This window comes from Pseudomonas zeae, from assembly GCF_014268485.2.
Lineage (GTDB): Bacteria > Pseudomonadota > Gammaproteobacteria > Pseudomonadales > Pseudomonadaceae > Aquipseudomonas > Aquipseudomonas neuropathica.
In genome coordinates, this window is the sequence record NZ_CP077090.1 from 2,099,365 (window position 1) to 2,212,428 (window position 113,064).

General features: G+C 59.3%; 112 protein-coding genes, 1 pseudogene and 1 riboswitch (2 of these 114 cut by a window edge). Of the genes and pseudogenes, 82 read left to right on the forward strand and 31 right to left on the reverse strand.

Features of this window, described 5'->3' with window-relative positions; genetic code table 11:
- The 8 genes from fliM to HU754_RS09315 all read left to right on the forward strand — a co-directional run.
- A protein-coding gene (gene fliM, locus HU754_RS09280; RefSeq protein ID WP_003222890.1) for a flagellar motor switch protein FliM crosses the window boundary here: on the forward strand, positions 1-432 show its 3' portion. Its footprint begins 537 nt before the window's first position; only the last 432 of its 969 coding nucleotides appear in the window; its start codon lies off the left edge, out of view; its stop codon occupies positions 430-432.
- 55 nt (positions 433-487) lie between these two features.
- The gene (gene fliN / locus HU754_RS09285; protein ID WP_008077656.1) at positions 488-937 is read left to right on the forward strand and encodes a flagellar motor switch protein FliN; all 450 of its coding nucleotides are present in this window, start codon (positions 488-490) and stop codon (positions 935-937) included.
- The gene (fliO, locus tag HU754_RS09290; protein WP_186625662.1) at positions 938-1,390 is read left to right on the forward strand and encodes a flagellar biosynthetic protein FliO; all 453 of its coding nucleotides are present in this window, start codon (positions 938-940) and stop codon (positions 1,388-1,390) included.
- On the forward strand, positions 1,390-2,148 hold the full coding sequence (fliP, locus tag HU754_RS09295; protein ID WP_095050183.1) for a flagellar type III secretion system pore protein FliP: 759 nt from the start codon (positions 1,390-1,392) through the stop codon (positions 2,146-2,148). Before fliO ends, fliP begins: the two co-directional genes overlap by 1 nt.
- The gene (gene fliQ, locus HU754_RS09300) at positions 2,145-2,414 is read left to right on the forward strand and encodes a flagellar biosynthesis protein FliQ (RefSeq protein WP_041072975.1); all 270 of its coding nucleotides are present in this window, start codon (positions 2,145-2,147) and stop codon (positions 2,412-2,414) included. The genes fliP and fliQ overlap by 4 nt, the downstream gene beginning before the upstream one ends.
- A 3-nt stretch (positions 2,415-2,417) precedes the next feature.
- Positions 2,418-3,203 (forward strand): flagellar biosynthetic protein FliR, encoded by a 786-nt coding sequence (gene fliR / locus HU754_RS09305; protein WP_093439752.1) that lies wholly within the window; start codon positions 2,418-2,420, stop codon positions 3,201-3,203.
- Between the two features lie 3 nt (positions 3,204-3,206).
- The gene (gene flhB / locus HU754_RS09310; protein ID WP_186625659.1) at positions 3,207-4,346 is read left to right on the forward strand and encodes a flagellar biosynthesis protein FlhB; all 1,140 of its coding nucleotides are present in this window, start codon (positions 3,207-3,209) and stop codon (positions 4,344-4,346) included.
- 140 nt (positions 4,347-4,486) lie between these two features.
- Positions 4,487-4,723 (forward strand): hypothetical protein, encoded by a 237-nt coding sequence (locus tag HU754_RS09315; RefSeq protein ID WP_186625650.1) that lies wholly within the window; start codon positions 4,487-4,489, stop codon positions 4,721-4,723.
- Positions 4,724-4,888: 165 nt separating this feature from the next.
- On the opposite strand, the gene HU754_RS09320 is transcribed toward HU754_RS09315, so the two are convergent.
- Positions 4,889-5,248, reverse strand: coding sequence for a DUF6124 family protein (locus HU754_RS09320; RefSeq protein ID WP_038361600.1), 360 nt, complete (start codon positions 5,246-5,248; stop codon positions 4,889-4,891).
- A 608-nt stretch (positions 5,249-5,856) separates the two neighbouring features.
- Between HU754_RS09320 and HU754_RS09325 the strand changes: the two genes are divergently transcribed.
- Complete coding sequence (locus HU754_RS09325) at positions 5,857-6,516, forward strand: hypothetical protein (protein ID WP_186625648.1); 660 nt, start codon at positions 5,857-5,859, stop codon at positions 6,514-6,516.
- 185 nt (positions 6,517-6,701) lie between these two features.
- On the opposite strand, the gene HU754_RS09330 is transcribed toward HU754_RS09325, so the two are convergent.
- Positions 6,702-7,061, reverse strand: a complete 360-nt coding sequence (locus tag HU754_RS09330) for a DUF6124 family protein (RefSeq protein ID WP_186625646.1) — start codon at positions 7,059-7,061, stop codon at positions 6,702-6,704.
- A gap of 423 nt (positions 7,062-7,484) precedes the next feature.
- Entirely contained in the window at positions 7,485-9,833 is a 2,349-nt protein-coding gene (locus tag HU754_RS09335) for a hypothetical protein (protein WP_217827614.1), read from the reverse strand.
- A 1,645-nt stretch (positions 9,834-11,478) separates the two neighbouring features.
- On the opposite strand from HU754_RS09335, the pseudogene HU754_RS09340 reads away from it, so the two are divergent.
- Positions 11,479-12,419, forward strand: a pseudogene (locus HU754_RS09340) (IS110 family transposase).
- A gap of 146 nt (positions 12,420-12,565) precedes the next feature.
- Here the strand turns inward: HU754_RS09340 and HU754_RS09345 are convergent.
- Complete coding sequence (locus HU754_RS09345; protein WP_186625173.1) at positions 12,566-12,925, reverse strand: DUF6124 family protein; 360 nt, start codon at positions 12,923-12,925, stop codon at positions 12,566-12,568.
- 619 nt (positions 12,926-13,544) lie between these two features.
- Between HU754_RS09345 and flhA the strand changes: the two genes are divergently transcribed.
- The 14 genes from flhA to HU754_RS09415 all read left to right on the forward strand — a co-directional run bounded on the left by flhA (position 13,545) and on the right by HU754_RS09415 (position 28,075).
- Positions 13,545-15,674, forward strand: a complete 2,130-nt coding sequence (gene flhA / locus HU754_RS09350; protein WP_093439768.1) for a flagellar biosynthesis protein FlhA — start codon at positions 13,545-13,547, stop codon at positions 15,672-15,674.
- Between the two features lie 11 nt (positions 15,675-15,685).
- A complete protein-coding gene (gene flhF, locus HU754_RS09355) occupies positions 15,686-17,026 on the forward strand; it encodes a flagellar biosynthesis GTPase FlhF (protein ID WP_093439773.1) in 1,341 nt (446 codons plus the stop codon).
- A 116-nt stretch (positions 17,027-17,142) separates the two neighbouring features.
- Positions 17,143-17,973, forward strand: coding sequence for a flagellar synthesis regulator FleN (gene fleN / locus HU754_RS09360; protein ID WP_003222917.1), 831 nt, complete (start codon positions 17,143-17,145; stop codon positions 17,971-17,973).
- On the forward strand, positions 17,970-18,710 hold the full coding sequence (fliA, locus tag HU754_RS09365; protein ID WP_093439777.1) for an RNA polymerase sigma factor FliA: 741 nt from the start codon (positions 17,970-17,972) through the stop codon (positions 18,708-18,710). Before fleN ends, fliA begins: the two co-directional genes overlap by 4 nt.
- A 166-nt stretch (positions 18,711-18,876) precedes the next feature.
- Positions 18,877-19,248, forward strand: coding sequence for a chemotaxis response regulator CheY (locus HU754_RS09370; RefSeq protein WP_161986607.1), 372 nt, complete (start codon positions 18,877-18,879; stop codon positions 19,246-19,248).
- A gap of 18 nt (positions 19,249-19,266) precedes the next feature.
- A complete protein-coding gene (locus HU754_RS09375) occupies positions 19,267-20,055 on the forward strand; it encodes a protein phosphatase CheZ (protein WP_007920000.1) in 789 nt (262 codons plus the stop codon).
- 54 nt (positions 20,056-20,109) lie between these two features.
- Positions 20,110-22,380: a chemotaxis protein CheA gene (locus HU754_RS09380; RefSeq protein WP_186625175.1), complete on the forward strand. Its 2,271-nt coding sequence runs from the start codon at positions 20,110-20,112 to the stop codon at positions 22,378-22,380.
- A 49-nt stretch (positions 22,381-22,429) separates the two neighbouring features.
- On the forward strand, positions 22,430-23,566 hold the full coding sequence (locus HU754_RS09385) for a protein-glutamate methylesterase/protein-glutamine glutaminase (protein WP_095050191.1): 1,137 nt from the start codon (positions 22,430-22,432) through the stop codon (positions 23,564-23,566).
- Complete coding sequence (locus HU754_RS09390) at positions 23,566-24,306, forward strand: flagellar motor protein (protein WP_003222929.1); 741 nt, start codon at positions 23,566-23,568, stop codon at positions 24,304-24,306. Before HU754_RS09385 ends, HU754_RS09390 begins: the two co-directional genes overlap by 1 nt.
- A 12-nt stretch (positions 24,307-24,318) precedes the next feature.
- Positions 24,319-25,209: a flagellar motor protein MotD gene (gene motD, locus HU754_RS09395; RefSeq protein ID WP_093439795.1), complete on the forward strand. Its 891-nt coding sequence runs from the start codon at positions 24,319-24,321 to the stop codon at positions 25,207-25,209.
- Between the two features lie 43 nt (positions 25,210-25,252).
- Entirely contained in the window at positions 25,253-26,041 is a 789-nt protein-coding gene (locus tag HU754_RS09400) for a ParA family protein (RefSeq protein WP_008077691.1), read from the forward strand.
- Positions 26,042-26,146: 105 nt separating this feature from the next.
- Positions 26,147-27,106 (forward strand): CheW domain-containing protein, encoded by a 960-nt coding sequence (locus HU754_RS09405; protein ID WP_186625177.1) that lies wholly within the window; start codon positions 26,147-26,149, stop codon positions 27,104-27,106.
- A gap of 90 nt (positions 27,107-27,196) precedes the next feature.
- Positions 27,197-27,682, forward strand: coding sequence for a chemotaxis protein CheW (locus HU754_RS09410; protein WP_003222936.1), 486 nt, complete (start codon positions 27,197-27,199; stop codon positions 27,680-27,682).
- A complete protein-coding gene (locus HU754_RS09415) occupies positions 27,683-28,075 on the forward strand; it encodes a DUF2802 domain-containing protein (RefSeq protein WP_186625179.1) in 393 nt (130 codons plus the stop codon).
- A gap of 105 nt (positions 28,076-28,180) precedes the next feature.
- Here the strand turns inward: HU754_RS09415 and HU754_RS09420 are convergent, their stop codons facing one another.
- A complete protein-coding gene (locus tag HU754_RS09420) occupies positions 28,181-28,510 on the reverse strand; it encodes an EscU/YscU/HrcU family type III secretion system export apparatus switch protein (RefSeq protein ID WP_186625181.1) in 330 nt (109 codons plus the stop codon).
- Entirely contained in the window at positions 28,507-30,081 is a 1,575-nt protein-coding gene (gene fliK, locus HU754_RS09425) for a flagellar hook-length control protein FliK (RefSeq protein ID WP_186625183.1), read from the reverse strand. The genes HU754_RS09420 and fliK overlap by 4 nt, the downstream gene beginning before the upstream one ends.
- Positions 30,082-30,278: 197 nt before the next feature.
- Here fliK and ccmA point away from each other — a divergent pair, with 197 nt between their 5' ends.
- From ccmA to HU754_RS09485, 12 genes are all read left to right on the forward strand, one after another.
- Positions 30,279-30,914: a cytochrome c biogenesis heme-transporting ATPase CcmA gene (gene ccmA, locus HU754_RS09430; protein WP_186625185.1), complete on the forward strand. Its 636-nt coding sequence runs from the start codon at positions 30,279-30,281 to the stop codon at positions 30,912-30,914.
- Positions 30,911-31,579 carry a heme exporter protein CcmB gene (ccmB, locus tag HU754_RS09435; protein ID WP_007919970.1) on the forward strand — a complete coding sequence of 223 codons (669 nt, stop codon included), beginning with the start codon at positions 30,911-30,913 and terminating at the stop codon, positions 31,577-31,579. The genes ccmA and ccmB overlap by 4 nt, the downstream gene beginning before the upstream one ends.
- A gap of 78 nt (positions 31,580-31,657) precedes the next feature.
- Positions 31,658-32,413 (forward strand): heme ABC transporter permease, encoded by a 756-nt coding sequence (locus HU754_RS09440; protein WP_016987487.1) that lies wholly within the window; start codon positions 31,658-31,660, stop codon positions 32,411-32,413.
- Positions 32,410-32,586 (forward strand): heme exporter protein CcmD, encoded by a 177-nt coding sequence (ccmD, locus tag HU754_RS09445; RefSeq protein WP_003222944.1) that lies wholly within the window; start codon positions 32,410-32,412, stop codon positions 32,584-32,586. The genes HU754_RS09440 and ccmD overlap by 4 nt, the downstream gene beginning before the upstream one ends.
- Positions 32,583-33,038 carry a cytochrome c maturation protein CcmE gene (ccmE, locus tag HU754_RS09450; RefSeq protein WP_053118425.1) on the forward strand — a complete coding sequence of 152 codons (456 nt, stop codon included), beginning with the start codon at positions 32,583-32,585 and terminating at the stop codon, positions 33,036-33,038. The genes ccmD and ccmE overlap by 4 nt, the downstream gene beginning before the upstream one ends.
- 3 nt (positions 33,039-33,041) lie before the next feature.
- Entirely contained in the window at positions 33,042-35,030 is a 1,989-nt protein-coding gene (locus tag HU754_RS09455) for a heme lyase CcmF/NrfE family subunit (RefSeq protein ID WP_186625187.1), read from the forward strand.
- Positions 35,027-35,563 carry a DsbE family thiol:disulfide interchange protein gene (locus HU754_RS09460; protein WP_093439831.1) on the forward strand — a complete coding sequence of 179 codons (537 nt, stop codon included), beginning with the start codon at positions 35,027-35,029 and terminating at the stop codon, positions 35,561-35,563. Before HU754_RS09455 ends, HU754_RS09460 begins: the two co-directional genes overlap by 4 nt.
- Positions 35,560-36,030, forward strand: coding sequence for a cytochrome c-type biogenesis protein (locus tag HU754_RS09465; RefSeq protein WP_186625189.1), 471 nt, complete (start codon positions 35,560-35,562; stop codon positions 36,028-36,030). Before HU754_RS09460 ends, HU754_RS09465 begins: the two co-directional genes overlap by 4 nt.
- Positions 36,027-37,229: a c-type cytochrome biogenesis protein CcmI gene (ccmI, locus tag HU754_RS09470; RefSeq protein ID WP_186625197.1), complete on the forward strand. Its 1,203-nt coding sequence runs from the start codon at positions 36,027-36,029 to the stop codon at positions 37,227-37,229. Before HU754_RS09465 ends, ccmI begins: the two co-directional genes overlap by 4 nt.
- A gap of 25 nt (positions 37,230-37,254) precedes the next feature.
- On the forward strand, positions 37,255-37,659 hold the full coding sequence (locus tag HU754_RS09475) for a hypothetical protein (RefSeq protein ID WP_016987493.1): 405 nt from the start codon (positions 37,255-37,257) through the stop codon (positions 37,657-37,659).
- A 207-nt stretch (positions 37,660-37,866) separates the two neighbouring features.
- Positions 37,867-38,079: a type II toxin-antitoxin system HicA family toxin gene (locus tag HU754_RS09480; protein ID WP_095050205.1), complete on the forward strand. Its 213-nt coding sequence runs from the start codon at positions 37,867-37,869 to the stop codon at positions 38,077-38,079.
- Positions 38,079-38,483, forward strand: coding sequence for a type II toxin-antitoxin system HicB family antitoxin (locus tag HU754_RS09485; protein WP_186625199.1), 405 nt, complete (start codon positions 38,079-38,081; stop codon positions 38,481-38,483). The genes HU754_RS09480 and HU754_RS09485 overlap by 1 nt, the downstream gene beginning before the upstream one ends.
- 69 nt (positions 38,484-38,552) lie before the next feature.
- On the opposite strand, the gene HU754_RS09490 is transcribed toward HU754_RS09485, so the two are convergent.
- Complete coding sequence (locus HU754_RS09490) at positions 38,553-39,740, reverse strand: MFS transporter (RefSeq protein WP_186625201.1); 1,188 nt, start codon at positions 39,738-39,740, stop codon at positions 38,553-38,555.
- A 241-nt stretch (positions 39,741-39,981) separates the two neighbouring features.
- Between HU754_RS09490 and HU754_RS09495 the strand changes: the two genes are divergently transcribed.
- Positions 39,982-40,593 (forward strand): DUF5666 domain-containing protein, encoded by a 612-nt coding sequence (locus HU754_RS09495; protein ID WP_186625203.1) that lies wholly within the window; start codon positions 39,982-39,984, stop codon positions 40,591-40,593.
- Positions 40,594-40,832: 239 nt separating this feature from the next.
- On the opposite strand, the gene HU754_RS09500 is transcribed toward HU754_RS09495, so the two are convergent.
- The 8 genes from HU754_RS09500 to gcl form a co-directional block, all read right to left on the reverse strand.
- Entirely contained in the window at positions 40,833-41,831 is a 999-nt protein-coding gene (locus tag HU754_RS09500) for a sulfate ABC transporter substrate-binding protein (protein WP_116256522.1), read from the reverse strand.
- A 104-nt stretch (positions 41,832-41,935) separates the two neighbouring features.
- Positions 41,936-42,760 carry an ion transporter gene (locus HU754_RS09505; RefSeq protein WP_016987501.1) on the reverse strand — a complete coding sequence of 275 codons (825 nt, stop codon included), beginning with the start codon at positions 42,758-42,760 and terminating at the stop codon, positions 41,936-41,938.
- A 21-nt stretch (positions 42,761-42,781) separates the two neighbouring features.
- Positions 42,782-43,696, reverse strand: a complete 915-nt coding sequence (locus HU754_RS09510) for an urea transporter (protein WP_186625205.1) — start codon at positions 43,694-43,696, stop codon at positions 42,782-42,784.
- 146 nt (positions 43,697-43,842) lie between these two features.
- Positions 43,843-45,258 carry a pyruvate kinase gene (gene pyk, locus HU754_RS09515; RefSeq protein WP_186625207.1) on the reverse strand — a complete coding sequence of 472 codons (1,416 nt, stop codon included), beginning with the start codon at positions 45,256-45,258 and terminating at the stop codon, positions 43,843-43,845.
- Positions 45,255-46,529 carry a glycerate kinase type-2 family protein gene (locus HU754_RS09520; RefSeq protein WP_186625209.1) on the reverse strand — a complete coding sequence of 425 codons (1,275 nt, stop codon included), beginning with the start codon at positions 46,527-46,529 and terminating at the stop codon, positions 45,255-45,257. Before HU754_RS09520 ends, pyk begins: the two co-directional genes overlap by 4 nt.
- Before the next feature lie 160 nt (positions 46,530-46,689).
- Positions 46,690-47,583 (reverse strand): 2-hydroxy-3-oxopropionate reductase, encoded by an 894-nt coding sequence (locus HU754_RS09525; protein ID WP_007919937.1) that lies wholly within the window; start codon positions 47,581-47,583, stop codon positions 46,690-46,692.
- 156 nt (positions 47,584-47,739) lie between these two features.
- Positions 47,740-48,522 carry a hydroxypyruvate isomerase gene (gene hyi, locus HU754_RS09530; protein ID WP_095050211.1) on the reverse strand — a complete coding sequence of 261 codons (783 nt, stop codon included), beginning with the start codon at positions 48,520-48,522 and terminating at the stop codon, positions 47,740-47,742.
- 178 nt (positions 48,523-48,700) lie between these two features.
- Positions 48,701-50,476, reverse strand: a complete 1,776-nt coding sequence (gene gcl / locus HU754_RS09535) for a glyoxylate carboligase (protein ID WP_186625211.1) — start codon at positions 50,474-50,476, stop codon at positions 48,701-48,703.
- A gap of 268 nt (positions 50,477-50,744) precedes the next feature.
- On the opposite strand from gcl, the gene HU754_RS09540 reads away from it, so the two are divergent.
- A complete protein-coding gene (locus HU754_RS09540) occupies positions 50,745-51,185 on the forward strand; it encodes a GlcG/HbpS family heme-binding protein (RefSeq protein WP_186625213.1) in 441 nt (146 codons plus the stop codon).
- A gap of 212 nt (positions 51,186-51,397) precedes the next feature.
- Positions 51,398-51,856, forward strand: a complete 459-nt coding sequence (locus HU754_RS09545; RefSeq protein ID WP_095126519.1) for an REP-associated tyrosine transposase — start codon at positions 51,398-51,400, stop codon at positions 51,854-51,856.
- A 102-nt stretch (positions 51,857-51,958) separates the two neighbouring features.
- Here the strand turns inward: HU754_RS09545 and HU754_RS09550 are convergent, their stop codons facing one another.
- Positions 51,959-52,564: a TetR/AcrR family transcriptional regulator gene (locus HU754_RS09550; RefSeq protein ID WP_007919931.1), complete on the reverse strand. Its 606-nt coding sequence runs from the start codon at positions 52,562-52,564 to the stop codon at positions 51,959-51,961.
- A 135-nt stretch (positions 52,565-52,699) separates the two neighbouring features.
- On the opposite strand from HU754_RS09550, the gene HU754_RS09555 reads away from it, so the two are divergent.
- The gene (locus HU754_RS09555) at positions 52,700-53,614 is read left to right on the forward strand and encodes a DUF808 domain-containing protein (protein ID WP_186625215.1); all 915 of its coding nucleotides are present in this window, start codon (positions 52,700-52,702) and stop codon (positions 53,612-53,614) included.
- A gap of 181 nt (positions 53,615-53,795) precedes the next feature.
- On the opposite strand, the gene HU754_RS09560 is transcribed toward HU754_RS09555, so the two are convergent.
- Positions 53,796-54,584 carry an MlaA family lipoprotein gene (locus HU754_RS09560; protein WP_034151542.1) on the reverse strand — a complete coding sequence of 263 codons (789 nt, stop codon included), beginning with the start codon at positions 54,582-54,584 and terminating at the stop codon, positions 53,796-53,798.
- A complete protein-coding gene (locus HU754_RS09565) occupies positions 54,577-55,875 on the reverse strand; it encodes a serine/threonine protein kinase (RefSeq protein ID WP_099758388.1) in 1,299 nt (432 codons plus the stop codon). Before HU754_RS09565 ends, HU754_RS09560 begins: the two co-directional genes overlap by 8 nt.
- Before the next feature lie 224 nt (positions 55,876-56,099).
- On the opposite strand from HU754_RS09565, the gene HU754_RS09570 reads away from it, so the two are divergent.
- Positions 56,100-56,468 carry a hypothetical protein gene (locus tag HU754_RS09570; RefSeq protein WP_186625217.1) on the forward strand — a complete coding sequence of 123 codons (369 nt, stop codon included), beginning with the start codon at positions 56,100-56,102 and terminating at the stop codon, positions 56,466-56,468.
- A gap of 107 nt (positions 56,469-56,575) precedes the next feature.
- Here the strand turns inward: HU754_RS09570 and HU754_RS09575 are convergent, their stop codons facing one another.
- The gene (locus tag HU754_RS09575) at positions 56,576-58,171 is read right to left on the reverse strand and encodes a glycoside hydrolase family 17 protein (protein WP_186625218.1); all 1,596 of its coding nucleotides are present in this window, start codon (positions 58,169-58,171) and stop codon (positions 56,576-56,578) included.
- A gap of 286 nt (positions 58,172-58,457) precedes the next feature.
- On the opposite strand from HU754_RS09575, the gene HU754_RS09580 reads away from it, so the two are divergent.
- From HU754_RS09580 to HU754_RS09590, 3 genes are all read left to right on the forward strand, one after another.
- Positions 58,458-59,309, forward strand: a complete 852-nt coding sequence (locus tag HU754_RS09580; protein WP_034151546.1) for a glycine betaine ABC transporter substrate-binding protein — start codon at positions 58,458-58,460, stop codon at positions 59,307-59,309.
- A gap of 240 nt (positions 59,310-59,549) precedes the next feature.
- The gene (locus HU754_RS09585; protein WP_034151547.1) at positions 59,550-59,861 is read left to right on the forward strand and encodes a DUF485 domain-containing protein; all 312 of its coding nucleotides are present in this window, start codon (positions 59,550-59,552) and stop codon (positions 59,859-59,861) included.
- A complete protein-coding gene (locus HU754_RS09590; RefSeq protein WP_093439909.1) occupies positions 59,858-61,516 on the forward strand; it encodes a cation acetate symporter in 1,659 nt (552 codons plus the stop codon). The genes HU754_RS09585 and HU754_RS09590 overlap by 4 nt, the downstream gene beginning before the upstream one ends.
- A gap of 1,253 nt (positions 61,517-62,769) precedes the next feature.
- Here HU754_RS09590 and gltA read toward each other — a convergent pair.
- Positions 62,770-64,059, reverse strand: a complete 1,290-nt coding sequence (gene gltA, locus HU754_RS09595; RefSeq protein WP_003222994.1) for a citrate synthase — start codon at positions 64,057-64,059, stop codon at positions 62,770-62,772.
- Between the two features lie 363 nt (positions 64,060-64,422).
- Between gltA and sdhC the strand changes: the two genes are divergently transcribed.
- The 12 genes from sdhC to HU754_RS09655 all read left to right on the forward strand — a co-directional run bounded on the left by sdhC (position 64,423) and on the right by HU754_RS09655 (position 78,729).
- Positions 64,423-64,797 (forward strand): succinate dehydrogenase, cytochrome b556 subunit, encoded by a 375-nt coding sequence (gene sdhC, locus HU754_RS09600; protein WP_016773673.1) that lies wholly within the window; start codon positions 64,423-64,425, stop codon positions 64,795-64,797.
- On the forward strand, positions 64,791-65,159 hold the full coding sequence (gene sdhD / locus HU754_RS09605) for a succinate dehydrogenase, hydrophobic membrane anchor protein (RefSeq protein ID WP_003222999.1): 369 nt from the start codon (positions 64,791-64,793) through the stop codon (positions 65,157-65,159). The genes sdhC and sdhD overlap by 7 nt, the downstream gene beginning before the upstream one ends.
- 3 nt (positions 65,160-65,162) lie before the next feature.
- Positions 65,163-66,935 carry a succinate dehydrogenase flavoprotein subunit gene (gene sdhA / locus HU754_RS09610; RefSeq protein ID WP_093439913.1) on the forward strand — a complete coding sequence of 591 codons (1,773 nt, stop codon included), beginning with the start codon at positions 65,163-65,165 and terminating at the stop codon, positions 66,933-66,935.
- Positions 66,936-66,946: 11 nt separating this feature from the next.
- Complete coding sequence (locus HU754_RS09615; RefSeq protein ID WP_093440161.1) at positions 66,947-67,651, forward strand: succinate dehydrogenase iron-sulfur subunit; 705 nt, start codon at positions 66,947-66,949, stop codon at positions 67,649-67,651.
- A gap of 251 nt (positions 67,652-67,902) precedes the next feature.
- Positions 67,903-70,734 carry a 2-oxoglutarate dehydrogenase E1 component gene (locus tag HU754_RS09620; RefSeq protein WP_186624874.1) on the forward strand — a complete coding sequence of 944 codons (2,832 nt, stop codon included), beginning with the start codon at positions 67,903-67,905 and terminating at the stop codon, positions 70,732-70,734.
- Positions 70,735-70,776: 42 nt separating this feature from the next.
- Positions 70,777-72,000: a 2-oxoglutarate dehydrogenase complex dihydrolipoyllysine-residue succinyltransferase gene (gene odhB, locus HU754_RS09625; RefSeq protein ID WP_077571706.1), complete on the forward strand. Its 1,224-nt coding sequence runs from the start codon at positions 70,777-70,779 to the stop codon at positions 71,998-72,000.
- 94 nt (positions 72,001-72,094) lie between these two features.
- Positions 72,095-73,531, forward strand: coding sequence for a dihydrolipoyl dehydrogenase (gene lpdA / locus HU754_RS09630; protein WP_077571707.1), 1,437 nt, complete (start codon positions 72,095-72,097; stop codon positions 73,529-73,531).
- Positions 73,532-73,713: 182 nt separating this feature from the next.
- Positions 73,714-74,880: an ADP-forming succinate--CoA ligase subunit beta gene (gene sucC / locus HU754_RS09635; protein WP_186624875.1), complete on the forward strand. Its 1,167-nt coding sequence runs from the start codon at positions 73,714-73,716 to the stop codon at positions 74,878-74,880.
- Positions 74,880-75,761, forward strand: a complete 882-nt coding sequence (gene sucD / locus HU754_RS09640) for a succinate--CoA ligase subunit alpha (protein WP_038363951.1) — start codon at positions 74,880-74,882, stop codon at positions 75,759-75,761. Before sucC ends, sucD begins: the two co-directional genes overlap by 1 nt.
- 320 nt (positions 75,762-76,081) lie before the next feature.
- Complete coding sequence (gene brnQ / locus HU754_RS09645) at positions 76,082-77,395, forward strand: branched-chain amino acid transport system II carrier protein (protein ID WP_093439927.1); 1,314 nt, start codon at positions 76,082-76,084, stop codon at positions 77,393-77,395.
- A 195-nt stretch (positions 77,396-77,590) separates the two neighbouring features.
- Entirely contained in the window at positions 77,591-78,328 is a 738-nt protein-coding gene (locus HU754_RS09650; RefSeq protein WP_095050220.1) for a DUF599 domain-containing protein, read from the forward strand.
- Positions 78,328-78,729 carry an MAPEG family protein gene (locus tag HU754_RS09655; RefSeq protein ID WP_093439935.1) on the forward strand — a complete coding sequence of 134 codons (402 nt, stop codon included), beginning with the start codon at positions 78,328-78,330 and terminating at the stop codon, positions 78,727-78,729. The genes HU754_RS09650 and HU754_RS09655 overlap by 1 nt, the downstream gene beginning before the upstream one ends.
- A 78-nt stretch (positions 78,730-78,807) precedes the next feature.
- Here the strand turns inward: HU754_RS09655 and HU754_RS09660 are convergent, their stop codons facing one another.
- On the reverse strand, positions 78,808-79,044 hold the full coding sequence (locus HU754_RS09660) for a hypothetical protein (protein ID WP_007919867.1): 237 nt from the start codon (positions 79,042-79,044) through the stop codon (positions 78,808-78,810).
- Between the two features lie 158 nt (positions 79,045-79,202).
- On the opposite strand from HU754_RS09660, the gene HU754_RS09665 reads away from it, so the two are divergent.
- From HU754_RS09665 to HU754_RS09680, 4 genes are all read left to right on the forward strand, one after another.
- Positions 79,203-79,679, forward strand: a complete 477-nt coding sequence (locus HU754_RS09665) for a PaaI family thioesterase (RefSeq protein WP_186624876.1) — start codon at positions 79,203-79,205, stop codon at positions 79,677-79,679.
- Complete coding sequence (locus HU754_RS09670; RefSeq protein WP_093439944.1) at positions 79,676-80,128, forward strand: PaaI family thioesterase; 453 nt, start codon at positions 79,676-79,678, stop codon at positions 80,126-80,128. The genes HU754_RS09665 and HU754_RS09670 overlap by 4 nt, the downstream gene beginning before the upstream one ends.
- A gap of 82 nt (positions 80,129-80,210) precedes the next feature.
- Positions 80,211-82,115, forward strand: coding sequence for a molecular chaperone HtpG (gene htpG / locus HU754_RS09675; RefSeq protein WP_034156253.1), 1,905 nt, complete (start codon positions 80,211-80,213; stop codon positions 82,113-82,115).
- Positions 82,116-82,183: 68 nt separating this feature from the next.
- Entirely contained in the window at positions 82,184-82,912 is a 729-nt protein-coding gene (locus HU754_RS09680; RefSeq protein ID WP_186624877.1) for a dienelactone hydrolase family protein, read from the forward strand.
- Between the two features lie 214 nt (positions 82,913-83,126).
- Here HU754_RS09680 and HU754_RS09685 read toward each other — a convergent pair whose 3' ends face one another.
- Positions 83,127-83,993, reverse strand: a complete 867-nt coding sequence (locus HU754_RS09685; protein WP_186624878.1) for a pirin family protein — start codon at positions 83,991-83,993, stop codon at positions 83,127-83,129.
- Between the two features lie 61 nt (positions 83,994-84,054).
- On the reverse strand, positions 84,055-84,471 hold the full coding sequence (locus HU754_RS09690; protein WP_186624879.1) for an OsmC family protein: 417 nt from the start codon (positions 84,469-84,471) through the stop codon (positions 84,055-84,057).
- Between the two features lie 128 nt (positions 84,472-84,599).
- On the opposite strand from HU754_RS09690, the gene HU754_RS09695 reads away from it, so the two are divergent.
- The gene (locus tag HU754_RS09695; RefSeq protein ID WP_189661607.1) at positions 84,600-85,655 is read left to right on the forward strand and encodes an amidohydrolase family protein; all 1,056 of its coding nucleotides are present in this window, start codon (positions 84,600-84,602) and stop codon (positions 85,653-85,655) included.
- 130 nt (positions 85,656-85,785) lie between these two features.
- A complete protein-coding gene (locus tag HU754_RS09700; protein ID WP_186624881.1) occupies positions 85,786-87,411 on the forward strand; it encodes a methyl-accepting chemotaxis protein in 1,626 nt (541 codons plus the stop codon).
- Positions 87,412-87,677: 266 nt separating this feature from the next.
- Here HU754_RS09700 and HU754_RS09705 read toward each other — a convergent pair whose 3' ends face one another.
- The 3 genes from HU754_RS09705 to purM are packed head-to-tail and all read right to left on the reverse strand — an operon-like array spanning position 87,678 to position 90,108.
- A complete protein-coding gene (locus tag HU754_RS09705) occupies positions 87,678-88,391 on the reverse strand; it encodes a DUF3108 domain-containing protein (protein WP_095050229.1) in 714 nt (237 codons plus the stop codon).
- Between the two features lie 8 nt (positions 88,392-88,399).
- Positions 88,400-89,050 carry a phosphoribosylglycinamide formyltransferase gene (purN, locus tag HU754_RS09710; RefSeq protein ID WP_093439988.1) on the reverse strand — a complete coding sequence of 217 codons (651 nt, stop codon included), beginning with the start codon at positions 89,048-89,050 and terminating at the stop codon, positions 88,400-88,402.
- Complete coding sequence (purM, locus tag HU754_RS09715; protein WP_099758397.1) at positions 89,050-90,108, reverse strand: phosphoribosylformylglycinamidine cyclo-ligase; 1,059 nt, start codon at positions 90,106-90,108, stop codon at positions 89,050-89,052. The genes purN and purM overlap by 1 nt, the downstream gene beginning before the upstream one ends.
- Before the next feature lie 374 nt (positions 90,109-90,482).
- On the opposite strand from purM, the gene HU754_RS09720 reads away from it, so the two are divergent.
- The 5 genes from HU754_RS09720 to HU754_RS09740 all read left to right on the forward strand — a co-directional run bounded on the left by HU754_RS09720 (position 90,483) and on the right by HU754_RS09740 (position 95,148).
- Positions 90,483-91,541 carry a DUF2066 domain-containing protein gene (locus tag HU754_RS09720; protein WP_186624882.1) on the forward strand — a complete coding sequence of 353 codons (1,059 nt, stop codon included), beginning with the start codon at positions 90,483-90,485 and terminating at the stop codon, positions 91,539-91,541.
- A 34-nt stretch (positions 91,542-91,575) separates the two neighbouring features.
- On the forward strand, positions 91,576-92,649 hold the full coding sequence (locus HU754_RS09725) for an AI-2E family transporter (protein WP_093440003.1): 1,074 nt from the start codon (positions 91,576-91,578) through the stop codon (positions 92,647-92,649).
- 206 nt (positions 92,650-92,855) lie between these two features.
- A complete protein-coding gene (hda, locus tag HU754_RS09730) occupies positions 92,856-93,560 on the forward strand; it encodes a DnaA regulatory inactivator Hda (protein WP_007919828.1) in 705 nt (234 codons plus the stop codon).
- 214 nt (positions 93,561-93,774) lie between these two features.
- Entirely contained in the window at positions 93,775-94,392 is a 618-nt protein-coding gene (locus tag HU754_RS09735; protein ID WP_007919826.1) for a C40 family peptidase, read from the forward strand.
- Between the two features lie 219 nt (positions 94,393-94,611).
- Positions 94,612-95,148: a C40 family peptidase gene (locus tag HU754_RS09740; protein ID WP_093440008.1), complete on the forward strand. Its 537-nt coding sequence runs from the start codon at positions 94,612-94,614 to the stop codon at positions 95,146-95,148.
- Between the two features lie 132 nt (positions 95,149-95,280).
- Here HU754_RS09740 and HU754_RS09745 read toward each other — a convergent pair whose 3' ends face one another.
- Both HU754_RS09745 and HU754_RS09750 read right to left on the reverse strand, forming a co-directional pair.
- Positions 95,281-96,594 (reverse strand): PQQ-dependent sugar dehydrogenase, encoded by a 1,314-nt coding sequence (locus tag HU754_RS09745; protein WP_186624883.1) that lies wholly within the window; start codon positions 96,592-96,594, stop codon positions 95,281-95,283.
- A gap of 66 nt (positions 96,595-96,660) precedes the next feature.
- Positions 96,661-97,245, reverse strand: a complete 585-nt coding sequence (locus tag HU754_RS09750; protein ID WP_077571724.1) for a hypothetical protein — start codon at positions 97,243-97,245, stop codon at positions 96,661-96,663.
- A 163-nt stretch (positions 97,246-97,408) separates the two neighbouring features.
- Positions 97,409-97,634, forward strand: a riboswitch (cobalamin riboswitch).
- 81 nt (positions 97,635-97,715) lie between these two features.
- Here HU754_RS09750 and cobO point away from each other — a divergent pair.
- The 14 genes from cobO to HU754_RS09815 all read left to right on the forward strand — a co-directional run bounded on the left by cobO (position 97,716) and on the right by HU754_RS09815 (position 109,315).
- Positions 97,716-98,327 carry a cob(I)yrinic acid a,c-diamide adenosyltransferase gene (cobO, locus tag HU754_RS09755; protein WP_003223053.1) on the forward strand — a complete coding sequence of 204 codons (612 nt, stop codon included), beginning with the start codon at positions 97,716-97,718 and terminating at the stop codon, positions 98,325-98,327.
- Entirely contained in the window at positions 98,324-99,724 is a 1,401-nt protein-coding gene (locus tag HU754_RS09760; RefSeq protein WP_186624884.1) for a cobyrinic acid a,c-diamide synthase CobB, read from the forward strand. Before cobO ends, HU754_RS09760 begins: the two co-directional genes overlap by 4 nt.
- Positions 99,721-100,371, forward strand: a complete 651-nt coding sequence (gene bluB, locus HU754_RS09765; RefSeq protein ID WP_186624885.1) for a 5,6-dimethylbenzimidazole synthase — start codon at positions 99,721-99,723, stop codon at positions 100,369-100,371. Before HU754_RS09760 ends, bluB begins: the two co-directional genes overlap by 4 nt.
- A complete protein-coding gene (cbiB, locus tag HU754_RS09770) occupies positions 100,368-101,276 on the forward strand; it encodes an adenosylcobinamide-phosphate synthase CbiB (RefSeq protein ID WP_093440029.1) in 909 nt (302 codons plus the stop codon). The genes bluB and cbiB overlap by 4 nt, the downstream gene beginning before the upstream one ends.
- Positions 101,269-102,261, forward strand: coding sequence for a threonine-phosphate decarboxylase CobD (gene cobD, locus HU754_RS09775; RefSeq protein ID WP_186624886.1), 993 nt, complete (start codon positions 101,269-101,271; stop codon positions 102,259-102,261). Before cbiB ends, cobD begins: the two co-directional genes overlap by 8 nt.
- Positions 102,258-103,709, forward strand: coding sequence for a cobyric acid synthase (locus HU754_RS09780; RefSeq protein WP_186624887.1), 1,452 nt, complete (start codon positions 102,258-102,260; stop codon positions 103,707-103,709). The genes cobD and HU754_RS09780 overlap by 4 nt, the downstream gene beginning before the upstream one ends.
- Positions 103,710-103,860: 151 nt before the next feature.
- Entirely contained in the window at positions 103,861-104,382 is a 522-nt protein-coding gene (cobU, locus tag HU754_RS09785) for a bifunctional adenosylcobinamide kinase/adenosylcobinamide-phosphate guanylyltransferase (protein WP_099758403.1), read from the forward strand.
- A complete protein-coding gene (gene cobT, locus HU754_RS09790; protein ID WP_186624888.1) occupies positions 104,379-105,434 on the forward strand; it encodes a nicotinate-nucleotide--dimethylbenzimidazole phosphoribosyltransferase in 1,056 nt (351 codons plus the stop codon). Before cobU ends, cobT begins: the two co-directional genes overlap by 4 nt.
- Positions 105,431-106,006 carry an alpha-ribazole phosphatase family protein gene (gene cobC / locus HU754_RS09795; RefSeq protein WP_186624889.1) on the forward strand — a complete coding sequence of 192 codons (576 nt, stop codon included), beginning with the start codon at positions 105,431-105,433 and terminating at the stop codon, positions 106,004-106,006. Before cobT ends, cobC begins: the two co-directional genes overlap by 4 nt.
- Before the next feature lies 1 nt (position 106,007).
- Positions 106,008-106,739 (forward strand): adenosylcobinamide-GDP ribazoletransferase, encoded by a 732-nt coding sequence (locus HU754_RS09800; protein ID WP_186624890.1) that lies wholly within the window; start codon positions 106,008-106,010, stop codon positions 106,737-106,739.
- 174 nt (positions 106,740-106,913) lie between these two features.
- Positions 106,914-107,318 carry a MarR family winged helix-turn-helix transcriptional regulator gene (locus HU754_RS09805; protein WP_007919794.1) on the forward strand — a complete coding sequence of 135 codons (405 nt, stop codon included), beginning with the start codon at positions 106,914-106,916 and terminating at the stop codon, positions 107,316-107,318.
- Positions 107,319-107,371: 53 nt separating this feature from the next.
- The gene (locus tag HU754_RS09810) at positions 107,372-108,580 is read left to right on the forward strand and encodes an MFS transporter (protein WP_093440060.1); all 1,209 of its coding nucleotides are present in this window, start codon (positions 107,372-107,374) and stop codon (positions 108,578-108,580) included.
- Positions 108,577-108,699, forward strand: a complete 123-nt coding sequence (locus HU754_RS29600) for a hypothetical protein (protein WP_264082802.1) — start codon at positions 108,577-108,579, stop codon at positions 108,697-108,699. Before HU754_RS09810 ends, HU754_RS29600 begins: the two co-directional genes overlap by 4 nt.
- 55 nt (positions 108,700-108,754) lie before the next feature.
- Complete coding sequence (locus HU754_RS09815) at positions 108,755-109,315, forward strand: glutathione peroxidase (protein ID WP_186624891.1); 561 nt, start codon at positions 108,755-108,757, stop codon at positions 109,313-109,315.
- A gap of 134 nt (positions 109,316-109,449) precedes the next feature.
- Here HU754_RS09815 and HU754_RS09820 read toward each other — a convergent pair whose 3' ends face one another.
- From HU754_RS09820 to HU754_RS09830, 3 genes are all read right to left on the reverse strand, one after another.
- Positions 109,450-110,721 (reverse strand): OmpP1/FadL family transporter, encoded by a 1,272-nt coding sequence (locus HU754_RS09820; RefSeq protein WP_034156220.1) that lies wholly within the window; start codon positions 110,719-110,721, stop codon positions 109,450-109,452.
- A 146-nt stretch (positions 110,722-110,867) separates the two neighbouring features.
- Positions 110,868-111,350, reverse strand: a complete 483-nt coding sequence (locus HU754_RS09825) for a hypothetical protein (RefSeq protein WP_095114106.1) — start codon at positions 111,348-111,350, stop codon at positions 110,868-110,870.
- Positions 111,351-111,624: 274 nt separating this feature from the next.
- The gene (locus HU754_RS09830) at positions 111,625-111,849 is read right to left on the reverse strand and encodes a hypothetical protein (protein WP_003214941.1); all 225 of its coding nucleotides are present in this window, start codon (positions 111,847-111,849) and stop codon (positions 111,625-111,627) included.
- 961 nt (positions 111,850-112,810) lie between these two features.
- Between HU754_RS09830 and HU754_RS09835 the strand changes: the two genes are divergently transcribed.
- A protein-coding gene (locus HU754_RS09835) for an SEL1-like repeat protein (protein WP_186624892.1) crosses the window boundary here: on the forward strand, positions 112,811-113,064 show its 5' portion. It continues 70 nt past the right edge of the window; the window shows 254 of its 324 coding nt (coding positions 1-254); the start codon lies at positions 112,811-112,813; its stop codon lies beyond the right edge, outside the window.

The following is a 113,064-nucleotide window of genomic DNA, read 5'->3' on the forward strand; positions in this document are numbered from 1 at the left end:
AACTCGGAAGTGAACCCGGCCATGGCCAACATCGTCGGCCCGAGCGAAGCGATCGTGGTCTCCACGTTCCACATCGAACTCGATGGCGGCGGCGGCGACCTGCACGTGACCATGCCGTACTCGATGATCGAGCCGGTGCGCGAAATGCTCGACGCCGGTTTCCAGTCCGACCTCGACGATCAGGACGAGCGCTGGGTCAACGCGCTGCGTCAGGACGTCCTCGATGTCGACGTACCCATCGGCGCTACCGTGGCGCGCCGCCAGTTGAAACTGCGCGACATCCTGCACATGCAGCCGGGTGACGTGATCCCGGTCGAAATGCCGGAAGACATGATCATGCGCGCCAATGGCGTGCCGGCCTTCAAGGTCAAGATGGGCTCGCACAAAGGCAACCTCGCGTTGCAAGTGATCGAGCCGATCGAGCGTCGCTGAAACGGCGCTCCTACCCCAAGCATTTAACTGAATTTTTGCCCGCCGAGGACAAATGATGAACGACGATATGAACGCCCAGGACGACCAGGCACTGGCTGACGAATGGGCTGCGGCCCTGGAAGAAACCGGTGATGGTCAAGCTGACATCGACGCGCTGCTGGCGGCTGATGCATCCAGCGGCTCGCGCCTGCCGATGGAAGAGTTCGGCAGCGTGCCGAAGAACAACGACCCGGTGACCCTCGACGGCCCGAACCTGGACGTGATCCTCGACATCCCGGTGTCGATTTCGATGGAAGTCGGCAGCACCGACATCAACATCCGCAACCTGCTGCAACTCAACCAGGGTTCGGTAATCGAGCTTGATCGTCTGGCCGGTGAGCCGCTCGACGTGCTGGTTAACGGCACGCTGATTGCGCACGGTGAAGTGGTGGTGGTCAACGAGAAGTTCGGCATCCGCCTGACTGACGTGATCAGCCCAAGCGAACGCATCAAGAAGCTGCGCTGAGTGAGACGGTTTCTCTGGGCTTTGCTGGCATTGCCATTGAGCGTGCTGGCCGCCGAGCCTTCAACGGCGACCACAGTGCCAGCCGCCACCGCGCCGATGGTCAACAGCGGCGTGGCCGGGCAACTGACGCAACTGGTGTTCGGCCTGTTGCTGGTGCTGGGGCTGATCTTCTTCCTCGCCTGGCTGTTGCGCCGGGTGCAGCAGGCAGGTCCGGCAGGCAAGGGCCAGGTGATCGAGCTGATCGGTTCGCGCGCGCTCGGCCCGCGTGACCGTTTGCTGCTGGTGCAGGTCGGCAACGAGCAGATTCTGCTCGGCCTCAGCCCCGGCACCATCACCGCGCTGCACGTGCTCAAAGAGCCGGTCGAGGTGCCGAATACCAGCGAGAAAGCGACCCCGGAATTTGCCCAGCATCTGCTGAAGATTCTCGGCAAGGATCAGAAGGATAAGAAGTAATGGGTGCGTTACGCATCGTCTTGACGCTGGCCCTGTTGCTGGCCGCGCCGCTGGCGTTCGCCGCCGATCCGTTGTCGATCCCGGCGATCACGCTGGGCACCAACGCCGATGGCGCGCAGGAGTATTCGGTCAGTCTGCAGATCCTGCTGATCATGACCGCCCTGAGCTTCATTCCGGCGGCCGTGATTCTGATGACCAGTTTCACCCGGATCATCATCGTCTTCTCGATCCTGCGTCAGGCCCTCGGCCTGCAACAGACGCCGTCGAACCAGATCCTCACCGGCATGGCGCTGTTCCTGACCATGTTCATCATGGCCCCGGTGTTCGACCGGGTGAACAAGGACGCGCTGCAACCGTATCTGGCGGAAACCCTTACCGCCCAGCAAGCGGTCGAAAAAGCTCAGGTGCCGATCAAGGACTTCATGCTCGCCCAGACCCGCACCAGCGATCTGGAGCTGTTCATGCGCCTGTCCAAACGCACCGACATCGCCACGCCGGATCAGGCGCCGCTGACCATTCTGGTGCCGGCGTTCGTCACCTCCGAGCTTAAAACCGCGTTCCAGATCGGCTTCATGATCTTCATTCCGTTCCTGATCATCGACCTGGTCGTGGCCAGTGTGCTGATGGCGATGGGTATGATGATGCTCTCGCCGCTGATCATCTCGCTGCCGTTCAAAATCATGCTGTTCGTGCTGGTCGATGGCTGGGCGCTGATCATCGGCACCCTGGCCAGCAGTTTCGGAGGTGTCTCGCCATGACGCCGGAAGTTGCGGTCGATATCTTTCGTGAAGCGTTGTGGCTGACCACCCTGATGGTCGCGATTCTGGTGGTACCGAGCCTGTTGGTCGGCCTGCTGGTGGCGATGTTCCAGGCCGCGACCCAGATCAACGAACAGACCCTGAGCTTCCTCCCGCGTCTACTGGTAATGCTGGTGACCCTGATTGTCGGCGGTCCGTGGATCGTGCAGACCTTCATGGAATACATCATCCAGTTGTACAAAAACATCCCGATGGTCATCGGCTAAGCCATGCAATCGCTGCTTCAGCTGACCGACACCCAGATCAGTACCTGGGTGGCGTCGTTCATGTTGCCGCTGTTTCGCGTCGCCTCGATGCTGATGGTCATGCCGGTGTTCGGCACCACCCTGGTGTCGCGCCGGGTGCGCCTGTATTTCGCCGTGGCCATCACCGTGTGTATTGCGCCGAGCCTGCCGCCGATGCCGGCGGTCAGCCCGCTGGATCTCAGCGGCTTGCTGCTGATAGCCGAGCAGATTCTGGTCGGTGCGGTGTTGGGGTTTTCCCTGCAGTTGTTTTTCCAGGCCTTTGCCGTGGCGGGGCAGATTGTCGCGATTCAGATGGGCATGGGCTTCGCCTCGATGGTCGACCCCGCTAACGGCGTCTCGGTGGCGGTGATCGGGCAGTTCTTTACCATGCTCGTCACGTTGCTGTTCCTGTCGATGAATGGCCATCTGGTGGTCTTCGAAGTCCTCACTGAAAGCTTCACCACGCTACCGGTCGGCAGCGGGCTGATGACCGCGCATTACTGGGAACTGGCCGGCAAACTCGGCTGGGTGCTGGGCGCCGCATTGTTGCTGGTGTTGCCGGCGGTGACGGCGTTGCTGGTGGTCAACATCGCGTTTGGCGTGATGACCCGCGCCGCGCCGCAACTGAACATTTTCTCCATCGGTTTCCCGCTGACCCTGGTCCTCGGTCTGTTTATCGTCTGGGTCGGTCTGGCGGACATTCTCAATCAGTACCAGCCGCTGGCCACCGAGGCCCTGCAGTTGTTACGCGAACTGGCACGGGCGCGCTGAGTCATGGCAGAGAGCGAAAGCGGTCAGGACAAAACAGAAGACCCCACGGAGAAACGTAAAAAGGACTCCCGTGAAAAGGGTGAAATTGCCCGTTCCAAAGAACTCAACACCCTGGCCGTGACCATGGCCGGTGCCGGTGCGCTGCTGGTGTTTGGCGGCATGCTGGCCGAGGACCTGATGGAACTGATGCGCCTGAACTTCACGCTGTCGCGCGAAGTGATCATGGATCAGGGTTCCATGGGCGCGTTCCTGTTGCAGTCAGGCCAGATGGCTTTGCTGGCGATCCAGCCGATCATGATTACCCTGTTGCTGGCGGCGCTGATCGGGCCGATTTCCCTCGGTGGCTGGCTGTTCGCAGCGGGCTCCATGGCGCCCAAGTTCAGCCGGATGAACCCGGCGGCAGGCCTGAAACGGATGTTCTCGTTCAAGGCGGTGGTCGAACTGCTCAAGGCACTGGCCAAGTTCCTCATCACTTTGGGCGTGGCATTGGCGGTGTTGTCGTCGGACGTCGATGACTTTTTGCGAATCGCCCATGAACCGCTGGAGATGGCGATCATTCACAGCGTCACGCTGGTCGGCTGGAGCACCTTGTGGCTGGCCTGCGGCCTGATCATCATCGCCGCCGTCGACGTGCCGGTGCAGCTCTGGGAAGCGCACAAGAAACTGCTGATGACCAAGCAGGAAGTGCGCGACGAGCACAAGGATCAAGAGGGGCGCCCGGAGGTCAAACAGCGCATCCGCCAGACCCAGCGCGAGATGTCCCAGCGCCGGATGATGGCGGCCATTCCCGATGCCGACGTGGTCATCACCAACCCGACTCACTACGCCGTCGCGCTCAAGTACGACTCGGAGAAGGGCGGTGCGCCGATACTGCTGGCCAAGGGCAGCGACTTCCTCGCCCTGAAAATCCGCGAAATCGCCGTCGCCAACAACGTCATGCTCCTCGAATCACCGGGGCTGGCGCGCTCGATCTACTACTCCACCGAACTCGAGCAGGAAATTCCTGGTGGTCTGTATCTCGCGGTCGCCCAGGTCCTGGCCTACGTCTACCAGATCCGCCAGTACCGTGCGGGCAAGGGCAAACGCCCGGATCCGCTCAAGGACGACTTGCCGATTCCGCCGGATCTGCGCCGCGATTCCTGACGTTGCCTTGCAGCCATTGGTCTGAGATCCCTCTTTACTGTCAACTCTGACAGGTGCGCTTCCCGTGATTTTGCAGTTTGATGCAAGGTGGCGCCGCGAACCTGGCGCGGTCAGGCGAGCGAGTGCAAGGGAGCAAGGCAATGAAAGGTATTTTCAGCAGCTACGATGAAAAAACCGGAAGGGGCACCATCACGCCGAAGCCCTCGGGACGATGTATTTCCTTTGCCGAGGCCACTGGGTTTTTTCTGACAGCAAAAGAATACCGATTCACCCTTCGATTGGCCGATGCCCAGCAGGCGAACGTCAAAGTGGGCGGCGAGGTCGAGTTCGAATTGCCCAAAAGCAAAAATGGAAAAGTGAAAATCCTCCGGTATTGAGCAATTGATCACAAAGCCGCTGAACGGGGCGGCGGTTTTTTATGATCGTTCCCACGCTCTGCGTGGGAATGCAGCCGAGACGCTCCGCGTCCCTTCCAAAGCCGAGCGCGGAGCGTCCGTTGAGACATTCCCACGCAGGAGCGTGAGAACGATCTTCGCGTGTCGCTACTGCGGCAACTCCAGATTATCCATCACCCGATTCACTGCCAGCTCACCGAGCATGATCAGTTGCGCGATCCCCAACAGCGTCCTGCGCTGCGACGCGGGGATGAGGTGGGCGAAGTCATGAGCGATGGTTCTAGCTGAGGCGAGTGTTTCGCTGGCATCGGCCAGCAGTTCCTCGTTTTTGAAGTCGGCGGTAACGGCGTACATCCGGCGGGTTTTACGGGGCGGTGGCGTGGAGCCGGGTGGGCAGAGGTAGTGATCGAGCGCGCGTTCGGCGGCGTCGTTGAGTTTTTTTGAATCGAGGGATTCGTAGGGGGAGGCGAGATCGATTTCGGGTGGGTTGGGTGTTGGTTTGATCATGGTGAAACTCCTGAGTTTATGGAGCCACTCTTTCCCTGTCGCTAAACAGGTGAAGGTGGCAGCTGTACGCAGGTTAGCGAACCGGTCTCAGGCACACCGGTAGACCCAAAGGTCTCCCGCATACAGCCGCCATAACATAATTGCGGGCGAGCAGTCCCACAACGAAGCTACGAACGCTGATGCACTGAGTTGGTCCGAGTCGCTAAACCCGATCGCTGATTCGTCAGCGACCGACCCACAATAGAACCCGACCCCAAAGCGCACAAGCCGGCGGATTCTGGCGTAGCTGTAGGCAATGGCGCAAGGATGTGTAGCCTTGAAGGCGTGTCTGGAGGTGTCTTTTAAACGCCAAAGTTTAAAAGATAATGTGGGCGAAGATCTGGTTGTAAATGTGGTCTGTCCCTGAGGGTTCCTGCGTCGCGATTCCTGGCGGTTACCGTCTGTCTGGAAAGCCTGTGAACCTGTCAAGTCTGACAGTAGACGGCTGCGCCCGCCGGCGCTCTCATTGCCATGGGAATTCTCCCGGCATTTCCCTGCATTGGTCGCTCTGTTCATCTGATACGAGTACCAGGGAGCGGCACCTGCATAAGGTTTCAGAGGAAGCAATCATGGCAGACCAGCCCTATATAAAGTTGCAAGGTATGGAGGTTGAATTCGTCTCGGGAGTGTTGGAACAACGTACAGCCGATCGCGCAATCGGTTACTCCGTGACTTTCAAGTTGATGCTGGACTTCACCCATTTCAAGCAGATGGCCAACGCCTACAGCGCCAATTATCTGGAAGTGTCGAGCAACGCGATTCGGCCGGAGCTGGAGGGGTTGGCGTACCACAATCACTACAGTGTGATTGGTGCTTCTGCAGGAAAAATCGTCAACAGTGCGATGCTTTTCGAACTCTTCACCGATCCGGATTTGTACCTGGATGTCTGGATCAACAGTGAAATGGAGAGGCGATTTGGCAAGCCGCAATTCGTCATAGAGGGAAATGCGCTTTTGATTACGGCGCGGCAGGACTTTCGTTGGCAAAATCCGGAGCGCGAAATCAAGATCGAAGACCTCCCCATCATTTGGTTTGATTGGGCTCTCACCCTCATAGAGCAGCGGACAAAAGTGTCTCGTACGACGCCGGTATCGGTGGTGACGTTTATGTACATGCAGGACGAAGTCGTCGTTATCGAGGGTATGAAGCTGCTCAAGGGCGCGCGCTATATCAACGGCAAGAGGCTCAGTTTTGGCCCGATTACAGCTGAACAGGTTTTAATCGCGTAGTGACCGCCCACCCGCCGCCCCGACTGAAACGGGGCGGCGGGTTTTTTCTGCCTCAAGGTTTGTGTTGCGCCTTAGCCAGTATTCGCGCTCCCACTTTGGAAGCCGTTCAACGGTGGGAGCGAGCCTGCTCGCGAAGGCGTCAGAATTGACGCTGGATCAATCAGCCGGTGTCCCCAATGCCTGCGTCAACCCGGCACCTCAAGATTATCCATCACCCGATTCACCGCCAGCTCGCCGAGCATGATCAGTTGCGCGATCCCCAACAGCGTCCTGCGCTGCGACGCGGGGATGAGGTGGGCGAAGTCATAAGCGATGGTTCTAGCTGAGGCGAGTGTTTCGCTGGCATCGGCCAGCAGTTCCTCGTTTTTGAAGTCGGCGGTAACGGCGTACATCCGGCGGGTTTTACGCGGCGGTGGCGTGGAGCCGGGTGGGCAGAGGTAGTGATCGAGCGCGCGTTCGGCGGCGTCGTTGAGCTTTTTGGAATCGAGGGATTCGTAGGGGGAGGCGAGGTCGGTTTCGGGTGGGTTGGGTGTTGGTTTGATCATGGGTAAAGCTCCTTGATTGCTGGAGCCGCCACATTTCGCTGCGAAACGAAGAGAGGTGGCAGCTGTACGCAGGTTCGCAGACCGGGAATCAAGGCACCCGGCATACCCGAGGGTATCCCGCGCACAGCCGCCATGAAGCACCATTGCCTTTAGTTGATGGCAATGAACTGGAGCGCTGTGCGCCTTGATTGATCCGGGCTGCGAAACCCGATCGCTGATTCGTCAGCGACCACACCACAATAAAACCCGCCCCCAAGGCGCACAAGCCGGCGGATTCTGGCGTAGCTGTAGGCAATGGCGCAAGGGTGTGTAGCCTCAGAGGCGTATCTGGAGGTATCTTTTAAACGCCATAGTTTAAAAGGCAAAGTATCGGGCGACTGTCTGGGTGAAAAATTTGGTCTGTCCCCCGATAATGCCTTAGTTCTATTTCTTGAAAACGAAATTATCGAAATAGATAACATCTGATGCGCTGCTGACAATATCAATCTTGTCGATTCTCTCCGAATTAAATGTCATTTTATGTGGGTTGTTCGGGGTGTGGGGTAATAGTGGTTCTTCTTTGATTTTTATGTCTGAGTTGTAGAAAATAACTTTTGCATTGTTTGATCTGTCGACATCTGTATACCAGAATTCAATTTCAGTGTAGCCAGTTTTCAATGTTAGCCGTATAGTTGCGGGGCCATCATTTAAGGCAAGAGTTTTTCGTTCAACTTTCCCTGGATATTGGGTCGCTATTTCAAGGATTGATACAGGTTTATTGCCTGTAAAATTAGTTATTATCATGCTCCCTATATCGCGAGAGTTGCTCGGTAAAAGTGTAAAGGAAGGTTGTGCGTCAAAGTTTTCTCCTTCGGGCGAAGGCAGTACGTTCAGATTACGTACATTCGAATGCACAAGGCCACTATGATAGAGCGATTCGACGTACAACCGGCGTGTACCTTCCGTAACGTTGATATCAATATCCCATAATCCCGTAATTTCATTCGCGGCGGCTATACCTTTAGACTCTGCGTCGGGCCAAACACCATCAAAGATTTCGATTTTTTGGCCTAAGCTAGCTTTCCCTTTAAGTTTCAATTTAGTGGTGAAGGTCGCCTCACTATCAGGCACTTCCATACCTTTGTCGTCCAGCACATGGTCTAGCGTCGGGTCTATCAACTCGACTACGACAACATCACGGGCATCTGAGATTGCACCATCCTTGCGTCTGGCGCGCAGCTTGTAGGTAGTTCCAGCAACCAGCCCCGTCAGTTGGAATGTCCATTCCCCCTCTGGATCGACCTGAATTTCAGTATTCGGCATCACTACGCCGTTATTGGCCAGATCGATTTTTTTGCCCGGGGTGGCCTTACCACTCAGTGTGACCGCTGTTTTTACTGTCGGGCTGCCGTGTGGGATTTCGTCCCCACCGGGCGACTCCTTGATTGACTCAATAGTCGGCAGCACTTCTACGACGTTTTTGACCGTATACGTGCGCACCGGAAAACTCAGCGCCAGGTTTTCATCCGTGCTGCGATCCGGGGTAGCCATGAAAAACACGTTCAGTGGGCTGAGGTCCTTTAGTGACTGCAGGTCAGCCAAGGCCAAGGAAACATCGAGGTAGCCGTTTGAGATCCAGGACCCGTTCACGGCATTACTTGGGCCTGTCCACACGTTGCGGATGTACGCTTTATCGTCTTTTTTCGTGCCTTCCACCCGCATCCAGACACGCTGGCCACTGGCGATGTGCGGCCAGAAACCACTACGAAGAGTGGCCGCAGCAGTCAGCGTCGACACATCCAGCTCAGTGCCCTCACCACCGCCGGCCGCCTGAATGATCTTCGGCGAATGCGAAAGATCCACGCGCAGTTGCAACACCGCCAACGTACGAGTCCGCGAGTCTTTTGGATCCTGGGTGCCGCGTGTCATGGCGTAGTCAAGGGTGATTGACTTGTCGAGGTTGAAGGCGATCACCGAGACGGCCAGCGGTATTTCCTGCGGGCCGACGGTGGTGACCGGCCATGGATCTGTGGTGTGCGAGCCGGCGGGCAGTGTTCCGTGTGCGCCGTGCCAACTGGCGGTAATGTTGTCGCCGACCTGCATGCCGTCATAGTTGATCACCGCCGTCAGTGCGCTCTGGGCAGCGAGCGGGTCGAGGCTGCTGTCGTTCGGGGCTTCCTTGATTTTCGGCTCTTTCAGATCCAGCGCCACGCCGACACCGAACTCCAACGGCTCGGCATGACTGGTCCCGCCCGCCGCACGTTCGATTTTGTACGAGGCCTTTACCTTGCCGCCTTCGTTGCCCTTGATCATCGCCGCCGGAATGGTGAACGGCACTTCCTCGCCGGCGGTGAATTCGTTCAGCTTGATCCTGTCGGGGTATTCGCCGGTGATCGAGCCGAGCCAGGACAGGAGCACTTCATCGCCGGGGACCGTTTCCTTGTAGATCACCGTCGCGGTGGTGCCGGCGGTGTCGGGTGGCAGGACGCCGTCCACCACGCCGGCCACTTCCAGTTGCGGCAGTTCCAGGCGTGGTTCGCCGACGCGCAGGATGTCGCTGTGGATCGACTCGCGAATGGCGCGGGTGGCCTCGAACGGGTCCAGCGTGGCGAGCACCGCGCTCGAAATCAGTAGCTGGTAGTAGAACTCCGCTGTGCCGCCGTCGACCGGGGCCATGTGTTTGCCGTCGATGTTGTACAACAGTGGTTTGGCCGCGACGATGTCGTTGTAGGTGATGGGGCGCGTTGGCAGCTCAGGCAGGTACGGCTTGAGGCCGGGCGTGGTGCCGAGCATGACCGGCTTAGGAGCATGCCTTCGACAAAGGATTTGTCGAAGGGGAACTCGAGACGGATTTGGGGCAGTGTCGGGTCCAGCGCTCCGGAGTCCTCGTCCAGCACCTTCGGCGCGGCCAGCCGCTGGACTTCGCCGATGGCGCGGATAAATTGGCTTTTGGATTTCAGATCGGCGGAGCCGTCGGCTTTTTCCAGGCGGTAAGACAAAGTGATCTGGGACTTGGCCAACTGACGCAGCACGGCGTTGGGAGCCGTGGTTTCCAAAATGCTCGGCACACTTTTCAACTCGACGCCTGCTGACGGTTCCCAATCAATCGGCGGCCCCTCGACGGGAGTGCCCTTGATCCTGATGAATACCTTGTCTCCGACTTTGAACTTGCTCGTATCCGTGGCAATAACTTGCACGGTGCCATCGGCATCGCCCAGTTTGTCGACATCCAGCACGTTGTTCTGCGTTTCCTTGAGCAGCGGCGCGATCAGCCGGGTCGCATCCACGGCCACTACCACACGCTGTTCGGGGCTCCAGTCCTCGGAACGGTTGAAGACCTTGTCGTACACTTCGAACACCACGGCGACGCCGGGAGACTCTGCATCGCCGGCGTCGCGAATGACCGCTTCCGTGATGGTGATGATGATCGGGGCCTTGCCTTCGGCCTGTTCCTGGGTCAGCGGCTCACTGAACACGTAGATCCCGCCCCAACTCAAGCGACAAGTATCGCCGGCCGCAGCGCAGGGATAGGGCTCTGTGCCATCGGCCTCACCAATGCTGATTTCCACGCCATCGGCCACGTTGTCCTTGTCGATGCCGCCGTCAAGAATGTCTTGGGGAATGATCATGATCAGCTTGGAGTGCCCGCCGTCACCGTTGTCATCATGGCCGCCCGGGCGCGTCAGCTTGACCAGCACCTGCATGACTTCGGACGGTTCATCTTTGCTGGCGCCCAGCGGCCTGACGGAATAGGACGCCGCAAACTCGCCATCGACCATGTGCCGGGAAGCCACGAACATGCGCAGTTGCTTGTTGACCTCGTCCTTGTTGACGGTTTCCACCCAGACGTTCTGCCCGGTGCCCCAAAAGATCGTCAACTTGTCGCCTTCGGCCATGTTGCCCCACGGCCCCGCCTGGCACAGCAAGCCATGAAGCGGAAAGTTGTCCAGCGCCGCGGCGATGTTGATACCCCAGACATCGGGATCCGTCGACACCGGGTCTTTGCTGCGCCCGGGGATGTCGAGCTCCTTGAGTAGCAGGGGTTTGTTGGGGCTGGACATGGCGCTGACTCCGTGGGGGGGAAGTGACGGAGTGATTGAACGGTTAAACGGCAGAATGCGCACCTGTCAGATCTGACAGGTGCGTAGGGGTATCCGACGAGCGGTTGTTTGCTTTTTCCTGCTCGAGCGGTGCGGGGGCTTTGAAGACGCCCTCGCGAGCAGGCTCGCTTGTATGGTAGGACTTGAAGGGAGGAGGAGGGACAAGGCTCGATTCTGACTGTTGACGCAGTACAGACCGTGGGAGATTTCGCCCCTCCTCCTTTCACCCAAGCGCCGATAAAGAATGCATCTGGCTAGACCGACGATAGGAACAAGCCTGCGCCTCTGGGTGAGCCCTTCAAGTACTCAAACCTTATCCCGGAGGAAATCCTGTGGCAATGCCAGTCGCTCTATCAAATCCGATCGTTGGCGTGGATGTTGCCAAAAATGAACTGGTGATTTATCAGGCCGATAGCGATCTGCTTGAAGCGATTCCCAACACCAAAACATCCATCAAGCAGTGGCTGAAAGCCTTGCTCGGCCCCGTGTCTATTGCCATTGAGGCAACCAACATCTACCACCTGGAATTCGCTGATTTGGCCTATGCGGCCGGTTGCACGATTTACATGGTGGGCGGCTATGAACTCAAACACTACCGCGAAGGCGTGAAGATCCGCGCCAAAACCGACGCCTTGGACGCCAAGCTGCTGGCCCGTTACCTGAAGAACGAAGCCGAGGAGTTGCACCCCTGGACCCCGCCATCACCGCTGTACCGCCAGCTCCTGAGCCTTTTCCGCCGCCGCGCGCTTTGGTCCAGGCCAGGGTCGGCCTGGTGCAGAGCTGGTCGAATGAGCCGTTGTTGAAGGCAGCTTTTGCTGAACAAATAAAATCCATGCAGCGGCTTGAAACGATGATCGAAAAGACGATCAACGATCAGCTCAAACAAGCCGGTTTGCTCGGCGAATTGAAGCGTTGCCTGAAAGTTGAGGGCATTGGATTTCTGACCGGAGCGCGCCTGCTCACAGCGTTTCAGCGTGGGGAATTTAGCAACGCGGATGCGTTTATCGCCTTCCTGGGAATGGATTTACGGGTATCGAAATCAGGGCAAAAGGACGGTCGCCGTAGCTTGACCAAGCGCGGAGACCCCGAGGCCCGCCGACTTTTGCACAACGCAGCGATGTCGGCTAGCCGTACGATAGCCTGGAAAGGGTTTTACGAAGCCCAAAGAGCACGGGGTTTCAGCACCACACAGGCGTTGGTGATGCTGGCTCGCAAACTTGCTCGGGTGGTATTCGCCTTGCTGAAAGGGCAAAGCGAATATCAGGCAAAAGTCAGTTGAGGGCTTCCCCTCAACCATAGAATCTCCCACAGGGATCGGGGTCGATCACCAGGCTGCGTTTACACCGCCGAACCTGTGGGAGCGGGCTTGCCCGCGAAGATGTCAGCAGCCAAAACAACTCACTCAAGGCTTGTCACAGCTCCTTGCTACTGCGGCACCTCAAGATTATCCATCACCCGATTCACCGCCAGTTCCCCGAGCATGATCAATTGCGCGATCCCCAGCAGCGTTCTGCGCTGCGACGCGGGTATGAGGTGGGCGAAGTCATGGGCGATGGTTCTGGCTGAGGCGAGGGTTTCGCTGGCATCGGCGAGCAGTTCCTCGTTTTTGAAGTCGGCGGTAACGGCGTACATCCGGCGGGTTTTACGCGGCGGTGGGGTGGAGCCGGGTGGGCAGAGGTAGTGATCGAGCGCGCGTTCGGCGGCGTCGTTGAGCTTTTTTGAATCGAGGGATTCGTAGGGGGAGGCGAGATCGGTTTCGGGTGGGTTGGGTGTTGGTTTGGTCATGGTGAAGCTCCTAGAGTCATTGGAGCTGCCAACGTTCGCTGCGAGACGAATGAAGGTGGCAGCTATACGCGGGTCGCAGACCGGGACTCTAGAACCGGCAGACCCGAAGGTCTCCCACGTACAGCCGCCATAAAAAAGCGGGTGTTGTGCGTCCAGAGATCGACGGGCTGCGAGACCCGATCGCTGATTCGTCAGCGACCGGACCACAATAGAACCCGACCCCAAGGCGCACAAGCCGGCGGATTCTGGCTTGGCTGTAGGCAATGGCGCAAGGATTTGTAGCCTGAAAGGCGTGTCTGAAGGTGTCTTTTAAACGCTGGAGTTTAAGGGGCGATTTGCGCTGACTTCACTGGCCTCTTCGCGAGCAGGCTCGCTCCCACATTTGGAATGCATTCCACTCCAATATTTGGAATTCGGTCCCCTGTAGGAGTGAGCGTGCTCGCGATGGGGTTTTTTCAGTCGATGAATTCGAACCAGACAAACCGCTATCGCGAGCAGGCTCACTCCTACACTGGCCGTGTTTTTCAATCAACCGCAAAAGTTGGAAAGCTTCTTGCAGTACCCGCCGTGAGCCCGCTCTGGGCGTCAAAAGTTTGCTTTAAAGGAACGGGGAAAACCGGTGGATCGCTCTCAGTTATTCAACACTGCTCGCACAAACGTTGCCGACCTCAGTCGAGGCAATCTGGGCGTGCCGTTGTTGCTGCTGGTCATGCTGGCGATGATGATGTTGCCGGTTCCGCCGTTCCTGCTCGACGTGTTCTTCACCTTCAACATTGCCCTGTCGATCGTCGTCCTGCTGGTCTGCGTGTATGCGCTGCGGCCGCTGGATTTCGCCGTGTTCCCGACGATTCTGCTGGTCGCGACGCTGTTGCGGCTGGCGTTGAACGTGGCCTCGACGCGGGTGGTGATGCTCCACGGTCAGGACGGCCACGCCGCTGCCGGTAAGGTGATTCAGGCCTTCGGTGAGGTGGTGATCGGCGGTAACTACGTGGTCGGTATCGTGGTCTTCGCGATCCTCATGATCATCAACTTCGTCGTGGTCACCAAGGGTGCCGGACGGATTTCCGAGGTGAGCGCGCGCTTTACTCTCGATGCGATGCCCGGCAAACAAATGGCGATCGACGCCGACCTCAACGCCGGTCTGATCGATCAGAACCAGGCCAAGATGCGCCGTCAGGAAGTCGCCCAAGAGGCCGAGTTCTACGGTTCGATGGACGGTGCCAGCAAATTCGTCCGTGGTGACGCCATTGCCGGCCTTCTGATTCTGTTCATCAACCTCATCGGCGGTATGGCCGTCGGTATCTTCCAGCACAACATGAGCTTCGGCGATGCCGGCAAGGTTTACGCCTTGTTGACCATCGGTGACGGTTTGGTGGCGCAATTGCCATCACTGTTGTTATCAACAGCGGCGGCGATCATGGTGACCCGTGCTTCCGGTTCGGAAGACATGGGCAAACAGATCAATCGCCAGATGTTCGCATCGCCAAAAGCGCTGGCAGTGGCGGCCGGTCTGATGGCGGTCATGGGCCTGGTGCCGGGCATGCCGCACTTCTCGTTCCTGAGCATGGCTGCGCTGGCCGCTGGCGGCGCGTACCTGTTCTGGAAAAAGCAGAACGTCGCTAAAGTCGTGGCGTTGGAAGAGGTCAAGCGCCAGCAGGATTTGCTGCCGTCGCCGGCCCGCGCCATGGAAACCAAAGAGCTGGGCTGGGACGACGTGACGCCGATCGACATGATCGGTCTGGAAGTCGGTTATCGCCTGATTCCGCTGGTGGATCGCAACCAGGGCGGGCAATTGCTGGCGCGGATCAAGGGCGTGCGCAAGAAGCTCTCGCAGGATCTGGGCTTCCTGATGCCGACCGTGCACATTCGCGACAACCTCGACCTGGCGCCAAGCGCCTATCGCCTGACCCTGATGGGCGTGATCCTCGCCGAAGCCGAGATCTATCCGGATCGCGAACTGGCGATCAACCCGGGCCAGGTGTACGGCACGCTCAACGGTATCAACGCCAAAGATCCGGCTTTCGGCCTCGAGGCGGTGTGGATCGAAATCAGCCAGCGCGCCCAGGCACAATCGCTCGGTTACACCGTGGTCGACGCCAGCACCGTGGTCGCGACCCACTTGAACCAGATTCTGTACAAGCACTCCAGCGAGCTCATCGGCCACGAAGAAGTGCAGCAACTCATGCAATTGCTGGCCAAAAGCTCGCCGAAACTGGCTGAAGAGCTGGTGCCGGGTGTGGTCACGTTGTCGCAGTTGCTCAAAGTGCTGCAAGCGCTGCTCGCCGAACACGTGCCGGTGCGCGATATCCGCAGCATTGCCGAAGCCATCGCCAACAACGCCGCGAAGAGTCAAGATACCGCCGCGCTGGTGGCTGCTGTGCGGGTCGGCGTATCGCGCGCCATCGTCCAAAGCATTGTAGGCACTGAGTCCGAGCTGCCTGTGATCACCTTGGAACCAAGGTTGGAACAAATATTGCTCAATAGTCTGCAGAAGGCAGGACAAGGCTCGGAAGAGGGCGTTCTGCTGGAGCCAAGCATGGCCGAGAAGCTGCAGCGTTCGCTCATCGAAGCGGCGCAGCGTCAGGAAATGCAAGGTCAGCCGGTGATCCTCTTGGTAGCCGGCCCGATCCGCGCGATGCTCTCGCGCTTTGGCCGCCTCGCCGTCCCTGGACTGCATGTGCTGGCCTACCAGGAAATACCGGACAACAAGCAAGTGACCATCGTTGCGACAGTAGGGCCCAACGGCTGAGGTAGTGGTTTATGCAAGTTAAGCGTTTCTTTGCCGCCGATATGCGTCAGGCCATGAAGCTGGTTCGTGATGAGCTGGGCGCTGATGCCGCCATCATTGGCAACCGCCGCATTGCCGGCGGTGTCGAGCTGACGGCGGCACTGGATTACAAATTGTCGGCGCTGGCGCCACGGGTTCCGAACATGGAACTCGAAGACGAGCTGCGCAAGACCCAGTCGCGCATCGTCACCGCTCAGGCCGAGTTGAGCCTGCGTGGCGAAGCCGATGGCAATAGCAATCGCCAGATTTTCGCCGGGCTGCCATTGACCGCCGGCCTGCCGCTGACCGCCGCTGAACCGCTGACCGAGCCGACTTACGCCGCTCCGGCGCGTCCGGCCCCGGCACCTGCGCAGTCCTCCGGTGGTATCGATCCGCGTGCACTGGATTCGATGCGCTTTGAATTGAACAGCCTGCGCGAGCTGATGGAAGTTCAGCTCGGCACCCTGGCCTGGAATCAGCTGCAAGGCAGCCGTCCGGCGCAAGCCAACCTGTATCGCCGTCTGCAACGTATCGGCCTGTCCGGCCCGTTGTCGCGCGATCTGCTGGCGATGATCACTGATATCGAAGAACCGCGTCAGGCCTGGCGCATGCTGCTCGCGCATCTGGCCCGGATGATTGCCGTACCGGAAGTCGAGCCACTGGAAGAGGGCGGTATCATTGCCATGGTCGGCCCTGCCGGCATGGGCAAGACCACTACACTCGCCAAGCTTGCCGCGCGTTATGTGCTGAAATACGGCGCGCAGAATGTCGCGCTGGTGAGCATGGACAGTTTCCGTATCGGCGCTCAGGAACAACTGAAGACGCTGGGCCGCATTCTCAATGTGCCAGTGACCCACGTCGATCCGGGCCAATCGCTGGTGCAAGCGCTGGATCCACTGCTGCGCAAACGCGTGGTGTTGATCGATACTGCCGGCCTGCAAGCCAGCGATCCGGCCCTGCGCATGCAGCTCGAAAGTCTGGCCGGGCGTGGCATTCGTTCAAAAAATTATCTGGTCTTGGCAACCACCAGCCAGAAACAGGTTCTAACCGCCGCTTATCACAGTTACAAGCGTTGCGGGCTTGCCGGCTGCATCCTGACTAAACTGGATGAAACGGCCAGCCTTGGCGAAGTGTTGAGCCTGGCGATCAGTCATGAATTGCCGGTCGCGTACCTGACCGATGGCCCACGGATTCCGGATGATTTGCATCTGCCGCGCCGTCATCAACTGGTCAGCCGCGCCGTCAGCGTGCAAATGCAGGAAGAACCCAGCGAAGAAGCCATGGCTGACATGTTCGCTGATATCTATCACAGCCCGACCAAGCAGGTAGGCTGAGGTATTCATGAACAGTTTTTGTACCTACATCGATGGTCTGCCATGCATTGTTCCGGTTGTGAACGCGCAGCCAGTAATGTGGCCTCCGTCTATGCAAGACAAGGTAAAGAAATAACATGGGCAGCATGCATCCCGTACAGGTGATCGCGGTGACCGGCGGCAAAGGTGGCGTCGGCAAGACTAACGTGTCAGTGAACTTGTCGCTGGCGCTGGCAGAGCTTGGCCGTCGGGTCATGCTGCTGGACGCCGACCTGGGTCTGGCGAACGTTGACGTATTGTTGGGGCTGACCCCTAAACGCACGCTGGCCGACGTCATCGAAGGCCGGTGCGAGCTGCGCGACGTGCTGTTGCAAGGCCCCGGTGGCATTCGCATCGTGCCGGCGGCGTCCGGCACGCAAAGCATGGTGCACCTGAGCCCGGCGCAACATGCCGGCCTGATTCAGGCGTTCAGCGACATCGGTGACAATCTCGATGTACTGGTGATCGACACTGCTGCGGGTATTGGTGACTCGGTAGTCAGTTTTGTTCGCGCCGCGCAAGAAGTGTTGCTGGTGGTCTGCGATGAGCCGACCTCGATCACTGACGCCTACGCGCTGATCAAACTGCTCAACCGCGATTACGGCATGAACCGCTTCCGCGTCCTCGCCAACATGGCGCAGAGCCCGCAGGAAGGGCGCAACCTGTTCGCCAAGTTGACCAAGGTCACGGATCGTTTCCTTGACGTGGCCCTACAATACGTCGGCGCCGTGCCTTACGACGAAAGCGTGCGTAAAGCGGTGCAGAAGCAGCGCGCGGTGTACGAAGCCTTTCCGCGTTCCAAGTGCGCGCTGGCGTTCAAGGCGATCGCGCAGAAGGTCGACACCTGGCCGCTGCCCGCCAACCCGCGTGGCCACCTTGAGTTTTTCGTCGAGCGCCTCGTGCAGCAAACGGCAGGGCCCGTGCTATGACCGCAAGCGGTATGAACTACTACAAGAAGTCGGCACGTGACGCGCAGTACGAGCTGATCGAGCGTTACGCGCCACTGGTCAAACGCATTGCCTACCACTTGCTGGCGCGCTTGCCGGCGAGTGTGCAGGTCGAAGACCTGATCCAGGCCGGGATGATCGGCCTGCTTGAAGTCTCGACCAAATACGACGCCAGCAAAGGCGCCAGTTTCGAAACGTACGCGGGCATACGAATCCGCGGCGCGATGCTCGACGAAGTGCGCAAAGGGGACTGGGCGCCACGCTCGGTTCACCGCAATACCCGTATGGTCAGCGACGCGATTCGCTCAATTGAAGCTAAAACCGGCCGTGATGCTAAAGATCACGAGGTTGCGGCCGAACTCCAATTGAGTCTCGACGATTACTACGGGATTTTGAATGACACCTTGGGCAGTCGCCTGTTCAGTTTCGACGACCTGTTGCAGGACGGCGAACACGAAGGGCTGCACGAGGATGGCGCGAGTGCTCATATGGAGCCGTCACGCGATCTGGAAGATGAACGTTTCCAGGCAGCGTTGGCGGACGCGATTGCCAATTTGCCGGAGCGTGAGCGACTGGTGTTGGCGCTGTACTACGACGAAGAGCTGAACCTCAAGGAGATCGGTGAAGTCCTTGGCGTCAGTGAATCGCGGGTCAGCCAGTTACACAGCCAGTGCGCGGCCCGTTTGCGGGGGCGTTTGGGGGAGTGGCGAGCGCGCTGAAGGCAGTGTGGGGACACTGCGAACGAGGCTGGTGCGGTGATGAACGGCACCGGTCTTGCTCTGTTGTGCTCCAGACAGTCTTCGAGTGCTGCGCCGATTGATTGAAGTGGCGCGTCCAGGTGCTGGGCGCGTTTAAGACTGCTTGGAGGTCGAATTGAACAAAGACATGAAAATCCTCATCGTTGATGACTTCTCAACGATGCGGCGGATCATCAAGAACCTGCTGCGTGATCTTGGGTTCACCAACACCGTCGAGGCGGATGATGGCGTGACTGCCATTCCAGTGCTCAACAGCGGAAGCATCGACTTTCTGGTAACGGACTGGAACATGCCGGGCATGACCGGTATCGACCTGCTGCGTCACGTGCGTGCCGATGAAAAACTCAAGCACCTGCCAGTGCTGATGGTGACTGCAGAAGCCAAGCGCGAGCAGATCATTGAAGCCGCTCAGGCTGGTGTAAACGGCTACGTAGTCAAACCTTTCACGGCTCAGGCGTTGAAAGACAAAATCGAGAAGATTTTCGAACGCATCGGCTGATGAACGCGCGGGGGAGCTATGGAGCATAACGAATCTTCACAGGGCGATTTCGAGTCGACCCTGAAAAAACACGCGGTCGAACTGGTCGAAAGCCTTGAAAAAGGCAGGTTCGGCGACGCTGTGCAACTGATCCATGAGCTCAATCAGACCCGTGACCGTGGCCTGTACCAGGAAGTCGGCAAGCTCACACGTGAACTGCACAGTGCGATCGTCAACTTCCAGATCGATCCGAACATGCCGCAGGCCGAGGAAGTGTCGCAAATCACCGACGCCACCGAACGCCTGGGCTATGTGGTTAAGCTGACAGAAGCCGCGGCCAACCGCACCATGGATCTGGTGGAAAGCGCCACGCCGGTGGTCAACAGTCTGGCTGATGAAGCGCAGACATTGAGCGCCGATTGGGGGCGCTTCATGCGTCGCGAGGTCGGGGCTGAAGAGTTCCGCGAGCTGGCGCGCCGGGTCGACGGTTTTCTGTCACGCAGCAGCACGGACAACCGTGCGGTGTCGAGCAATCTCAACGACATCCTGCTGGCCCAGGATTACCAGGACCTGACCGGTCAGGTGATCAAGCGTGTGACCCAACTGGTCACCGAAGTCGAAAGCAATTTGCTCAAACTCGTGCTCATGGCCAGTCAGGTCGACCGCTTTGCGGGCATCGAACATGACCGCGCCGCGATGCTTGCAGAAAAAGATCCACAAAAACATCTCTCGCAGGGTGAAGGTCCGCAGATTCATGCCGATAAACGAGAAGACGTTGTGTCCGGTCAGGACGATGTGGACGATTTGTTATCCAGCCTCGGATTCTAGAGTTGTGGAATTTTAGGTTTTTTGGGTTTTTAGACCTGTAGGAGCACCCCATTAATGAGCTTCGGCGCCGATGAAGAGATCCTTCAGGATTTCCTGGTTGAGGCCGGCGAGATTCTTGAGCAACTGTCCGAACAACTGGTCGAGCTGGAAAGCCGCCCGGATGACGCAGATCTGCTCAACGCAATTTTTCGCGGTTTCCACACTGTAAAAGGGGGCGCCGGCTTCCTTCAGCTCAACGAGCTGGTGGAGTGCTGTCACATCGCCGAAAACGTGTTCGACATCCTGCGCAAGGGTGAGCGTCGCGTTGATGCAGAACTGATGGACGTTGTCCTCGAAGCACTGGACGCGGTGAACAGCATGTTCAGCGAAGTCCGTGAGCGTGCACCGATCACCGCTGCCACCCCGGAACTGCTGGCCGCCCTGGCGCGTCTGGCCGAACCGCAATCGGCGGATGCCGCCCCGGCATCGCCGGTGGCCGAGATGATCGAAGAACTGGTCGTCGAAGGCGACGCGTCGGGCGACATCACCGATAACGAATTTGAACAACTGCTGGACTCGCTGAACGCCGTCAAGGCTGAAGCCGAAGCCCCGGCCGCTGTTGCACCTGCGCAAACGGCCGCTGAAGCCGCGAGCGATGAAATCACCGATGCCGAGTTCGAGTCTTTGCTCGATCAGTTGCACGGCAAGGGCCAGTTCGCGGTGGACGCGGTTGCGCCAGTTGCAGCAGCTCCTGCGGCACCGGCCAAGGGCGACAGCTCCGACATCACCGACGACGAATTCGAAGCCCTGCTCGATCAGTTGCATGGCAAGGGCAACTTTGCCGTGGATGCGCTGGAGTCGGCGATTGCTTCGGCACCTGCGCCGGCTGCTCCAGCGGCCGCCGCTGCCGGCAGCGATCTGATCAGCGATCACGAGTTCGAATCGCTGCTCGACGAACTGCACGGCAAAGGCAAGTTCTCCGAAGTCGGCACCGCTGCTGCTGGCAGTGCTTCGACCGTCGCCACGCCGGCTGCCAAGGCACCGGCCGCTGCTGCAGCGCCCAAGCCTGCCGCCAAGCCTGAGCCGAAAGCCGAAGCGCCGAAACCGGCTGCCGCTGCTGCACCGGCTCCGGCCCGTGCGCCGGCGACACCGCCACCGGAAAAACCGGCGAGCGAAGCCGAAACCACCGTGCGCGTCGACACGGCCCGTCTCGACGAAATCATGAACATGGTCGGCGAGCTGGTGCTGGTGCGTAACCGTCTGGTGCGCCTGGGCCTCAACAGCGGCGACGAAGCGATGTCCAAGGCCGTGTCGAACCTCGACGTGGTGACGGCTGACTTGCAGACCGCGGTGATGAAGACGCGGATGCAGCCGATCAAGAAGGTCTTCGGGCGCTTCCCGCGTCTGGTTCGTGACCTCGCGCGTCAGCTCAAGAAAGAGATCAACCTGGAACTGGTGGGCGAAGAAACCGACCTCGACAAAAACCTTGTCGAGGCCCTGGCCGACCCGCTGGTCCACTTGGTGCGCAACGCTGTTGACCACGGCATCGAGTCGCCGGAAGAGCGCGAGGCATCGGGCAAGGCCCGTGGCGGTCGTGTTGTTCTGGCCGCCGAGCAGGAAGGCGACCACATCCTGTTGTCGATTTCCGATGACGGCAAAGGCATGGACCCGAACGTCCTGCGCGCCATTGCGGTAAAACGCGGCGTGATGGACAAGGACGCGGCCGATCGCCTGAGCGATACCGAGTGCTACAACCTGATTTTCGCCCCGGGTTTCTCGACCAAGACCGAGATCTCCGATGTGTCCGGCCGCGGTGTCGGCATGGACGTGGTGAAGACCAAGATTTCCCAGCTCAACGGTTCGATCAACATTTACTCGACCAAGGGCCAGGGCTCGAAGATCGTCATCAAGGTGCCGCTGACCCTCGCGATCATGCCAACCCTGATGGTCATGCTCGGCAATCAGGCGTTTGCGTTCCCGTTGGTCAACGTCAACGAAATCTTCCACCTCGACCTGTCGACCACCAACGTCGTCGACGGTCAGGAAGTGGTGATCGTGCGGGACAAGGCGCTGCCGTTGTTCTACCTCAAGCGCTGGCTGGTCAGCTCCGCCGCTCACGAAGAGCAGCGTGAAGGCCACGTGGTGATCCTTTCGGTGGGCACTCAGCGGATCGGCTTCGTCGTCGATCAACTGGTCGGTCAGGAAGAAGTGGTCATCAAGCCATTGGGCAAAATGCTCCAGGGCACTCCGGGCATGTCCGGCGCCACCATTACCGGTGACGGCCGCATCGCGCTGATTCTCGATGTTCCAAGCATGCTCAAGCGTTACGCCGCACGGCGTATTTGAATCCGGGGCGGCGGGGCGACAACGTCCCGCTGCACCTAATGGAGTGTTTATGGCAGTCAAAGTCCTGGTGGTGGACGATTCGGGTTTTTTCCGCCGCCGCGTCTCGGAAATTCTTTCTGCGGATCCGAGCATTCAGGTGGTCGGCACTGCAACCAACGGTAAAGAGGCGATTGATCAGGCGCTGGCGCTCAAGCCGGACGTGATCACCATGGACTACGAGATGCCGATGATGGACGGCATCACGGCGGTGCGGCACATCATGCAGCGCTGCCCGACCCCGGTGTTGATGTTCTCCTCGCTGACGCACGAAGGCGCCCGGGTAACTCTGGACGCGCTGGACGCCGGCGCGGTGGATTTCCTGCCGAAGAATTTCGAAGACATCTCGCGCAATCCCGAGAAGGTCAAGCAACTGCTGTGCGAGAAGGTCCATAGCATCTCGCGCAGTAATCGTCGTTTCAGTGCCTACAGCGCGCCTGCGCCGGTTGCGGCACCAGCGCCGACGCCTGCTCCGGCAGCATCGAGCTTCAGCAGCCACAGCACCAGTGCACCAACGCGTCCGGCTCCAGCACCAGCGCCGACTCGCGCTCCAGCCGCCAGCGCTTCGTCGCCCGCGCCGAAACGCAAGGCCTACAAACTGGTTGCCATCGGGACCTCGACTGGCGGCCCGGTTGCGCTGCAACGCGTGCTGACTCAGTTGCCGGCGAATTTCCCGGCGCCGATCGTGCTGATCCAGCACATGCCGGCAGCGTTCACCAAGGCCTTCGCCGAACGTCTCGACAAGCTCTGCCGCATCAGCGTCAAGGAAGCCGAGGATGGCGACATCCTGCGTCCGGGCCTGGCGTTGCTGGCACCGGGTGGCAAGCAAATGATGATCGACGGCCGTGGCGCGGTGAAAATCCTCCCGGGCGACGAGCGTCTGAACTACAAGCCGTGTGTGGACATCACCTTCGGTTCGGCGGCGAAATCCTACGGCGACAAAGTTCTGGCGGTGGTGTTGACCGGCATGGGCGCCGACGGCCGTGAAGGCGCGCGTCTGCTCAAGCAGGGCGGCAGCGCAGTGTGGGCACAGGATGAGGCAAGCTGCGTGATCTACGGCATGCCGATGGCCATCGTTAAAGCCGACCTCGCCGACGCGGTGTACAGCCTCGACGACATCGGCAAGCACATTGTCGAGGCGTGTCTCTGATGGATGTTTTAAGCCTTATCGGGATCATCATGGCGTTCGTCGCCATCATCGGTGGTAACTACCTTGAAGGTGGTCACCTCGGTGCGCTGGCCAACGGCCCGGCGGCATTGATCGTACTGGGCGGCACCATCGGTGCCGCACTGCTGCAATCGCCGATGAGCGCGTTCAAACGCGCCATGCAGATCCTCGCCTGGATTCTGTTTCCGCCACGGGTCGATCTGGCCGGTGGCATCGATCGCGTCGTCAACTGGAGCCTCACCGCACGCAAGGAAGGCCTGCTGGGCCTGGAAGGCGTGGCGGATGCCGAGCCCGACAATTACTCGCGCAAAGGCCTGCAACTGTTGGTCGATGGCGCCGAGCCGGAAGCGATCCGCAGCATCCTCGAAGTGGACTTCTACACCCAGGAAGCCCGCGACATCGAAGCGGCGAAAGTCTTTGAAAGCATGGGCGGCTACGCGCCAACCATCGGCATCATCGGTGCGGTGATGGGCCTGATCCACGTGATGGGCAACTTGGCTGATCCAACACAACTGGGCAGCGGCATCGCCGTGGCGTTCGTCGCAACCATTTACGGCGTGGCCAGTGCCAACCTGGTGTTGTTGCCAGTGGCGGCCAAGCTGAAGTCAATCGCGTTGCGGCAGTCGCGTTATCGCGAAATGTTGCTGGAAGGGATCTTGTCGATCGCCGAAGGTGAAAACCCTCGCTCCATTGAGTTGAAGCTGCAAGGCTTCATGGATTAAGGGAATAACCTCATGGCACGTCGTCGCCACCAGGAAGAGCATGTAAACCACGAACGCTGGCTGGTTTCCTACGCTGACTTCATCACGCTGCTGTTTGCGTTCTTCGTGGTCATGTACTCGATTTCGTCGATCAACGAAGGCAAGTACAAAGTCATTTCCGAAGCGCTGATCGGCGTCTTCACCGACTCCGACCGCTCGCTCAAACCGATCCCGATTGGCGATGAACGACCGAAGACCGTGACCCCGGCCAAGCCGCTGGTCAAGGACGCCGAGCAGGTTGACGCCGGTATTGCCGGTGCCAGCGATCCGCTGAAAAGCATCGCCGATGACATCAGCGCCGCGTTCGGCGATTTGATCAGCTCGAATCAGATGACCGTGCGCGGCAACGAGTTGTGGGTCGAGATCGAGCTCAACTCCAGCCTGTTGTTCGGCAGCGGCGACGCCATGCCGAGTGACATCGCCTTCAACATCATCGACAAGGTTGCAGCGATTCTGAAACCGTTCGATAACCCGATCCATGTCGAGGGTTTCACCGACGATCAACCGATCCGCACCGCGCAGTACCCGACCAACTGGGAGCTGTCCTCGGCGCGCTCGGCGAGCATCGTGCGCATGCTGGCAATGCAGGGTGTCAACCCTGGTCGCCTGGCATCAGTGGGTTACGGTGAGTTCCAGCCGGTGGCCAACAACGCCACCGCTGAAGGCCGCGCGAAGAACCGTCGCGTCGTGCTGGTGGTGTCGCGAAACCTCGATGTACGCCGCAGCCTGACCGGCACTGGAACCGCCCATGCGCAACCGGATGCTGCGTTGAAGCGTGCTGGCACACAAACTGCACCTACCCCGGTCAAGACGCCGGGACGCGAGAGTGCCGTCAATTCTCCGTCACCCGCATTAACACGCTGAGCTATGTCTCGGTCGAGCATATCGGCCGGGAGGAACGAACCGAATGAGAGTCTGGGCAGTCGCCAATCAAAAGGGTGGTGTCGGTAAAACCACATCTTCCATCGCTTTAGCCGGATTGCTGGCGGAGGCGGGCAAGCGCGTGGTTGTGGTCGATCTCGACCCGCACGGCTCGATGACCAGCTATTTCGGCTATGACCCCGACAGCCTGGAACACAGCAATTACGACCTGTTTCTGCACAAGGGCAGCGTGCCGCAAGGCCTGCCGGGGCAGTTGCTGTTGTCGACCAGCGACGAACGCATTTCCCTGCTGCCATCGAGCACCGCGTTGGCAACCCTTGAGCGGCAGTCGCCGGGACAGAGTGGTCTCGGTCTGGTGATCGCCAAGAGTCTGGCGCAGCTGTGGCAGGACTTTGATTACGCTGTCATCGACAGCCCGCCGTTGCTCGGCGTGCTGATGGTCAACGCCCTCGCGGCGAGCCAGCAACTGGTGATTCCGGTGCAGACCGAACACTTGGCCGTCAAAGGCCTGGAGCGCATGGTCAACACCCTGGCGATGATCAACCGCTCGCGCAAACAGGCGCTGCCGTTCAGCATCGTGCCGACCCTGTTCGACCGCCGTACCCAGGCCTCGATGCATACCTTGCGCGTGCTGCGCGACAAATTCCCCGACGAGATCTGGCAGGGTTATATCCCGGTCGATACCCGTCTGCGCGACGCCAGCCGGGCCGGTGTCACGCCTTCGCAATTCGACGGCAAGAGCCGTGGCGTGCTGGCGTATCGCGCGCTGCTCAAGCATCTGTTGGCGCAACAACTTGTTCCGCAGGTGGCGTGAGATGAACCTGTCCCGATCACGCATGCCTGACTTGCACAAATCCTGTGGGAGCGAGCCTGCTCGCGAAGCAGGCGACGCGGTTTCCCTGTCCGGCGCTGTTGACCGATGAACCGCCCAGTGAAGCTCACATCGCGTCCGCAATTGGCGTTGCAGTCTTATCTGGATAATTTGCTGCTGGAAATTCCTGAGGAGCTGCCGCCGGTCATTGAGGCGCAGCCTGAAGTAGTCGAAAGCACCGAAACGCTGGACGAATTCCAGGCCGCAGTGCTGGAAGAGCAGGCGCGTGACGCACAGAAATCGACCAGGCCTGCTGCGCCGGTTGTCGCGCCTGCCGCCGCACCGGTCGCCAAGGCACCGGTTGCATTGATTGAAGAAGCCGAGCCGGTTCGCGCGCCGGTCTCGACACTGGCACCGCTGCTGCAAACCCAATTGCTGAAAACCGCGCCGGAACCGGCAGTGGTCGAACCGGCCCCAGCTCCGGTTGCACCCGCGCCCTTAGAGCAGACGCTGGTTCCGCCGCTGGTGGAGGTACATCTGCCGCCGAGCAATACGCCGCCACCGGTGGAAACCGATGGTCGCCCGGCCTGGGCCTCGGAAGCGTTCGAATGCCTGCTGTTCGACGTTGCCGGCCTGACGCTGGCCGTGCCGCTGGTGTGCCTCGGCTCGATCTACTCGCTGGCCGGCCACGAGCTGACGCCGCTGTTCGGTCAGCCGGAATGGTTCCTCGGGATTTTGCCGAGCCAGGCCGGCAACCTGAAAGTGTTGGACACCGCGCGCTGGGTCATGCCGGATCGCTACCGCGATGACTTCCGTCAGGGCCTGCAGTACGTGATTTCGGTACAAGGTTACGAGTGGGGGCTGGCGGTGCATCAGGTCAGCCGCTCATTGCGTCTGGACCCGAATGAAATCAAATGGAGAAGTCACCGGGGTCAGCGGCCATGGCTCGCCGGCACCGTGATTGAGCACATGTGTGCATTGCTTGACGTTTCCGCACTGGCCGAGTTGATCGCCAGCGGTGGGGCAAAGCACCTCGGCGGCCACAAGCCGCTACATAAACCGACATAGCAGCCGACATAACAATCAGGCGACGGCATTGTTGAATGCCGCCACACAGAACACACACCGCTCAGAGCGGTTTTTTCGAGGGGTCAGGGTATGAGTAGTCAGGCGACGAATGCAAAAGGTTCTGAAGATCCGATCCTGCAATGGGTGACCTTCAAACTGGACAACGAGACTTACGGCATCAACGTGATGCGCGTTCAGGAAGTGCTGCGCTACACCGAGATCGCTCCGGTGCCGGGCGCGCCAAGCTACGTGCTGGGTATCATCAACCTGCGCGGTAACGTGGTCACCGTGATCGACACCCGTCAGCGCTTCGGCCTGAACAGCGGCGAGATCAGCGACAACACCCGTATCGTCATCATCGAAGCTGACAAGCAAGTCGTCGGCATCATGGTCGACAGCGTGGCCGAAGTGGTTTATCTGCGTCAGTCGGAAATCGAGACGGCGCCGAACGTTGGCAACGAAGAGTCGGCCAAGTTCATCCAGGGCGTGTGCAACAAGAACAACGAGTTGCTGATCCTGGTCGAGCTGGACAAGATGATGAGCGAAGAAGAATGGTCGGAACTGGAGAGCATCTGATTGATTCTCGAGGTTGCGGTCATTGTCCTGTTCCTCTTCTGGGCTGGCACGCTGGCAATGTTTGTGTCGTACATCAAGGCGCAGCGGGTAATCGCTGCGCAACAGGCCCAGGGCGATGCGCTGCGTGATCAGCGCATCAAGGAACTGGCCAAGCGTGTCGACGACTACCAGAACGGCAACGTGCGCATGGGCGACGCCCTGCACGAGTTGCGCGCGGTGGTGAATCCGTTGCCGGACAAGATTGTCGCGCTTGAACAACGCGACCCGTCGAGCCTGTCATTCGCCCAGGCGGCGAAACTGGTGGGCATGGGCGCAAGCGTCGATGAACTGACTCAGTCGTGTGGGTTGACCCAGGCTGAGGCGGAGTTGATGCGCAAACTTCACAAGAACTGATTTTTGCGATCACGCTGAAATAGCCATTCGCGAGCAGGCTCGCTCCCACATTCGATCTCGGTCTAATGTGGGAGCGAGCTTGCTCGCGAAGGCGTCTTCGAATTCTCAGTAATCATCCCCGCGATCGGTAACATCCTTCTCGACCATCAGCGCATTCGGGTCCTGCCCCTCGGGGAATTTGCCCTTCAGGTTCCACGCAAACGCGATGATCTCGGCGATCGTGCGATACAGCTCTTCAGGAATGCTATCGCCCAGTTCCATTCGCGCCAACAACCGCACCAGTTCAGCGTTCTCGTAAATCGGCACTTCACAGTCGCGAGCAATGCGCAGGATTTCTTCGGCCAGTTCGTCATCACCTTTGGCGGTGAGGGTTGGCGCGTGGTTGCCGTCGTATTTGAGGGCGATGGCCTGGCGTGGGGCAGTGGAATCGTTCATGCGGTTTCGTCGACCCAGCGATGTTCAAGACGGGTTTGGTTGCCTTGCGGCGGGGTGCCATGGTGGCAGTCGATGTCGCCGACGTTGAGCCCGCGATCGAGCAGGCGCTGGCGCAGGGCAAACAGGTTGTTTTCGATGAGTTCGGCGGTGTACGGCCGTTCGGCCCACAGTTGGCTGGACAGACTGCCGGCGATCAACTGCGCCTGAATCTGCATCGGCCCGAGCGGTTCCATGTCGAACGCCAGATCGACGCGCCACAGTTGTTGCTTGGGCTCGCGCTCATCGCGGCGCTCGTTCGCTTGCGGTTCTCGCTCCGGTGCTTCTTCACGCTGAAACTTGACCTGCAACGGCACGATGTCCTGCAGATTGCGCATGGGAATTTCCAGTTGCCAGGTGCTGAGCAGGCGCCCGTCGTCGGTGACGCCGGTCTGCTCCAGGCTCGACAGCTGATGGCTTTGCAGGCGCGAAACAGCGGCAGCGGCGAGGCGCAGCAACTGTTCCAGATCGCCTTCGCCGTCCAGACTTTGCAGCAGGCGGTCGGGCAGCGGGAAGCTGCTCGGTACAGGTTTGGCGCTGACCTGGCCGAGCATGCCGAGGGCGTTGCGGACGAAACTCGGCAGCGCTTGCGCCAGGGTGTTGGCGGCGATGATTGCGTTGAAACTGGTGCTGCTCGGCAAACCCGGGGTCAGTTGTGCGATCAGCTTGAGCAGATCGGCTTTCATGTCCGGTGCCAGCGTCGGGTTCTGCCCGGTCAGCAGTTTGCCTTCGAGGAACACGCCGCTGTTGGCCAGGGCAAGGGCCACGCCTTTGGCGGTGCTCAGTTGTTGCACGTCCGGGAGGCTGGCAAGGAGCTTGTCGACCAACGCGCGTAGATCCGCAGAGGTTTGGTCGGTGGCGGGTGGCAGGTTTTGCAGCGCGTTCAACAACCCGCTCAGCGACGCCTGACGACTTTGCTGGCCGAGCAGTTGCTGACTCACGGCCAATTGTTCCTGACGGCTGCTCATTGGCAGGAATTTCAGGGTTTGTGCGTCTTCGACCAACGCCGACAGCAAAGTGCCGATGCGCAGCGGCTGTGGACTGTCGATGGTTAATGTGCTGCCGCTCTGGGCGGTGTTGAGCAAACTGACCAAGGAGCGGAACACCGCTGCCTGCCCCGGCGTCTGCGGCAGCGCCTGCGAGGTCAGCACTTTGCCTTGCAGCAGCGTACCGACCGGCAATTGCGCGGTGTCGATGCGGGTGAGGGCGGCGACGCTGCTGGCAATGGCTTGTTGCACAGTAATCGCCAGATTGCCCGCCGAGGGCTGAGTGATCGCCAGACTGGTACCTTGTGGCAGCGGCAGATTGCTGGTCGCTTGCACGGTGGTCTGGCGTCCGCCGTCGACGGTCACCTTGAGCAATAACTGAAAAGTCTGATCCGCCTGCTTGAGCGACAACACCTCGGCCTTGGCGCTTTGCCCGGCGCCGATCAGGCCTTCGACCGGGGTCAGCAGCTTGAGCAGCTCACCGACCTGCGGGCGAACGGTCGCCTGGGTGGTGGGCGGGAGCGGGAGGATGTTTATTTCGCCTGTCATACGCGGACACAACCTGAGGAAAATGCACTCTTGAGAGTAAGGCACGACATGTATAATGCCGCCCGTCTTGCGCTTCGAATAAAAAACATAGCAATTGTTTGACCCAGCTCTCTAGATCGAGCCGTCATTGCATCTATGCTGCATCTCTTTAACGGCCGCGCCAGAGCCGACTTGAACCGTATAAGGCCCGTGATCCCTTGACCAGTCCTGTCCTGCAAACCGTTGCCCTCGCGTGTGAACGTGATCTGCGGCTGCTCTTCGAAAATCTCGAATTGAGACTCGCCAGTGGCGATATGGTGCAGATCAGCGGACCCAACGGCAGCGGCAAGACCAGCCTGTTGCGTCTGCTTTCAGGGCTGATGCAGCCGACCGCCGGGCACGTCCTGCTCAATGGCCAGCCGCTGACCGAACAACGCAGCGAACTCGCACGCAACTTGCTGTGGATCGGCCACGCCGCCGGGATCAAGGATTTGCTGACTCCGGAAGAAAACCTCTCCTGGCTCTGCGCCCTGCATCATCCCGCCGAACGCGCCGCCATCTGGCAAGCCTTGGCAGCCGTAGGATTGCGCGGTTTCGAAGATGTTCCCTGCCACAGTCTGTCCGCCGGTCAGCAACGCCGCGTGGCGTTGGCTCGTTTGTATCTGGACAGCCCGCCGTTGTGGATTCTCGATGAACCGTTCACCGCCCTCGACAAACAGGGCGTGGCGCAGCTCGAAGAGCATCTGGCCGAACACTGCGAACGCGGTGGCCTAGTGGTGTTGACCACGCATCACACGCTGAGCCGGATGCCGGCCGGTTATCGCGACATCGATCTGGGGAACTGGGCAGTATGAGTGTGTTTGGCCTGCTGGTTGCCCGTGAATCCCGACTGCTGTTTCGCCGCCCGGCGGAACTGGCCAATCCGCTGATTTTCTTCGCCATCGTCATCGCGTTGTTCCCGCTGGCCGTCGGCCCGGAAACTCAAGTGTTGCAAAACCTGTCCCCCGGGTTAGTCTGGGTGGCGGCGCTGTTGTCGGTCCTGCTCTCGCTGGACGGGCTGTTCCGCAGTGATTTCGAAGACGGCTCGCTGGAACAGTGGGTCCTTTCGTCGCACCCGTTGCCACTTCTGGTCTTGGCCAAGGTGCTGGCACACTGGCTTTTCTCCGGTCTGGCGCTGGTTCTGCTCTCACCGCTGCTGGCGTTGATGCTCGGTTTGCCTGCCGCCTGTCTGCCGGTTTTGCTGCTTTCGTTGTTGCTGGGAACACCAGTGCTGAGCTTGCTCGGCGCGGTGGGCGCGGCACTGACGGTCGGTTTGAAGCGTGGCGGCCTGTTGCTGGCGCTGCTGATTCTGCCGTTGTACATCCCGGTGTTGATCCTCGGCAGTGGCGCTTTGCAGGCAGCCCTCCAAGGCATGCCGGCGACCGGGTATCTGCTGTGGCTGGGTAGCCTGACCGCCCTGGCGATCACCCTGACACCGTTTGCAATAGCTGCTGGCCTGAAGATCAGCGTCGGCGAATAATGAGGTCTGGTTAAAATTTAACCAGCAAAGACCCTGAGACTGCTCACACCGATGAGCGGCACCCGTGATGGAAACAGTATGAACTGGACCTGGTTTCACAAGCTCGGCTCGCCCAAGTGGTTCTACGGCATCAGCAGCAAGTTCTTGCCATGGCTGAGCATCGCAGCGTTGCTGCTGATCGGCGTCGGCGTCGTTTGGGGCCTGGCTTTCGCGCCGCCGGATTATCAGCAAGGCAACAGCTTTCGCATCATCTATATCCACGTACCTGCGGCGATGCTCGCTCAGTCGATCTACGTGATGCTGGCGGTGTGCGGTGTGGTCGGGCTGGTGTGGAAGATGAAACTGGCCGATGTAGCCCTGCAATGCGCCGCACCGATCGGCGCGTGGATGACCGCCGTCGCGCTGGTCACCGGGGCGATCTGGGGCAAACCGACGTGGGGCTCGTGGTGGGTCTGGGATGCGCGCCTGACCTCGATGCTGATTCTGCTGTTCCTGTATTTCGGCGTTATCGCGCTGGGCAATGCCATCAGCAACCGCGACAGCGCCGCCAAGGCCTGCGCGGTGCTGGCCATCGTCGGCGTGATCAACATCCCGATCATCAAATACTCGGTGGAGTGGTGGAACACCCTGCACCAGGGCGCGACCTTCACCCTCACCGAAAAACCGGCGATGCCCGCGGAAATGTGGCTGCCACTGCTGCTGACGGTGCTGGGTTTCTACTGTTTCTTCGGCGCCGTGCTGTTGCTGCGCATGCGCCTCGAAGTGCTCAAGCGTGAGGCCCGCGCCAGTTGGGTGAAAGAAGAAGTGCAGCACAGTCTGGAGGCCGCTCGATGAGTTTTGCTTCATTCGGCGACTTCCTCGCCATGGGCCATCATGGCCTGTATGTCTGGTCGGCCTACGGCATCTGTCTGGCGGTGCTGATCCTCAACGTGGTGGCGCCGATCGCGGCCCGCAAGCGCTATCTGCAACAAGAGGCGCGTCGTCTGCGCCGGGAGAACGGCAAGTGAATCCGCTGCGCAAGAAACGTCTGATCATCATTCTGGCCATTCTGGTCGGGGTCGGCGCTGCCGTCGGCCTGGCGCTCAGCGCCCTGCAGCAGAACATCAATCTGTTCTACACGCCGACCCAGATTGCCAACGGCGAAGCACCGCAAGACACGCGCATCCGTGCTGGCGGCATGGTCGAGAAGGGTTCGCTGCAACGCTCGCCGGATTCGCTCGACGTCAAATTCGTCGTCACCGACTTCAACAAATCCGTGACCATCACCTATCGCGGCATCCTCCCGGATCTGTTCCGCGAAGGGCAGGGCATCGTCGCCCTCGGCAAGATCAACGCCGACGGCGTGGTGGTGGCCGATGAAGTGCTGGCCAAGCACGACGAGAAGTACATGCCGCCGGAAGTGACCAAAGCCTTGAAAGACAGTGGTCAATCGGCACCAACGCCTGCGAAGGAGGGTTGATCGATGACCTCGGCAATTTTTATTCCTGAGCTCGGCCATCTGGCGATGATTCTGGCCCTGTGTTTTGCGCTGGTGCAGGCCGTGGTGCCATTGGTCGGTGCCTGGCGCGGCGACCGTTTCTGGATGAGTCTGGCCCAGCCAGCGGCGTGGGGGCAGTTTGCTTTTTTGCTGTTTGCGTTCGGCATTTTGACCTACGCGTTCATGACCGATGACTTCTCCGTCGCCTATGTCGCCAACAACTCCAATACCGCGTTGCCGTGGTACTACAAATTCAGCGCGGTGTGGGGCGCCCACGAAGGTTCGTTGCTGTTGTGGGCGTTGATCCTCGGCGGCTGGACGTTCGCGGTGTCGGTGTTCTCGCGGCAGTTGCCGCAAGTCATGCTCGCTCGTGTACTGGCGGTGATGGGCATGATCAGCACCGGTTTCCTGCTGTTTCTGATCCTCACGTCCAACCCGTTCAAACGCATCCTGCCGCAAATGCCCAGCAATGGCGCCGACTTGAATCCGTTGTTGCAAGACATCGGCCTGATCGTTCACCCGCCAATGTTGTACATGGGCTACGTCGGCTTTTCGGTGGCGTTCGCCTTCGCCATCGCCGCGTTGATGGGCGGTCGCCTTGATGCTGCGTGGGCGCGTTGGTCGCGTCCGTGGACCATCGTCGCCTGGGCCTTCCTCGGCATCGGCATCACCCTCGGTTCGTGGTGGGCGTATTACGAACTCGGCTGGGGCGGCTGGTGGTTCTGGGACCCGGTGGAAAACGCTTCTTTCATGCCTTGGCTGGTCGGCACCGCGCTGATCCACTCGCTGGCGGTCACGGAAAAACGTGGCGTGTTCAAGAGCTGGACGGTGTTGCTGGCGATTGCCGCGTTCTCGCTGAGCCTGCTTGGCACGTTCCTCGTGCGTTCCGGCGTGCTGACCTCGGTGCATGCGTTTGCCTCTGACCCGGAGCGCGGCGTGTTCATTCTGATCTTCCTGCTGTTTGTGGTCGGCGGCTCGCTGACGCTGTTCGCCCTGCGCGCACCAGTGGTGAAGAGTCAGGTCGGGTTCAACCTGTGGTCGCGGGAAACCCTGCTGCTGGGCAACAACCTGGTGCTGGTCGTCGCCGCGTCGATGATCCTGCTCGGCACGCTGTACCCGCTGATTCTCGATGCCCTGAGCGGCGCCAAGATGTCGGTTGGCCCGCCGTACTTCAACGCGCTGTTCATCCCGTTGATGGGATTGCTGATGGTGGTGATGGCGATCGGCGTGATCGTGCGTTGGAAAGACACGCCGGTGAAATGGCTGGCCGGCATGCTCACGCCGGTACTGCTCGGCAGCGTCGCGCTGGCCGTGGTGGCTGGTGTCGCTTACGGCGATTTCAACTGGGCAGTGATCGCGACCTTCCTGCTCGCCGCGTGGGTGTTGCTCGCCGGTGCGCGCGACATCGTCGACAAGACTCGCCACAAAGGTTTGATCAAAGGCCTGCAGACGCTGACTCGCAGCTATTGGGGCATGCAGATCGCGCACCTGGGCATCGCCGTGTGTGCGTTGGGCGTGGTGTTGTCGAGCCAGAACAGTGCCGAGCGCGATCTGCGTCTGGCGCCGGGCGAGTCGATGGACCTGGCCGGATATCACTTCATCTTTGAAGGCGCCAAGCACTTCGAAGGGCCGAACTTCACCTCTGACAAAGGCACCATTCGGGTGATCCGCGACGGCAAGGAAGTCAGCGTGCTGCACCCGGAAAAACGCCTGTATACCGTGCAGAGTTCGATGATGACCGAAGCCGGGATCGACGCTGGTTTCACTCGCGACCTCTACGTTGCCCTCGGCGAGCCGCTGGACAATGGCGCATGGGCGGTGCGCGTGCACGTCAAGCCGTTTGTGCGCTGGATCTGGTTCGGCGGTTTGCTCACAGGTTTGGGTGGTTTGCTGGCGGCGCTGGATCGACGTTATCGGGTCAAGGTGAAAGCCAAGGTACGTGAAGCACTGGGCATGACAGGAGCGGCTGCATGAGACGTTGGTTGATGCTGGTGCCACTGGCGATTTTCCTGCTGGTGGCGGTATTTCTTTATCGCGGTCTGTACCTTGATCCGGCGGAGCTGCCGTCGGCGATGATCAACAAGCCGTTCCCGGAGTTTTCGTTGCCGGCGGTGCAGGGCGACAAGACCCTGACCAAGGCTGACATTCTCGGCAAACCGGCGCTGGTCAATGTCTGGGGCACCTGGTGCATTTCCTGCCGGGTCGAGCATCCGGTGCTGAACAAACTCGCCGAGCGCGGTGTGGTGATCTACGGCATCAACTACAAGGACACCAACGCCGATGCCTTGAAGTGGCTGGCCGAATTCCACAATCCGTATGCGCTGGATATCCGCGACGAAGAGGGCTCGCTGGGCCTCAATCTGGGTGTGTACGGCGCACCGGAAACCTTCTTCATCGACGCCAAGGGCATCATCCGCGACAAATATGTCGGCGTGATCGACGAGCAGGTCTGGCGCGAAAAACTCGCCGCCAAGTATCAGGCGCTGGTCGATGAGGCCAAGCCATGAAGCGCTTTCTGGCTGCCGTGGTTTTGGGCTTGAGTCTGGCCGGCGTCGCCCATGCCGCGATCGATACCTATGAGTTCGCCAAAGAAGCTGATCGCGAGCGTTTCCGCGAACTGACCAAGGAACTGCGCTGCCCCAAGTGCCAGAACCAGGACATCGCTGACTCCAACGCGCCGATTGCCGCTGACCTGCGCAAAGAGATTTTCCGCATGCTCGGCGAGGGCAAGGACAATCAGCAGATCATCGATTTCATGGTCGATCGCTACGGTGATTTCGTCCGCTACAAACCGGCGCTCAATGCCAAGACCGCACTGCTGTGGTTCGGCCCGGCCGGGCTGCTGCTCGGTGGTGTCGTGGTGATCGCGGTGATCGTTCGCCGTCGTCGTGGCCAGCGTGCCGAGACCCCGCAAGCGCTGTCCGTCGAAGAACGTCAGCGTCTCGACCAACTGTTGGATAAAAACCAAGAATGATTGATTTCTGGCTTGCCGCAGGGCTGTTGCTTCTGGTCGCCCTGAGTTTTCTGCTGATCCCGGTGCTGCGTGAGCGTCGCGCCCAGCGTGAAGAGGATCGGACTGCTCTGAACGTCGCGCTGTATCAGGAGCGCGTCGCCGAATTGCAGTCGCAACAGGCTGAAGGCGTACTCGACGCGGCGCAAATGGACAGCGGCCGCGCCGAGGCGGCGCGTGAGTTGCTGGCGGATACCGAAGGCGTTGCCGCACCGCGTGTGTCCAAGCTGGGTAAACCCTTGCCGCTGTTGGCGGCAGTGCTGGTGCCGGTGTTGGGCCTGGGTCTGTATCTGCATTTCGGCGCTGCCGACAAGGTTGAACTGACCCGCGAATTCGCCCAGGCGCCGCAGTCGATGGAAGAGATGACCCAGCGTCTGGAACGTGCCGTCGCGGCGCAGCCGGACTCCGCTGAAGGCCTGTATTTCCTCGGTCGTACCTACATGGCGCAAGAGCGTCCGGCGGACGCGGCAAAGATGTTCGAACGCGCTGCCAATCTGGCCGGTCGTCAACCGGAACTGCTCGGCCAGTGGGCGCAGGCGCAGTATTTTGCGGATGGCAAGAAATGGTCGGCGAAGATTCAGGCCCTGACCGACGAAGCGCTGAAGGCTGATCCGAAAGAAGTCACTAGCCTTGGTCTGCTCGGTATCGCCGCGTTCGAAGGCGAGCGTTATCAGGAAGCCATCGACTACTGGACCCGCTTGCTGGCGCAATTGCCGCCGGAAGACAATTCCCGCGCGGCGCTGCAAGGCGGGATCAAACGTGCCGCCGAACGTCTGGAAGCCAGCGGCGGCAAAGTCGCTCAGGCACCGCAAGCCGCGAAAGCTGCGCTGTTGAAAGTCAGCGTCGATCTTTCCAGCGAACTCCGAAGCAAAGTGCAACCGGGCGACAGTGTGTTCATCTTTGCCCGCGCGACTTCCGGCCCGCCGGCACCACTGGCCGCCAAGCGTCTAACCGTGGCCGATCTACCGGTGACCGTCGAACTGGGCGATGCCGACGCAATGATGCCGCAGTTGAAACTGTCGAACTTCCCTGAAGTCCAACTGGTTGCGCGCATCTCCCGCGCCGGCCAACCGACTGCCGGCGAGTGGGTCGGTCGCAGCGGCCCTCTGGCCAGCAGCACCACTGCGCTACAAAAACTGACCATCGACAGCCCGGACCAATAGCCGGACACAACAGGAAAGCACCGCCATGCACACCATCGCCCGAATCACAGTCCTCACACTGGCCCTGGGCTTGAGTGCATGTGCGGTGCAACGACCGGAACCGACCACCAACCTGCCGCCGATCCCGCCTTCGCAACCCAGTCCGACCCCGTCGACCTCGCCGACCCCAGGCAAAAGCATCCCGGCAAAACCGGCCAAGCCGGTCCCGCGCACCTCGGCCAGTTTCGCTCCACCGCCGGGCGGCAACAGCCACTGGGACCAGAAACTCGGCGTCTACGTCCTCGACGACCAGACCAACACTTTCTACCGCCAGCGCACCTACTACCGCTGGAACAACGGCTGGAGCCGCTCGGTCAGCCCCAACGGCCCGTGGGAAGACACCAACATCCACGGCGTGCCCCCGGGACTGGGCAAGCAGTTTGGGCAGTAAATGAAAACGGCGATCTTTGGATCGCCGTTTTGCTGTGTGCCTGTTGGGTTCGCACAGAAATTGCTCAAGGAAGTGCTGCGTAAAGCTCAGGGTCTAGCGTTTCAATCACACTCTGTAAAACAACCGGACGTCGCTCTGTGGATTTTCGTGCTTGAGTAAAGATAACTCTAGGGTTACTTTTAATGGGCCGAGGCAAGGAGGCTATTGGTGCAAAGCAGGTTATTGATCAAGGAGCTGGAGGAGGCGGGTTGGACGCTGGACCGGATTACCGGCAGTCATCACATTTTCAGGCACCGTTACAACCCTTACACGATTCCCGTTCCTCATCCGAAAAAGGATTTGCCGTTGGGGACAGTCAAAAGCATCAGGAGACGTGCCGGGTTGTACAACCCGCCAGCCAGTTTCGAAGGAGATCCATAATGCAATATCCAATCTGTATCGAGTGGGGAGACGAGAATACTGCCATCGGTATTCAGATCCCCGATATTCCCGGCGCCGTTACAGCAGGGGATAGCTTTGAAGATGCCTACAACGCGGCAGTTGAAGTCGCCCACATCCTGCTGCAGGAGATTGCGGCGGACGGGGAGTCGATTCCTATGCCGACTTCGGCATCCGCTCATCGCAGTAATCCGGACTTTGCCGACATGGGGTGGGGCATGCTCGAGCTGGACATTTCGCCCTATCTCGGCAAGACCGAGAAGGTCAACGTAACGCTGCCCGGTTATGTGATTCAGCGCATCGATCGTTATGTGCGCGAACACAATGTCAAAAGCCGCTCCTCCTTTCTGGCGGACGCGGCGATGGAGAAACTGGTTCGTTATTAAGCTTCATCGCTCCCCCAGACTCAGTGAGTAACCTGTGGGAGCGAGCCTGCTCGCGAAGCTTTTGAAGCCTTACGCCGTCGCCAGTGAACCACGCTGCGAAACACTCAAAAACCGCAACAATGCCAACAGCGGGAACGCACTGCCGACAATCACGATCCACAACCAGCCGCCATGCTCATACACCGCACTGGCCACCGACGAGCCGAAGGCGCCGCCGATAAAGATGCTGGTCATGTACAGCGCGTTCAGACGACCACGGCTTTTGGCGTCCAGCGAGTAGACTGCGCGCTGGCCGAGGACCATGTTCATCTGCACGCAGAAGTCGAGCACCACGCCGGTCACGGCCAGGCCGATGACGCTGTAGGCCGGATGAATGAACGCCGGCAGGAAGCTCAGGCTGGCAAATATCATCGCCAGCAGCGAAGCGATGCGGGTGTGGCCAGCGTCAGCCAGACGTCCGCTGATCGGCGCGGCGATGGCACCGATGGCGCCGACCAGGGCGAAGATCGCGATTTCGCTTTGCGACAAGCCATGGTTGCGCGCCAGTTCCAGCGGCACCGCAGTCCAGAACAGGCTGAACGTGGCGAACATGCAACCCTGATAAAACGCCCGTTGGCGCAACACCGGTTGTTGGCGCAGCAGGGTCCACAGCGAACCGATCAACTGGCCATACGTGGCGCTGTGATCGGGCTGGCGCTTGGGCACGGTCAGCGCCAGTACCACGCTGATTGCCGCCATCAATGCGGCGGCAATCATGAACATCGCCCGCCAACCCAAATGGTCGGCGACTACGCTCGATACCGGTCGTGCCAGCAGGATACCCAGCAACAAGCCGCCCATGATCCCGCCGACCACCCGGCCACGGGATTCTTCCGGTGCCAGGTGCGCAGCCAATGGAATCAGGATCTGCACCGACACCGAACTGAAGCCCACCAGCAACGAGATCAGCAGGAAAACGTTCGGCTGATCGGTAAACGCCGCCGCCAACAGGCTGGCAATCGCCACCACGGTGGTGATGATCATCAAACGGCGGTTTTCCAGCAGATCGCCCAGCGGCACCAGAAAGAACAGGCCCAGCGCATAGCCAATCTGCGTCAGCGAGACGATGAAACTGGCCATGGTGTCGGAGAGGCCGATGTCCGGCGCGATCAGGCCGATGATCGGCTGCGCGTAGTAAATGTTGGCAACGATGGCGCCGCAGCAGAAGGCGAACAGCAGCACCATGCCTCGGGTCATTGCGTGAGTGGTGGTGGTCATAAGGTTTCTCGATCCAGCGAAAGAATGCGCTAAGGCTATGGGGCAAACCGGATGGGCAGAAGACGCCTTCGGTTGATATCGGTTATTCCGTTGCGCAATGACGGGGTGCTAGCAGTGTGTCATCCATCGGCGGACCTTGCGTCCGACCGTTGCGGGTCGATGATACATTCACTTACATCCTGTTCGATAGCGTGCTTATGTTTGTATTGGCTTGTTCAACATTCATGACCGGAGGATTGCAATGAAGCTTCGTCTTATCGCAACGATTGTCCTGACTAGCCTGCTCGGCGCGATGAGCGCACAGGCCGCCGACGCACCGGGGATGCGCCTCGGTGTGCGCGGCGAGATTACCGGGGTCAGCGCCGACAGCCTCAAAGTCCACGTCAACAGCGGCGAGAACGTGGTGATTCAGTTGACGGGTGACACTAAAGTTCGCGCGGTCACCCTGGCCAATATCGAGGACATCAAACCCGGCAGTTACATTGGTTCGGCGGCGATGCCTCAGGAGGATGGCACGCTCAAGGCACTGGAGGTGCATGTGTTTCCGCCGGAACTGGCGGGCAGCGGCGACGGCCATCGGCCGTTTGATCTGGCCAAGGGCAGCAGCATGACCAATGGCAGCGTCGGCGATTTGGTGGTGAGTAACGGGCGAGTGCTGACGGTGAACTACAAGGGCGGGCAGCAGAAAATTCTGGTGCCGGAGGATGTGCCGATCGTCAAGCTGGTGCCCGGGGATCGGAGTTTGCTGAAGGTCGGGGTGAAGATTGTTACGTTCGTCACGCAGGGTGCGGATGGCACGCTGACGGCGCAATCTATTTCTGCGGGGAAGGATGGGGTGACGCCGCCGATGTAGAAGCCCCTCACCCTAGCCCTCTCCCGGAGGGAGAGGGGACCGATTGGGGGATGTTGAAGGAATACGCCGACCTGAAACTGCGATGCCGAATCCATAATCGATAAGGTTTCTCAGGTCGATGTAACTCGCCAGACACCTCGGTCGGCCCCCTCTCCCTCCGGGAGAGGGCTGGGGTGAGGGTAAAGCGGCCACAAAAAAGGCGACCTCTGAGGGTCGCCTTTTTCATCACGGCTTAAACCTTACTGCCCGCTATAAATCTGATCGAAAACCCCACCATCATTGAAGTGAGTCTTCTGCACCGTACGCCAGTCACCAAAGGTCTTCTCCACCGAAAGGAAATCAACTTTCGGGAAGCGATCGGTGTACTTCGCCAGCACCGCCGGGTCACGTGGACGCAGGTAGTTTGCCGCAGCAATCTCCTGGCCTTCCGGCGACCACAGGTACTTCAGGTACTCATCCGCCGCCGCACGCGAGCCTTTCTTGTCGACCACTTTATCGACCACAGAAACCGGCGGCTCAGCCTCTGCCGAAACACTCGGATAGATCACTTCAAACTGATCACGACCAAACTCGCGGGCAATCATTTCCGCTTCGTTTTCGAAGGTCACCAGCACGTCGCCGATCTGGTTGGTCATGAACGTGGTGGTCGCCGCACGGCCACCGGTATCGAGTACCGGCGCTTGCTTGAACAGTTTGCCGACGAAGTCTTTGGCCTTGCTCTCGTCGCCACCGTTCTTCAGCACATAACCCCAGGCCGACAGGTAGGTGTAGCGGCCATTACCCGAGGTTTTCGGGTTTGGCACGATCACTTGCACGCCGTCCTTGAGCAGATCCGGCCAGTCTTTCAGCGCTTTCGGGTTGCCTTTGCGGACGATGAACACGGTGGCCGAGGTGAACGGTGCGCTGTTGTTCGGCAGACGCGTGACCCAGTTTTCCGGGACCAGTTTGCCGTTGTCGGCGAGGGCGTTGATGTCGGTGGCCATGTTCATGGTGATGACGTCAGCCGGCAGGCCGTCGATCACCGAACGCGCTTGCTTGCTCGAGCCGCCGAAGGACATCTGCACGGTGATGTTTTCGTTGTGCTCGGCTTGCCAGTGTTTCTGGAACGCAGTGTTGTAGTCCTTGTAGAAATCGCGCATCACGTCGTAGGAAACGTTGAGCAGCGTCGGGGCTGCCTGAGCGATGTTGGCCAAGGCCAGGCCGGCGGCGAGAAGTGAGGCGCCAAAGAGTTTTTTCACTGCGCATTCCTTGTTTTATCGGTGTAGAAGCAGGGGGTGATGTTCAATTGCCACTGACTATAACGGCGCGCGCATAGTCGTTTAAAGATTAAAAAGCTCTTTGCTTATTCCAGTTTCTTGAACAGCGCATTGCCGCATCGCGAGCAAAAAGCGGCGCCATGTTCATGGCTGTTTTTCTTGCACACCGGGCAATCGTGTTGCAGCTGTTCGCCGCGCATGGCGTTGGCCAGTTCGGCGGTGAAAATCCCGGTCGGCACGGCGATGATCGAGTAACCGGTGATCATCACCAGCGACGAAATCACCTGACCCAGCGGGGTCTTCGGCACGATGTCGCCGAAGCCCACGGTGGTCAGCGTGACGATCGCCCAATAGATGCCTTTGGGAATGCTGGTGAAGCCATGCTCGGGGCCTTCGATCACGTACATCAGGGTGCCGAACACCGTCACCAGGGTGCAGACGCTGACCAGAAACACCACGATCTTCTGCTTGCTGCCGCGCAGCGCCGACATCAGATAATTGGCTTGCTTGAGGTACGGGCTGAGCTTGAGCACGCGGAAAATCCGCAGCATGCGGATGATCCGGATAATCAGCAGGTACTGCGCATCGCTGTAATACAGGGCGAGGATGCCCGGCACGATCGCCAGCAGATCCACCAGCCCGTAAAAGCTGAAGGCGTAGCGCAACGGCTTGGGCGAGCAGTACAGACGCAGGATGTACTCGCCGAGAAAGATGATCGTGAAGCCCCACTCGATGTAGGCCAGCACGTCGGCATAGTTCTGGTGAATGCTGTCGATACTGTCGAGCATCACGATCACCAGACTGGCGAGGATGATCAACAGCAGGATGCCGTCGAAGCGACGCCCGGCGAGGGTGTCGCTCTGGAAAATCATGACGTAAAGCCGTTCGCGCCAACTGTTGCTGCTGTCCATGGATAACGCCTGAATCGAAGATCAGCGCAGCCTAGGTTGATTCTCCCCGTGAGCGCAAGGCGCACGCTCGACGGTGGCTTTGCCGAGCATCTGAATCCCGGCGCGGATCAGCCAGCCGGCGAGGATAAACGGCGCGGTCAACTCGGCGAGGCCGACGGCGGCAAACAGCGGTGTAACCAGCAGCGCTAACACGATGCCGACTAGCGGCAGCCAGGGTTGTTGGCGTTGCGCGGAAAAGGCGAGGGCGGCGAGTACGGCGTTGTAGCTGCCGAGGCCTAACAGTGCAGCACTGGTTTCGTGGTGCAGCAGACTGGAGCCGAGGCCGATCGCCGACGCCAGCAGCGCCCAGCAGAATGCACGGCGATCAGCGATCAGCAAGCCGATGGCGATCAATGCGCCGGCCAGTGGATGACCGAGGAACATCACCTGACCCAAGCCGCGCAGTTCAGCGGCGAGCAGGTTCAGCGTGTTCATCTCGATGTGCGCCATCGGCGCCGACGGCTCGGCGAACAGCAGGAGGATCCAGCTCATGGCCACGAACGGCGAGGTGTAGGCCGGTATGGAGCGGCTGTTGTAGACGTGTTTGAGCCATTGCTGTGTGACCATTGCGCTCAAGCCGCCAGCGGCAAGAATCAGCGGTGGCAGCATTGGCGACCAGGGGAAATACAGGCTCAGCAGCAGGCCGAGCAAAATGCCGTTGTAGCTGAACAGTCCCGCCTGGCGATCAGCCTTGGCGTAGTTGCGCCGTTGTGCGGTGAGCAATCCGGCGACGGCACCGAGCAGCGCACCGGCGAACAGCACCGGTGCTGTCAGCAGGATCGCCAACAGGCACAGCAGGCCGCACAGCGGATGGCGCTGAAGGAATATCTGACTGAAACCGTTGAGCAAAGCCTCGGCCCAGTCGGGGCAGTGGGTGTTGAAATGATTGGCAGGCATGGCAGTTCTGAAAGTCAGTGAAACCGAGGCGCCTGCATCGCCAGCAGGCTGGCTCCCACATTGAATCTTTGTTCAGTCATTGAGTTTGTGATGCACACAAATCAACTGTGGGAGCGAGCCTGCTCGCGAAGAGGCCGGTACAGGCGCTAAATCAACGTTTCGATCCGCAGCGAGTTAGTCGACCCAGGCTGCCCGAACGGCACACCCGCAGTGATCAGCAGCGTGTCGCCGCGCTCGGCCATACCCTGCGCCTGGGCGATTTCCAGCGCGGTCGAGCAAACCTCATCGACCTGACGCAGGCGATCGTTGACCACCGAATGAATGCCCCACGCCACGCTCAAACGCCGTGCGGTCTGCAGGTTCGGCGTCAGGTTGAGGATCGGCGCTTTCGGCCGTTCCCGCGCTGCACGCAAACTCGACGCACCGGACTCGCTGTAGTTGACCAGCACCGCCACCGGCAGCACGTTGCTGATGCGCCGGATCGCGCAGCTGATCGCATCGGAAACGGTCGCTTCAGCTTTCGGCCGGCTGACGTCGAGCTGGGTCTGATAGTCCGGACCGTTTTCCACCTGGCGAATGATCTTGCTCATCATCTGCACCGCTTCCAGCGGGTATTCACCGGACGCGGTTTCCGCCGACAGCATCACCGCATCGGCGCCTTCGGCCACGGCGTTGGCAACGTCAGTCACTTCGGCGCGGGTCGGGGCAGGGGAGAAGCGCATCGACTCAAGCATCTGCGTCGCCACCACCACCGGTTTGCCGAGTTCGCGGCAGGTGGTGATGATGTTCTTCTGAATCTGCGGCACGCTTTCGGCCGGTACTTCAACGCCGAGATCGCCACGGGCAACCATGATCGCGTCGCTCAGTTCAGCGATTTCGCGCAGTTGCTCAACGGCCGAAGGCTTCTCGATTTTCGCCATCAAAAAGGCTTTGTCGCCGATCAGTGCACGGGCTTCGATGATGTCTTGCGGGCGTTGCACAAACGACAGCGCGACCCAGTCCACACCCAGTTCCAGACCGAAGCTCAAGTCACGACGATCCTTGGCAGTCAGTGGGCTGAGGTCGAGCACTGCTTGCGGCACGTTGACGCCTTTGCGATCCGACAACTCGCCGCCGTTGAGCACGGTGGTGTCGATCGCGTCAGCGTATTTGGTGACCACACGCAGACGCAGTTTGCCGTCGTCGAGCAGCAGGTCCATGCCCGCTTCCAGCGCTTCGATGATTTCCGGATGCGGCAGATTCACCCGACGCTCATCGCCCGGTGTCGCGTCCAGATCCAGGCGGAATGCCTGACCACGATGCAACTGCACTTTGCCGTCAGCGAACTTGCCGACGCGCAGTTTCGGCCCCTGCAAGTCCATCAGAATGCCCAGCGGGTAGTTGAGCTGGCGCTCGACTTCGCGGATCCACTGATAGCGCTTGGCGTGGTCGGCGTGATCACCGTGGCTGAAGTTCAGGCGGAAGATGTTGACCCCGGCTTCGACCAGTTCACGGATGTCTTCGATGCCATCGACAGCAGGCCCGAGGGTGGCGAGGATTTTGACCTTTTTATCAGGCGTCATGATTTGCAGCTCTCAAGGATCAGAATGGCGCGGAAGTCGTTGACGTTGGTGCGGGTCGGCTCGGTGACGATCAACGCATCGAGCGCCTCGAAATAGCCGTAGCCGTTGTTGTTATCCAGCTCGTCGCTGGCGCTCAAACCGAGGGCGGCGGCGCGGGCGTAGCTGTCCGGGGTCATGATCGCGCCGGCGTTGTCTTCCGAGCCGTCGATGCCGTCGGTGTCACCGGCCAAGGCGTAAACCCCGGGCTGGCCTTTGAGGCTGTCGGTGAGGCTAAGGAGGAACTCGGCGTTGCGCCCGCCACGGCCATTGCCGCGCACGGTCACGGTGGTTTCGCCGCCGGAGAGAATCACGCATGGTGCCGCCAATGGCTGGCCGTGATGGATGATCTGGCGGGCGATGCCGGCGTGGACTTTTGCCACTTCGCGCGACTCACCTTCGAGGTCGCCGAGGATCAGCGTGCTGAAACCGGCCTGACGGCATTTCACCGCCGCAGCGTCCAGCGATTGCTGAGGTCGAGCGATCAACTGGAAGTGGCTGCGCGCCAGGCTTGGATCACCGGGTTTGACGGTTTCCGACTCAGGGCTTTGCAGCCAGGTGCGTACCGAAACCGGAATCTCGATGCCGTAGCGTTTGATGATCGCCAGCGCTTCGGCGGAGGTGCTTGGATCGGCCACGGTCGGGCCGGAAGCGATGACCGTGGCGAGGTCGCCCGGTACATCGGAAATCGCGTAGGTATAAACAGTGGCAGGCCAGCAGGCCTTGCCCAGACGCCCGCCCTTGATCGCCGAGAGGTGCTTGCGCACGCAGTTCATCTCGCCGATGGTCGCGCCGGATTTGAGCAGGGCTTTGTTGATCGATTGCTTGTCGGCGAGGGTGATGCCTTCGGCCGGCAACGCCAGCAGGGCAGAGCCGCCACCGGAGAGCAGGAAGATTACGCGGTCGTCCTCGGTCAGGTTGCTGACCAGTTCCAGCACGCGTTTGGCCACGGCCAGACCGGCGGCGTCCGGTACCGGATGCGCGGCTTCGACCACTTCGATTTTTTCGCACGGGGCGCCGTGACCGTAACGGGTCACCACCAGGCCTGTGACTTCACCTTCCCAGCAGCGCTCGACTACTTGCGCCATGGCAGCAGCGGCTTTGCCGGCGCCGATGACGATCACCCGACCGCTGCGATCAGCAGGCAGATGGGCTTCGAGGACCTGGTTCGGATGGGCCGCGTCGATGGCTGTGGCAAACAGCTCGCGCAGCAGTTGTTGCGGATCGACCGACATGGCGGGCTCCCGGAATTCTTGTTATTCGAAAGGGCGGTAGAGATCCCTGTGGGAGCGAGCTTGCTCGCGAAAGCGGTGGATCAGTCAATATCCATGTCGACTGACACGCCCTCTTCGCGAGCAAGCTCGCTCCCACAGGTTTAAGCGGTGGGGCAGTGGCTTATTTGTTGTCGCGAATCGAGAAGTTGGCCATGTGCTCCAGACCCTTGATCAGCGCCGAGTGGTCCCAGTTGCTGCCACCGATGGCCGCGCAGGTGCTGAACACTTGCTGGGCGTTGGCGGTGTTTGGCAGGTTGATGTTCAGCTCTTTGGCGCCTTGCAGGGCCAGGTTCAGGTCCTTCTGGTGCAGGCTGATGCGGAAGCCTGGATCGAAAGTGCCTTTGATCATGCGCTCGCCGTGCACTTCAAGAATCTTCGAGGAGGCGAAACCGCCCATCAGTGCTTCACGCACCTTGGCTGGATCGGCACCGTTTTTCGAAGCGAACAGCAGGGCTTCAGCGACGGCCTGAATGTTCAGGGCGACGATGATCTGGTTGGCGACTTTGGCGGTCTGACCGTCGCCATTGCCACCGACCAGAGTGATGTTCTTGCCCATGGCCTGGAACAGCGGCAGCGCGCGTTCGAAGGCATCGGCGTCGCCACCGATCATGATGCTCAGAGTCGCGGCTTTGGCGCCGACTTCACCACCGGACACCGGTGCGTCGAGGTACTGCGCGCCTTTCTCGTTGATCTTGGCGGCGAACGCCTTGGTCGCGGTCGGCGAGATCGAGCTCATGTCGATAACGATTTTGCCTTTGCTCAGGCCGGCGGCAACGCCGTCGGCGCGGAACAGTACGTCGTCGACCTGCGGGGTATCCGGGACCATGACGATGATGAATTCAGCCTCCTGCGCCACTTCGCGCGGGTTGGCCAGGGCGACGGCGCCAGCGGCGACCAGGTCGGCCGGGGCGGCGTCGTGGTGCGCGGACAGGAACAGGCTGTGACCGGCTTTCTGCAGGTTCGAAGCCATTGGGTGGCCCATGATGCCGGTGCCGATAAATCCGATTTTAGCCATGAGAAAATCCTCTTGTTTTTGTCTTGCTCAAGCAAATAGGGGGAAGCTGTTGCCTTTATGTAGGAGTGAGCCTGCTCGCGATTCAGGCGCTGAGGTACATCAGGTGTACCGAGGTGAATTCATCGCGAGCAGGCTCACTCCTACAGGGGATCTGCGTCAGATTGCGTTATGGGTTTTCAGCCAGCCGAGGCCTGCTTCGGTGGTAGTCAGCGGCTTGTACTCGCAACCCACCCAACCCTGATAACCGATGCGATCGAGGTGTTCGAACAGGAAGCGGTAGTTGATTTCACCGGTGCCTGGTTCGTTGCGCCCCGGGTTGTCCGCGAGCTGCACATGGTTGATCTCGCCCAGGTGCGATTGCAGGGTGCGGGCCAGATCGCCTTCCATGATTTGCATGTGATAGATGTCGTATTGCAGGAACAGATTGGCGCTGCCGACCTGCTCGCGAATCGACAGGGCTTGCGCTGTGTTGTTCAGGTAGAAACCCGGAATGTCGCGGGTGTTGATCGCTTCCATCACCAGTTTGATGCCCGCTGCCTGCAGCTTGTCGGCGGCGTATTTCAGGTTGGCGACGAAGGTCTTTTCCACGGTGGCATCGTCAACGCCTTGCGGACGAATACCGGCCAGGCAGTTGACCTGGGTGTTGCCCAGCACTTGCGCGTAGGCAATCGCCAGATCGACCCCGGCGCGGAACTCTTCAACCCGATCCGGCAGGCACGCGATACCGCGCTCGCCCTTGGCCCAGTCACCGGCCGGCAGGTTGAACAGCACTTGGGTCAGACCGTTGGCGTCGAGCCTGGCTTTGATTTCAGCGGAGCTGAAGTCGTACGGGAACAGGTATTCAACGCCGCTGAAACCAGCCTTGGCGGCGGCGTCGAAACGGGCAAGGAAATCCTGTTCGGTGAACAGCATGGACAGGTTGGCTGCGAAACGCGGCATGGTGGTCTCCTAAAAACGGATGTGACACGGTTGGTCAGACTGAACGCGATCAAGTCCCCTCTCCTGGGGGAGAGGGTTAGGGTGAGGGGGATCCTGAGTCTGATCCGAATTTTGCGAGCACCGCAAAACCTTTCCCTCACCCCAGCCCTCTCCCAAGGGGAGAGGGGGCTAAAAGCAATCAATCAAGCAGCGAAATCGCCGTTGGCGCATCGTTGCCGACCAGCGCCAGGTCTTCGAATTCGTTGACGGCGTTGATCTCGGTGCCCATGGAGATGTTGGTCACACGCTCCAGAATGATCTCGACGATCACCGGCACCTTGAACTCTTCGATCATCTGTTCGGCCTTGCGCAGGGCAGGGGCGATTTCCGAGGGCTCGAATACACGCAGCGCTTTACAGCCGAGGCCTTCAGCCACTGCAACGTGGTCAACACCGTAACCGTTGAGTTCCGGCGCGTTCAGGTTATCGAAGGACAGCTGCACGCAGTAGTCCATTTCGAACCCGCGCTGGGCCTGACGGATCAGACCCAGGTACGAGTTGTTCACCACGACGTGGATGTACGGCAGTTTGAACTGAGCGCCGACCGCCAGTTCTTCGATCATGAACTGGAAGTCATAGTCCCCCGACAGGGCCACGACTTTCCGGCTCGGATCGGCCTTCACCACGCCCAGCGCTGCCGGAATGGTCCAGCCCAACGGGCCGGCCTGGCCGCAGTTGATCCAGTGACGCGGCTTGTAGACGTGCAGGAACTGCGCGCCGGCAATCTGCGACAGACCAATGGTGCTGACGTAGCAGGTGTCCTTGCCGAACACCTGGTTCATTTCTTCGTAAACGCGCTGCGGCTTGACCGGCACGTTGTCGAAGTGGGTCTTGCGATGCAGGCTGGCTTTACGCTGCTGGCAGTCTTGCAGCCAGGCACTGCGGTTTTTCAGCTTGCCGGCGGCTTGCCATTCACGCGCCACTTCGATGAACACGGTCAGTGCTGCAGCGGCGTCGGAAACGATGCCCAGATCCGGCGTGAACACACGACCGATCTGCGTGCCTTCGATGTCGACGTGAATGAACTTGCGACCTTCGGTGTAAACGTCAACCGAACCGGTGTGACGGTTGGCCCAACGGTTACCGATACCCAATACCACGTCGGCTTTCAGCATGGTCGCGTTGCCGTAACGGTGCGAAGTCTGCAGGCCAACCATGCCCACCATCAGTGGGTGGTCGTCCGGGATGGTGCCCCAGCCCATCAGGGTCGGGATCACCGGGATGCCGGTCAGCTCAGCGAATTCAACCAGCAGATCGCTGGCGTCGGCGTTGATGATGCCGCCGCCGGCCACCAGCAATGGACGCTCAGCCTGATCCAGCAAAGCCAAAGCCTTCTCGACCTGAACGCGGGTCGCAGTCGGTTTGGCCAGCGGCAGCGGCTGGTAGGCGTCGATGTCGAATTCGATTTCGGCCATCTGCACGTCGAACGGCAGGTCGATCAGCACGGGGCCAGGACGGCCGGAGCGCATTTCAAAGAACGCTTTCTGGAACGCGTAAGGCACCTGGCCCGGTTCCAGAACAGTGGTCGCCCACTTGGTGACTGGCTTGACGATGCTGGTGATGTCGACAGCCTGGAAGTCTTCCTTGTGCATACGGGCGCGGGGTGCCTGGCCGGTAATGCAGAGGATTGGAATCGAGTCGGCCGAGGCGCTGTAGAGCCCGGTGACCATGTCGGTACCGGCAGGGCCGGAAGTACCGATGCACACGCCGATGTTGCCGGCCTTGGTGCGGGTGTAGCCCTCGGCCATGTGCGAGGCGCCTTCAACGTGGCGAGCAAGGACGTGATCGATGCCACCGACCTTCTGCAAGGCGGAGTACAGCGGGTTGATGGCAGCGCCCGGGATGCCAAAAGCGGTATCAACCCCTTCACGGCGCATCACCAGAACGGCGGCTTCGATTGCTCTCATTTTGCTCATGGTTTTGTGCCTCTTTACGTTTTGTAATTGTATACAAGTGGCTTTGCGCAGAGTGTATTCACGGCGGACGGCGCAGGTCAATCCATTTTCTCAAGCGCCTGTTTCATTCGTCGGAAGCCTGTCGGACTGTGGCTTTTCGTCGCATGTGGCGCTTTTCGAGAATTATTGTATACAAAAAAATAACTCATTGTGTTCTATTTGTTGCATCGGCCTGCGGCAGAAAACCGCAGGCCCACGACTTTCCCTATAACAAAATGAGGACGGCACCATGAGCGCTTTAACCTTGAAAGTCGCAGTCAACCTGGTCAACGAAGCCATCAACGCAGGGCGCGGCATCAATGCCGCGCCGCTGACCATCGCGGTACTCGATACCGGCGGCCACCTGATCACCCTGCAACGCGAAGACGGCGCCAGCCTGCTGCGCCCGAACATCGCCATCGGCAAAGCCTGGGGCGCCATCGCGCTGGGCAAAGGCTCACGCCTGCTGGCACTCGACGCGCAACAACGCCCAGCCTTTATTGCCGCGCTGAACAGCATGGACCAAGGCAGCGTCGTGCCGGCACCGGGTGGTGTGTTGATTCGGGATCAGGCGGGGAATGTGCTGGGCGCGATCGGGATTAGCGGGGATTTGTCGGATATTGATGAGCAGGTGGCGATCAGGGCGGTGGAGGCGTTGGAGTTGAGGGCGGATGCGGGGGTGGCGGCTTGAATCTGCGTTGATTGAATAACCGCTATCGCGAGCAGGCTCACTCCTACAGGGATTTGTGTTCAGACACAAAATGTTTGAACACCCCAGATCCCTTGTAGGAGTGAGCCTGCTCGCGATTGCTATCTACCAGACACATCCTGCCAACAGTTGACCGCTCCATTTGTCTTTCCCGGTACTAGCCTTTTCATGACCTGATCACAGAGGGCAAAGGAATGCCGGATCTACCTGCTGCACATAAATTGCGAGTCGGACGCTATACCGAAGTCAGTCGAATCTATCTGTTAACCAGCACCACTTATCAACGAAAGCCGATTTTCACGAATTTTGCCTTGGGAAAACTGGTCGCTGATCAATTTCGACACGCGCAAGATTCGGGGCTGGTGAGCTCATTAGCCTGGGTAGTCATGCCAGATCATTTCCATTGGCTGATTGAATTGCGACGAGGTTCATTGAGTGAGGTGATGCAAAAAACCAAATCGCTGAGCACCAAGGCTGTCAGGCACGCTTCCGGTGGAAACAGCGTTCTCTGGCAGAGAGGGTTTCATGACCGCGCGCTGAGGCGGGAAGAAGACTTGGTGAGGATGGCGCGTTATGTCGTGGCCAACCCATTGCGGGCCGGGCTGGTGGAGAAGCTTGGCGACTATCCGCTGTGGGATGCCATTTGGGTTTGAGCTGAAACCGAGTCGCCTCGATCGCGAGCAGGCTCACTCCTACAGGGGAACGCATTCCAAATGTGGGAGCGAGCTTGCTCGCGAAGCAGTCGCCGCGGTCTATCAGTCCGGCTCACACCCCTTCAACACCAGCCGGATAATCGTTTGCGCCGCCGCTTCATAATCCGCCTCGTCCAGCTTGTCTTTCCCGGTGACTGCAGAAATCTGCCAGTCGAAGTCGGCGTAGGTCTGGGTCGCAGCCCAGATGCTGAACATCAGGTGATTAGGGTCGATCGGGGCAATTTGCCCGCGGTCGATCCAGCTCTGGATGCAATCGATGTTGTGCTTGGCCTGGCCGTTGAGTTGCTCGACCAGGTCGGCGCTCAGGTGTGGGGCGCCGTGCATGATTTCGCTGGCGAACACTTTCGAGGCGAAGGGCAGGTCGCGGGAGATGCGGATTTTCGAGCGGATGTAGCCGCTCAGCACTTCGCTCGGTACGCCGTCCGGATTGAACGGGGTCGAGGCCTGCAAAATCGGCACGATGATGCTTTCCAGGACCTCGCGGTAGAGGTTCTCCTTGGACTTGAAGTAGTAGTAGACATTGGGCTTGGGCAATCCCGCCTTGGCGGCGATGTCGCTGGTTTTGGTCGCAGCGAAGCCCTTGTCGGCAAACTCCTCACTGGCGGCACGCAGGATCAGTTCTTTGTTGCGCTCGCGGATTGTGCTCATAAACCCGGTGGTTCCTTGCCTGTTCTGGCGGTTGCGCATGGTAGCACCGGCCTCGCGCAGCGCTCAAGAATGCCCCGTGTGGTCTGTGGTCGCGTTATGCTTCGCACCATTCATACATAAAAGGAAACAGGATTCATGGCAGGAAGCAGTTTGCTGGTGCTGGTCGACGATATTGCCACTGTGCTGGATGACGTGGCGTTGATGAGCAAAATGGCCGCCAAGAAGACCGCCGGCGTACTCGGCGATGATCTGGCGCTCAACGCCCAGCAGGTCTCCGGCGTGCGTGCGGAACGGGAAATCCCCGTGGTCTGGGCCGTGGCCAAGGGTTCGTTCGTCAACAAACTGATTCTGGTGCCGTCGGCGCTGGCGATCAGTGCGTTCGTGCCGTGGCTGGTGACGCCATTGTTGATGGTCGGCGGTGCGTATCTGTGCTTTGAGGGTTTTGAGAAGCTTGCGCACAAGTTTCTGCACAGCAAGGCTGAAGACGAGGTCGAACATGCGCAACTGGCTGAGGCGGTAGCCGATCCGGCGACCGATCTGGTGGCCTACGAGAAAGACAAGATCAAAGGCGCGATCCGCACTGACTTTATCCTCTCCGCAGAAATCATCGCGATCACCCTGGGCACCGTGGCTACTGCTTCGCTGACTCAGCAAGTGATCGTCATGTCCGGTATTGCGATTGTGATGACGGTGGGCGTGTATGGACTGGTGGCGGGCATCGTCAAACTCGACGACCTCGGCTTGTGGCTGACGCAAAAGCCTGGGCAGTTGGCGAAGAAAATCGGCAGCGCCATTCTCAGTGCCGCGCCGTACATGATGAAAACCCTGTCGGTGGTCGGCACGGCGGCGATGTTCCTGGTCGGCGGCGGCATCCTCACCCATGGCGTGCCGGTCGTGCATGACTGGATTGAAGGCGTTGGCGCCGCGGCCGGGAGTGCCGGGTTTGCGGTGCCGATGTTGCTCAATGGTGTGGCGGGGATTATTGCCGGTGCGGTGGTGTTGGCGGTGGTTTCCGTTGTCGGCAAAATCTGGAAAGCCCTGAAAAACTGACATTCAACACAAAACCCTTTGTAGGAGTGAGCCTGCTCGCGATAGCGGTGTGTCAGCACTGCAAATGGTGGCTGGTACACCGCTATCGCGAGCAGGCTCACTCCTACAGTTGGTTTGTGTTGTGCCAATAAAAAGGGCCATTCAATTTTCATTGAATGACCCTTTTTTGTGCCTGCCGTTTTTACTCGGCGATCTGCAACTTACGCGCTTCGGTATACACGTAACGCACCTTTTCGTACTCGAACGGCGAGTTCATCTGGCCGTAGCGGAAGCTGGTCTGGTAGCGCTTGTCGACCGCGCGCAGGGCCCAGATTTCCGGGTGGTTGGAGCTGACTTCAGAGACGTTGAGGAAGTTGATCGCTGATTCGGCGGTGTAATCCACAGCAAGACCGGCGGTGTCGCGGATGTTCGACGGGCCGAGGATTGGCAGCACGAAGTAGGCGCCGCCCGGTACACCGTAGAAGCCCAGGGTCTGGCCAAAGTCTTCGCTCTGGCGCGGCAGGCCCATGGCGGTCGCTGGGTCCCAAAGGCCGGCAATGCCGATGGTGGTGTTGAGCAGCAGGCGCGCGGTGGTTTCCATCGAGCGCTGGCCTTTGAACTGCAACAGGCTGTTGACCAGGTTCGGCACGTCACCGAGGTTGTTGAAGAAGTTGCTTACCCCGGTACGCACAAAACTCGGCGTGATGTAGCGATAGCCATCGACCACCGGCAGGAACACCCATTGGTCGAAGCGGTAGTTGAAGTGGTAAACCCGGCGGTTCCACGACTCCAGCGGGTCGTAGACGTTCAGCGCGTTGAGCGTCGAACGCTCGAACTCGCGCTGATCCAGCCCCGGGTTGAACTTGAGTTTGGACAGCGGCTCTTTGAAGCCGTCGCTGTCGACGACGACCGGCGCGTTGGCTTTACTGTTGTCGGCCTGGGCCACGCCTGCGCAGAGGAGCGCTGCCATCAGCAGGAGATATTTAGCCACGGAAGAACTCCAGCATGGCGTCGCTGTTGACGCGGTAGTTAAGGTTGCCGCAATGGCCGCCCAGTGGATAAACGGTCAGACGATCACCGAACGTTTTACGCAGGAAACCGAGATCGCCCGGGCCGAGGATCACGTCGTCGGCGTTGTGCATCACGGCGATTTTCGGGCTGTCATGCAGGTAATCCTTCAGCGCATACAGACTGACCTGATCGATCAGTTGCAGCAGGCTGCCGCCGTCAGTGCGCGCACGCCACATCGGGATCACCTGTTCGGTCAGGTAGCAGTCGAAGTCGCACTGCAGCGCACGCTTGAGGAACGGCGTGAGGCTGGTGCCTTCTGTGATCGGGAACTTCGGCGGGGTGATCAGGCCGCGACGGTTGATCAGATCCGAGGTGAAGGCAATGTCGGCCGCCGAGAAGCGGAACGAGGTGCCGATCAGCATCGCCATCTGTTCGTTGGTCAGGTGCTGCTTGGACTGCTGGAAGTCGTAGAGCAGTGCATCGTTGAGGTCGATGTAGCCTTTCTGCTGGAAGTAGCGGGTCAACTTCGACAGCACCAGTTCATAGAACGTGGTGCTGTTGTTGATGCCTTTCACCTCGGTTTGCACCAACTTGTCGAGGTTGGTCACCGAGGTGTAGAGGTTGACCGGCGGATTGAGCAGCAGGACTTTCTTGAAGTTGAAGCTGCGGCGCGTCTCGTCCAGATGCGCGACGAAGGCGGCATCAAGGGCGCCGAGGCTGTAACCGGTCAGGTAGTACTCGGTCACCGGCAGTTTCGGGTTCTGCGCGCGCACGGCCTGCATCACTCGATACATGTCCTCGGCGTCTTCCTTGGTCACGCCCGGGGTCGCGAAGCGCGAGGCGGCGCTGATGAAGTCGAAACTGGTCGGCGACGACAATTGCACGACGTGGTAGCCGGCCTTGTAGTAGAGCTTTTTCAGGTATTCGTTGAGGGTGCTGTCATAACGCGCGCCGGTGCCGGCGATCAGGAAGATCAGCGGTGCCGGTTTGTCCTGGGTGGCGATGCGATAGGTGAGTTTTTTCACCGCCCAGAAGTTATCCGGCAGGATGAACTCTCGCTCCGGGCGCAACGTCAGGCTGCGGTCCGACTGATTGATGTCGTCGTCCAGCGGCAATTCCGGGCGCAAGTCCGGCGGCGTCGTGGCGATGGTCGCCTCGAACGGGTTGGTCAGGGGGTAGCCATAACTGGCGGCATCGATATCCACCGCCAGTGCGGACGCACTCAAAATAAGGCCGCTGAACAGCGCGGCGAAGCGCAAGGAACGGAGCATGACTAGATCCCTTAGAGGAAGGTGCCGAATGAAGTTCGCAGGCTATGACCACCGGGGTTGCGCCAAAGTGCCATGCTGCGGCACCAAACAGGCAGAATTCGGAGTAATAGTAGCTGGACGATACACTTTGCACGCCCTGAATGAACAGTTAACAGTTGTTAGTTCTTGCACACGGCTGGCGGCAGATTAAGCTGGCCGCCGATTTCCGAAGATTGGAGTGTTTCATGTCCCGCCGTTTGCCCGTGATTTTGCTGCTCGTTCTGTTGCCGTTGTGGCTGGCCGCCAGTTATGGCGCGCGTTATGGCTTTATGGAAGACGGAAAGTGGGTGGGCATCTGCGTGGATGAGGCCAGTCGCTGGGAATGTCAGGTACGGTCGAACCTGGGCTTGATGATTCACTTCAAGGTGTTGGGCTGGACGGCGCTGGGTGCGGCGTTGATCGGGTTTGTATTGCCGGGGCGGGCAGGGTGGTGGCTGGCGGTGCTGGCGCTGGTATTCGGGGCGCCGGCGCTGGCGTTGTACAACACCACGTTGGCGGTGTTTGCGTTGGTGATTGCCGGGTTGCGTCTGGTCCGCGAGTCCCGCAGCGCCTGACAGTCAGTCTTCGCGAGCAAGCTCGCTCCCACAGGGGATTTGTGTACGCCACAGATCCAATGTGGGAGCGAGCCTGCTCGCGAAGAGGCCTGATGCCGCTCTGAAGATCAGAGGCTGCGAACACGCAGGCAACGCCACAAAGCAGCCACCATCAACACACTCACCAACGCCCAACCCCACGCCTGCTGATTCTGCAACCCTTCCTGATACAGCTGCGGCGCAATGCCCGCGCCGACAATAAACGTCAGCAGGGCAATCTCCCGACGCGGCACGCTGACCGGCCGGCACAGATAAACCAGCGCCGGCAGCACGAACGCCATGCTCGCAAAGCTGCGATAACGCGGATCGAAGACCATCTCCAGCATCATTACTGCTGCGGCAAAACCTGCCGCTGCGACCAGCCAGCCCGCGCGGCGCTCCAATAGATTGAACGCCCGCTCACGCCAGCCGGCACGCGCGCTCAGCGTCAGCGCAGCGTGCGCCAACACCAACAGGTTCAACACCGTCAGCAAGCCGACCCACAACCACTCACTGGCAAACCGCGTGGTTACCCGTGCGAGATCACCCCAGGCGCCAATCGAGCAAGCGGCGAGGGCGCCCAGCAGCGGCAACACCAACGCCGAGCGCGTAGTGCGGACGCGACCGCCAAGGATCAGCGTGCCAAGAAAAATCAAACCACCGACCGCCAGCCATTCCTTCCAATAGGGGACGTTGGTCACCGGCCCGGCCAGCACGCCCTTGTCGTGACGGTCGGCATCGAACAAGCCCCAATAGCCACCGACTGCGCCTTCACTGCCGCGCTTCCACGGCTGGTCGAAGGCTTCGATCAGGTTGTAATGCCAGCCTTCCTTCTCGGCCATCGCGACAAAACCACGAATGAATTTGGCCTCATTGACCCGACTCGGCAGGGCGGTTTCGCGCTGACGGCCTTCGCTCGGCCAGCCGGTTTCGCCGATCATCACGTCTTTCGGTGCGAATTTATTACCGAACACCTGGCGCACATCCGCTACATGCTGCAGGGCGACATCGATGTTCGACGGATCATCTTCCCAGTACGGCAGCAAATGAATTGTCAGAAAGTCCACCGCTGGCGCGACTTCAGGATGCTTGAGCCAGAACTCCCAGACATCGGCGTACGTGACCGGTTGCTTGACCTGACTTTTGACCTTGTTGATCAATCGGGCCAGTTGCGCGCCGGTGACTTCCTTGCGCAGCAGCGCCTCGTTGCCGACGATCACTGCACTGACCACATCCGCGTTGGCGTTGGCCGATTTGATCAGCAGGTCGACTTCCTTTTCGGTGTCCACCGGGTTGCTGTTGACCCACGCGCCGATCATCAATTTCAAGCCGTGTTTGCGCGCCAGATCCGGCAGCGCTTCCAGGCCCGTCATCGAGTAAGTGCGTATGCACTCAAAGCGTGTCGCCAGCAATGCGAGGTCGGCGTCCATGCGCTCCGGGCGCAGTTTGAACGGCACGTCGAACGGCGATTGGTCTTTATCGAACGGGGTGTAGGAGGCGCACTGCAATTTATGCGTCGGGGTCGCGGCGTCGGGCAGGATCACCGCTTGGCCGAGGCCGTACCAGAAGCCGCCGAGGGCAAACAGCCCCAGCAGGCAGGCGAAGAGATAAGGCAGAAAAGGGAAGCGGGAAGTCGCGGACATGGTCAGGCCGAGTGGCTGCAAAGCGACGCATGTTACCTGCATTTATAGAGGGGTTGGTGGCCCGCATGATTTTGACATGCAAAGTTCGGGCGGATTATTTGGCGTCATTTATATAGCCGCGATTAATGGCCTTCTGATGTCGTTTCTCGTTGCCTTGAGGTCGCTGACAGAGCAGGTCGCTGCGGGCGTCAGGTTGATGATCGAAAGCGTCAGTACTCCGCTGATGACGAACGAGTTTGCGGTCAGGCGTGATGGGGGCGCCGTGCACCATAACAATACGTTGACGCCGCCCGTCATCCGTCGGGCGCAGCATTTCGGGGAAGTAACGATGAAGATGCGACGACTTTTAGGCGCAAGTGCTGCTTTGGTGCTTGCGATGAGTTCCACTTTCGCCAGCGCAGAAAAACAGACCCTGAACATCGGTTACGTTGACGGTTGGTCCGACAGCGTTGCGACCACCCACGTAGCGGCCGAAGTGATCAAGCAGAAACTCGGCTACGACGTGAAACTGCAAGCCGTTGCCACCGGGATCATGTGGCAAGGCGTAGCCACCGGCAAACTCGACGCCATGCTTTCGGCCTGGCTGCCCGTGACCCACGGCGAATACTGGACGAAAAACAAGGATCTGGTCGTCGATTACGGCCCGAACTTCAAGGATGCGAAAATCGGCCTGATCGTGCCGGAGTATGTGAAAGCCAAGTCGATCGAAGACCTGAAAACCGACGACACCTTCAAGAATCGCATCGTCGGCATCGACGCCGGTTCAGGCGTGATGCTCAAGACTGATCAGGCGATCAAGGATTACGGCCTCGACAAGTACTCGCTCAAGGCCAGTTCCGGCGCCGGCATGATTGCCGAGCTGACCCGTGCCGAGAAGAAAAACGAATCGATCGCCGTTACCGGTTGGGTGCCGCACTGGATGTTCGCCAAGTGGAAACTGCGCTTCCTCGACGATCCGAAAGGCGTGTATGGCGCGGCTGAAACCGTGAACAGCATCGGCAGCAAAGAACTGGCGACCAAAGCGCCGGAAGTGGCCAAGTTCCTGAAGAACTTCCAGTGGGCGTCGAAAGACGAAATCGGCGAAGTCATGCTGGCGATTCAGGACGGTGCCAAACCTGAAGCCGCGGCCAAGGATTGGGTGGCCAAACACCCGGATCGCGTGGCTGACTGGACTAAATAAAAGCCTCACCGCCTAACCCTGTGGGAGCGAGCCTGCTCGCGAATGCGATCTGTCAGTTGATGCAAATATCGACTGATCCGACGCCTTCGCGAGCAAGCTCGCTCCCACAGTTGTTTTGTGTGTACCGGAAATTGGCAAAAGTGTCATGGCGTTCTACTACTAAGGTCGTCTGTTACCGCGCTCGCAGCCGCATACATTAGCTATGTTCCAACAATAATCTGTGCTGCGAGGATAAAAACAATGAACGACAGCATTTACCTCTCGATTCAAAACAGTCCCCGATTCAAGGAGCTGGTTCAGAAAAGGGAACGATTCGCCTGGATTCTCTCGGCAATCATGCTCGGGCTGTACTCCGCATTCATTCTGTTGATCGCTTACGGGCCGCAAGTGCTGGGGGCGAAACTCAGTCCTGAATCTTCGATTACCTGGGGCATTCCGATCGGTGTCGGTCTGATTATCTCGGCCTTCGTCCTGACCGGTATCTATGTGCGCCGCGCCAATGGCGAGTTTGACGACCTGAACAATGCGATTCTCAAGGAGGCTCAGCAATGATCCGGCGTCTACTGGCTCTTCTGAGCATCTCGGCGTTCGCGCCTGCGGTCTGGGCCGCTGACGCCCTGACCGGTGAAGTTCACAAACAACCGCTCAATGTCGCGGCGATTGCCATGTTCGTGGTGTTCGTCGGTGCGACCCTGTGCATCACTTACTGGGCGTCCAAGCGTAACAAGTCGGCTGCCGACTACTACGCGGCGGGCGGCAAAATCACCGGTTTCCAGAACGGTCTGGCGATTGCCGGTGACTACATGTCCGCGGCGTCCTTCCTGGGGATTTCCGCGCTGGTGTTCACCTCCGGCTACGATGGCCTGATCTACTCGATCGGCTTCCTGGTGGGCTGGCCGATCATTCTGTTCCTGATCGCCGAGCGTCTGCGTAACCTGGGGAAATACACCTTTGCCGACGTGGCGTCCTACCGCCTCGGGCAAACCCAGATCCGCACGCTATCGGCCTGCGGCTCGCTGGTGGTGGTGGCGTTCTACCTGATCGCGCAAATGGTTGGTGCCGGCAAGCTGATCCAGCTGCTGTTCGGTCTCGACTACTACGTGGCGGTGATTCTGGTCGGTATCCTGATGTGCATGTACGTGCTGTTCGGCGGCATGCTGGCGACCACCTGGGTGCAGATCATCAAGGCGGTGCTGCTGCTGTCCGGTGCCTCGTTCATGGCGCTGATGGTGATGAAGCACGTCAACTTCGACTTCAACATGCTGTTCTCCGAGGCGATCAAGGTTCACCCGAAAGGTGAGGCGATCATGAGCCCGGGCGGTTTGGTGAAAGATCCGGTATCGGCGTTCTCCCTCGGCCTGGCACTGATGTTCGGTACCGCTGGCCTGCCGCACATTCTGATGCGTTTCTTCACCGTGAGTGACGCCAAAGAAGCGCGTAAGAGCGTGCTCTACGCCACTGGCTTCATTGGTTACTTCTACATCCTGACGTTCATCATCGGCTTCGGCGCGATCCTGCTGGTCAGCACCAACCCGGCCTTCAAAGATGCGGCGGGCGCTCTGCTCGGCGGCAATAACATGGCGGCGGTGCACCTGGCTGACGCGGTGGGCGGCAGTATTTTCCTGGGCTTTATCTCGGCTGTAGCGTTTGCGACCATTCTGGCGGTAGTGGCGGGTCTGACCCTGGCCGGTGCTTCGGCGGTGTCTCACGATCTGTATGCCAGCGTGATCAAGAAGGGCAAGGCTAACGACAAGGATGAGATTCGCGTTTCGAAGATCACCACGGTTGCGCTGGGTATTCTGGCTATTGGCTTGGGTATCTTGTTCGAAAGCCAAAACATTGCGTTCATGGTGGGCTTGGCGTTCTCGATCGCGGCGAGCTGTAACTTCCCGGTGCTGTTGCTTTCGATGTACTGGAAGAAGCTGACCACTCGGGGCGCGATGATTGGTGGCTGGTTGGGTCTGGTGAGTGCGGTGGGCTTGATGATCCTTGGCCCGACCATCTGGGTGCAGATTCTGCATCATGAGAAGGCGATCTTCCCTTACGAGTATCCGGCGTTGTTTTCGATGATCATTGCTTTTGTCGGGATCTGGTTCTTCTCGATTACTGACAAGTCGACGGCTGCGGATAACGAGCGGGCGCTGTTCTTCCCGCAGTTTGTGCGTTCGCAGACTGGGTTGGGGGCGAGTGGGGCGGTTTCGCATTGATGGTTTGATGGTTTTGTAATGTTGTGCTGAATGCTCCGGTTGAGAGATCGGGGCATTTTTATTGGGCGGTTATCGGCTAGAGCTGTGTACATATCCGTTGCTGCGGTAACGGCTGATTAGGGTTTCGCCCTTACGGCGACTCACTTTTTTTACAAACGCCTAAAAAAAGTAAGCAAAAAAACGCTTGCTCCTACGTGCGGCCCGCTCGCCGGGGCTCGGGGTTCCTTCGCTGCGGGATCGATCCGGGCGCAGCGCCTACGGTTTGCTTCGCTGCACCTCCTCTCGCTGTGTTTGGCTGCGCCAAACGGTCGCTACGCTCCCACGCCCGGATCAATCCCTCCACTCAGCCTTCCGACGTCGCTGGTGGATCAAGATCAAGAGCAGCAGCCGAGCTAACGCTCATCCTGTTGAGTGGTGAAGAGCGTGGGGTGTTCGGCGTTTGATTGGGGTTGTTGCTGCCCCTCACCCCAGCCCGCTCCCGAGGGAGAGGGAGCCGATGGTGGGCCTCTCAAAATTTGCGTTCAACTCGGACTTTCACGTCGGCGTAACTCTACCAAACACCTCAATCAGTCACCTCTCCCTCCGGTAGTGGAAGGAAATGGGGCTGATTTGGGTGCTTTTCAAAGCCTGAGTCCAACGCGGTATCGCACGTCGGCGTAGCTCCCCCAAACACCTCGATCAGTCACCTCTCCCTCCGGTAGTGGAAGGAAATGGGGCTGATTTGGGTGCTTTTCAAAGCCTGAGTCCAACGCGGTATCGCACGTCGGCGTAGCTCCCCCAAACACCTCGATCAATTCCCTCTCCCTCCGGGAGAGGGCTAGGGTGAGGGGCTTTTGATTTGGCTTGTGATCTTGCTTTGGCTTTGGCTTTGGCTTTTGATTTTTTGCCCCTTCGGCAGGCCGAGCGGAGGTGTTCATCCGGGGGTTAGGCGCGCAGCGCCGTGCGGCGTAGCCGCATACATCGAGAGGAGGTGCAGCGAAGCAAACCGTAGGCGATGCCCCCGGATGGACACCGTAGCGAGGGAACACTGAGCCTCAGCGAAGTGCCGTACGCCAGGGGCAAAGCCTTTTGGGTTACCTTTTCGGCGTTTGGAAAAGGTGACTCGCTGTAAGAGCGAAACCGCCAGCGGCAACACCCGCAGCAACGGATATGCCCCCAATCCCCAATCCCCAAATCCCAGACAAACAAAAACGGCCCCTATATAAATAGAGGCCGTTCCCGATACAACTTAAGACGTTATCGCAAGACAAATCTTATTTGCGGTCTTCCAGCTTGGTAATGTCACGCGACTCGTAGCCGGTGTACAACTGGCGCGGACGGCCAATCTTGTACGGGCTGGAGAGCATTTCTTTCCAGTGGGAGATCCAGCCAACAGTACGTGCCAGCGCGAAAATCACGGTGAACATGCTGGTCGGAATGCCGATCGCCTTGAGGATGATCCCCGAGTAGAAGTCGACGTTCGGGTACAGCGAGCGTTCGATGAAGTACGGGTCGGTCAGCGCGATCTCTTCCAGGCGCATGGCCAGTTCGAGTTGCGGATCGTTGTTGATGCCCAGTTCCTTCAGTACTTCGTCGCAGGTCTGCTTCATCACAGTCGCGCGAGGGTCGCGGTTCTTGTAAACGCGGTGACCGAAGCCCATCAGTTTGAACGGATCGTTCTTGTCCTTGGCCTTGGCGATGAACTTGTCGATGTTCGAAACATCGCCAATCTCGTCAAGCATGGTCAATACGGCTTCGTTCGCACCGCCGTGGGCAGGGCCCCACAGTGCGGCGATACCGGCGGCGATACAAGCGAACGGGTTGGCACCCGAGGAGCCGGCCAGACGCACGGTGGAAGTCGAGGCGTTCTGCTCGTGGTCGGCGTGGAGGATGAAGATCCGGTCCATGGCCTTGGCGAGTACCGGGCTGATCGGTTTGATCTCGCACGGGGTGTTGAACATCATGTGCAGGAAGTTTTCCGCGTACGTCAGGTCGTTGCGCGGGTACATCATGGGCTGGCCCATGGAGTACTTGTAAACCATCGCTGCCAGGGTCGGCATCTTGGCAACCAGACGGATCGCGGAAATTTCGCGATGCTGCGGGTTATTGATGTCCAGGGAGTCGTGGTAGAAGGCCGAGAGGGCGCCGACTACACCGCACATGACGGCCATCGGGTGGGCGTCGCGACGGAAACCGTTGAAGAAGGTTTTCAACTGCTCGTGAACCATCGTGTGGTTTTTCACGGTGCTGACGAACTGGGCCTTCTGTTCTGCGGTCGGCAGTTCGCCGTTGAGCAGCAGGTAGCAGGTTTCCAGGTAGTCCGACTTTTCAGCCAGTTGTTCGATCGGGTAGCCGCGGTGCAACAGAATGCCGTTGTCGCCGTCGATATAGGTGATCTTCGACTCGCACGAGGCGGTCGACATGAAGCCTGGGTCGAAAGTGAAGCGGCCCGTGGCCGTCAGGCCCCGAACATCGATTACATCGGGACCAACGGTGCCGGTTAAAATGGGCAGCTCGACGGGGGCTGCGCCCTCGATGATCAACTGCGCTTTTTTGTCAGCCATGTGGCCTCCTATTTATGCTTGAACCATCAGACAGACCCCCCACGCAGGGCCCGCACCACTATAGTGAGATAAATTCGAATGTCAATTTGCCTAAAGTCTTGCTCCAGAAGGCTTTAAGCGCACTTTTTCCTCGAAATTGACTGCCATTTACGCCTTTTATACGACTTGTGCAATCAGCTATTTGGGGTAGGTGATTGCGTTGTCATTAGTAGCCTAACTGTCTATACTCGGCCACCGACCGCCAAGGGCTTTTGGGCTTGCTTTCATTGGGGGTCGCATCCCTGGGTGGTGGTTACCTGACCAGTGCACTCCCCAACAACTTTGCCCTGATTGTTAGGGGCTCTTCAGTGTGAAAAAAAAGCCGTGAAAAGCCAACGACCTGTAAACCTAGACCTAAGGACCATCAAACTCCCAGTCACTGCTTACACGTCCATTCTTCACCGTATCTCCGGTGTCATCCTCTTCGTGTGCCTTGCCATCATGCTTTATGCATTGGACAAGTCGCTCAGCTCCGAGGAAGGCTTCGGTCAGGTGAAAGCGTGTCTGACCAGTCCGCTAGCCAAGCTAGTGATTTGGGGCATCCTGTCCGCTCTGCTGTATCACCTGGTAGCCGGTGTGCGCCATTTGATCATGGACATGGGCATCGGTGAGACGCTGGAAGGCGGCAAGCTGGGCTCGAAAATCGTTATCGCCGTTTCCGTGGTGGTAATCGTTCTGGCAGGAGTTTGGATATGGTAACTAACGTCACGAACCTGTCGCGTTCGGGCCTCTATGACTGGATGGCGCAACGTGTGTCTGCGGTCGTTCTCGCGGCTTACTTCATCTTTCTGATCGGATACGTCGTGGCCCACCCTGGCCTCGAGTATGCCCAGTGGCATGAATTGTTCGCCCACAACGGGATGCGTATTTTCAGCCTCCTGGCCCTTGTTGCTCTCGGCGCTCACGCCTGGGTCGGCATGTGGACCATCGCGACTGACTACCTGACGCCGATGGCGTTCGGCAAGTCCGCAACGGCGATACGTTTCCTTTTCCAGGCAGTATGCGGCGTTGCGATGTTCGCTTACTTCGTCTGGGGTGTGCAGATTCTCTGGGGTATCTGAGTCATGGCTAACATTCCAACGATTTCTTTCGACGCCATCATTATTGGTGGTGGCGGTGCCGGCATGCGCGCTGCGCTGCAACTGGCACAGGGTGGTCACAAGACTGCCGTGATCACCAAGGTTTTCCCGACCCGTTCGCACACTGTATCCGCTCAAGGCGGCATCACGTGCGCGATCGCGTCTGCTGACCCGAACGATGACTGGCGCTGGCACATGTACGATACCGTCAAGGGCTCCGACTACATCGGTGACCAGGACGCTATCGAATACATGTGTCAGGAAGGCCCGGCCGCGGTTTTCGAGCTGGACCACATGGGTCTGCCGTTCTCGCGTACCGAACAAGGCCGTATCTACCAGCGTCCGTTCGGTGGTCAGTCCAAGGACTACGGTAAAGGCGGCCAGGCTGCGCGTACTTGCGCGGCTTCCGACCGTACCGGTCACGCTCTGCTGCACACCCTTTATCAGGGCAACCTGAAAGCCGGTACCACGTTCCTGAACGAGTACTACGCTGTCGACCTGGTGAAAAACCAGGAAGGCGATTTCGTCGGTGTGATCGCGATCTGCATCGAAACTGGTGAAACTTCCTACATCCGCGCCAAAGCCACCGTATTGGCTACCGGCGGTGCAGGTCGTATCTACGCTTCCACCACCAACGCCCTGATCAACACCGGTGACGGCGTCGGCATGGCTCTGCGTGCTGGCGTACCGGTACAAGACATCGAAATGTGGCAGTTCCACCCGACCGGCATCGCCGGTGCCGGTGTACTGGTTACAGAAGGTTGCCGTGGTGAAGGTGGTTACCTGATCAACAAGCACGGCGAGCGTTTCATGGAGCGTTATGCTCCGAACGCCAAAGACCTTGCCGGTCGTGACGTGGTTGCTCGCTCGATGGTTAAAGAAATCATCGCTGGCAACGGTTGCGGTCCGAATGGCGACCACGTGATGCTCAAACTCGACCACCTGGGCGAGGAAGTGCTTCACAGCCGTCTGCCAGGCATCTGCGAACTGTCGAAGACTTTCGCCCACGTTGACCCGGTTGTTGCGCCGGTTCCGGTTGTTCCGACTTGCCACTATATGATGGGCGGCGTTGCCACCAACATCCATGGCCAGGCGATCACCCAGAACGCCGATGGCGTGGATCAGATCATTCCTGGTCTGTTCGCGGTAGGTGAAGTGGCTTGCGTATCGGTTCACGGTGCCAACCGTCTGGGCGGCAACTCGCTGCTCGACCTGGTGGTATTCGGCCGCGCTGCCGGCCTGCATCTGGAAAAAGCCCTGACCGACGGCATCGAATACGACGACGCTACCGAAGCCGATATCGAAGCTGCCCTGTCGCGCCTGAACGCACTGAACAACCGTACTGACGGCGAAGACGTCGCTACCCTGCGTCGCGAGCTGCAGAGCTGCATGCAGAACTACTTCGGTGTATTCCGTACTGGCGAATACATGCAGAAGGGTATTGCTCAGCTGGCCGATCTGCGCAAGCGTATCGCCAACGTGAAGATCAACGATAAGTCGCAGGCGTTCAACACTGCACGTATCGAAGCGCTGGAACTGCAAAACCTGCTGGAAGTGGCTGAAGCTACCGCCATCGCGGCCGAAGTACGTAAAGAGTCCCGCGGTGCTCACGCCCGTGAAGACTTTGAAGATCGTGATGACGAAAACTGGCTGTGCCACACCCTGTACTTCCCGGGTGACAAGCGCGTCACCAAGCGTGCCGTGAACTTCTCGCCGAAGACTGTTCCGACTTTCGAACCTAAAGTCCGGACTTATTAAGGGTGACCGCCATGTTGAATGTCAGTGTTTATCGCTACAACCCTGATCAGGACGCTGCGCCGTTCATGCAGGAATTCCAGGTCGATACCGGTGGTAAAGACCTGATGGTGCTGGACGTGCTGGCCCTGATCAAAGAGCAGGACGAGGGTTTCTCCTATCGTCGCTCTTGCCGTGAAGGCGTCTGCGGCTCCGACGGCATGAACATCAACGGTAAAAACGGTCTGGCGTGCATCACGCCGCTGTCCGCCGTTGTAAAAGGTAACAAGCTGATCGTTCGTCCGCTGCCAGGTTTGCCGGTTATCCGTGACCTGGTCGTCGATATGAGCATCTTCTACAAGCAATACGAGAAGGTGAAGCCTTACCTGCAGAACGACACGCCGGCTCCGGCCATCGAGCGTCTGCAGTCGCCAGAAGAGCGTGAAAAACTCGACGGTCTGTACGAGTGCATCCTGTGCGCTTGCTGCTCGACCTCTTGCCCGTCCTTCTGGTGGAACCCGGACAAGTTCCTGGGTCCAGCTGCGCTGCTGCAAGCTTATCGCTTCCTGGCAGACAGCCGTGACACCAAGACATCCGAGCGTCTGGCTTCGCTCGATGACCCGTTCAGCGTCTTCCGCTGCCGGGGCATCATGAACTGCGTCAACGTATGTCCGAAAGGCCTGAACCCGACTAAGGCCATCGGTCACATCCGTAACATGCTGCTTTCGAGCGGCGTGTGATTCAGCTGCTGTAACCGCTGTACCGTAGAGGCTGTGGCGCGGGCTTCAACCCGCGTCATGGCTATAACCAGAGCAGTAGCCACAAGCTGCCGCTCTTATTTTGAAGAAATGAGACAAGCAGGGGCATCCGGGCTGGTACCCGGACTATCAGTGTGATCCTAAGTGGCTTGTTTTAGTCGCTGCATTCGGACTTCTGCAAGTTTGCTCGGTGTCGACATCGATGGTGTTCCCCTAACCGAGGGTGACCAAGCATGCAAGAAAGCGTGATGCAGCGCATGTGGAACAGCGCCTACCTTTCAGGTGGAAACGCTGCCTATGTGGAAGAGCTTTATGAGCTCTACCTGCACGACCCTAACGCTGTGCCAGAAGAGTGGCGCACCTACTTTCAGAAGTTGCCTGCCGACGGCAACTCTGCCACTGATGTTTCGCACTCCACGATTCGCGATCATTTCGTGCTGCTGGCAAAGAACCAGCGCCGCGCCCAACCGGTTTCCGCCGGCAGCGTGAGCAGTGAGCACGAGAAGAAGCAAGTTGAAGTGTTGCGATTGATCCAGGCCTACCGTATGCGTGGCCACCAGGCAGCCCAGCTTGACCCGCTGGGGCTGTGGCAGCGTCCTGCACCTGCAGACCTGTCGATCAATCATTACGGCTTGACCAATGCCGATCTTGATACGACCTTCCGTGCCGGCGACCTGTTCATCGGCAAAGAGGAAGCGAGCCTACGCGAAATTCACGAAGCGTTGCAGCAGACATATTGCCGCACCATCGGCGCTGAATTTACGCACATCACCGATTCCGAGCAGCGCCAGTGGTTCCAGCAGCGTCTGGAAAGCGTGCGTGGTCGTCCGACGTACTCCGCCGACATCAAGAGCCACCTGCTTGAGCGCGTAACCGCCGGTGAAGGCCTGGAAAAATACCTGGGCACCAAATACCCGGGCACCAAGCGTTTCGGTCTGGAAGGCGGCGAAAGCCTGATTCCGATGCTCGACGAACTGATCCAGCGTTCCGGTTCCTACGGCACCAAGGAAGTCGTCATCGGCATGGCCCACCGTGGCCGTCTGAACGTGCTGGTCAACACCTTCGGCAAGAACCCGCGCGAGCTGTTCGACGAGTTCGAAGGCAAGAAGAAGGTCGAGCTGGGTTCCGGTGACGTTAAGTATCACCAGGGCTTCTCGTCCAACGTGATGACCGCCGGCGGTGAAGTTCACCTGGCCATGGCGTTCAACCCGTCCCACCTGGAAATCGTTTCCCCGGTGGTCGAAGGTTCGGTGCGCGCCCGTCAGGATCGTCGTAATGACGCCACTGGCGAGAAGGTTCTGCCGATCTCCATCCACGGTGACGCTGCATTCGCAGGTCAGGGCGTGGTCATGGAAACCTTCCAGATGTCGCAGACCCGCGGTTTCAAGACCGGCGGTACCGTGCACATCGTGATCAACAACCAGGTCGGTTTCACCATCAGCAACCCGCTGGACTCGCGCTCCACCGAGTACGCCACCGACGTCGCGAAGATGATCCAGGCGCCGATCCTCCATGTGAATGGTGATGATCCGGAAGCCGTATTGTTCGTGACCCAGCTGGCCATCGACTACCGCATGCAGTTCAAGCGTGACGTGGTGATCGACCTGGTCTGCTACCGTCGTCGCGGCCACAACGAAGCTGACGAGCCTAGCGGCACCCAGCCTCTGATGTATCAGCAGATCACCAAACAGCGCACCACCCGTGAGCTGTACGCTGATCGTCTGACCCAGGGCGGTGTGCTGGACGCAGAGCGTGTTCAGGCGAAAGTCGATGAATACCGCAACGCGCTGGACAACGGTCTGCACGTAGTGAAATCGCTGGTCAAAGAGCCGAACAAAGAGCTGTTCGTGGACTGGCGTCCGTATCTGGGCCACGCCTGGACTGCGCGTCACGACACTCGCTTTGATCTGAAGACCCTGCAAGAACTGTCCGCCAAGCTGCTGGAAATTCCGGAAGGCTTCGTGGTTCAGCGTCAGGTCGCGAAGATCTACGAAGACCGTCAGAAGATGCAAGCCGGCGGCCTGCCGATCAACTGGGGTTACGCCGAAACCATGGCGTACGCGACCCTGGCGTTCGAAGGTCACCCGATCCGTATGACCGGTCAGGACATCGGCCGCGGTACGTTCTCGCACCGTCACGCTGTGCTGCACAACCAGAAAGACGCGGGCACCTACATTCCGCTGCAGCACCTGTACGACGGTCAGCCACGCTTTGACCTGTACGACTCGTTCCTGTCGGAAGAAGCGGTACTGGCGTTCGAATACGGTTACTCGACCACCACGCCGGATGCGCTGGTGATCTGGGAAGCCCAGTTCGGCGACTTCGCCAACGGTGCACAGGTTGTAATCGACCAGTTCATCACCAGCGGCGAGCACAAGTGGGGCCGTCTCTGCGGTCTGACCATGTTGCTGCCACACGGTTACGAAGGTCAGGGCCCTGAGCACAGCTCGGCACGTCTTGAGCGTTACCTGCAATTGTGCGCCGAGCACAACATTCAGGTTGCCGTACCGACTACGCCAGCACAGATCTACCACTTGCTGCGTCGTCAGGTGATTCGTCCGCTGCGCAAGCCGTTGATCGTGCTGACGCCGAAGTCGCTGCTGCGCCACAAGCTGGCCATCTCGACCCTGGAAGATCTGGCCGAAGGTTCGTTCCAGACCGTGATCCCGGAAATCGATGCTCTGGACCCGAAAAAGGTCGAGCGCGTTGTTCTGTGTAGCGGCAAGGTCTACTACGACCTGCTGGAAAAACGCCGTGCCGAAGGCCGTGAAGATATCGCCATCGTGCGTATCGAGCAGCTGTATCCATTCCCTGAGGACGACTTGAAAGAAGTCCTGGCTCCATACACCAACGTCAAAAATGCCGTTTGGTGTCAGGAAGAGCCGATGAACCAGGGCGCCTGGTACTGCAGCCAGCACCACTTGCGTCGCAGCATCGGTAACCTCGACAAGTCTCTCGTACTTGAGTACGCGGGCCGTGAGGCTTCTGCTGCCCCAGCTTGTGGTTACGCATCGATGCACGCCGAGCAGCAGGAAAAACTCCTGCAAGACGCGTTTACCATTTAACGCCTTCGCGCACCTGAAACCGAATTTAAGGAACCACAGATAATGGCTATCGAGATCAAAGCCCCCACTTTCCCGGAATCGGTTGCCGATGGCACCGTTGCCACCTGGCACAAACAACCGGGCGACGCTGTCAAGCGCGACGACCTGATCGTCGACATCGAAACCGACAAAGTCGTACTGGAAGTTCTGGCTACCGCTGATGGCGTGCTGGGCGCAATCGTCAAGAACGAAGGCGACACCGTTCTGTCCGACGAAGTGCTGGGCTCCATCGAAGCGGGCGGCGCTGCTGCCGCTGCCCCAGCCGCCGCTGCTGCTCCGGCCGCTGCTGCCGCTGCACCGGCTGCCGCCGAAGGCGAAGACGATCCTGTTGCTGCTCCGGCTGCTCGCAAGCTGGCTGAAGAAAACGGCATCAACATCGCTTCCGTTGCCGGCACCGGCAAGGGCGGTCGTGTGACCAAGGAAGACGTGGTTGCTGCTGTTGCTGCCAAGAAAGCTGCTCCGGCTGCTGCGCCTGCCAAGGCTGCTGCTCCTTCGGCTGCTGCTCCTGTGTTCGCCGCTGGCGACCGCATCGAGAAGCGCGTACCGATGACCCGCGTTCGTGCCACCGTGGCCAAGCGTCTGGTTGAAGCACAGTCGAACATGGCGATGCTGACCACTTTCAACGAAGTCGACATGACTGAAGTCATGGCCCTGCGTTCGAAGTACAAGGATCTGTTCGAGAAGTCCCACAACGGCGTACGCCTGGGCTTCATGTCGTTCTTCGTGAAAGCGGCCACCGAAGCGCTGAAACGCTTCCCGGCTGTCAACGCGTCGATCGACGGCGGCGACATCGTTTACCACGGCTACGCGGACATCGGCGTTGCCGTTTCCAGCGATCGCGGTCTGGTGGTTCCGGTTCTGCGTAACGCCGAACTGATGAGCCTGGCTGAAATCGAAGGCGGCATCGCCACCTTCGGCAAGAAAGCCCGTGACGGCAAACTGTCGATGGACGAGATGACCGGTGGTACCTTCACCATCACCAACGGTGGTACCTTCGGTTCGATGATGTCGACCCCGATCGTCAACCCGCCGCAGGCAGCGATTCTGGGCATGCACAACATCATCCAGCGTCCTATGGCCATCAATGGTCAGGTCGTTATCCGTCCGATGATGTACCTGGCACTGTCCTACGATCACCGTCTGATCGATGGCAAAGAAGCTGTGACCTTCCTGGTGACCATCAAGAACCTGCTGGAAGATCCAGCTCGTCTGTTGCTGGATATCTGATAGAAGCAGTCGCGGGCTGTGGGGGTATCGCCGGAAACGGCGGTACAGCCTGCAGCGCGCGGCTTGAAGCTTTTCGCTAAAGAGGATTTTTTGAATGTCGCAGAAATTTGACGTAGTAGTGATCGGTGCTGGCCCTGGTGGCTACGTGGCTGCCATCAAGGCGGCGCAGCTGGGTCTGACCACTGCCTGCATCGAGAAGTACACCGACGCAGAAGGCAAGCAAGCCCTGGGCGGCACCTGCCTGAACGTGGGCTGCATTCCTTCCAAGGCGCTGCTCGACAGTTCCTGGAAATACAAGGAAGCGAAAGAAAGCTTCAACGTTCACGGTATCTCGACCGGCGAAGTCAAAATGGACGTCGCTGCGATGGTTGGCCGCAAGGCTGGCATCGTCAAGAACCTGACCGGCGGCGTTGCCACCCTGTTCAAGGCCAACGGCGTTACTTCGATCCAGGGCCACGGCAAACTGCTGGCTGGCAAGAAAGTCGAAGTCACCAAGCCAGACGGCTCGGTTGAAGTCATCGAAGCTGAAAACGTGATTCTGGCTCCAGGTTCGCGTCCGATCGACATTCCGCCAGCTCCGGTTGATCAGAAAGTCATCGTCGATTCGACTGGCGCACTGGAATTCCAAAGCGTACCTAAGCGTCTGGGCGTGATCGGCGCTGGCGTGATCGGTCTGGAACTGGGTTCGGTATGGTCGCGTCTGGGTTCTGAAGTGGTTGTTCTGGAAGCGCTGGACACTTTCCTGATGGCAGCGGACACCGCTGTTTCCAAGGAAGCGCTGAAAACCCTGACCAAACAAGGTCTGGACATCAAACTGGGCGCTCGCGTAACCGGCTCGAAAGTCAATGGCGACGAAGTCGTTGTGAACTACACCGATGCCAACGGCGAACAGACCATCACTTTCGACAAGCTGATCGTAGCCGTTGGTCGCCGTCCGGTGACCACTGATCTGCTGGCTTCCGACAGCGGCGTGACCCTCGACGAGCGCGGTTTCGTGCACGTTGACGATCACTGCGCGACCACCGTACCGGGCGTTTTCGCCATTGGTGACGTGGTTCGCGGCATGATGCTGGCTCACAAGGCATCGGAAGAAGGCATCATGGTTGTCGAGCGCATCAAGGGCCACAAAGCCCAGATGAACTATGACCTGATCCCTTCGGTTATTTATACTCACCCGGAAATCGCGTGGGTTGGCAAAACCGAGCAGGCCTTGAAAGCTGAAGGCGTTGAAGTTAACGTCGGCACCTTCCCGTTCGCCGCTTCCGGCCGTGCCATGGCCGCCAACGATACCGGTGGTTTCGTCAAGGTCATCGCTGATGCCAAGACTGACCGCGTATTGGGCGTGCACGTGATTGGCCCGAGCGCTGCAGAACTGGTTCAGCAGGGCGCGATCGGTATGGAATTCGGCACCAGCGCTGAAGACCTGGGCATGATGGTTTTCTCCCATCCGACCCTGTCTGAAGCCTTGCACGAAGCTGCTCTGGCAGTGAATGGCGGCGCCATCCACATTGCCAACCGCAAAAAGCGTTAACAGACAATAAGAAACCACGGCGGTAACGGCCCGTCGTGAGCCTTGCGAGCAAGTCTCACCGCGGAATGTCCGCTGGACGCAGTCTTGCGTAGCTCAGCTACGCAAGCAGCAGTCACAGGTGGCGCGGCACTCAAACGAGCGCAGCGCCGAATGCGCAGTACCTAACGAAGACGGTAAAAAGCATGAATCTTCACGAGTATCAGGGTAAGCAGCTGTTCGCTGAATACGGCCTGCCAGTTTCCACTGGTTACGCAGTAGACACCCCGGAAGCAGCAGCAGAAGCTTGCGACAAAATCGGCGGCACCGAGTGGGTTGTCAAAGCCCAGGTCCACGCCGGTGGTCGCGGTAAAGCGGGCGGCGTCAAGCTGGTTCGCAGCAAAGAAGACGCCAAAGCCTTCGCACAGCAGTGGCTGGGCAAGCGTCTGGTGACTTACCAGACTGATGCCAATGGCCAGCCAGTCACCAAGATCCTGGTTGAATCGTGCACTGATATCGCTAAAGAGCTGTACCTGGGCGCTGTCGTTGACCGTTCGAGCCGTCGCATCGTGTTCATGGCTTCCACCGAAGGTGGCGTGGACATCGAGAAAATCGCTCACGACACTCCAGAAAAAATTCTCAAGGCCACTATCGATCCACTGGTTGGCGCTCTGCCATGCCAGGGGCGCGAGCTGGCATTCCAGCTGGGTCTGGAAGGCAAGCAGGTCAATCAGTTCGCCAAGATCTTCGTTGGTCTGGCCAAGCTGTTCAAAGATCACGACCTGGCTCTGCTGGAAGTGAACCCGCTGGTGATCAAGGCTGACGGCGATCTGCACTGCCTGGACGCCAAGATCAACATCGACGCCAACGCCATGTACCGTCAGCCTAAGCTGAAGGCTTTCCACGATCCGTCGCAGGACGATCCGCGCGAAGCGCACGCTGCCAAGTTCGAACTGAACTACGTAGCACTGGAAGGCAACATCGGTTGCATGGTCAACGGTGCTGGCCTGGCCATGGGTACCATGGACATCGTCAACCTGCATGGCGGCAAGCCAGCCAACTTCCTCGACGTAGGTGGTGGCGCTACCAAGGAACGCGTAACTGAAGCGTTCAAGATCATCCTGTCCGACACCAACGTCGCTGCAGTACTGGTCAACATCTTCGGCGGCATCGTTCGCTGCGACATGATTGCCGAAGGCATCATCGGCGCTGTGAAAGAAGTCGGCGTGAAAATCCCGGTTGTTGTTCGCCTTGAAGGCAACAACGCTGAGCTGGGCGCTAAAGTACTGGCAGAAAGCGGTTTGAACATCATCGCTGCTACCAGCCTGACCGACGCTGCTCAACAAGTTGTCAAAGCTGCGGAGGGCAAATAATGAGCGTCCTGATCAATAAAGACACCAAAGTTATCTGCCAGGGTATTACCGGTTCGCAAGGTAGTTTCCACACCCAGCAAGCCATCGAATACGGCACCAAGATGGTTGGCGGCGTAACTCCTGGCAAAGGCGGCACCGAGCACCTGGGTCTGCCAGTGTTCAACACCGTTAAAGACGCAGTTGCAGCCACTGGCGCTACCGCCAGCGTGATCTACGTTCCGGCTCCTTTCTGCAAAGACTCGATCCTGGAAGCGGCATTCGGCGGCATCAAGCTGATCGTCTGCATCACCGAAGGCATTCCAACCCTGGACATGCTGGATGCCAAAGTTACGTGCGACGAGCTGGGCGTAGTCCTGATCGGCCCTAACTGCCCAGGTGTTATCACTCCGGGCGAGTGCAAGATCGGCATCATGCCAGGTCACATTCACTTGCCAGGCAAGGTCGGTATCGTTTCGCGTTCCGGCACCCTGACCTACGAAGCTGTCAAGCAGACTACTGACGCCGGTTTCGGTCAGTCGACTTGCGTCGGCATCGGTGGTGACCCGATCCCGGGTTCGAACTTCATCGACATCCTGAAGCTGTTCCAGGAAGACCCGAAGACCGAAGCGATCGTCATGATCGGTGAGATCGGCGGTTCGGCTGAAGAAGAAGCGGCTGCCTACATCAAGGCACACGTGACCAAGCCGGTTGTTTCCTACATCGCTGGTGTGACTGCTCCTCCGGGCAAGCGCATGGGCCATGCTGGCGCAATCATCTCTGGCGGCAAAGGTACTGCAGACGAGAAATTCGCTGCACTGCAAGACGCAGGCGTGAAAACCGTGCGTTCGCTGGCAGACATCGGCAAGGCCCTGGCCGAGCTGACTGGTTGGGCTGTCAAGTAAGCCTCGCGCTTAACTGACGCTTTACCAAACAAAGGCCACCTTCGGGTGGCCTTTGTCGTTTCTGACATGCGCTGATTTATAGGCTTTCGCCCAATTACATGCAAAAACGCGACACGGAAACGTCGCGTATCGGATAGTTCGCCCTCTAACAGTGCGTTCGCACGACAAATTCGTTAGGCTAGCAGCCATTTTTGCGTCTGCCGCCCACAAGGCATGCAACGCGCTTTAAGGGTCAGTCCCATACGGATCGACAGCATTTCCCTAATTACACAGGGCAATCCCCCTCTAAATTCCGATTTCAGTAGTGTGGTATTACCTTAATGAAAGTTTTGAAAGGTCAGGACATCCTGGCACTTGGCTTTATGACATTTGCCCTGTTCGTTGGGGCAGGCAACATCATCTTCCCGCCGATCGTGGGCTTGCAGGCCGGACCTCACGTCTGGATGGCCGCGCTGGGCTTCCTGATCACTGCGGTGGGTCTGCCGGTGATCACCGTCGTTGCACTGGCCAAGGTCGGTGGGGCGATGGATACGCTGAGCAGCCCGATCGGCAAGATTGCAGGCGGCATTCTCGCGGCTGCCTGCTACCTGGCAGTCGGCCCGTTGTTCGCCACGCCGCGTACCGCGACCGTATCCTTTGAAGTAGGCTTGGCGCCGCTGACCGGCGAAAGCCCGTTGGCACTGTTCCTCTACAGTTCGGTGTACTTCCTGCTGGTGTTCTTCATCTCGCTCTACCCTGGGCGTTTGCTGGACACCGTTGGCCGTTTCCTCGCGCCGCTGAAGATCATCGCACTGGCGGTGCTCGGTATCGCCGCATTCGCCTTGCCGGCGGGTGACATCGGCCAAGGTACGCCCGAATACGTGGCGGCACCGTTCTCTCAGGGTTTCATCAATGGTTACCTGACCATGGATACCCTGGGGGCGCTGGTGTTCGGCATCGTCATCGTTAACGCGATCCGCTCCCGTGGCGTCGAGTCGCCCGCGCTGATCACCCGTTACGCGATCATCGCCGGGCTGATTGCCGGTGTCGGTCTGGCGCTGGTGTATGTCAGCCTGTTCCGCCTCGGTTCCGGCAGCCACGAAGTGGCGGTGGGCGCGACCAACGGCGCCGCGGTATTGCACGCCTATGTGCAACACACCTTCGGTTCGCTGGGCAGCGGTTTCCTCGCGGTGCTGATCTCGCTGGCGTGCCTGGTGACAGCGGTCGGCCTGACCTGTGCTTGCGCTGAGTACTTCAGCCGTGTGCTGCCACTGTCCTACAAGACCCTGGTGATCATTCTGGCGGCGTTCTCGCTGCTGGTGTCCAACCTGGGTCTGACCAAGCTGATTGCCTTCTCGATCCCGGTGCTGACCGCGATCTACCCGCCGTGCATCGTGCTGGTGGCGCTGAGCTTCTGCAAAGATTTCTGGCATGAGCACGGCCGCATTCTTGGTCCGGTGATGCTGGTATCGTTCGTGTTCGGCACCATCGACGCGCTGAAAGGCGCCGGTCTGGCCGACTGGATGCCATCGCAGCTGTCCCACCTGCCGCTGAGCGAGCAGGGTTTGGCATGGCTGGTGCCGTGTGTGATGACCCTGGTGGTCGCAGTGGTTTGCGATCGTATGCTGGGCAAGCGCAGCGAAGCGGTTGCCTGATGTTGTCTGACCCGCCAAAAGCGGGTCTTCAACGCTTAAACAGAAATGCCCCGTATCAATCGATACGGGGCATTTTTTATGCGCCTCAGGCAGTGTCTTTTTCCCTAGGCTAACGTCGAAGGGTTGCCGAAGTCCTAATGTGGGAGCGAGCAGCCTCGCTCCCACAGGTAGCATCCATACTCCACAGGGAATTGCATGTCGTTCATCCAAGCCAACCTGATCCACCTGCTCGCCGCCGTCTGGTTTGTCATCTGCTGGGGCGGTTACACCCGTTATGCCGGCTGGAAAGCCCGCGACACAGCATGTCTGGCCAGTGTGCTGCACCTGTACCGCGAGGACTGGATGCGCCGTATGTTGCTGCGTGACAACCGCATCGCCGACGCCAGCGTGATTGGCAATCTTGAACGCAACGCCTCGTTCTTCGCCTCAAGCACATTGATTATTCTCGCCGGCATTCTCACCGTGCTTGGCGCGTCAGAGCGGGCGGTTTCGTTGCTGGCGGACATCCCGATGGTGCAACAGGCGTCGCAGGGCATGTCGGAGATCAAGTTGCTGTGTCTGGCGATGGTGTTCGTTTACGCCTTTTTCACCTTTAGCTGGTGTATGCGCCAGTACAACTTTGCCGCCGTTCTGGTGGGGTCGGCGCCGATGATTGGCGAGCGGCAGGTGTCGGAGCAGGAGCGTAAAGCCTTCGCCTTACGGGCGGCGCGAGTGATTTCGATGGCTGCCAACCAGTTCAACTTCGGCTTGCGTTCTTACTACTTCGGCATGAGCATGCTGGCCTGGTTTGTCAGTCCATGGCTGTTCATGCTGATGAGTGCCGGCGTCGTGGTGGTTCTGTATCGCCGGGAGTTTCATTCCGACGTTCTCGATGTCATGGTCTATACCCCTACAGAAGCCCCCCTTCCCGAAACAAACAGAGAGGTCGCTTGATGAGTATTCCGTTCTGGTGTGTGTTTATCAGTGCGTTGTTGATCTATATCGCGCGTATGCCGGTAGGCAAGGCGATGAAAGAGCAGGGTGGTTACAACAATCACCTGCCGCGTCAGCAACAGGCGCAACTGACCGGTTACGGCGCGAGGGCGCTGGCGGCGCATCAGAACAGCATCGAAGCGTTCATGTTGTTCGCAGTCGGTGTGTTGATGGCGCACACCACGCAAACGGCAGGATGGTTGATCGACACATTAGCGATCGTCTTCGTGATCGCGCGACTCTTCTACTTGTGGTTCTACCTGGCCGATCTTCCCAAGCTGCGCAGTCTGGCCTGGATAGTTGGCGTATTGTGTTCGCTGTTGCTAATGATTAGTCCGACTTTTAGAACTGTCTTGCTCTAAGGCGGCTCTGGCGTTAATTCCCAGGCAAAAGAAAACCCGCACTTGGCGGGTTTTCTTTTTTCTGCAGCAAAAAGCGAATTATTGCTTCTTGGCAGCTTCTTCTTGTGCCGCAGCGTTCGATTCAGCCTGAGCTTTGGCAGCTTCGGCGTTTTCTTTCGCAGCGTCGTTCACTTTATCCTGAGCTTTGTTCATGTCCTGCTGAGCTTGTTCAGCATGTTGGTTGGCATCTTGAGCTTTGTCCTCGGATTTTTTATCGCAGGCAGCGAGACCGAGGGAAGCGGTCAACATCAAGGCAATAGCAAAAGTCTTACGCATGGGGTGTTTCTCCTTATGGAAAATAACTACTGGCCTTAAGAACTCGGCGCTACAGGTTAAGTTCCTCATTTCCTTCAGATATATAAGTTTGTTTTTACACGGAACTTTTGCTGGTTTGCACACTACTGGCACAAGGCTCTAACGAGAGTAATTATCATATGGTCGAAAATCCCGTTTTTGAGCGTGCGACGCGATTTCTCTCCGCGCTGCGCCACTGTCAGGTACTCGGTTTGCAGGTGCACAGCGCCTCGGCCGAAGGGCTTACGGTGATCTTGCCGTACAGCGAAAAAATCGTCGGCAATCCCCGGACCGGAGTCATTCACGGCGGGGCGATTACTTCATTGATGGACACCGCCTGCGGGATGTCGACCCTGTGCGTGTTGCCGGAGTTCGAGGTGTGTCCAACCCTCGATCTGCGCATCGACTACATGCACGCCGCCGAGCCGAACAAGGATGTGTATGGCTTTGCCCAGTGCTACCGAGTGACCACCGATGTGATATTCGCCCGAGGCTTCGCTTATCAGGATGATCCCGAACAGCCCATCGCCCATGTGGTTGGCACCTTCATGCGCATGGGCAAGGGCCTTAAAGGCACCAAAGGTTTCGGCGGCGCGATCAAGGGAGAAAATCAGTGATCGACGACCTCAAGAAACAATTGCAGCAGGCCCATGCAGAGGGTGATTACGCGCCGTTGCTGGAGCTGATCCCATACGCTGGGCTGATCGGTATCGAGTGTTCGCGAGTCGGCGATGAACTGTTGTTCAAGCTGCCGGCGAACAAGGACAACATTGGTAACCCTTTATTGCCGGCGATCCACGGCGGGGTGATTGCCGGATTCATGGAGCTGGCCGCCGCCCTGCATCTGTTGATTTTCACCGGTGCGCCTGGCGTGCCGAAGATTATCGACTTCTCCCTCGATTACCTGCGCGCCGGGCAGTTCCGCGATACCTGGGCCAAATGTCAGGTCTGCCGTCAGGGCCGGCGCGTCGCCAACGTTGCGATCACAGCCTGGCAAAGCACTGAAAGCGAACCGATTGCCACCGCGCGTGCGCATTTCAAAATCGAGGAGCCCTTGAAATCCTGAACAGCGCCCCAAACTCACAAGACAACCCGCCGCCGACCATTTCGGGTCGCGGCCACTGCCATCTGATTGGAGTTTGATGACCATGAGTGTGGAAACTCAAAAGGAAACCCTGGGCTTCCAGACCGAGGTAAAGCAACTGCTGCACCTCATGATCCATTCGCTGTATTCCAACAAGGAAATTTTCCTTCGCGAATTGATCTCGAACGCCTCTGACGCTGTCGACAAGCTGCGCTTCGAAGCCCTGGCCAAGCCAGAGTTGCTCGAAGGTGGCGCTGATCTGAAAATCCGTGTGAGCTTCGACAAGGACGCCAAGACCGTCACCCTCGAAGACAACGGTATCGGCATGAACCGTGACGATGTGATCACCCACCTGGGGACCATCGCCAAATCCGGCACTGCCGATTTCATGAAGAACCTCTCGGGCGATCAGAAGAAAGATTCGCACCTGATCGGCCAGTTCGGTGTCGGCTTTTACTCCGCCTTCATCGTTGCCGACCAGGTTGACGTGTACTCCCGTCGCGCCGGCACCCCGGCCAGCGAAGGCGTGCACTGGTCGTCGAAAGGCGAGGGCGAGTTCGAAGTCGCCACCATCGACAAACCGGAGCGCGGCACCCGCATCGTCCTGCACCTGAAAGCTGCAGAAGACGAGTTTGCTGATGGCTGGCGTCTGCGCAACATCATCAAGAAGTACTCCGACCACATCGCTTTGCCGATCGAGCTGCCGAAAGAAGCTGCTGCTGCCGAAGGCGAAGAGGCTCCGGCCGTTGAGTGGGAAACCGTCAACCGCGCCAGCGCCCTGTGGACCCGTCCGCGCACTGAAGTGAAGGACGAGGAATACCAGGAGTTCTACAAGCACATCGCTCACGACTTTGAAAACCCGCTGGCCTGGAGCCACAACAAAGTCGAAGGCAAGCTCGAATACAGCTCGCTGCTGTACGTGCCGGCCCGTGCACCGTTCGACCTGTACCAGCGTGAAGCGCCGAAAGGCCTGAAGCTCTACGTGCAACGCGTGTTCGTCATGGATCAGGCCGAGTCGTTCCTGCCGCTGTACCTGCGCTTCATCAAAGGCGTGGTCGATTCCAACGACCTGTCGCTGAACGTGTCGCGTGAAATCCTGCAGAAAGACCCGATCATCGATTCGATGAAGACCGCGCTGACCAAGCGTGTGCTCGACATGCTGGAAAAACTGGCGAAAAACGAGCCTGAGCAATACAAAGGCTTCTGGAAGAACTTCGGTCAGGTCATGAAAGAAGGCCCGGCTGAAGACTTCGCCAACAAAGAGAAAATTGCCGGCCTGCTGCGTTTCGCATCGACCAATGGCGACGACGGCGAGCAGATCGTCGGTCTGGCCGACTACCTGGCACGTGCCAAGGAAGGTCAGGACAAGATCTACTACCTCACCGGCGAAACCTACGCGCAGGTCAAAAACAGCCCGCACCTGGAAGTCTTCCGCAAAAAAGGCATCGAAGTGCTGCTGCTGACCGACCGCATCGACGAGTGGCTGATGAGCTACCTCAGCGAGTTCGACGGCAAGACTTTTGTCGACGTGGCGCGCGGTGACCTCGATCTGGGCAATCTGGACTCGGAAGAGGACAAGAAAGCTGCAGAAGAAGTCGCCAAGTCCAAAGAAGGTCTGGTTGAGCGTCTGAAAACCGCGCTGGGCGATTCCGTGGCTGAAGTCCGCGTATCGCATCGTCTGACCGACTCGCCGGCCATTCTGGCCATCGGCGAGCAGGATCTGGGTCTGCAAATGCGCCAGATCCTCGAAGCCAGCGGGCAAAAAGTGCCGGATTCGAAGCCAATCTTCGAATTCAACCCAAGCCACCCGCTGATCGAGAAACTCGATGGCGAGCAGAGCGAAGAGCGGTTCGGCGACCTGTCGCACATCCTCTTCGATCAGGCAGCCCTGGCTGCCGGCGACAGCTTGAAAGATCCGGCCGCTTATGTGCGCCGCCTGAACAAGCTGCTGGTTGAACTGTCGGTTTAACCAAGTCGTAGAAAAACCCGCTTCGGCGGGTTTTTTCATTCTGGTGTTTAGCAAATCAGGAGTCAGAAATGAGCGAAGTCACTGTACGTTCCGTGGTCTACCAGATCGACGGCCAGCCTTATGAAGGTCGTCTGGCGTTCGACGCCGAGCACAAAGGCGCGCGGCCGGGTTTGTTGATGGCGCCGAACTGGATGGGCGTCAGCGCCGGTGCCGAAGAGATCGCCAAGTCGGTCGCGGCCAAGGGCTACGTGGTGTTGATCGCTGACGTTTACGGTCAGGCTGTGCGTCCGCAGAATGCGGATCAGGCCGGCGCGGCGATGATGCCGCTGAAGGATGATCGCGCGCTGCTGCGCAAGCGTATGCAAGCGGCGTTCGAGCAGTTGCAGAAGCAGGGCGAAGCGGCGGTTGATACGTCGAAACTGGCAGTATTCGGTTTCTGCTTTGGTGGTTGCTGTGCGCTGGATCTGGCGCGCACCGGTGCGCCGGTGAAAGCGGCGGTGTCATTCCACGGCACGCTGGATTCACCGAATCCGGCCGACGCGCAGAACATTAAAGGTTCGGTGCTGGTGCTGCACGGTGCTGCAGACCCGTTGGTGCCAAAAGAGCAATTGCCGGCGTTTGAGGATGAAATGAACGCTGCGAAGGTGGATTGGCAACTGCTGAGCTACGGCGGTGCGGTGCACTCGTTCACTGATCCGCATGCGAATGTGCCGGGCAAGATGATGTACGACGCGAAAACCGCGAAGCGCGCGTTCAAGTCGATGCATGATTTGCTGGATGAAGTGTTCAAGGGCTGAAGCCTGAAAAGCAAAAGCCCCTCATCGGAACGCCGCCCGCCTAACCCTCTCCCAGAGGGAGAGGGGATTGATTGGGGGATGCTGAAGTACTGCGCCGACCTGAACGTGTCTTGGTGAATCCATAATCGCCAAGACTTTTCAGGTCGGCGTATAACCTGAAACATCTCGGTCGGCTCCCTCTCCCTCTGGGAGAGGGCTGGGGTGAGGGTGCTTTTCAGCGCGGCAACTCGATCCGCTCAACTTCCCCCGGCACCGTCGGCCAGTCCCCGGTCGCCCATTTGCGCCGCGCCTCATCAATCGCCGCCGGATCGCTCGCGACAAAATTCCAGTTGATCCGCCGAGGCCCATCCAACGGCGCGCCGCCAAAAACCACCGCGTGCACATCACTTTCGGCAAACAGACTTATCTCTTCCCCGGCCGGCAATACCGCCAGCGCATGCGGTTCAAGCGCTTCACCGTTCAGTTGCGCATCCCCACTCAGTACATAAACCGCCCGCTCTTGATGCTCGGTCGGAATCAGCAGGGTGGTCGCCGTTTGCATGTTCACTTCCGCATACAACGTAGGAGAAAGCACCGGCACCGGCGATTCCAGGCAAAAGCCTGACCCGGCAATCATGCGGATCTGTACACCCAGGTTGTCGCTGACCGGCAAGGTCGCCGCCGGGTGATGGCTGTAATGCCCGGGACCTTGCTCGTGCTCCTTGGGCGAGGCCAGCCAGATTTGCAAACCGTGCATCGTGAAGCTCTGCTCCCGCAACGGCTCAGGCGTGCGTTCAACGTGAGCAATCGCGCTGCCAGCGGTCATCCAGCTGACATCGCCAGCGCCGACCACCTGATCGGAGCCAAGGCTGTCCTTGTGCTGGATCTGACCTTCGAACAGATACGTAAGCGTCGACAGACCGATGTGCGGGTGCTGTCGGATGTTCATGCCTTTGCCCGTCGGATAAACCGTCTCGAGCATGTGATCAAAAAACACGAATGGCCCGACACTACGGCATTTGGCTGACGGCAGCGGACGCAGAATCGGCTGGCCTTCGACGTCTTCGGCGCGCGGGCGGATGATCAGAGGTTGCGTGTCCATGGTGCATTCCAGGCTGAGCGGGTGATGCCAGAAGCATAACCCGCCGCTGGCATCAGGAGGGTTACTGGCTATCGAAGCCTTGCGGGGCGTGGGTTTCGATCGTCACTTCGCTGGTGGTCATCAGTTTGTGAATCGGGCAGCGATCGGCGACGCGCAGCAGTTCTTCACGCTGGGCGTCGGTGAGTACGCCTTTGAGGGTGAGGGTTACGTGCAGGGCGTATTTGCCTTTCTGCTCTTCACTGTTGTCGCGTTTGACCTCGACTCCGACACCGGTCAGCGGGATGTCTTTTTTCTTCGCGTACATCTTTAGAGTCAACGCTTTGCAGGCGCCGAGGGCCGCATCGAAATAGTCGTGCGGCTCAGGTGCCGAGCCTTCGCCGCCGGCGGTTTTCGGCACGTCGGCAAACAGTTCGTGATCATCAATCTGTACGGTGTGACGAAAACCTTCAGCGGAGACGGTATTGACGGTAACAGTCATGGGAACCTCACAGGCAGTAGGAAAAGTCGTTGGATCAAAAAAGACCTTGCAGTTATAGAGCATTCCCACCGGTACGCGTTCCACTTTCCTGCGGGATGAACCCTTGTCGTCAGGGCGGGGTCTAGGCTATGCCTACTTCCCGGAGATTACTTGTGTCCCTGTATCGTCTGAGTCTTGCCTGTCTTCTTCTGGTTGCCGGCAGCGCCAGCGCCCGCGATTACACCTACAGCGATGCGCACCTGCATTACGTGGATTTTTTCCAGGAAAGCGCAGGCATGGCGAAACTGCTGACAGCCATGCAGGACAATTCCATCGAGCATGTAATGATTTCCGGTATTCCTGTGGCGAAGAAATGGCACGAAGACGAACCCAAGCGTCCGCGCTATTACGCGGGTGACGACGCTGACGCCTACTGGTACAGCGCAACCGATGTGATCGTTGCTGATGCCTTGCAAAAACTCAGCGTCGAGCAGCGCCCGTACTTTCATCCGTTCCTGGCCGGCTTCAACCCCAACGACAAGAACTCCGCCGCACATATCCAGCGCATGCTCGACCTTTACCCAGGGCTTTGGCAGGGCATCGGCGAAGTGTTTACCCGGCATGACGATCTCACGGCGCTGACCTCCGGCGACACGCCGCGCGCCAACAATGAAGCGATGGCCAAGATCTATCATCTGGCCGCCGAGAACGATCTGCCGGTGATGCTGCATTCCAACATCACCTCCAAGCGTGAGAAAAATCCGCTGTACCTGAAGGAAATCGAAGAGCCGCTGCGTAATCACCCGCACACGCGATTCATTTGGGCGCACGCCGGCACCAGTGCCGAAATTCATCGGCATCAGACACAACTGAAGTTCTTGCTGCCCACGCTGACACGCATGCTCGAGGCGTATCCCAACCTGTTTATCGACTTGTCCTGGAGCATGCTCACGCCGTACCTGCTGGACGAACAGGGCACGCCGCGCGTGGAGTGGCTGGCGCTGGTCGAGAAATATCCGGAACGTTTCATGCTCGGCTCTGACGTGGTCGGGCGTTTCAATAAGCTCGGTGAAGAAATGCGAAGTTTCAAACCGTTCCTTGATGCGCTGCCGGAAGACGTTGCGCAAAAAGTCGCTCGGGATAACTTCCTGGCAATCTTGCCGCGAACGGTGCTCAAGTCCGGCAAAAGCACGCTGAATCGTTAATGCCAACGGTTCGTAGGATCAAGGCCTTTTGATATCGCCTTTTCGTCTTACGCAAATTTTCGCCGGCCCGATACCTTCTTAAGCAACCAGCTGCAGGGTTGATGCAGCGCTTTTGGAAGGAACCAGCGCAATGAGTATCCGTAGTCTCAATATTGCCCCGCGCGCCGGCCTGGGGTTTGGCTTGTTGGCGTTGATGGTATTTGCCCTCGGGGCGTTCGCTTTGCTGCAAATGTCGAACATGCGCGCGCAGTCCGACGAGGTCGATAACAATTGGTTGCCGAGCGTGATGGCGGTCGGCGAGATGAGTCAGGACATGCTGCGCCTGCGAGCGTTGACCATGCGTCTGTTGCTCAATCGTGATCCGCAGGCGCTCGAACAGAACGTTGCCAAACTCAATGAATTGCGCGGTGTGCTCAGTGAGGCGCAGCAGCGTTATGACGTGCTGATCGTGTTGCCCGAGGAGCGCAAACTGTTCGACCGCTTCAAGGTTGCCGAGCACCAGTATCTGGAGTTTCAGGCACAGGTCATGCAGTTGTCGGCGCAGAATCGGGTCGCGGAGGCTGCGACCATTCTCAATGGTCAGATGAGTCCTTTGGCCGACGAAATCGCAGTGCTTTTGCGCGAACTGGTTGAGCTGAATAAACACAATGCCAATCTCGCCACTGAAGCTGCGCGGTTGGTGTTTATGAATTCGCGGGTGTGGGTCGGGGTGATGATTGGCGTGACCGCGCTGATCACCATCGGCCTGGCCCTGTTGCTGACCCGCAGCATCGTGTTGCCGCTGGCGCAGTCGTTGGGCGTGGCCGAGGTGGTGGCGGGTGGCGATCTGACCGGCGACATCAACATCAGCGGCAAGGACGAGCCGGCGCGGCTGTTGCAGGCGCTCAAGAGCATGCAGCACAACTTGCGCGAGACGATTCGGCAGATCTCGGAGTCCTCCAGCCAATTGGCCTCGGCGTCAGAGGAGCTGAGTTGCGTCACGGAAGACGCTACGCGCGGTTTGCACCAGCAGAGCCTGGAAATTGAACAGGCGGCCACGGCGGTTAATCAGATGACAGCTGCAGTGGAGGAGGTTGCCAGCAATGCCGTGGCAACGTCAGAAGCGTCGCGGGAATCCGATCGTATTGCCCAGCATGGTCGTGAACAGGTGCATCAAACGGTGTTGTCCATCGAATCGCTTGCCGATGATGTGACGGCCAATGCCAGCCAAGTAGAAGATCTGGCGCAGAAGGTCTATAGCATCAGCAAAGTGCTGGACGTGATTCGTTCGATTGCCGAGCAGACCAATTTGCTGGCGCTGAACGCTGCGATCGAGGCGGCGCGGGCCGGTGATGCCGGGCGTGGGTTTGCTGTGGTGGCGGACGAGGTGCGGGCCTTGGCGCATCGCACCCAGCAGTCGACGCAAGAGATTGAGCAGATGATTGGCGGGATTCAGCAGGGTACCGATTCGGCGGTCAGTTCAATGCAGCAAAGCAATGTACGTGCGCGTTCGACGTTGGAGCTGGCCAAGGCTGCCGGGACTGCACTTGAAGAGATCGCCTCGGCATTCACGCTGATCAACGAGCGCAATCTGGTGATCGCCAGTGCCTCGGAAGAGCAGGCGGCGGTGGCGCGGGAAGTGGATCGCAATCTGATGAATATTCGTGATCTGGCGATGCAGACCTCGGCGGGGGCCAATCAGACCAGTGCGGCGAGTCAGGAGTTGTCGCGGTTGGCGGTGGATTTGAACAGCATGGTGGCGAAGTTTTCGGTCTGATTGTGTGGTGAGCCTGAGGCTGCCCTCACCCTAACCCTCTCCCAGAGGGAGAGGGGACTGACCGTGGGACATTAGAGAATTACGCCGACCTGATCTAATCCATAATCGACTCGGTCTTTCAGGTCGATGTAGCTGGTCAGACATCTCGGTCGGCTCCCTCTCCCTCGGGAGAGGGCTGGGGTGAGGGGCAAGGTTGGCGCAAGTCCCCAATCCAGCAGGCGAAAAAAAGCCCCGCATTTCGCGAGGCTCTTTGCTGTAACGGCAGATCAGCTGCCTTTAACGGCTTTGCCGTTGACGGTGCCGTCCTGGAGCATGATGTTGTACTCCTTGCCGTCGGTTTCAACCTGTTGCAGGCGAACCAGCAGGTAATCCCAATCCTTGGCGAACCAAAGGACGGTGATGCGCTTGCTTTGTGTCGGGTCGCGCACGCGCTCGACCTTGATCGCATCGATCTTGCCAGCCTTGGTCTCGACTTTTTCCGAACCCAGCACGCGGAAGTCATAGGTATCGACTTCACCGTCATCGACCACTTGATAGCTCATGGTCTTCTTGCCGGCAGCAACGTCATGTTGCAGTGCCAACTGGTAAGTGGACTTGTCGACCATGCCGCGATTCAGCGGAATCTTCACCGCGTCGCCACGGTCGGTACCGGTGACCATTTTGCTGTTCCAGTCGAAATCCAGATCAGCCTTTTTCGCTTTTCCCAGACCGCCACGTTCAAAGTGGTAGGACTGCGGCAGCAGGGTGTCCTTGTCCAGGGTCAGGGTGCTTTCTTCGGTCAGGCTGGCAATCATCATCGAGGCCTTGAAGCTGAGCTTCCAGACGCCGTTGGCTTCCTTGACCAGACTGCGCTCGGCGGTGCCGCTCATGGGCAGCTGCTTCCAGTCGGCGGTGTAGCTGGCGGAGAACGGTTGAAGGTCCGCTGCCTGCGCGAAGGGCAGGGCGAGCAGAGCGCAAGCGAAGAGCAGGGCGCGACGCATAAAATCTCCTAGTTTCGAATCAAGTGGCCGCTGGCCGCGAGTAACTGCCCGTCCAGTAAAGCACCGTGTTCACCGAGTGCCAGTCTGCCTTCTGCAAACCAGCGCACTGCCATCGGATAAATCAGGTGTTCCTGAACGTGGACTCGCTGCGCCAGACTCTGCGGCGTGTCGTGCAACTCTACCGGTAATACTGCCTGTACGACCAGTGGTCCGCCATCGAGTTCCTCGGTGACGAAGTGCACGGAGCAGCCGTGCTCAGTGTCACCGGCCTCCAGCGCGCGCTGATGAGTGTGTAACCCTTTGTATTTGGGCAGCAGCGACGGGTGGATGTTGAGCAGGCGACCCTGATAGTGGCGAACGAAATCAGCGCTGAGAATGCGCATGAAGCCGGCCAGCACCACAAGTTTCGGTTTGAATTCGTCGATCAGTTCGATCAGGGCAGCATCGAAGGCCTCGCGACCTTCGAATGCCTTGTGATCCAGCGCGCGGGTGGCGATACCCGCAGCACTGGCGCGTTGCAGGCCGTAGGCATCGGCGCGATTGGAAATCACTGCAGCGATGCGGACCGGGCTGTCGCCGGTCCGCGTGCTGTCGATCAGAGCCTGCAAGTTACTGCCGGTGCCGGACAACAGCACCACGACATCACAGGTTGCGGACATTAATGAGCCTTAAGGTTCTGCAGATCAACCTGGGCAGCGCCTTCGGCAGCAGCAGCGATCTGACCAATGACCCAAGGCTGTTCGCCGGCGTCACGCAGGGTTTTCAGGGCTACTTCAACGTGCTCTTGAGCCACGCAGATGACCATGCCAACGCCGCAGTTCAGCACGCGGTGCATCTCGGTTTCGTCAACGTTGCCTTTTTCTTGCAGCCAGTCGAACACGGCAGGGCGAGTCCAGCTAGCCACGTCAACCACCGCCTGAGCGCCTTTTGGCAGTACGCGCGGGATGTTGTCGAGCAGGCCACCACCGGTGATGTGGGCCATGGCTTTGACCGCGCCGGTGTCTTTGATCAGCTTGAGCAGCGGCTTCACGTAGATGCGGGTCGGGGCCATCAGCAGATCGGTCAGCGGTTTGCCGTCGAGCTGGATGTTTTCGATGTCGGCACCGGAGACTTCGATGATCTTGCGGATCAGCGAGTAGCCGTTGGAGTGCGGGCCGGACGATGGCAGAGCGATCAGCGCATCACCAGTGGCGACTTTCGAGCCGTCGATGATTTCCGATTTTTCCACGACGCCGACGCAGAAGCCGGCCAGGTCGTAGTCTTCGCCTTCGTACATGCCTGGCATTTCAGCGGTTTCACCGCCTACCAGCGAGCAGCCCGACAGTTCGCAGCCAGCGCCGATGCCGGTGACCACCTGGGCAGCGGTGTCGACATTCAGTTTGCCGGTGGCGTAGTAGTCGAGGAAGAACAGTGGCTCAGCGCCGCAAACGACGAGGTCGTTGACGCACATGGCAACCAGGTCGATACCGATGCTGTCGTGCTTGTTCAGGTTCAGCGCCAGACGCAGCTTGGTGCCGACGCCGTCGGTGCCGGAAACCAGAACTGGCTGCTTGTAGCCGGCCGGGATTTCGCAGAGGGCGCCGAAACCGCCCAGGCCGCCCATGACTTCCGGGCGCGCAGTGCGCTTGGCGACGCTCTTGATGCGTTCGACCAATGCTTCACCGGCGTCGATGTCTACACCGGCGTCCTTGTAGCTCAGGGAGGGTTGCTTGCTCATGATCCAGGCCTTTAGGGGAGGGGATTCAGGGGTAACGACCGAGTTCAGCGGGAACGTCGAAATCGAGGGTGGCGATGGCCTCACGCGAGTTTCGAGGTGCCCGGCTGTTGCCGGTCTGCGAAGGCGCGCGATTTTATCAGGCTTGAGGGGCAGCGGCCATCCTCGCACCGACGGGCAGGGCCATATCAGCGGAAATTTTTTGCAATTGAGCCGTATGAACGCCTGTATAAGGTGTGGCGATTAACCGTCTATCGTTATCACTGTGCAAAAACTTACCGCTACCGTGTGAATGTTTTGCGATGGCAGATTGTCACAGCCTTGCTTAACCGGTTCACGCGGCCTGTTCCAGCCGCTCCTGTCGACGGGAATTTTCCATGCGTTTGTGTAAATTGTTGTTTGTGGGTTGTTTGTCTCTGCTCAGCCTGGCGAGCCACGCCGAAAATCTCAAAGGCCTTTATCAAGTGCGTGAGCCGGTCAACGGCCAGGCGCCGGAAGAACGTGATCGCGCCACGCAGGCGGCGCTCGACACGTTGGTGTTGCGTCTGACCGGCGATCCGAAAGCTGCGCAAAACCCGGGACTGGCGGCGATTCGCAAGGATCCGCAGCAAATTATCAGTCAGTTCGGTTTCGATGCCGGGCCGCCGGAGGTGCTGAAGGTCGATTTCGATCCGGCGACCACCGAGCAGGCGCTGCGTCGGGCCGGCCTGTCGTTGTGGGGCGCCAGTCGGCCGTCGATTCTGAGCTGGTGGCTGAATGATTCGGCTGAAGGTTCGAGTCTGGTCGGTGATGGTCAGGCCGCTGCGGCGCCGTTGCGTACCGCCGCTCAGCATCGCGGCTTGCCATTGCGTTTGCCGTTGGCGGACTTGAGCGAGCAACTGGTTGCCACGGCGCCAGCGCTGGAAGGCACGGATCCGGCACCGTTGCGCGGCGCCTCCGAGCGCTACAACGCTGACGCCTTGCTGGCGGTGCATGCCCGCGAAGAAGGCGGGCAATGGCAGGCCAAGTGGCACTTGTGGCTGGGCGACCAGAAAGAGGCGGGCAGTGTGCAGGGTGCCGATCAGGCCGCTGTCGCTGATGCGGTGATGCTGGCGGTGGCTGAACGTCTGGCGCCACGATTTGTGGCCAAGCCCGGCGCTTCGGGTCAGCAGACTCTGGAAGTCCAAGGCATGAATCTTGAACATTACGCGGCGCTGTTGCGGTTACTCGAGCCGTTTGGCGTGCGTCTGCAAAGTGTTGATGGTGATCGCATCGTTTATCGGGTCAATGGCAGCGCCGATCAAATGCGCGCGCAGTTGTCGCTGGCGAAGTTGCAGGAGTTGCCCGCCGAAGCCCCGGTTCCAGTGGCGGCGCCACAGCCAGTGGCTGGTGGTGCAGCACCTGTCGCGGCGCCAGCCCCGACCCCGGCAGCACCGTCGTTGCGGTTTCGCTGGTAAGTCTTTCCTTATATAGAAGCAACAGGAGTGATACATGGCCGATACGCGGCGTTGGTTCTGGCTCGGTGGGGTAGTCCTGCTTTGCGCGTTTGTGTGGTTGCTGCACCCGATCCTCACGCCGTTTCTGGTGGCGCTGCTGCTGGCTTATCTGTTCGATCCGTTGGTGGATCGACTGGAAAAACTCGGGCTGTCGCGAACCTGGGGCGTGATCGCGGTGTTTGCGTTGTTCACGCTGATCGTCACCGCATTGATGCTGGTGCTGGTACCGATGCTCGCCAAGCAGTTGCTGCGTCTGTACGAACTGGCACCGCAGATGCTCGACTGGTTGCAGCACACAGCTGTGCCGTGGGCGCAGTCGAAGCTGGGGTTGTCGGACGGTTTCTGGAAGTTCGATAAGGTCAAGGCCGCGATCAGCGAGCACATGGGTCAGACCACCGACATTGTCGGCGTGGTGCTGAGTCAGGCAACGGCCTCCAGTCTGGCGCTGATCGGCTGGCTGGCCAATCTGGTGCTGATCCCGGTGGTGAGTTTCTACCTGCTGCGCGACTGGGACGTGATGATGGCCAAGATCCGCAGCCTGTTGCCGCGTGATCGTGAAGAGCGTGTAGTCGCGCTGGCTGGCGAATGTCATGAGGTGCTGGGTGCGTTCGTTCGTGGTCAGTTGCTGGTGATGCTGGCGCTGGGTGTGATTTATGCGGCAGGCCTGATGATTGTCGGTCTGGAGCTGGGGCTGTTGATCGGCCTGATCGCGGGGCTGGCGGCGATCGTGCCGTACATGGGCTTCGTGATCGGCATTGGCGCAGCGCTGATTGCCGGGTTGTTCCAGTTCGGTGGTGATCTGTACCCGATGGTCGGGATCGTCGCGGTGTTCATGGTTGGTCAGGCGCTTGAGGGCATGGTGTTGACCCCGTTGCTGGTGGGTGATCGTATTGGTCTGCACCCGGTGGCGGTGATCTTCGCGATTCTGGCTGGCGGCGAGCTGTTCGGTTTCACCGGTGTGCTGTTGGCCTTGCCGGTGGCGGCGGTGATCATGGTGCTGGTGCGCCATGTGCACGACTTGTACAAGGATTCCGAGATCTATAGCGGTGTGGACGAGCCGGAGTTGTAACGGTGCAGGGCGGCCCGGCGATTAGCCGGGTTGGCCCGTGTCCTGCAGGCGCTGGCGCCAAAGAATCTGTCATAAAACCAGCGTGTTAACGCAAACCTTTGATTTTGCTTGGACTCTGTCGCATTGTGCGCTCAGCTTCACGGGTATAAACTTCGCAAACTTTACACAGAGGCCACTAACGGTTCCTTGAGAACTGTTCAGTCAGCATGAAACCGATTCAGCTGCCCCTAGGTGTGCGTCTGCGTGACGACGCCACCTTCATCAACTACTACCCAGGCGCCAATGCCGCTGCACTCGGCTATGTCGAGCGTCTATGCGAAGCCGACGCCGGCTGGACAGAAAGCCTGATCTACCTGTGGGGCAAACACGGCGTAGGGCGGACGCATCTGTTGCAGGCCGCGTGCTTGCGCTTCGAGCAGATGGGTGAACCGGCTGTGTATTTGCCGCTGGCCGAGTTGATGGACCGCGGCGTTGAAATCCTCGACAACCTTGAACAGTACGAGCTGGTTTGCCTGGACGACTTGCAGGTGATTGCCGGCAAGGCTGACTGGGAAGAGGCGATGTTTCATCTGTTCAACCGTCTGCGTGACAGCGGTCGGCGTTTGCTGATTGCCGCCTCGACTTCTCCGCGTGAATTGCCGGTCAAACTGGCTGACTTGAAATCCCGTCTGACCCTGGCGCTGATTTTCCAGATGCGCCCGCTCTCCGATGAAGACAAATTGCGCGCCTTGCAATTGCGCGCGTCGCGTCGAGGTCTGCACCTGACTGACGAAGTCGGGCATTTTATTTTGACTCGCGGCACTCGCAGCATGAGTGCGCTGTTTGACTTGCTTGAACAGCTCGATCAGGCCTCCTTGCAGGCGCAGCGCAAGCTGACCATTCCCTTCCTGAAAGAAACGCTAGGCTGGTAACGGCGCGGCTTTCAGCGTGTTTCGGCATATTTCAGGCGCCAGAAAGTCCGCTTTCCTGCACGGTGTGCAGGCCGCGTATCGGTTCAAATGGGCTTAAGCGCTTAGATGTAAACGAGAAACCGGGAAGTCACAAAAAGATCGATTGAATTTGCAAATGAGGCTGATAGCGGGCATAGTCTCGGCTTCTTTACAACTATCAGCCACGGTCGTGCCCATGCTAAAGCGCTTCGCACCCCTCGTGCCTCTCGCACTCGTCACCCTGTTGTACGGTTGCGCTGCTCATTCTCCAGTTCAAGAGCAGCCTCAACAGGTTAAAAATTCTGCCACGGCTCAGTCTTCCGTTATTTACCAGGAAGAGCTGGACACCGAAAAAGAACTCAACGAATTCAATGGCAAGAAGCCTTATCAGCTTCCTGTTCTGGCCGACAGCATCCTCGAACGCGGCATGTCCCTGATCGGTACCCGTTACCGTTTCGGCGGTACCTCTGAAGCCGGTTTCGATTGCAGCGGCTTCATCGGTTACCTGTTCCGCGAAGAAGCTGGCATGAACCTGCCGCGCTCGACCCGCGAAATGATCAACGTTGATGCGCCGCTGGTCTCGCGCAGCAACCTTGAGCCGGGCGATCTGCTGTTCTTCGCCACCAACGGTCGTCGTGGTCGTGTCAGTCACGCCGGGATCTACCTGGGTGACAACCAGTTCATCCACTCCAGCAGTCGTCGCAGCGGCGGTGTTCGCATCGACAGCCTGGGTGACAGCTACTGGAGCAAGACCTTCATCGAAGCGAAACGCGCTCTGGCCAACGCTCCGACTGTAGTCACTGCTCGCAAGTAATCCCCTGTTGTCGCTGCGTTCGCGGCGACAATCAGACTTCCGGTAACGGAGTAGACCTAGACTTTACAAGGTGAAGTTAAAGTCTTACTTGAAGTTTGCCGCGTAGCCGCTAGAATCCTGTACCTATATTGATGGCAAACCGCCTGCGTGCTCACGCAGGCGGTTTTGTTTTCTGTCCATCGGCAGAAAAAGCCGCAGCCAGATCAGGATGTTCTGCTTATGACGATGTCGGCCCGCCTCACGTTGATGTTCTTCGCAGCGCTGCTCAGCGCCTGCGCCAGTCGTACGCCACCACCTGCGCCGGTGGTTCGCGCTCCGGTGGTATTCGGTCCTTCGCAAGCTTTCTCGCCGGCTGCTGAAGACGTGTTGTTTCGCGCGCTCGGCCTGGTGGGTACGCCGTATCGCTGGGGCGGCAACACGCCGGATTCGGGATTTGATTGCAGCGGATTGATCGGTTTTGTCTATCGTGATGCGGCGGGGATTTCGCTGCCGCGCTCCACGCGCGAGATGATCGTCATGCAGGCGCCGAATGTCGGCAAGGAAGGCTTGCAGACCGGCGACCTGATCTTCTTCGCCACCAATGGCGGCTCGCAGGTCAGTCATGCAGGGATTTACGTCGGGGAAGGGCGCTTCGTGCATGCGCCGGCCACGGGCGGCACGGTGAAGCTGGACAGCCTGTCGAAGGCGTACTGGCAGAAAGCTTATCTGAGTGCCAAGCGGGTGTTGCAGCCGGAGCATCTGGCGCATAACCCGTAGTAAAATCGCAGCAATCCTAATGTGGGAGCGAGCCTGCTCGCGAAAGCGGTGTATCAGTCAACTCAATGGAGACTGACACTCCGCATTCGCGAGCAGGCTCGCTCCCACAGTTGTTTCAGGTCACATTCAGCATCACTTCGTGGCCGACACTCGCCACACCTTATTGCCAACATCATCCGCCACCAGCAAACCACCTTGCTGATCGATCACCACGCCTACCGGCCGACCCAAAGCATTCTCGTCCTTGTCGAGGAACCCGGTCAGCACATCCAGCGGTTTGCCGCTCGGCTTGCCGCCGGTAAACGGCACGAAAATCACTTTGTAGCCACTGTGCGGTTTGCGATTCCATGAGCCGTGCTGACCAATAAACGCGCCTTCCTTGAACTGCGCCGGCAGCGTGTTGCCCTCGGCGAAGCTCAGGCCCAGTGAGGCGGTGTGCGGCCCGACCGCGTAATCCGGGGCGATGGCTTTGGCCACCAGGTCCGGGTTCTGCGGCGTAACACGCACATCGACATGCTGACCGTAATAACTGAAAGGCCAGCCATAAAACCCACCGTCTTTCACGGAAGTGATGTAGTCCGGCACCAGATCACTGCCGATCTCGTCGCGCTCATTCACCGCTGTCCACAGTGCGCCGCTGGTGGGCTCCCACGCCAGGCCATTGGGGTTGCGGATGCCTGAGGCAAAAATGCGGTGATTGCCGGTCGCCCGATCAACTTCCCAGATCGCCGCGCGACCTTCTTCCTTGTCCAGGCCGTTTTCGCCGACGTTGCTGTTCGAACCTACGGTGACGTACAGCTTGCTGCCGTCCTTGCTGGCAATGACGTTTTTGGTCCAGTGGTGATTCAGTGTCCCGCCCGGCAGATCGGCTACCTTGATTGGCTGCGATTTGATCTCGGTCGCGCCGGGTTCGTAGTTGAAGCGCAGCAGGCGATCGGTATCGGCGACGTACAGATCGTTGCCGACCAGGGTCATGCCGAACGGCGAGTTGAGGTTCTGCAGAAACACCGTGCGGGTCTCGGCGACGCCATCATGATCGGCGTCACGCAGCAAGGTGATGCGGTTCGGACTCGGCACGCCAGCGCCGGCCTTGCCCATGACCTTCTTCATTACCCAGCCACGAATGCCACTGCTGTCATCGGGCTTTGGCGGGGCATTGGTTTCCGCCACGAGCACATCGCCGTTGGGCAGCACATAGAGCCAGCGCGGATGATCGAGGCCTTCGGCAAATGCCGCGACCTGGGTGCCAGCCGCCGCAGTCGGTTTGCCGCCCTCGGGCCAGCCGATTGCCGGGGCGATGTTCACCGTCGGGATCAGGGTCTTGTTCGGTTCGGGCAGCTTGGGTGACGGGCCGGTGCCGTCGGTGACTTGCAGGCTGGAGGATTCACCGCAGGCGGCGAGCCCTCCGGCGAAGGCGATGACAAAAACGAGCTGGGGCTTGCGCATTGCTGATCTTCCCTATGAATGCATTCCTAATCATAGAGGAGGGCGCAAGCCCGATGGTTCCACTGCTCAGCCGCGGGCTTCCTTGAACAGCACGGCGATGCCCGGGTGATAGTTGCCGGCTTCGCTGCGCAATTTGCGGTAGGCGTAGGGGAAATACCAGGCGACCGCGCAGGTGTGTTCCTTTTGCAGGTCGTCGACCATGTCCTGCAGTTCTTCGGGGCTGGCGCTGTGCTGGGCTTTTTGTGGCGCGACAAACAGGCAGCCGAGCTTAAGATCGCTGGCGTAGCTGATGCGTTTGGCGTCGTTGGTGATGTCCAGCAGGGCTTGAGTCAGATTCAGGTTGGTAACCTTTGGCCAGCGCTGAGTGGCCTGGATAAAGGCGCGGTCTTCGGCACCGGCGAGAAACAGATCGGCGCGGGCATTGCGCTCGCCTTCTTCGTTCTGCTTGCGCGTGGCAGTGTCGTTCAAAGTGACCAGCTCAGCCATCCAGGCTGCGGCCGAGAGCAATCCGAGATTGGCTTTCTCGTCATGCCAGTAAGGGGTGTCGCTGTCGCCGCGCACGGCGTTGTAGCGGTCGATACAGTCAAACCAGCGTTCAAGCACCGGGCGCAGGAATTCCAGGCGCGGGTTGCTGATGATCATGCCTTGCATCGTCATCATCCTTTATTGTTGTAGTGGGCTTTTCGAGAAAAGCATGGCTCTTTGATATCATTTGTATCAGTGTGGCACAAGATTGGCGGCAGATAAGTGATCGGCGGCAGTTATTCGCCCGATGGCCGCCTCTTTAATTGACGCTCCACCCCCAACCCTCTAACCTTCGCGGCTTGTTTCAGGTGCTCTGTGACCTGCGTCGACAGAGTGAAACAGGGAAGCCGGTGAGGGTTGTCTTCAAGCGAAGAACCACCACGATCCCGGCGCTGCCCCCGCAACGGTAAATGAGTGAAAACTGCGTCGAATGCCACTGCTCAACAGCGGGAAGGCGCGCAGTCAGGCATGCGCCGCTCATGAGCCCGGAGACCGGCCTGATCCATCCAGCGGCATCACGGTGGGCGATGCCAGGCTTTTTGCCGTCTATTCTTGTGCCTGCCCGCCGTTATCCAGCCTCAACGGAGAGCTCCCCCATGACTGATTCCCCCGAGCGCGACGAACGCCATCTGGCGCGTATGCAGCGCAAAAAAGCCGTGATCGACGAACGCATCGCCAACTCGCCTGACGAGTGTGGCCTGGTGCTGGTGCTGACCGGCAACGGCAAAGGCAAAAGCAGCTCGGCGTTCGGCATGCTCGCCCGTGCCATGGGCCACGGCATGCAGTGCGGCGTGGTGCAGTTCATCAAGGGCCGTAACAGCACCGGTGAGGAGTTGTTCTTCCGACGCTTCCCCGAGCAAGTGCGCTTCCACGTGATGGGCGAAGGTTTCACTTGGGAAACCCAGGATCGTCAGCGTGACATCGCCGCCGCCGAAGCCGCGTGGGCGGTCTCCCGCGAATTGCTGCGTGATCCGTCGATCGGTCTGGTGGTGCTCGACGAATTGAACATCGCCCTCAAGCACGGCTACCTCGATCTCGATCAGGTGCTCAGCGATCTGCAGGCGCGTCCGCCGATGCAGCATGTGATCGTCACCGGTCGCGCGGCCAAGCCGGAAATGATCGAGATGGGCGACACAGTCACCGAAATGGGCATGCTCAAACATGCCTTCCAGGCCGGCATCAAAGCGCAGAAAGGCGTCGAACTTTGAATCAACCACGTCACTGCCCGGCGGTACTCATCGCCGCGCCGGCCTCCGGTCAGGGCAAGACCACCGTCACCGCCGCGCTCGCCCGTTTGCATCGCAATCAGGGGCGCAAGGTGCGCGTGTTCAAATGCGGGCCGGACTTTCTCGATCCGATGATTCTCGAGCGCGCCAGCGGTGCGCCGGTGTATCAACTGGACATGTGGATGGTCGGCGAGCAGGAAAGTCGTCGTCTGTTGTGGGAAGCCGCCAATGAGGCGGATCTGATTCTGATTGAAGGCGTGATGGGCCTGTTCGACGGCACGCCGTCCAGTGCCGATCTGGCGCGGCACTTCGGCGTGCCGGTGCTCGGGGTGATTGATGGGACGGCGATGGCGCAGACCTTTGGTGCGCTGGCGCTCGGCTTGGCCAAGTATCAGCCAGATCTGCCGTTTGCCGGCGTGTTGGCCAATCGTGTCGGCACCTTGCGCCATGCGCAGTTGCTCGAAGGTAGCCTCACCGAAGGTCTGCGCTGGTACGGCGCGTTGTCCCGAGAAACCGGCATCGAATTGCCGAGCCGCCATCTCGGTCTAGTCCAGGCCAGTGAATTGAATGACCTCGATGTGCGTCTCGACGCCGCCGCCGATGCATTGGCCAGCAGTTGCGAGGTAGCGCTGCCACCGGCGGTGGAGTTTGCCGCACCGGACGTGATCGCTGTCGAGCCGTTGCTGAAGAATGTGCGGATTGCCGTCGCCCGTGATGAAGCGTTTGCTTTCACCTACGGCGCGAGTCTCGATCTGTTGCGGGCGATGGGCGCCGAGTTGAGTTTCTTCTCGCCGATTCGCGACTCGCAATTGCCTGAAGCGGACAGCCTATATTTGCCCGGTGGGTATCCGGAACTGCACCACGTTGCGTTGGCGCAGAACACCGCGATGTGTGAGGCGATTCGCGCGCATCATGCGGCGGGTAAGCCGTTGCTCGCCGAGTGTGGCGGGATGCTGTATCTGCTCGATTCGTTGACTGATGTTGAAGGCTCCCGCGCTGAGTTGGTCGGGCTGCTTAAGGGCGATGCGGTGATGCAGAAGCGTCTGGCGGCGTTGGCGTTGCAAGCGGTGGATCTGCCGGAAGGTTCGTTGCGTGGGCACACTTATCATCATTCGTTGACGACTACCGAACTGGCGCCGATTGCGCGGGGTTTGAGCCCGAATGGTGGGCGTGGCGCCGAGGCGGTTTATCGGGAAGGGCGGATGACGGCTTCTTATGTGCACTTCTATTTCCCGTCGAATCCGGCGGCTGTCGCTGCACTGTTTGCGCCTGACTCCGAAGGCGCCTTCGCGAGCAGGCTCGCTCCCACAGTTGAAACGGTGGTGATTGAAGCAATGCAATCCCCTGTGGGAGCGAGCTTGCTCGCGAAAGGGCCATGACCGACCACACATTCTCCGAAGCCGAGCGCGAAGCGGTTTACAGAGCCATCGCCGAACGCCGCGACATGCGCCACTTCACCGGTGGCAGCGTCGAGCCGGAGTTGTTGCGCCGACTCTTGGAAGCCGCCCACCAGGCCCCAAGCGTCGGCCTGATGCAGCCCTGGCGTTTCATCCGCATCAGCGACCGCAGCCTGCGCGGGCAGATCCAGAATCTGGTGGAAGAAGAACGCATCCGCACAGCCGAAGCCCTCGGCGAGCGCAGTGACGAGTTCATGAAGCTCAAGGTCGAAGGCATCAATGATTGCGCCGAAGTGCTGGTCGCCGCGTTGATGGATGATCGCGAAAAGCACATTTTCGGTCGCCGTACATTGCCGGAAATGGACATGGCCTCGCTGTCCTGCGCGATCCAGAATCTGTGGCTGGCCTCGCGCGCCGAAGGCCTGGGCATGGGCTGGGTCTCGCTTTTCGAACCGCAAGCGTTGGCGGATCTGCTGAAGCTGCCCGAGGGTGCCAAGCCACTGGCGGTTTTATGCCTGGGCCCGGTCAAGGAATTCTATCCAGCGCCGATGCTGGTACTCGAAGGGTGGGCGCAGGCGCGGCCGCTCAATGAGCTGCTTTACGAAAATTATTGGGGAGTGAGTCAATGAGTGTGGCGTTGTTGAGTGTCGCCGCAGTGGCGCTGGATGCGCTGTTGGGTGAACCGAAACGCTGGCATCCGCTGGTGGCGTTCGGCAATTTCGCCGGGCGCATCGAGCAACGCTTCAACGCCGGGGGCCGGGGTTGGCGCAGTCATGGGGTCACTGCGTGGGTGATCGCGGTGCTGCCGCTGACCTTGCTCGCCACGGCGTTTTCCTGGGCGCCATACGTGGGCTGGGTCGTCGAGATTCTCGCGCTGTATTGCGCCCTCGGCATGCGCAGCCTCGGCGAGCATGTCGCGCCGGTCGCCGCCGCGTTGCGCGCGGATGATCTGGACGAGGCGCGCAAGCGTGTCGGCTATCTGGTCAGCCGCCAGACCGATGAACTCGACAGCACCGCCGTCGCCCGCGCCGCCACCGAGTCGGTGCTGGAAAACGGCAGCGATGCGGTGTTTGCCGCGCTGTTCTGGTTTGTCGTGGCGGGTGCGCCGGGCGTGGTCCTCTATCGCTTGAGCAACACGCTCGATGCGATGTGGGGCTATCGCAACGAACGCTTTGAGCGTTTCGGTTGGGCAGCAGCAAAAATCGACGACGTGTTGAACTACATTCCTGCGCGTCTGGTGGCATTAACCTACGCGCTGCTGGGTAAAACCCGACTCGCGCTGAAGTGCTGGCGCGCGCAGGCGCCGAAGTGGGACAGCCCCAACGCTGGCCCGGTAATGGCTGCCGGGGCCGGTGCCTTGGGCGTGGAGCTGGGCGGCCCGGCGATCTATCACGGCGAACTTCACGACCGTCCGCAACTCGGCGAAGGCGCTCCAGCGGATGCCGATTCCATCGACCGTGGCTGGCAATTGGTCCAGCGCGGGGTATGGTTATGGCTGCTGATTCTCTGCGTGGGGGCTGAATTCTATGCTTGAGCACGGTGGCCGGCTGCGCAAGGCTGCACACGATTACGGCATTGCCGAGGCGGACTGGCTCGACCTGTCCAGCGGCCTCGCGCCGTGGCCATTTCCGATCCCGGAAATCCCGCTGCGCGCCTGGGCGCGCTTGCCGGAAACCGATGACGGTCTGGAGCAAGCCGCGTGCGATTACTGCGGTGCCGCGCAAGTGCTGCCGGTGGCCGGTTCGCAGATGGCCATCCAGTTGCTGCCGCGTTTGCGCCGGGCCGGCAAGGTCGGCGTGTTGTCGCCGTGTTATGCCGAACACGCCGAAGCGTGGCGGCGCAGTGGTTACATCGTGCGCGAAGTGCTGGAGCAGGAAGTCGAATTCTTTCTCGACAGCCTCGACGTGCTGGTGGTGGTCAACCCGAACAATCCGACCGGCTTGAGCCTGACCCCGGCACGATTGCTCGACTGGCACGCGCGGCTCGCCCGGCGTGGTGGCTGGCTGGTGGTCGATGAAGCCTTCATGGACAACACACCGCAGTTGAGCCTGGCCCCGCATGCCCATCAAGTCGGGCTGATTGTGTTGCGCTCGTTCGGCAAGTTTTTCGGTCTGGCCGGGGTGCGTCTGGGCTTTGTCCTGGCCGAACGCAAGTTGCTCAAACTGCTCGCTGAACAGGTTGGGCCATGGGCGGTGAGCGGGCCAACCCGAGTGCTTGGCCAGGCGTGCCTGCAAGACACCGAAGGTCACACCCGCCAACGCATTCGCAGCGATGAGGCCAGCGAACGATTGGCAACGCTGCTTGAGCGCTACGGCTTCAAGCCCCAGGGTGGTTGCGCGCTGTTCCAGTGGCTGATCACCGAGCATGCCGAAACGCTGCACGCATTCATGGCCCGTCGCGGCATCCTCCTGCGCATTTTCACCCACAACAGCAGTCTGCGTTTTGGTCTGCCCGCCGATGCGACTGAAGAGACGCGCCTCGAACAGGCTTTGATAGCCTTCACCAAGGACCACCCATGACCACCCTGATGGTGCAAGGCACCACTTCCGACGCCGGCAAAAGCACACTGGTGACGGCGTTGTGCCGCTGGGCAACTCGTCAGGGCGTGGCGGTCGTACCGTTCAAGCCGCAGAACATGGCGCTCAACAGTGCCGTGACCGCTGATGGCGGTGAGATTGGCCGCGCGCAAGCGGTGCAGGCGCAAGCCGCTCATCTCGAACCGCACACTGACATGAACCCGGTGCTGCTCAAGCCGAACAGCGACACTGGCGCGCAAGTGATCATCCATGGTCGTGCCGTCACCACGATGAACGCGGTTGCCTACCACGACTACAAAGCCATCGCGATGCAAGCCGTGCTGGCCTCCCATGAACGACTCAGTGCCGCGTATCCGCTGGTGATGGTCGAAGGCGCGGGCTCACCGGCCGAGATCAATCTGCGTGCTGGTGATATCGCCAACATGGGTTTTGCCGAAGCGGTGGATTGCCCGGTGTTGCTGATTGCCGACATCAATCGCGGCGGGGTTTTTGCTCATCTGGTTGGCACCCTCGAACTGCTGTCGCCGAGCGAACAGGCACGGGTCAAAGGTTTCATCATCAACCGTTTTCGCGGCGACATCGCTTTGCTGCAACCGGGCCTTGACTGGCTGGAACAGCGCACCGGCAAACCGGTGGTCGGCGTGTTGCCCTACATGATGGATCTGCATCTGGAGGCCGAGGACGGCATCGATCAGCGCCAGACCGACAAGGCCGAACAAGTGCTGAAAGTGGTGGTGCCGGTGCTGCCGCGCATCAGCAATCACACTGACTTCGATCCGTTGCGCTTGCATCCGCAGGTTGATCTGCAATTCGTCGGCCCGGGGCAGGCGATTCCTGCTGCCGATCTGATCATCCTGCCGGGCTCGAAAAGCGTGCGCAGCGATCTGGCCTATTTGCGTGCCAATGGCTGGGATACCGCGATCAATCGGCATCTGCGTTACGGCGGCAAAGTGCTGGGGATTTGCGGTGGTCTGCAGATGCTCGGTCAGCAGGTGCATGATCCGCTCGGCCTCGAAGGTGCGCCGGGCACGAGTGCCGGTTTGGGTTTGCTGGCGTTCGACACCACGCTTGAAGCCGAAAAGCAGTTGCGCAATGTGCGTGGGCGGCTGGCGCTGGAAAATGCCGAAGTCAGTGGCTATGAAATTCATGCGGGCGTGACCACGGGAGCGGCGCTGGAGAACGCAGCGGTGCATCTTGAAGACGGCCGTTGCGACGGTGCGCAGAGCGCTGACGGGCAGGTGTTTGGCACGTATCTACATGGCTTGTTTGAATCGCCGACGGCGAGTGCAGCGTTGCTGCGCTGGGCCGGGTTGAGCGATGTGCAGCAGGTGGATTATCACGGCTTGCGCGAGCGTGATATCGAGCGCTTGGCGGATCTGGTGGAGAAGCATCTGGATACCGGCTTGTTGCGTCAGCTCTGTGGGATTTGAGGGGAATTTAATGGCCTCATCGCGAGCAGGCTCACTCCTACAGGGTTATGTGTTTTACACAAAATTCATGGTTGCTCGAGATCCCTTGTAGGAGTGAGCCTGCTCGCGATAGCGCCAGTCGGCTCAACCCATAATTTTCAGGATATCCCCCATGCTCCAACTGATCCTCGGCGGCGCCCGCTCCGGCAAAAGTCGTCTGGCCGAAAAACTCGCCAGCGATAGCGGCCTGGCGGTGACCTATATCGCCACCAGCCAGCCCCTCGATGGCGAGATGAGCGACCGCGTCGCCCACCACCGCGCGCGCCGTCCCGTCGAATGGGCGCTGATCGAAGAGCCGCTCGAATTGGGTCGCGTCCTGCGCGAATCCGCCAGCGCCGAGCGTTGCCTGTTGGTCGATTGCCTGACCCTGTGGCTGACCAATCTGCTGATGCTCGATGACGCCGAACGTCTCGCCGCTGAGCGCGAAGCCCTGCTCGAATGCCTGGCCTTGCTGCCGGGGGAAATCATTTTTGTCAGCAACGAGACCGGAATGGGTGTCGTGCCGCTGGGCGAATTGACTCGCCGCTACGTCGATGAAGCCGGTTGGCTGCATCAAGCTCTGGCTGAGCGCTGTCAGCGTGTTGTCCTGACCGTCGCCGGCCTGCCTCTGACTCTGAAAGGACCTGCGTTATGACTCAAACCTGGTGGCTGAACCCGTGCAAACCGGTCGATCTGAACGTCGTTGAACAAGCGACGGCGCGGCAACAGCAACTGACCAAACCGGCAGGTTCGCTGGGGCGTCTGGAATCGGTTGCGGTGCAACTGGCCGGTCTGCAAGGCCAGGTCAAACCGACGCTCTCGCAAGTGTGGATCGCGATTTTTGCCGGTGATCACGGCGTGGTCGCTGAAGGTGTTTCGGCGTTCCCGCAGGAAGTCACCGGGCAGATGTTGCTCAACTTTGTCAGCGGCGGTGCGGCGATCAGTGTGTTGGCGCGGCAGCTCGGTGCGCAGCTGGAAGTGGTTGATCTGGGCACGGTGAATCCAGCGCTGAACCTGGCGGGTGTACGTCACTTGAGCATCGGTCCGGGCACGGCCAACTTCGTGCAGGGCGCGGCGATGACTCAGGCTCAAGGCGAGCTTGCGTTGCAGGCCGGTCGCGACAGTCTGCTGCGGGCGAAAGCCGCAGGCGCACAGTTGTTCATCGGTGGCGAAATGGGCATCGGCAACACCACCGCCGCCAGCGCCTTGGCCTGTGCCTTGCTCGATTGCCCGGTGGCACATCTGACCGGTCCCGGCACCGGGCTGAATGCCGAAGGTGTCAGCCATAAAGCGCAAGTAATCGAGCGCGCATTGGCGTTGCACGCCGCGCAACGTGGCGATGCCTTGCAGACCCTGTTCAATCTTGGTGGTTTTGAAATCGCGGCGCTGGTCGGCGCGTATCTGGCGGCGGCTCAAGAAGGCGTTGCAGTATTGGTCGACGGCTTTATCTGCACGGTCGCTGCGCTGGTTGCGGTGCGCTTGAATCCGGACTGCCGCGAGTGGTTATTGTTCGGTCACCGGGGCGCCGAGCCGGGTCATCGCCATGTGCTGGAAACGCTGAAAGCTGAGCCGTTGCTGGAACTCGGTCTGCGTCTGGGTGAGGGCAGTGGCGCCGCGTTGGCGGTGCCGCTGTTGCGTCTTGCCTGCGATCTGCACGGGCAGATGGCGACGTTCGCCGAAGCGGCGGTGGCGGATCGTCCGGCATGAAGCTGCAACTGGATCTGTTGCGTCATGGTGAAACTGAACTCGGCGGTGGTTTGCGCGGCAGCCTCGACGATGCGCTGAACGAACAGGGTTGGGCGCAGATGCGTGCGGCGGTAGTCGAAGGCGGGCCGTGGCAGCGGATTGTCAGTTCGCCGTTGCAGCGTTGTGCGCGCTTCGCCGCCGAACTGGGCGAACAGCTGAGTCTTCCGGTGCAGCTGGACAAGGATCTGCAGGAGCTGCATTTCGGCGCATGGGAAGGGCAGAGCGCAGCGGCGTTGATGGAAACGGACGCCGAGGCCTTGGGGCTGTTCTGGGCTGATCCGTATTCCTTTACGCCACCGCAAGGTGAGCCGGTCAGCGCGTTTGCGGCTCGGGTGTTGGCAGCGGTTGCGCGCCTGCACACTGCATACGCCGGTGAGCGGATTTTGCTGATCAGTCATGGCGGCGTGATGCGTCTGCTGTTGGCGCAAGCGCGAGGGCTGCCACGCGCACAACTGCTCAATGTCGAGGTCGGGCATGGCGCAATGTTTGCGCTGACGGTCGAGGTTGACGGTTCACTCAAGGAAGGTCACTGACATGTTGCCGCTGTGGATCGCCCTGCAATTTCTCAGCAGCCTGCCGATTCGCCTGCCGGGGATGCCCGAGCCGGAACAGCTTGGGCGATCGCTGCTGTTTTATCCGCTGGTGGGGCTGTTGTTCGGGCTGATCCTGTGGGCGCTGAATCTCGCCTTGAGCGGTGCGCCGTTGTTGCTGCATGCGGCATTGCTGTTGACGGTTTGGGTGCTGCTCAGCGGCGCACTTCATCTGGATGGTCTGGCCGACAGCGCCGATGCCTGGCTCGGTGGTTTTGGTGATCGCGAGCGCACGCTGACGATCATGAAAGACCCGCGCAGCGGGCCGATTGCGGTGGTGACGCTGGTGCTGGTGTTGCTGCTCAAGTTTGCTGCACTGCTGGCGCTGATCGAGCAAGGGCATGGGCTGGCGTTGATTATTGTGCCGCTGCTCGGGCGGGCGGCGCTGCTGGGCTTGTTTCTGACGACGCCGTACGTGCGTGCGGGTGGGTTGGGGCAGGCGTTGGCGGATCATTTGCCGCGCAAGGCCGGATGGTGGGTGCTGGGCTTCAGCGCATTAGTCTGCGTGCTGATTGCCGGATTCAGTGCCGTCGTTGCGCTGATGATCGCTGTCGGTGTGTTTGTCTGGTTGCGGCAGGTGATGATGCGGCGGCTGGGCGGGACGACGGGCGATACGGCGGGGGCGTTGCTGGAATTGCTGGAGATGGTGGTGTTGGTTGGATTGGTTTTGATCTGACAGTTTTGGATTGTCTGTGCTGGCCTCTTCGCGAGCAGGCTCGCTCCCACAGGGGGCGCATTGCAAATGTAGGAGTGAGCCTGCTCGCGATAGCGGTGTGTCAGGCGCCACAAATGTTATGGGTAAACTCATCTGTAACTTGATTTAACATAGTCGCGGGTATATACACGCATCATGCTTCCTTCTCAGTGTTTGTGCACCAACCTGCGTCGCGCCGCTCGTGGCGTCAGCAGGCATTACGACGGCGCTCTCGACGGCTTCGGAATCAACGTTGCCCAGTATTCTTTACTGTGCAATCTGCAGCGTCTGGATCAACCGAGCATTTCCGAACTTGCCGAGGCGATGGGTCTGGACCGCAGCACCCTCGGACGCAATCTGCGGGTGCTGGAAGGTGAGGGGCTGGTGGCGCTGGCCGAAGGCGAGGACATGCGCAACCGCATCGTCAAACTCACCGAGACCGGCGTGCAACGCCTGGCAGCGGCACTGCCGGCCTGGGAAGCAGCGCAGCAGCGGCTGATCGACCGACTGGGCGCCGAGAAGCGTGAAACCTTGCTCAGATTGCTGGATGAACTGGCCTGAGGCCGGTTTTTTCCAAACTCAAGCGGGTATATACCCGCAAGCGGAGAATAACAATGACATCGATGTGGCGTACGTGCGGTTGGGTGTTGCTGGGGAGTGCGCTGATCCTGGCGTTGTCATTGGGCGTGCGGCACGGTTTCGGTCTGTTCCTGTCACCGATGAGTGCGCAATTCGGCTGGGGACGTGAGGTGTTTGCTTTCGCGATCGCCCTGCAGAACCTGATCTGGGGTCTGGCGCAACCGTTTACCGGTGCATTGGCTGACCGCTTCGGCGCGGCAAAAGTGGTGCTCGTCGGTGGGGTGCTCTACGCGGTGGGTCTGGTGTGCATGGGCCTGTCTGATTCGGCGGTAACGCTATCACTGAGCGCCGGCCTGCTGATCGGCATTGGTCTGTCCGGCACCTCGTTCTCGGTGATCCTCGGCGTCGTCGGCCGCGCGGTGCCGCCGGAAAAACGCAGCATGGGCATGGGTATCGCCAGCGCCGCCGGTTCGTTCGGCCAATTCGCCATGTTGCCGGGTACCCTCGGCTTGATTGGCTGGCTCGGCTGGTCGGCGGCGTTGTTGGTATTGGGCTTGCTGGTGGCGCTGATCGTGCCGCTGGTGAGCATGCTCAAGGACAAGCCGCTGCCGGTGCTTGGCCATGAACAAACCCTGTCTGAAGCGTTGCGCGAAGCTTGCTCGCATTCCGGGTTCTGGCTGCTGGCGTTTGGTTTTTTCGTTTGCGGTTTTCAGGTGGTGTTCATCGGTGTGCACTTGCCGGCCTATCTGGTCGATCAGCATCTGCCGGCCAGTGTCGGCACCACGGTGCTGGCGTTGATCGGGCTGTTCAATATCTTCGGCACCTACACCGCCGGCTGGCTTGGCGGACGCATGTCCAAGCCGCGCTTGCTCACCGCGTTGTATCTGCTGCGCGCAGTGGTGATCGTGTTGTTCCTGTGGCTGCCGGTGACGACCACGTCGGCGTACCTGTTTGGCATGGCCATGGGTTTCCTGTGGCTGTCGACGGTGCCGTTGACCAACGGTACGGTGGCGACCTTGTTCGGGGTGCGAAACCTGTCCATGCTCGGTGGCATCGTGTTCCTCTTCCATCAGTTGGGATCGTTTCTTGGCGGCTGGCTGGGCGGGGTGGTGTATGACCGAACCGGGAGTTATGACTTGATCTGGCAAGTGGCGGTTCTGCTGAGCCTGTTGGCAGCCGCGCTGAACTGGCCGGTGCGTGAGCGTCCGGTCGCACGCCTGCAAGCCGCAGCGAGCGCCGCATGAGCCGATTCTGGCGACGATTGGCCATCACGGCACTCGGCGCCGCTTTGCTGGCGCTGGTGTGGTGGGGCTGGCAGCAGGGCGGTCTGGCCTTGATGCAGTTGGGCATGAGCATTTGCTAGAAGCGGGCATGACGAGTAACGTCGAATCCTGAACGACTGCTCAAGGATGCTCGACATGCTGATGCGCTGGTGTGCTGTTCCCGCGTTGCTGATGGCGTTGACTGGTCTGGCCCAGGCCGCCGACTGCCCCGAATTGCTGCAAGGCTCACTGCCCAAGTTGCGAGCCAAGGAATCCATTGATCTGTGCCAGCAATACGCCGACAAGCCGCTGGTGGTGGTCAACACTGCCAGTTTCTGCGGTTTTGCGCCGCAGTTCGAAGGCCTTGAGGCGCTGCATAAACGCTACGGAGGGCAAGGTTTGCAAATGCTCGGGGTGCCTTCCAACGACTTCAAACAGGAGTCCAAGGACAGCGCCGAGACTGCCAAGGTCTGCTACGCCAACTATGGCGTGACGTTCAATATGACCGAGCCGCAGAAGGTTCGTGGTGATGACGCTACGCATCTGTTCCAGGTGCTGGCAGCACAGACCAGTGCGCCGAAGTGGAATTTCTACAAGTATGTGGTCGATCGCCAGGGCAAGGTGATCGCCAATTTCTCCAGTCTGACCAAGCCGGATGATCCGGAGTTTATCGCCGCGATCGAGAAGGCTATCGCCTCGAAACCGCTGAAGCCATAGCGCTGTTTTTTTGTGGGAGCGAGCCTGGGAAGTGTGTTGTGGTGGTGAGTAAACTCAAGGCAATAAAAAGCCCCGCTTTCTGCAAAGAGAGCGGGGCTTTTTTGTCGGCGAGGGGTTAGCCTCGCCGTGCAGCATCAGAAGCGGTAGGTCGCGCCGACACCGAAACCGTTTGCCGAGTTTTCATACTTGGCGTCGTAGGTCTGACCACGATCGTTTTCGTTGCGGATCTTGACCGACTCTTCCTTCAGGTACGAGTAGGCAACGTCGATGGTCAGGTCTTCAGTCGGGCTCCAGCCGGCACCGATGCTGAAGATGGTCCGGTCGCCAGTAGGAATACGTGGCGAACGGTCGACGTTGTTGGTCGGCGACTGGTCGAAGGTCAGACCGGTACGCAGTACCCATTCCTTGTTCAACTGATACGAAGTACCCACGGCGTAAGCCCAGGAGTCGTGCCAGTTCTGGTCTTCGGTGATCTCACCGAACTGACCGGCGAGCAAAGGCTGCACACCAGAGTTCTTGACGGTGATTTTTTCCAGCTGGCTCCAGCGGGTCCAGGTCGAACCGGCATACACGTTCCAGCGATCGTTGATCGCCTGGGTGACCGAGAAGTCGATGGATTCAGGCGTGGTGATCTTCAGCGAAGCATCGTACTTCTGGTTGGCGCCCAGACCGATTGCACCGAGCACACCGTAGTTGACCTTGGTGTTGCCTTCGAGCTTGTAGTCGACTTTCGAGTGGTAAGTCAGACCCAGACGCGTGGTGTCAGTGGCTTGTACCAGCACACCGATGTTGTAGCCCAGCGCGGTGTCGTCACCCTTGATCTTGACCTTGCCATCCGGCGCGGCCTGAGTGATCGACAGGTTGGATTCCAGCGTACCGTCGATGCGGTTGATGGTCGGACCAAAACCGATCGACACCTTGTCGTTGAAGGCGTAACTGACGGTTGGCTGGAAGGTGATCACTTGTACTTCGGACTTGCTACCGAAGTAACGGCCGGCAAAGCCTTTTTCATAGTCGGTAATCAGGCCGAACGGCACGTAGACGCCGAGGCCGAATGCCCAATGATCATCGATCGGTTTGACGTAGAAGCCCATAGGTACGGAGGTGAAGGGCACCATGTCGCCTTTGTTGCTGCCGCCGTTAGGGCTGGAGCTGGCATCGCTGATATCGGTTTTTGCATCAAGGAATGCAACACCGCCAGTGACTTGTTCGCGCTTGAGGCGCGACATGCCGGCAGGGTTGCCATAAACAGTGCTTGCGTCGTCGGCAGAAGAAGATCGTCCAGCGTAACCGGTGCCCATCCCGCTGATACTGTGTTCGTTGATGGCAAAGCCAGCTGCGAAGATCTGGGTGGATGCCATGGTAACGGCGAGGCTAAGGGTGGTTTTGAGCATGACTTTTTTCATTATTAGAACTCCTGATGATCACCGGGGCGAAAATTACCAACATTTTCGTCCCAGCGCTATAGTCCGTATGCCTTGAGTTAGAGCGGTTTTGTAGGACAATCCAACCAGATTCGCGACCTGTTGGCCGATCTTCTGAAACCGGGCGGTCAGCAAGCGACCTGATTCACCGTTGAAACACAGGTGTGCCAGGCGTAAGTGAAGTCGCGCAGACGACCTTGGGGTTGAAAGGTCTGACGCCAGATACGCGCCATTCCCAGCAAATCGTTGGAGTCGGGGAGGGTGGGGTTTTGTTCTTCTACCAGCAGCCAGGCAATGGCCGTGGCGTAGCGCAGATTGACCGTCAGTTCCAGGTGCGGGCCGGTCAGAAAAGCATGCTGACTGGCGAGGCCGCGAACCAGGCTGGCACGTTCCGGATCGAGCGCCAGATAGTCATCCCAAAGGGCCTGATGGCGATGCTCGGCGATACGGTAGAGGCCGTGGCCACGGCGGTCATGGAGGGCGGAACCCAGGGCAGACTGGCTGGCGGCGATACCCAGCAGCAGAGATTCGGCAGTTGCGCTGTGGCGTCCCAGATAAATCAGCGTAGGACGGATCACGTAGCGGCACAGTTCGCTGGCAGCGATACCCATAACACCCTCGGTTCTTGTTATTAATGGCGAGTCCTGAAGGGGGGCTTGGCAGCTATGGATCGGTTCAGGCTCGCCGCAAGCGGATCATGCCGCTTGAGTTGAAGTGTAGTGTCATATTCGCGACGTAAAGGACTGTTTTTAAAATATTTCCCGCTGCGGGGAATATCCGTTATATCCGATGGTGCTTAGCCGCTGAGGGGTAAAAGCGAAACATCAGGCAATAAAAAGCCCCGCATTGTGTGCGGGGCTTTTGCTTTTGCAGCCTTTTCGGCTCTCAGGCAACCAGTGCCTGACGGGTACGATCGATCACGGCCTGCAGCGGTTCAGCGCTGGAGTACTGATCGGGGTACAGACGCTCGCTGTGGCGGGCGATACCGTGTTCGTTGACCAGTGTGAAGCTGAAGCAGCCTTTGCGAGCGGCCATGATCAGGCAGTTCATTGGTGCAAAAGCGTTGGTTAGGGTGCGAATGGCATCCTGAGTATGGATTTGAGTAGACATAGTTATTAGGTGTTCCTACAAATGACACGGATAAGAACCGTGCAACGTTAAAACGTTCCAGTAACGTCGACCACCATTGGTCGAACGAAGAACCCGACTGGAACAAAGCAGCCAGTTTGAAGCGCTATTAAGTTGGCGCGCTTGGGCTGGCAGGTAGGTACTTAGGAGGGCAGGCATCACAACGAGGGCAAAGGTTCTGGGCCCGGGGTGAAGATCCTGATCAATTTGCAGGTTGGTTCGGTCAGAGTAAGTGTTCTTCGCAACACCCTTCACGTCATTGGAAGGCTGTGTTGTCGCAAGATTTACCTGGAAACCATCGAGGGGTCGTTCCCGCTTTTTTCGGTAGAGCTTCTTGGAAGAAGGCAGACCGTGGGGATGTGTTCGACCGGAATTGACTTTCAGCTTGGTACTAACGCCGCGGATACTAACGGATCGAAACGGGTAAAGCAAACTTCGAGTAGAAAAACATTGCAGAGGCCGATTGAGTCTGCTTTGGGGGGCGCAGAATTGCCCGCATTTGGCGCAGCGCTTGACCGTCGGTCGGTGAAGATTTGTTCATCAAGCCGCGTGCCAGGCCGGTTTATCCCAGGCCGGTTAGCAAAACGACCCGAAAAAGCGCATCGATATAACCGGGTAACAGGTACTTGTGCACATTAGTTGCGCAAGCTGTAACGGCACTGTCATACCAATCCTGACTCCACTGGCTGCCTGCATCGAAAGTTTAAGTCAATGAAAAACATCGCTTTTTTTTGTTGGTGAAAAAATCGTCAGTTTGACTGCGAGCCCCATTCCATAAGGCTTTGCGACGGTTGGAGGGCGGTTGTCCACTGAGTTATCCACAGCTTCTGTGGATTGTCCCGAGCGCTTGCTCTAGGACGGGCGTGCCGGGTTGTTTTTCGACTTTACCTGTAAGAAAAAGAGAGTAGAGTGGCGCGCCTTCCGATTCGTCCCACAGTGCTTTATGAAGTTTCGCTCAGTATCAGACTCTGTTACCTCACAACCTTCTTCTGTTACCCCGCCCAAGCGATTTTCCGTTCGCGTTGCAGAATGGCTGCTCGACAGCCCGCGCCTGAGCGACAGTCATAATGCCAAGCACATCGCAGGGCGCCTGCTCAAACAACCGGCGCGTGAAGGCGTGGTGGCTGCGCAAAGCCGTCTCGGTCAGTTGATGTGCCGTGAGTGCGGTAACGCCCGGGATCGTCGCATCGGTCAGGA

Coding starts and splice junctions, on each gene's coding strand:
- fliN (WP_008077656.1), top strand. CDS start 488: ATGAACGACGATATGAACGCCCAGGACGACCAGGCACTGGCTGACGAA.
- fliP (WP_095050183.1), top strand. CDS start 1,390: ATGGGTGCGTTACGCATCGTCTTGACGCTGGCCCTGTTGCTGGCCGCG.
- fliQ (WP_041072975.1), top strand. CDS start 2,145: ATGACGCCGGAAGTTGCGGTCGATATCTTTCGTGAAGCGTTGTGGCTG.
- fliR (WP_093439752.1), top strand. CDS start 2,418: ATGCAATCGCTGCTTCAGCTGACCGACACCCAGATCAGTACCTGGGTG.
- flhB (WP_186625659.1), top strand. CDS start 3,207: ATGGCAGAGAGCGAAAGCGGTCAGGACAAAACAGAAGACCCCACGGAG.
- HU754_RS09315 (WP_186625650.1), top strand. CDS start 4,487: ATGAAAGGTATTTTCAGCAGCTACGATGAAAAAACCGGAAGGGGCACC.
- HU754_RS09320 (WP_038361600.1), bottom strand. CDS start 5,248: ATGATCAAACCAACACCCAACCCACCCGAAATCGATCTCGCCTCCCCC.
- HU754_RS09325 (WP_186625648.1), top strand. CDS start 5,857: ATGGCAGACCAGCCCTATATAAAGTTGCAAGGTATGGAGGTTGAATTC.
- HU754_RS09330 (WP_186625646.1), bottom strand. CDS start 7,061: ATGATCAAACCAACACCCAACCCACCCGAAACCGACCTCGCCTCCCCC.
- HU754_RS09335 (WP_217827614.1), bottom strand. CDS start 9,833: ATGCTCGGCACCACGCCCGGCCTCAAGCCGTACCTGCCTGAGCTGCCA.
- HU754_RS09345 (WP_186625173.1), bottom strand. CDS start 12,925: ATGACCAAACCAACACCCAACCCACCCGAAACCGATCTCGCCTCCCCC.
- flhF (WP_093439773.1), top strand. CDS start 15,686: ATGCAAGTTAAGCGTTTCTTTGCCGCCGATATGCGTCAGGCCATGAAG.
- fleN (WP_003222917.1), top strand. CDS start 17,143: ATGGGCAGCATGCATCCCGTACAGGTGATCGCGGTGACCGGCGGCAAA.
- fliA (WP_093439777.1), top strand. CDS start 17,970: ATGACCGCAAGCGGTATGAACTACTACAAGAAGTCGGCACGTGACGCG.
- HU754_RS09370 (WP_161986607.1), top strand. CDS start 18,877: ATGAAAATCCTCATCGTTGATGACTTCTCAACGATGCGGCGGATCATC.
- HU754_RS09375 (WP_007920000.1), top strand. CDS start 19,267: ATGGAGCATAACGAATCTTCACAGGGCGATTTCGAGTCGACCCTGAAA.
- HU754_RS09380 (WP_186625175.1), top strand. CDS start 20,110: ATGAGCTTCGGCGCCGATGAAGAGATCCTTCAGGATTTCCTGGTTGAG.
- HU754_RS09385 (WP_095050191.1), top strand. CDS start 22,430: ATGGCAGTCAAAGTCCTGGTGGTGGACGATTCGGGTTTTTTCCGCCGC.
- HU754_RS09390 (WP_003222929.1), top strand. CDS start 23,566: ATGGATGTTTTAAGCCTTATCGGGATCATCATGGCGTTCGTCGCCATC.
- motD (WP_093439795.1), top strand. CDS start 24,319: ATGGCACGTCGTCGCCACCAGGAAGAGCATGTAAACCACGAACGCTGG.
- HU754_RS09400 (WP_008077691.1), top strand. CDS start 25,253: ATGAGAGTCTGGGCAGTCGCCAATCAAAAGGGTGGTGTCGGTAAAACC.
- HU754_RS09405 (WP_186625177.1), top strand. CDS start 26,147: ATGAACCGCCCAGTGAAGCTCACATCGCGTCCGCAATTGGCGTTGCAG.
- HU754_RS09410 (WP_003222936.1), top strand. CDS start 27,197: ATGAGTAGTCAGGCGACGAATGCAAAAGGTTCTGAAGATCCGATCCTG.
- HU754_RS09420 (WP_186625181.1), bottom strand. CDS start 28,510: ATGAACGATTCCACTGCCCCACGCCAGGCCATCGCCCTCAAATACGAC.
- fliK (WP_186625183.1), bottom strand. CDS start 30,081: ATGACAGGCGAAATAAACATCCTCCCGCTCCCGCCCACCACCCAGGCG.
- ccmB (WP_007919970.1), top strand. CDS start 30,911: ATGAGTGTGTTTGGCCTGCTGGTTGCCCGTGAATCCCGACTGCTGTTT.
- HU754_RS09440 (WP_016987487.1), top strand. CDS start 31,658: ATGAACTGGACCTGGTTTCACAAGCTCGGCTCGCCCAAGTGGTTCTAC.
- ccmD (WP_003222944.1), top strand. CDS start 32,410: ATGAGTTTTGCTTCATTCGGCGACTTCCTCGCCATGGGCCATCATGGC.
- HU754_RS09455 (WP_186625187.1), top strand. CDS start 33,042: ATGACCTCGGCAATTTTTATTCCTGAGCTCGGCCATCTGGCGATGATT.
- HU754_RS09460 (WP_093439831.1), top strand. CDS start 35,027: ATGAGACGTTGGTTGATGCTGGTGCCACTGGCGATTTTCCTGCTGGTG.
- HU754_RS09465 (WP_186625189.1), top strand. CDS start 35,560: ATGAAGCGCTTTCTGGCTGCCGTGGTTTTGGGCTTGAGTCTGGCCGGC.
- ccmI (WP_186625197.1), top strand. CDS start 36,027: ATGATTGATTTCTGGCTTGCCGCAGGGCTGTTGCTTCTGGTCGCCCTG.
- HU754_RS09475 (WP_016987493.1), top strand. CDS start 37,255: ATGCACACCATCGCCCGAATCACAGTCCTCACACTGGCCCTGGGCTTG.
- HU754_RS09485 (WP_186625199.1), top strand. CDS start 38,079: ATGCAATATCCAATCTGTATCGAGTGGGGAGACGAGAATACTGCCATC.
- HU754_RS09490 (WP_186625201.1), bottom strand. CDS start 39,740: ATGACCACCACCACTCACGCAATGACCCGAGGCATGGTGCTGCTGTTC.
- HU754_RS09495 (WP_186625203.1), top strand. CDS start 39,982: ATGAAGCTTCGTCTTATCGCAACGATTGTCCTGACTAGCCTGCTCGGC.
- HU754_RS09505 (WP_016987501.1), bottom strand. CDS start 42,760: ATGGACAGCAGCAACAGTTGGCGCGAACGGCTTTACGTCATGATTTTC.
- HU754_RS09510 (WP_186625205.1), bottom strand. CDS start 43,696: ATGCCTGCCAATCATTTCAACACCCACTGCCCCGACTGGGCCGAGGCT.
- pyk (WP_186625207.1), bottom strand. CDS start 45,258: ATGACGCCTGATAAAAAGGTCAAAATCCTCGCCACCCTCGGGCCTGCT.
- HU754_RS09520 (WP_186625209.1), bottom strand. CDS start 46,529: ATGTCGGTCGATCCGCAACAACTGCTGCGCGAGCTGTTTGCCACAGCC.
- HU754_RS09525 (WP_007919937.1), bottom strand. CDS start 47,583: ATGGCTAAAATCGGATTTATCGGCACCGGCATCATGGGCCACCCAATG.
- hyi (WP_095050211.1), bottom strand. CDS start 48,522: ATGCCGCGTTTCGCAGCCAACCTGTCCATGCTGTTCACCGAACAGGAT.
- gcl (WP_186625211.1), bottom strand. CDS start 50,476: ATGAGCAAAATGAGAGCAATCGAAGCCGCCGTTCTGGTGATGCGCCGT.
- HU754_RS09540 (WP_186625213.1), top strand. CDS start 50,745: ATGAGCGCTTTAACCTTGAAAGTCGCAGTCAACCTGGTCAACGAAGCC.
- HU754_RS09545 (WP_095126519.1), top strand. CDS start 51,398: ATGCCGGATCTACCTGCTGCACATAAATTGCGAGTCGGACGCTATACC.
- HU754_RS09550 (WP_007919931.1), bottom strand. CDS start 52,564: ATGAGCACAATCCGCGAGCGCAACAAAGAACTGATCCTGCGTGCCGCC.
- HU754_RS09555 (WP_186625215.1), top strand. CDS start 52,700: ATGGCAGGAAGCAGTTTGCTGGTGCTGGTCGACGATATTGCCACTGTG.
- HU754_RS09565 (WP_099758388.1), bottom strand. CDS start 55,875: ATGCTCCGTTCCTTGCGCTTCGCCGCGCTGTTCAGCGGCCTTATTTTG.
- HU754_RS09570 (WP_186625217.1), top strand. CDS start 56,100: ATGTCCCGCCGTTTGCCCGTGATTTTGCTGCTCGTTCTGTTGCCGTTG.
- HU754_RS09575 (WP_186625218.1), bottom strand. CDS start 58,171: ATGCAGGTAACATGCGTCGCTTTGCAGCCACTCGGCCTGACCATGTCC.
- HU754_RS09580 (WP_034151546.1), top strand. CDS start 58,458: ATGAAGATGCGACGACTTTTAGGCGCAAGTGCTGCTTTGGTGCTTGCG.
- HU754_RS09585 (WP_034151547.1), top strand. CDS start 59,550: ATGAACGACAGCATTTACCTCTCGATTCAAAACAGTCCCCGATTCAAG.
- HU754_RS09590 (WP_093439909.1), top strand. CDS start 59,858: ATGATCCGGCGTCTACTGGCTCTTCTGAGCATCTCGGCGTTCGCGCCT.
- gltA (WP_003222994.1), bottom strand. CDS start 64,059: ATGGCTGACAAAAAAGCGCAGTTGATCATCGAGGGCGCAGCCCCCGTC.
- sdhD (WP_003222999.1), top strand. CDS start 64,791: ATGGTAACTAACGTCACGAACCTGTCGCGTTCGGGCCTCTATGACTGG.
- sdhA (WP_093439913.1), top strand. CDS start 65,163: ATGGCTAACATTCCAACGATTTCTTTCGACGCCATCATTATTGGTGGT.
- HU754_RS09615 (WP_093440161.1), top strand. CDS start 66,947: ATGTTGAATGTCAGTGTTTATCGCTACAACCCTGATCAGGACGCTGCG.
- HU754_RS09620 (WP_186624874.1), top strand. CDS start 67,903: ATGCAAGAAAGCGTGATGCAGCGCATGTGGAACAGCGCCTACCTTTCA.
- odhB (WP_077571706.1), top strand. CDS start 70,777: ATGGCTATCGAGATCAAAGCCCCCACTTTCCCGGAATCGGTTGCCGAT.
- lpdA (WP_077571707.1), top strand. CDS start 72,095: ATGTCGCAGAAATTTGACGTAGTAGTGATCGGTGCTGGCCCTGGTGGC.
- sucC (WP_186624875.1), top strand. CDS start 73,714: ATGAATCTTCACGAGTATCAGGGTAAGCAGCTGTTCGCTGAATACGGC.
- sucD (WP_038363951.1), top strand. CDS start 74,880: ATGAGCGTCCTGATCAATAAAGACACCAAAGTTATCTGCCAGGGTATT.
- brnQ (WP_093439927.1), top strand. CDS start 76,082: ATGAAAGTTTTGAAAGGTCAGGACATCCTGGCACTTGGCTTTATGACA.
- HU754_RS09650 (WP_095050220.1), top strand. CDS start 77,591: ATGTCGTTCATCCAAGCCAACCTGATCCACCTGCTCGCCGCCGTCTGG.
- HU754_RS09655 (WP_093439935.1), top strand. CDS start 78,328: ATGAGTATTCCGTTCTGGTGTGTGTTTATCAGTGCGTTGTTGATCTAT.
- HU754_RS09660 (WP_007919867.1), bottom strand. CDS start 79,044: ATGCGTAAGACTTTTGCTATTGCCTTGATGTTGACCGCTTCCCTCGGT.
- HU754_RS09665 (WP_186624876.1), top strand. CDS start 79,203: ATGGTCGAAAATCCCGTTTTTGAGCGTGCGACGCGATTTCTCTCCGCG.
- htpG (WP_034156253.1), top strand. CDS start 80,211: ATGAGTGTGGAAACTCAAAAGGAAACCCTGGGCTTCCAGACCGAGGTA.
- HU754_RS09680 (WP_186624877.1), top strand. CDS start 82,184: ATGAGCGAAGTCACTGTACGTTCCGTGGTCTACCAGATCGACGGCCAG.
- HU754_RS09685 (WP_186624878.1), bottom strand. CDS start 83,993: ATGGACACGCAACCTCTGATCATCCGCCCGCGCGCCGAAGACGTCGAA.
- HU754_RS09690 (WP_186624879.1), bottom strand. CDS start 84,471: ATGACTGTTACCGTCAATACCGTCTCCGCTGAAGGTTTTCGTCACACC.
- HU754_RS09695 (WP_189661607.1), top strand. CDS start 84,600: ATGCCTACTTCCCGGAGATTACTTGTGTCCCTGTATCGTCTGAGTCTT.
- HU754_RS09700 (WP_186624881.1), top strand. CDS start 85,786: ATGAGTATCCGTAGTCTCAATATTGCCCCGCGCGCCGGCCTGGGGTTT.
- HU754_RS09705 (WP_095050229.1), bottom strand. CDS start 88,391: ATGCGTCGCGCCCTGCTCTTCGCTTGCGCTCTGCTCGCCCTGCCCTTC.
- purN (WP_093439988.1), bottom strand. CDS start 89,050: ATGTCCGCAACCTGTGATGTCGTGGTGCTGTTGTCCGGCACCGGCAGT.
- purM (WP_099758397.1), bottom strand. CDS start 90,108: ATGAGCAAGCAACCCTCCCTGAGCTACAAGGACGCCGGTGTAGACATC.
- HU754_RS09720 (WP_186624882.1), top strand. CDS start 90,483: ATGCGTTTGTGTAAATTGTTGTTTGTGGGTTGTTTGTCTCTGCTCAGC.
- HU754_RS09725 (WP_093440003.1), top strand. CDS start 91,576: ATGGCCGATACGCGGCGTTGGTTCTGGCTCGGTGGGGTAGTCCTGCTT.
- hda (WP_007919828.1), top strand. CDS start 92,856: ATGAAACCGATTCAGCTGCCCCTAGGTGTGCGTCTGCGTGACGACGCC.
- HU754_RS09735 (WP_007919826.1), top strand. CDS start 93,775: ATGCTAAAGCGCTTCGCACCCCTCGTGCCTCTCGCACTCGTCACCCTG.
- HU754_RS09740 (WP_093440008.1), top strand. CDS start 94,612: ATGACGATGTCGGCCCGCCTCACGTTGATGTTCTTCGCAGCGCTGCTC.
- HU754_RS09745 (WP_186624883.1), bottom strand. CDS start 96,594: ATGCGCAAGCCCCAGCTCGTTTTTGTCATCGCCTTCGCCGGAGGGCTC.
- HU754_RS09750 (WP_077571724.1), bottom strand. CDS start 97,245: ATGCAAGGCATGATCATCAGCAACCCGCGCCTGGAATTCCTGCGCCCG.
- cobO (WP_003223053.1), top strand. CDS start 97,716: ATGACTGATTCCCCCGAGCGCGACGAACGCCATCTGGCGCGTATGCAG.
- bluB (WP_186624885.1), top strand. CDS start 99,721: ATGACCGACCACACATTCTCCGAAGCCGAGCGCGAAGCGGTTTACAGA.
- cbiB (WP_093440029.1), top strand. CDS start 100,368: ATGAGTGTGGCGTTGTTGAGTGTCGCCGCAGTGGCGCTGGATGCGCTG.
- cobD (WP_186624886.1), top strand. CDS start 101,269: ATGCTTGAGCACGGTGGCCGGCTGCGCAAGGCTGCACACGATTACGGC.
- HU754_RS09780 (WP_186624887.1), top strand. CDS start 102,258: ATGACCACCCTGATGGTGCAAGGCACCACTTCCGACGCCGGCAAAAGC.
- cobU (WP_099758403.1), top strand. CDS start 103,861: ATGCTCCAACTGATCCTCGGCGGCGCCCGCTCCGGCAAAAGTCGTCTG.
- cobT (WP_186624888.1), top strand. CDS start 104,379: ATGACTCAAACCTGGTGGCTGAACCCGTGCAAACCGGTCGATCTGAAC.
- cobC (WP_186624889.1), top strand. CDS start 105,431: ATGAAGCTGCAACTGGATCTGTTGCGTCATGGTGAAACTGAACTCGGC.
- HU754_RS09800 (WP_186624890.1), top strand. CDS start 106,008: ATGTTGCCGCTGTGGATCGCCCTGCAATTTCTCAGCAGCCTGCCGATT.
- HU754_RS09805 (WP_007919794.1), top strand. CDS start 106,914: ATGCTTCCTTCTCAGTGTTTGTGCACCAACCTGCGTCGCGCCGCTCGT.
- HU754_RS09810 (WP_093440060.1), top strand. CDS start 107,372: ATGACATCGATGTGGCGTACGTGCGGTTGGGTGTTGCTGGGGAGTGCG.
- HU754_RS29600 (WP_264082802.1), top strand. CDS start 108,577: ATGAGCCGATTCTGGCGACGATTGGCCATCACGGCACTCGGCGCCGCT.
- HU754_RS09815 (WP_186624891.1), top strand. CDS start 108,755: ATGCTGATGCGCTGGTGTGCTGTTCCCGCGTTGCTGATGGCGTTGACT.
- HU754_RS09820 (WP_034156220.1), bottom strand. CDS start 110,721: ATGAAAAAAGTCATGCTCAAAACCACCCTTAGCCTCGCCGTTACCATG.
- HU754_RS09825 (WP_095114106.1), bottom strand. CDS start 111,350: ATGGGTATCGCTGCCAGCGAACTGTGCCGCTACGTGATCCGTCCTACG.
- HU754_RS09830 (WP_003214941.1), bottom strand. CDS start 111,849: ATGTCTACTCAAATCCATACTCAGGATGCCATTCGCACCCTAACCAAC.